The organism is Pedobacter rhizosphaerae (genome assembly GCF_900111155.1).
GTDB classification, from domain to species: Bacteria; Bacteroidota; Bacteroidia; order Sphingobacteriales; family Sphingobacteriaceae; genus Pedobacter; species Pedobacter rhizosphaerae.
Window position 1 is genome coordinate 57,672 of record NZ_FOGG01000007.1, and the last position, 115,343, is coordinate 173,014.

Genomic DNA, 115,343 nt, shown 5'->3' on the forward strand with positions numbered 1-115,343 from the left:
CAGCAGCGTAAAGCCTTGATTCTGGAAGAAGCATGGAAATCGATCGCCTCCCCACTTATGGCCTCCTATCTGCTTTACATGTATAAAACTGTTCGCAAATTCTGGGGAGAGGCAGTCGTGGTGACCCAGGAACTGGGAGATATCATCGGGAATGCGATTGTGAAAGATAGCATCATTTCAAATTCAGACACCATTTGCCTGTTAGATCAGGGGAAGCTGAAAGGAAATTATGCCCAGATCACTTCTTTGCTTTCTTTAACGGAGCAGGAAAAACATAAAATCTTCACCATCAACCAACTCAATAACAAAAAGGGCAGAGGTCGCTTTAAAGAGGTGTATATCAGAAGGGGCTTGTCTGGAGAAGTCTATGGAGTGGAAGTGTCTTTAAGGCAATACCTCACCTTTTCAACAGAAAAGCCTGAAAAACTACTTGTAGAGCATTATGTAGCCAAATATGGTTCTTACCGGGCTGGCCTTGATGCCTTAATAGCTGAGCTGGAGGATTCCGGATGCGCTTTGGAAGAGTTCATCGCCAGAGCTCGTTAGATGGAAAAATCTTAAAATGTTAACCTATGAAAAAGCTTTTTTTTTTGACCCTGCCGGCACTTTTGTTAATCAACTCTGCCAGTAGCCAGATCTATTTCGATCCGGCAACCTCCGCTGCTACTGCGGCACATGCTTCCATTATTGATCGGCAACTTTCTTCCTCCTCAGAAAAGCTGACCCTATTGCAGCGCGCCCAGCTCACCGTTACCGGTCAGCTTGCCGTTGCCAATACCCTTCAATCGCAAATCTATCAGGGACTGAGCGAGGTTTCCTCAATCATGCGCTCGCTGCTTTCAGTGAAGGAAATTTATGACACTTCGGTAGATGTCATCCAGGATTTGGAAAAGGCAGGAAAGCTGGGAGTGAAAAATCCCGCTCTTTTGCTATTTGCTGAATCAGCGGCAAGGGAAATAAGGACCAGGGCGAGCTTACTCAGCTCACAGGTAGGCAGCTTTGTGCTAAAAGGAGGGAAGGATAACCTGATGGATTCCGGCGAGCGGGCAAAACTGCTCAACGCCATTCTCAGCCAGCTCCTGGTGCTCCGCGGACTGAGTTACGGGATGTACCGTTCGATGTATTGGGCGGATCAGCGCGGTTTTCTCCGCTCGATCAACCCCTATGCAGGTTACATCAATATCGATAAGCGGATTGCCGATGACATCATTTTAAAAACCAAAATGTTTAAGCCATGAAAACTCCTGTTCTTTTCAGCCTCCTGTTTTTCCTGCCCGTATGCCTCTGCGCTCAGATCAATGTTGCACTGCTGCATCAGCTCGTCTCAGACTCCAAAAGGGAATATAATGCCCAGAATATCGCCAGAGACCAGCAGGCCCGCTCGAGCGGAACCTCGGTGATGAATGCCTCACAAATGGAAAGGTTGAAGTCGCTTTACCGGACCAATCAATCACAGATCAATATGCTGGGTACTGCGCTAAATGTCGTACAAATCTCTGCTCAGGGGATTCCCTTGATAGAGGAAATCTCCAGCCTCCAAACCCAAATCTTTTCCTTATGTGCTCATCAGCCACTACTTGTACCCCTGGCGCTTTCCAGTCAGCTCAGCATAGCTGACCGGGCAGCGCAACTTCTGCGCTACTGTTATGGAATCACACTCAGCATCGGAGCACTCAACCAAATGCGTCAAAGCGATCGGGCGATGCTTTTTTCTTTTGTGATTGCAGAGCTGAGGTCTATCAGTGGCAGCTTGAAGGGGCTTGAGATGAGTATCCGTGGAGTAATGACCCGATTTGGTTCCAACTCGGTTAATTTTTCTAACTTTTCTTCTCGCGATAAAACCCTTGTCGATGAGATCATATTCAAAATCAAGCAGTTAAAAGGGAGGCAGAGATGAAAGTGCTGCTGACAGGACTACTGCTGCTTGTACTCACCAGGGCTTTTTCCCAGCAGGTTGTTCTCGACAAGGCTCATTTATCAGCCGTAATGGCCAATGGGGCGATGCGCTCAGCATCAGAGTCTCTCCACCATAGCTATCTCCAGGGATCAATGGATCATTTCGATCAAATTAAAATGCGGCTTGCTCCGCTTATTTCAACCCAGGAGCTCATCTTTCGTTCCTTATCACAGGTAGACGGGGTGTTAAGGGATGCGCTGATAGTCAAAGAAATCATCGCCCTTACCCAGCAGAACCTTACAGAGGCCATGGCTCTGCTCAATGATGCCCGCCAAAACCCACAACTTTCCCTGTTTGCCGAAAGCAGTACCAGAATGCTGCTCAATAGGAGTAGCGCACTCTATACCCAGCTTGCTGAGTTTGTGCTCAAGGAATCGCCACAGGCGCTGATTAACCATGAAAGCCGTGATGCATTACTCAAGAAAATATCCCTCGAGCTCAAGGTTATCCGCACCCTGCTTTACAGTGCCCGCAAAAGTATGTTCTGGGCTCAAGTGAATGGTTTTTTTCGCACAGTGAATCCCTACAGGGGATTTATCGCCAGGGACAAACAGCTGGCCGATGACATATTATATCACCTTAAAACGATCAAAAAATGAAACATTTCATGCTATTGTTTTTTTGCTGCCTGAGCATCTCGCTAAGTTATGCCCAACGGGTAATCAAGGATGCTGCAATTGCCCATCAGCAGCAGCGCATGGTTTTTAGTCAATGGGATGCCGATAAGTTTACCCCAAAGCCAGGATTTCTAGGCTTAAACCCACTGTACTGGATTACCTGGGGGTTGCATCCGGATTATCCAAAAACAGACCGGCGTCCCTTGTCCGCCTCTGGTCCTCAATCCCAGCGCATAGCCCTGGCGATGGTGATGCAGCAGGCCGACCAGGCCCATTTTAAGCAGAGCGATACGCTATCGGCTTCGGCAATTTATGCCGCGGCAGCCTACTCTGGTCTATCCTCCGGGGTTGATCCGCTCTGGCAGCTGTATTATGCAGATCAGTTTTCCCCGCTGATTTCCTTTGCCGGTAACCCTCCGCTTTCTGGTAGCCCACAAGAGATCGCCCAGTTGCGATCCTCGGGCCTGTATCAATGGTATGCAGCAGAACATGCCTCTTTAGCCCAGCGCCTGCAGATTTGCCGAACAACATCACTGGAGCGAGGCGCCCGGCTGATTGGCTATCACCGTCTGCTGGGGGAATATCGCAAACTTGAAGCAGACTGGGAGGGGAGAAGGCAGACCATTGGCAGGCACCTGAATCTTCAGCGGGCCTCCAAGCGGATTAAAATTTTTGAAGGCCGTGCTCCTTCAGGCAAAAAGACTGATATCGAAATTGCCGATGAAATCCTTAAAAAATCTAAGCTATGACAACTAAACTCAGCCTGGCCAGCACATTGGCCAGCCAAACCAGCATGCAGGCCCCTGTCCAGGTCAGTGACACTTTTAAAGATACCTTTAACTATCTACAGGGAAACGGCGTTTATGAAGAGGGCATGATGCACTTCCTTCACCAGATGAAAGAGAGTATCTGGACGCATTATGATGCTTTCATTGGTGATGCGCAGGCCCTGGCCGCAATTTTTACTCTTATTTTTTTTGCTAAAACCAGCTATGAGCTAATCGTTGGAGATAAGCGGCTGGAAATCATGCCCCTGCTCAGGCCCTTTGGGCTTTCCATGATTATTCTCTGGTGGCCGGCGTTCACCAAGGCTGTGGCCTTTCCCGGACAGATAATTGAACACCGTACTGCTGCTTTTTTTGATGGTAGCCAAAGCGAAATAAATGCCTTAAGGCTGCAACGGGCGAGATTGATGGTGTCGCTTTCCGATGAGTTACTCAGGGTTCAGGCCGAAAGCGAGATTGCCAAGAAAGAAGCTGATACCTGGTATGAGAATGCCTGGGAATCAGTTAAGAGTTCTGTTAAAGACGGATTCTCACAAGTGTGGAATCCTGTGGTAGAAATGAGGAACCGCCTACAGGTTGGTTTGCAGTTACTCGGTGCCTCTCTGCTGGAGACCCTTGCGGTATGGGTTCTACGCATAGCGGTTTACCTGCTTTTTATGGTGCAGATTATCTTCTCTATTATCCTGATTATTTTAGGTCCCTTTTCGGTAGCTGCGAGTATTCTGCCTATTTTCCGGGATTCTTTTTCGAGCTGGATCGCAAGGTTTGTTTCGGTAAGTCTCTATTCAGGAATCGGTTATCTGGTGATGTATGTGGCCTCACTTTTTCAGCATTATGCGCTCGAGGCAGAGATTTCACGCTATAAGGAACTTTTAAGCCAGAGCGGAGACCATCTGGAAAAGCTTAGCTGGTTTGCCTCCAATGGCGTACTTTCTTTTGGCATGGTGATCATTACCTTTATTATCGGTGCCCTGACCATGTTCACCGTGCCCAGCATTTCCACCTGGATCGTGTCCACCTCTGGAATCAGCTCTGCAGCAAGTGTGATGGGCAGTAACGCGGCTAAAGTAGGTAGCGTGGCCGGAAATATTGTAGGAGGATAGTACATGCTGATTAAAAATATTGAAAGCAAGGTACGCCTCGCCAGCATCGTATCTGTGGGCAGTTTTTTGCTGAGCTTTGCCCTAAGTGTCACCGCCTTTTTTTTTGCCTACAGGCAGGTAGGTGAGGAGAGAAGGCAGATATATATACTCAATGCCCAAGGGCTGCCACAACCTGCATACCGGCGGGCGCTGGAGATGAATCGCAGCGCAGAATACCGTGCTCACATCAGCCGATTTCATGAGCTTTTTTTCTCGCTCATCCCTGATGAGAAATACATCGAGCAGCAGATGAGCCGCGCGATGTACCTCGTTGATGAAAGTGGGGTGAGGCAATACAACAACTTAAAGGAGAAAAGTTTTTTTAACTCGGTGCTCTCTTCTTCTGCAGTGCTGTCCTTGCAAATCGATTCGATCCTGCTTGATGAAAAGCAACACTACTTTCGCCTCTATGCTACCCAGCGAATTGATCGCCGCAGCTCGCTCACCACCAGATCCTTAATTACTGAAGGGCACCTGGTTGATCTGCCTGCCCGTTCAGAGCACAATCCACATGCGGTTCTGATTACCGGCTGGAAGACGCTGGAAAATGCGGACCGTTCTTCGCAGTCCAAGGACCCGTTTTAATCTTGATGATATGAAAAGAAAAACATTTTTCGCTTCGGGATCCCTTGGGCGTGTTTCCAAGCTTGGCTTTGGTTTAGAGAAAGTCTTTTACTCCCCATTGCAGCGCTTTCCCCGCTTCGCCTTTTTGATGATGATTCTGCTGATCGCTTTTTCGGTGATCTTTCGTTTCGCCACTAATCCGCCCGCAGTCCCCCCAAAGGTCAGTTTGACCCAGGGCCCTGCTTCGGCAAATTTAAGCAGATTACCCCAAACCGCGTCTGCTTTAGCTCAGGTGATGGAACTGCAGGCGGTATTGGCAGAAATTTCAACCCAGGATACTTTAAGCGCGGTAGATAGCATCAAGATTGAAAGGCTGCTTAGCCGGATATCCCTGCTGCAAAAACAAATTCAAAAACCATGAGAAAAATAGATTTTAAGCATCCCCGTTACATGCTTCCCCTGATTATTCTTCCCTTTATCTTCATCCTTTTTTATGTTTACCGGAACAGCAATTTTTCAAAAGCTAAGGGCTTAAAAGATTCCATTCAGCTCAGTGCCGATCTGGGTGAAGTTTCTCCGGATGTGAGCAGCTCAAGCATGGAAGACAAGTTTCAGGCATCCCGCGAAAAATTTAAAAAAGGTGATGGACAAACCCCGCTTTCGGCAATCACTGATCCTGACTCTACATCTTCAGAGTGGGCTCAGCAGCAGCGAATAGCGGCTATGAGAGAGGCCGTGTTATATCCCTCATCGCCCAGACCCTTAAATAGATCTGTTAAAGAGGATGAATCCCTGGCCTCTCAAAAGGCGCTTGCTGCAGCTTTAAATGAGCTCCATTCACCTCCGCCAGTAAATCCCAGCTCCGCAAGGCCACCAACGGATCCCATGGCCATTTTTCGTGCCCAGATGGCTATTGTAGACAGCATGGGAAAAGCCAATGACCCTGCCAATCGGAGTGCGAAAAATAAAAAAGGGGTTATGGGTGCTTCCCGAGAGCAGGAAAGCTCTAGGGAGGTCCTCAAAGTATCGCTGGAGAGAGATTCTGAAGCAGATTTTAATAGCGTAAAACCAGTTAAGTCAAACAGCAAATTCATTGCTGCAATGGTAAACGAGCAGCTCCTTGTCAAAGGGGAATCCAGAATTAGCCTGAAATTACTTCAAGACATCTATGCCGGGGGGTACCGGATCGAAAAGGGTACCATTTTATATGCCCTGGTCAGTGGATTTTCCACTCAGCGTATTCAGATCTCCGTCCATTCTATCCTGCACCGGGGAGAATTGCTTGCGGTGAATTTAGAGGTTTACGATATCGATGGAATCAAGGGGCTTTATGTGCCTTCCTCCACTTTTCGCGATCTGAGTAAAGAACTCGGGAGTGCGGGAATCCAGGGAACAGATCTGCCACTGTCCAATGGACAAATCAGCAGTCTGCTTGGCAGGGTATTCCAGTCCGGGAGTACTGCACTGAATAGAATAATTATGCGTAACAAAGCCCGGATTGGCTACGGCTCAATGCTCTATCTGATTGATCCCGATCAGCTGAAAAGAAATTAAACATACAAGCTACAACTATGAAATTAAAACTTATTTATCTGCTCACAGCTCTCACCTTAAGCATCGACCTTTATGCCCAGCTGCCCTCTAGTATTGTGCTGGTGAAAGGCTCCACACTTCATTTCCGCTCTCCCGAGCCTATCCGTTATGTTGACCTTTCTTCCCCTGATTTAAAAGGAGACCTTCCCTTGGATCAGTTACTCAGGGTAAAGCTGAAGCTAGACTCTGGGAAAACAAAGTACGATGAATCACCTTACCTGATTACCATTGCCGGAGAAAGCTTTTTAGCCCAGTACCGCATCATTGCCCTGGATCACCACTCCATGCAGCCTTTAACTACCGAAATAGAGATTCAGCCTAAAGATATGCTGCCCTTATCACCCGCTTCCCCAGAGCTGACTACCCCCCAGATCAAAGCCTGTGCACTGGAATTATTATCCCAACATAAATCCCGTAAATTATTTTCTGCCAGAGGGCAGGATATTTCTCTACACATTAACCGTATAGCCTCAGCAGGGGACTTGATTTTTATCGATATCACTGCAAGCAATGCTTCTCATATGGCCTATGAGATTGACAATTTGGAATTTAGTCTTCAGGATAGGCGAATCGTCAAGGCCACCAACCAGCAATCCATCGAGCTTAAACCACGCTGGCAGCTCTATCCCTCCAAGCGGTTCACTCAGCACTACAGAAATATCTATGTGCTCAACAAATTGAGCCTTTCAGGGGAGAAATGCCTGAAAATTACGCTAACTGAAGTTCAACCCTCTGTCCGTAAGGTCAGTATTTTTTTGAAGAGTAGAGATCTGCTCAATGCCGATACATTTTAATTCAACCTATATAGTGTAGAAAAATGGAAGAAACCCAAACCCAGCAGAGCTTACACCGGTTCATGCAGTTCAGTATCTATCTTGCCGTTTCACTGGATTTGCTGTGTTTTTTGTTGCCGCAAATGCGGCCGCACCTCCCTGTATATATTTGGGGTATCGCCAAAATGCTGACGAATATCTTTAGCAGGCTTACTATTTTTCAGCACCCACTTTACAGCAGGCTTTTTATACTGTCACTACTATTGTTGGTATCAGTGGGTACATTGAGCAAAAAGTCGAGAGAATTTAATGCCAAAAGAGCCATTGCTTTTCCCTTATTCACAGGACTTATCTTTTTCTTTGGCAGTCCACTTGTTCTGAAGGCAATGGCTGAGGAAATGATAACAAATACCTGGGGCATGATTTGCTATTCTTCATTGCTTATACTGGGTACCATACTAATCCATACCGCAACTGATAACATCTCTAAAATCATCAGCTCAGGCTTTGGAAAAGACCGTTGGAACATCGAGGAAGAATCTTTCATGCAGCCCATCAGACCAAAACTAGGTCCCCACCGGGTAAGTATTCCTTCTCTTTTTTATTTTAAAGATAAAGTGAGGAATGGTTTCATCAACATCGAAAACATATTCCGTGGAACCTTGCTGATTGGAACTCCTGGATCGGGCAAGAGTTTTGGGGTCGTCATGCCTTTTATCCGTCAGCTGATAGATAAGGGATTTTGTATATGCCTGTATGATTTCAAATATCCTGACCTTGGTCAGCTGGCCTACTACCATTACCTGCATCAGCGAAAAAAAGGTAAACTTCTAAACTACGGATTTCATGTACTCAATCTCAATCAGGTTGAGCGCAGTAGAAGGGTAAATGTTTTGCGCTCAGATTACATCTCCACCCTGGCTGATGCCTCGGAAACCGCTGAGGCCTTGGTTGAAGCGTTAAAAAAAGGAGATAAGTCATCCGGAAGCGACCAGTTTTTTACTCAGAGTGCCGTCAACTTTCTTTCCGCCAGTATATACTTCCTTGCCAGACATGATGGGGGAAAATATTCTTCACTGCCTCACCTACTATCCTTTTTAAACTGTTCTTATGAGCAGATCTTTTCTGCACTGATGAGTAATGATGAGCTTTCTTCTCTGCTCTCTCCATTCAAGAGTGCCTATCAGGCCCGTGCATTTGATCAGCTGGAAGGTCAGGTAGGCACCCTGAAGATATTTATTTCCAGGCTGGCCACCCTGGAGAGTTTCTGGATATTCTCCGGGGATGACTTTTCCCTGCGGATTAGCGATCCGGCTGCCCCCTCCATGCTGATTTTAGCCAATGATCCAAATACCCAAAATATCAATTCTGCCTGCTATTCCGCAGTCCTTAACCGGCTGACCAGACTGCTCAACAATAAGGGAAACCTGCCCAGTGCACTCTTGCTCGATGAGCTCCCAACTCTTTTCGTTCACAAAATCGAAAATCTTATTGCAACGGCCCGATCCAACCGGGTTGCAGTGCTCATGGGACTGCAGGAATTGCCCCAATTTCAGCAGCAGTATGGTAAAGACACCGCCAACACCATTTGCGCGGTGGTGGGAAATGTACTGGCAGGATCGGTGAGAAACAAGGAAACTTTGGATTGGCTTGAAAAGCTTTTTGGTAAAGTAAAGCAGGTAAATGAGAGCCTTTCCATTGACAGAAATAAAACCTCGGTATCCTTAAGCGAACGCCTGGAATATCTTATCCCCTCGGGAAAAATAGCCTCCTTGCGGGCTGGGGAGCTGGTGGGAATGCTGGCCGGAGATGTGGTGGAATCTTTTGATGGAAGATATGAGTCCTCAGCAATTAACTGCCGGGTGAATCTGGACTTGGAAAGTATTGCCAAGGAAGAGTCCAGTTATCCACAAATGCCCCTTTATTATGATTTTAAAGGAGCAAAACGGCAGGTGCTCGAGGAAAATTTCCGCCGTATCAATAGGGAGATTTCTCAGCTCATCGCATGCTTTCCATCGGCCTAGTGTCATTGAGATACAACCCCAAACAAATAAACCACCTGAAAGCCAAAAATTATGGAAAAATTTATTTCAAAGCCTGTTCTGGTAGATTTGGGACAGTCTTTTTTACCCGCAATTGGGGTAGTCAGCGCCATTGACCTTACAAAAGGTACAGCAACTGTGGTATTTAGCGATCTCTCCGTACAAACTCATGTTTTATCTGCTGTTGCCTTTCTCAAGGATAAGCAAACCCTTTACCAGCAACTGCTGACCCAAAGCGCTAATATTACAAGTGAGGATTTTAAAACCCTGCTGAAGGTGAATATGCTCCAGGAAAATCCAGCGGACTCCTCGATCCTCCAGGCCATGCAACTTTTACGTCACCATCCCGGTGCCTTGGCGCTGGCCAGTAACTCTATTGCTGAAGTGCTCAATATAAGGTTGCAACAAAGGGAAGCAAGTCCAGGCAGATGAGCATGCTGGAAAAGTTAATGGGCCTACTGCTAATAGGGATGCAGGGTGCATTTTGCCATGCTCAGCGGCAGGTTGTTCTTCCTTTGGATTCATTAGTGGTCACCAGTGGCTTTGGCCCAAGGATTCACCCTGTATTGCGCAAGGGCGATTTTCACCGTGGCGTTGACCTCAGGGCCAAGCAATCAGCGGTTAAAACGGTGATGGCTGGGAGGGTGTCATCGTGTGGCTACAATCCGATACTTGGAAACTTTGTGTGCATATCACATGGTAAATTGGAAAGTATCTATGGTCATCTCTCTTTTGCGATGGTATCGCCAGGGGAGTGGCTGGAAGCAGGTAAGGTAATTGGTGTCTCTGGTAATAGCGGACGGACCACAGCAGCACATTTGCATTTCGCGCTTCGCTACCAGGGTATTTTCCTGGATCCTATTCAATTCCTCTTTGCAATAAGAAATAGCGAACGCTAAGGATTTGTCCCGATCGCTATTAGCGCCCACTAAAAAATGATCAGGGCTTACTATGGTAATGGCTAGCTGCTTGTGCTATGTGCACTAAGTACAATAAGGCCTTTGTGATGTTTTAAAAATTCAAGTTATGATTTCAGAAAAATTAGAGAATGCCGAGAAATCTCTTGGCACCTTGCTCATGCTCATGAGAATCGATGAACAGATTTCTCTCAATGCAGAGCAGGCAGTAGCTTATGGGGTAGAATTTGCTGATGAACTCCCCTTAAGTGAGGAAGGAGATGATGATGGATAAAAAGCAGTCCCCAATGCACCTTCAAGTTGCCAAACTACTCATTGAGCAACTCAAAGCAGGGACTGCCCCATGGCAAAAGCCGTGGAGCGCTCCTGATAAGCGCTTGGAAATGATGCCCTATAACTTTCAGAGTGGCAAACGTTACCGGGGAATTAATGCTATTCATCTTTTACTCTCAGATCGCGGAGATCCAAGGTGGATGACTTTCAAGCAGGCAGAAGCCAGTGGCCTGCGCGTAGCTCGTGGCGAAAAGGGAACCCTTATCCAATTTGTTAAGACCCATGAGCGTAAAAAACTTCGTGATGATCAGGGTAAGCAGGTTTACAATGAGCTTGGTGAACCGATAATGGAAATGGTCAGTTTGCCCAGGCCCATCATCTCAAATGCCTGGGTGTTCAACGCTGAGCAAATCCAGAACATGCCTGAAATGTCCCTACCTACCTCGCATCTTTCCTGGGATCCGATAGAAAGAGCTGAAATGCTCATCTCAAACAGTGGTGCAGACATCTCCCATCAGTACATTGATGAAGCTTATTACCATATCCGTTACGATGCGATCGTTGTTCCCAAAGCAGAACAGTTTGAGCATGCTAAAGGGTATTATGCCACAGTCATGCACGAACTGGCCCACTGGACCGGACATCCCTCCAGATTAGACCGGAGTAAATTTTTTCAAAATGGTCTCCATCAATATGCCAGGGAAGAACTTCGTGCTGAAATTGCCTCCATGATCATTGGTGCCGAACTCGGGATTGGCAATGATCACGGCCAGCATGTAGCCTATCTTCAGGGCTGGATTGACATTTTGCAGGATAACCCTTTAGAGATCCTTACAGCCTCGGTGGATGCGGAAAAAATATTTTCTTTTCTCAGCTCACTTGAGCGGAAACAGGAGCTTACAATGAATGTTACCAAGGAGATGGGAGAGGCGCTAAAGTCAAATAAAAGCTATCTTTCTACCGGGGATACCATTCATTACAAGGGGCACACCTATCTCATTCAGGGTCATTTAAAGCAAGGACGCTTGCGCGTCAAGCAATTGCCTTCAGCAATCTGCTTTACCCTTTCTGGCCAGGATAAGCTCTACAACTCATTGCTTGCAGTGAAGCTTAATGCTTTACAGCAGCAAACAAGCCAACCGATCGCCCAATCTTCGGCGCTTGTTTTACCAACCTTCCCTTTAACCCCTAAAAGATAATGACTATGGAAACTCCATTTAATTCAGCCGACCTGCCTATAGATCAGCTCTCCCGTCTTGGAATTTATCAGGGCGATCAGTTACTACTGGATTCCTCCCAGGTCTCCGCACTGCTTTCCGGCAGAAGAACATCTCTTATTTCCCTACGTGATATAAAAGGTGATGGATTTGAGATTGAAAGGCTTGATGCCAAGCTCTCTTTATCCAGAGAAGAAAACGGCAAAGTAGAATTGCTGATTCATCCCATCTATAAGCAACCCCGGGAGCACACTTTGCTCACTGAAATGCAAATGCGAGATTTAATAACAGGAAAACAGGATTATATCTCTAAACTTATCGAGCAGGAAGATGGTCACTCCACGCTGCTTAATGTGGAATACGATGAGCAGACACGTGAATTTATCAGTTATCATGTCTCTGAGATCATCCCACCCGACCGAGTCAATTCGATATTGCTTAGTGAAGAAGAGAAAAGTGCCTTCCAAAGAGGGGAGTCGCTTGAGCTAGAAGATGGAACCAAATTGCAGCATAGGGCAACTGAGCCAAGTGGACTTTTGAGTAACCGTAAGATGCTTATCCTTTCTGTACTGATTGATGGGGGTATTTCTTACCTGTTGATTAAAGGCATTTCTGCCTTCAGACAAAATCCACAGCAATTAGATCACCATACGGCCTCTTTTGAGCGTGCTGTCCAGCAGATGCGCGGAGAAGGACTAGGCAACGCAGACCAGCGCATTTTAGAGCGACAGATGACGCCTCCTCGTCAAATCAATCACCGCTGATTTTCAGTAATAAAGTAATCACTAACAGACTTAAAATTTAAAAATATGGACCAGAACAATTTAGAATATTTGCAGAAAACCCTCGATTACCTGGGTTTTGGTACCCGGTTGAATGAAGTGCTCTCCTCAGCCATCTATCGGGAACTGGAAAGCTTCAGTCTTGGAATTAACCAACGTTACATTCCCGCTGAATTTCGCTCAGATCCTACTAAAATGATAGATCAGGCTCATTTTCAACTTAACTTTAGCCGATCGGGAGAGACGGGCATGTATTTTTTGAACACCTATCAGCTTACCCTCAAGCGATACAATGCAGAGGAGCCTATTCAGCAGACCTTTGACCTGGAAAAACACCATCGTATCAGCGCCCTTCAGGCCTATCGGTTAACCTGTGGTCTTTCTCTGGAAAAGGAAATTCTACAAAAAAGGGAGGCAGGCGATGACGTTATCCCTCAGCGCATTCCGGTTTGGCTAAAGCTTGACCTTTCGGTGAGTGATGACAAGGGCAATCACCCTCTCATGCGTTTTTATCCGGGCTATGGCTATGATTTGAGAACTACGTTGGATAATTTTGCCTTTTTGGGGTTGGAAGATCCAGAAAAAAAAGATGCCGTGATTAAGGCACTTCGATTTGGCAACCTAATTGAACTTTCGCTGGCGAAAGAAAATGGATCTCAGCAGGTCTACGTGGCAGCAAACCCGAAATTAAAAACATTAGACCTCTATTCAATGAACATGCAGCCCATTAAAGACTTGTCTGCAGTACTACCAAAAAATGAAAATCTACCAGATATACAGTCTACAGGAGTAGAGGCCAAAGGAAACAATAATACCATAACCTTTCCAATGGATAGCGTTGAGAATAGGGGACGTGGAAGGTAACTGAAAATCGAGGTTAATTATGATTTGTGAGTGTAAGTTAATGAATGTCGATATCTCATCTCTTGACGATAATATCCTCCATCACCAGCATATCCATCCGGGTTCTTAAGAAGCAATCTAATGCTTCTTCAGGCGTATTGACGATGGGTTCGTTTTCATTAAAAGAGGTATTTAAAAGGATGGGGGTGCCTGTTTTTTGATAAAAGGATTCAATAAGGCCATGATAGCGCGCATCATTTCCTTCGTGAACAGTTTGGAGCCTGCCAGTCCCGTCCAAATGGGTTACTGCAGGTATTTCTGAGTGTTTTTCTGGCTTAATTTTAAAGACCTTTTCCATAAAAGGAACATCGTCAACCTGTTCAAAATAGTCTGCAACATACTCAGAAAGAATAGAAGGAGCGAATGGCCGGAAAGATTCTCTGCGTTTGATTTTGGTGTTCAGGATTTCTTTTGCATGATTGTTTCTAGGGTCAGCCAGAATGGAACGGTGACCCAATGCCCTGGGACCAAATTCTGCTCTTCCCTGAAACCATCCCACCACACCTTCACTGATTAAGCAGTTGGTGATTTGATCATAAAATGCTGACCCGGTCAATTTTTGATAACTGATTTGCCTTTGATTTAGTAATTCTTCGATATAGGCATTATCGAATCTGCTTCCCAAATAACCATGGAGCATGGGCAATGCTCGGGGCTTTTTTTCGATCTGATTATAGCACCACAAGGCTGCGCCAATCGCCGTTCCGGCATCGTGGCCTGCTGGTGGAATATAGATATTTTTGAATGGAGTATTTAATTTGATTTTTCCATTTGCAACCGAATTTTGTGCTACTCCACCGGCGATACAAACTGCTTCTAAACCTGTTTTTTGATAAAGATGGTTTAAAATGTGGAAGATAACCTCTTCACATACTTGTTGAATAGAGGCTGCTAAATCCTGGTGATAAGAGGTGATCGGTTCTGTGGCTTCTCTGGGTTTACCCAGTATGTCAATCAGCTTAGGAGTAAAAAGTGCATCCATATGAGGAGAACCATCTTCCCAGCTCATTTTAACACCTTTTTTAGGATGATTAAAATATTGGAGATTTAGCTTGAATAGCCCATTGGGTAGTAATTTTACCAGTGACCTGATTTTCTCTACATATTTGGGGCTGCCATAAGGCGCTAGTCCCATCACCTTATATTCATCTCCATAATGAGGAAAGCCCAGAAATTGGGTAAGTGCAGTATAATAAACACCTAAGGAGTGTGGATAGGAAACAGTATCCAATACCTCAATCTGATTTCCTTTGCCAATTGCCGTCATGGTGCTGCTGAAATCGCCAAAACCATCAATTGATAATAGGGCTGCCTTTTCAAAAGGGGATGCAAAAAAGGCGCTGGCCAGGTGGGCTCTGTGATGCTCTACATTTATTATTTTTCCATTCAGTACCGCTGGATCTATAGAAAATAGTGCAGCAATTTCTTCCTGAATGCTCCCTGCTTTTTTCAGGTTCTTCATCCTGTCGAAGATGTTGCTTAAGCTTAACCTGTTTTTAAGCGCTGTAAGGATTTTACGCTTAAAGTTGGCTTTGGGATCCCTGGAAATAGCGATATAGTCCACATCCGTAATGCTGATGTTGGCTTCCTTCAGGCAAAATTTGATGGCTAAAGATGGAAATCCTGCCCAATGCTTAATGCGTCTGAAACGCTCTTCTTCGGAGGCAGCTATGATTTCTCCGTCTTTATAAATGCAGGCGGAAGAATCTCCGTGGTAGGCATTAAGGCCTAAAATATACATGGGATGGGAATTGGGTTTTAGGGATTCGTTTTTTAACTAGCGGGTTGAAAAGATAAATGGTTTAACATCCACACTCAAAACTTCAAACTAAGATTTTGGAGCTGCTGGAGTGCTTCTTTTCGTATTGCGCTTGATCCAGAAATACAGCATAATGAAGATCATGATATACACCAGAATATTGAAAATTTCATGGTGATATTCGAAATAATTTCTTTGACTGTGTACCATCCCAAACAATAAACCTAAGCCCGCAATTCTACCGATATTCAACAGATAAATAGCAATCAGACCTATAACGAGCATCTTTAAGGTAGATTTCCATGGTGCAGGAAAGGCCAAAACAAAGGCCGCTAAAAAGCTCATTACACCTAACCCCAAGCAGGAATAATTGATTCTCAGTAAAGGCCCGTTTACGACTAAAACATCCATCTCGTTGTGTATGGCATAAAAGCCAAATAACTTGATAATCCAAACCGCAGGCTTGATTAATGCCGTTTTCAGTCCTTGGATATAATCAAAATGTTCTGCAATGTAGGGACTATAAAACCGCGCCCCTGGGCTCATCACGCTGTTCATAAACAGGTTTCCCTGACTGAATAGGATATACAATGCAAAAAGGACGATAATAAACTTAATAGATTTTCTATTCGCTTGTTTCTTGGCTTCTTCGGGAGTGATTTCGTTCATATCATTTTAAGTTATGTTTCTTTCTTAGTTCATATATTTTAGCATCAATTAGCAGACGGAACCATAGGCCTTGTAAGGTGTGAAAAATTAAACCTTCCTTACCATCTAAAAAACCTAAACGAAGAAAATAGCGGATGAAAAAGTATATGAAGGCGCGCAAGAATAAAGGTGAACGTTCATACATCGATTTAATATATCTTCTCTGCTCTATCGGGTTTCCACTACGCTTTGGTGTGATAACATTTTCTAATTTTAGGTTTTCGAAGTGGTCTACAGCCTCCAGATCAGACCATTTATTGTGCCTCTCTGTGAAAGTTTTAAGTGAACTGGTTAATATATCAATTACATCGCCTTTCAGTTGTATCAGTTTTCCTTCTACAACAAAATGCTGATCATATAGCTTATGTTCACAATATCCAAAATCTTTTCTAAATAAAACACAGTGGTAGGTGGGATAGTGTCCACCATATTTAATCCATCTATCCATAAAAATAGTCCTCCTACTGGTCAAAAAACCTGTGGTTTGAATTGGAATTTCCTGGTTAAATACAATTCTCAATTCTGCAGTAAGTTCTTGTGAAATTCGATGGTCTGCATCAACATTCAAGACCCAATCTGTTCCAATAGGCAGGTGCTTAAGTGCCCAGTTTCTTTGCAGACTATAATTCTCAAAAGCATGGTGGATAATCTTAACCTGATACTGTTTTGCTATGGATAGGGTTTGGTCTGTGGAGCCTGAATCAACAATAAATACCTGTTTTGAAATGGGTAATACACTCTCCAAACAAGCCTTAATATTATCTTCCTCATTAAAAGTTAGAATGATTGTTGTAATTGGGTTGAGCATAAATGGGATGGTAATGATGCTATAAATATAACGCTAATGGTTTGTATTGCTTATTTATATCTGTGATACTTGTTTATAGAGCGTTAAATATTCAGACTTTAATTCAATTGTACTAAATTTTTTTGAGATCAGTTTAGGGCCATTTGTTCTGATCTCTTCTCTGAGCTTCAAATTATGAAAAGATTCTTGCAATATAGGTGCAATTTCTTGGGCATTAAGCGAACAAATCCATCCTAAGTTTTCTCGTTTAACATAATCTGCCAAACCAACCTGATCGGAAATTAATACAGGCGTACCTACACTGAGACTTTCAATAACAACGTTGGCGAAACTCTCGCTCTGAGAGAGCAGCACAGTGAGATCATTTTTTCTGAGAATGTCGAACTTCTGTTGGTTATCAACTTGTCCTAACCAAGTTATTTTTTTATCAATATTGAGCCTTTCTGCAAGGCGTTTCAGGGTTTCCAGGTACTCAAAATCACCAGATCCGGCTATTGTTAAAGTCCAATTGATTTGAAGCAGAGCAAGAGATTCAAATAGCAAATCCAAACCCTTAATCGGGTTAACCCTGGATAAAAATACCAATCTAAAAATCGAATGCGTATCTATTTGAGGGGCGTTTACTGTTTTGGGTAGATGAATTACATTAGGAATAATAATAATATTTTGATGTGCCATTACACTTAGTATATCCTCTTTCTCTTTTTCGCTTGTTGCGTGAAGCGTACAGCCATTTAATAATTTCTTACCCAATAATCTATGGATAATTATTTTCAATGTAAAACTTCCGTGCGTAAGTGTATGGTTGCTCAACATTCCTCTTGGTGAAACGATTACAGGTAAGTTATGCCATTTCGCAACAATACAGCTAAGGAGAGAAACTAAATTCCACCAGGCGTGAACATGAATAACTATTTTTGAATGCCGCCTTTTAGCTTGTAGAATAACTTTTCTTAAATGGAGAAGTAATGCCGGGGAAAAATGGCTATGATCTTTTGTCCATCTCTTAAAATATGTCACCCCAACATTATTTACCAGCCTGTGTTCATTAACTGGGATATCTAATTCATTTTTTCCATTTGCCGTGGTAGTAATTACCTCCAAGTTTAATTTTAGAGGAGAAATTCCATCGGATAGGAGGTCCTTATCAACAAGGATTTCACAAAGCTTACTTACAGATTGTGTTGGCCCCCCATAAACAAATGCTGGTTTATAGGCCGGAGTTACATGTATAATATCCAGTTTACTGTCTGATGTATTGATCAATTCTTTTAGCTAAAAATTTGTTTATCAATAAATAAATGATAAAAAAGGTAATTAAACTGCCTACAATCTTATCTAATGCAAACTCGAAAGTACTAATCTGAAAAAATAAAGGGATTACTAAACAAATGCCCCAAATGTCATTGTAGGAATGATTAATGATATATTTAAACATAAAGCCAATCAACAGTCCGAATAAAAATAGGGGCAGAAGCATCATTGGAAAACCAAAATCAACATAGGTTTCTGCTACGTAGCCCATACTAATGGAAGTACCTTGTTCATTTCCTGCAAAGCCCAAGCCAGTATACATCATGGTTTTTTCTGAGTCATTTATGGCTGTTTTTCCAGGAAAGAAGAGCCTTGGCATAAGTACACGTTTAATGGCATCCAGCCATAATCGTCCATGTGTATGTGGCCTCGAAATGGGCACATAAGAAATTGATGCAGAAAAAATATCGATATAGGATATTCGGTCAATTAATGCGGTAACTGCATCCTGATATTTATCCTGATTAATGGCATTTCCTAACTCAAATGCTTTGGTTAATGCATCGTTTCTGGATACAGATACGATCTGAGCCTGTTCTCCTCCAGATAGATAGGATCTGTAATCGGGTTTTATAAATTGCCACACCACCAGCATATTAAACAATATAACCCCGGCAAAGAGCATAAAAGAGTATTCCTTCTTGGTCAATTTCTCATTAATAAATAAGTAGAGTATGAAGCCAATAATGAAAAACTCTTTAAAAGCACTGAAATAACCTGTAAAACTTAAGACAATCTCGGCTGAAACAATGAGTAAAAATTTTTGCTTCATTTGTGAGGCATCCTTGAAGGTGACTAAAAAGAATAATACAAAAATAGACCATTTAAGATCTAAAAGTTTTATAATTAATTGTTGAAGTCCTCCAAACCTCCCAGCTACACCTAGTAGTAGCGGATAGAGTATAATTGAGCAGAGGTAGGTGAACATTATTTTCTTCTTATCGTATTCATTTGATTTACTTTCTAATAAACCAAAAGAAATAATTTTTGATTTTCGTGTGGCCAGATTTATTCCTAAACTGATAACCAATAATGCAGTTAAACTAAAATAGAACGCTGGTTTGATTTGGTAAGGATTGCTAAATAAATTTTCAAATGGAACAAAAATGACGGAAGCATACAGGATCTTAATACATATCTGTACCCACTGAAGTAAAATGCCCACAAATAAAATCGGAACTTCTCCTTTTTTCCAAAGCAATTTGGCAGCTATTGGAACAAATACAATAGCGCAGAAGGTAGGAAGAGGATTAACGCTAAATAGGCTCAGCACTAAAAGAATAAGGATTAAGCTTAATAATGTTGGCCCAATTTTGATAGAATTTTTAAACAATTTGAAGTATTATTTTAATTGTATATGATTTGCAATAGTTTGAATGCCTGTGTTTTGATGTTGAAATCGCTAATAATTTTCTGGTAATTATTCTCGGTGTAGTAGCTATTTTTTGTTGGGTTATCTGCTATTAATCTTAGTTTATCTTTTAAATCATTTACGTTGCCAGATTGAAATAATAAACCAGTATGCTGATCTTCAATAATTTCAGCAGGCCCACCTGAATTGGTTGCCAGTACTAAAACGTTTCTGATTCCTGCTTCAATTATAACCATTCCAAAGGGTTCTGAAGATATAGTAGGAACAACTATTACATTTAGATCTTGATAGATTTCATCTAAATTAGCTTTAAATCCTATCCATGTAATGTAAGTTTCAATTCCTATATTCTTGGAGATGTTTTGGAGTTTATTTTTGTAAAAGTCATCACCTACTCCAAAAATTTTCAGTTCAAACTTAATACTATTGTCTTTTTTCAGTTCTGCTAAAGCAGAAAATAATAACTCGTGTCCTTTATGAGCAGACACTTGTCCAACTATTCCTATTTTTAATATTTCAAAATTACGAGTGATATTCGTTTGGTCTTTCGGCAGTATACCATTGTATAAGGTTTGTATTTTTTCAGGATTTACTCCGCATTGGATCAAATTTCTGGCAACAGTGTTAGAGACAGCTATAAATTGGATAATTTTATTTTGAATAAACTTAAAAATCAACTTATTATATTTACTTGGCGTAATATAATCATGTGCATGATAAATGTGCTTAGTTCTAACAAAGGCACCAACCATAAAAATGGTTCTGAAAGAGGTATGGTAGCATACATCAGGCCTAAATTGACTAATAATTTTTTTTATATGTCTTAAGGCAGGGGGAAAATGCCACAGTGTATCTAAGGACCATCTGATGTTTTTTGGATAGATAAAACCAAGCTTTATACTGGAGTAGGGTATATTTAAGGATTCTAGGCGCTCATTAAACTCCCCATTTCCCCAGGCATTGGTAATGCAATAAATTTCTACTCCAAGATCTTTTAACGCTTCAAGATAGGCAAGAGTGACAATTTCTACTCCGGCAATGATGTGTCCACCACAGAAAACTAAAATCCTTTTAGGCATGCGGTAAACGTTCAAGTTCATTCATAAATGAGGTTACTTGCGTCTCAAATGACCATTCTTTAATGATTTTACGGGATGCGCCTCCCATGTTAGGGAGCATGTTTTTATTTGAAGTTATTTGCTTTAATTGTAAAGTTAGCTGGGCTTTATCCTTAAAAATGTAACCATTCTCTGTATTTTTAATTAAATCTGCAGCGCAGCCCACCTGATTTGAAACTATAATAGCTTTACCTGCAGCCATGGCTTCGTTAACTGCTAAACCCCAGGTTTCGCTTTGTGAAGGTAAGCAGAATAGATCGCTTGCCTGATAACAAACAGGCATTTCACTTTGATTTTGAAAATCTAAGAAATGGATGCGTTCTCCAATTGTATTATTTTTCAACATCAGATCATTAACCGCTGTTTTCAGTTGATTTTCAAGTGGCCCGTTACCGACCAATAACAAATGCACATCCTTATTGTTGGCCTCTATAAAGGCATCAAGTAACAGTTGGGGATTTTTTCTGGGCTCGAATTTCCCTGCAAATAAAATCAAAATTGCATCCTCCAGAATTCCAAGTTCCTTTCGAAGCGAAGTAGCCTGGTAACTTTTATCTTCAGCAAAACGATTATTGTCTACAGCATGTGGAGCAAATACAAGCTGACTTTCTTTAAGCCCATACTCCAAAAAATATGCTTTGCTTGCTGTACCTACGTAAAATGCCTTATCAATATTTTTATAAATCTGCCGAAGAAATATTTTTCTTAACGTCTTTTTCCATAAAGACATATCATTCAGAAGGGTAGAGTCTCCCCGGAACCATACCGGAATTTTTCCTTTATAATGACGAAGGACTTTTAAATGGCTTTTATACGCCCAACCGTAAACGAGTATGGCATGAGGAGAAAAGGTATTGATTTTATCAATAATATCTGGATTCTGGATACCCAAAAATTGGTGTGATCCGGGATCTTTTGCTACATTATTTAAAAATGTATATGAATAGCCTTCCAAAAGCGGAATATCCCATGCAATCTCTTTTTGGAAATCCTGATCAAATTTTTGTCCTTCCGCAGCGCTACCCCAGGTATAAAAAACATGCAGTTCGCAATGCTGTGCAAGTGTTTTAAAAACAGGAGAAAAATACTGGATAGGGTGGGTAATAATGATGGCTAGCCTTTTCTTCATTTCTTGCTTCTTAAAAATGGCTTTTCCAGATAATGGTAACTGATAAAAGATATAGGAAATAATATTAAAAGCGATGTTGTAAATGTAGAAAATACCTGGACAATGGGATAGGAAGGATAGCTTGCAAAATATTGGGCTATAAAAATGATAGCCAAACCATGCCATAAATAAAAGCTATAAGATAACTTTCCAAGATAAGCCAGCCCCGTAAATTTGAAAAAATTAGATAACCATTTCTGATGCAAGCCCCAATAGAGTATTGCTGCAAATCCCAGGCCCATAATAGAAAACCCCAACCATTTAAAAACACTTCCATAGGTTAGGAACAAATCTAAAATGTTTTTAGAAATGAGAAAGCGACCAGCATATACTATAAATAACAGTGGAAAAATTAATAACATATTTATATTTTTCTGCTTTTGGTCATTCATAAATAATCTTCCAGCCAACATCCCAAATGCAAATTCAAAAAACCTGAATATAATTTGATCTGTGAAAAGTGAGGTACTTGATGGAAGAAAAAAAGTAACTATTAAGGGAATGATTATGAAAATACCTGAAAACAATAGGAAAGCGGTTCTGAAATTTTTTAAGTTCTGAAAGAAAGTAAAAATAGGAAATAGCAAATAGTATTGCCATTCCAGACTTAAAGTCCAAAATAAACCAGCACTATTGTATTTACTTAAAATATTATTGAGATAAAAAATACTGGTAAAAGCACTTTCCACTATCGGAAAATCTTTATTCTTTAAGTATGCCATTAATATGTATAGAACAGAGGCAACATAGAATGCGGGAGATAACCTTACCCATCTTTTTATTAAGAATTTCTTTACAGAAAAAGACTTAGTTCCATAATTGGTATACATGATAAAGCCGCTAATGACAAAGAAGAGGTCTACACCGTTACCACCAATTGCCAGAATTTTTGAAAAATCAATGCCAAACAAATTAATTTGAGGATTTCCAAATGAAGACCAACAATGAATGTACAATACGCCAATTGCTGCTAATGCCCGAAAGCCATCCAAGGCAATAATTCTATCGTTTTTTGCTATACTAGCTTGTTTCAACTGACTGCCTGATTAAATAAAACACATTGTTCTTGAGTAAGCGACTTGGCGGAGTAGGCAGAAAAATTTTCCCAGTTTGTTTGACTACTTATGTTGGATTGCTGGACTATACTGTCCAGAAAATCTGAAACCACAGCTTCAGATTGATTATTATCCGAAATATTTGCAAGACTACCAGCATTACAATCACGGATAATAGTAGCAGCACTACTTTTAAGATTAAAAATGGCCAAAAGAGGTTTCTTAGAGAGAATATAGGGATATATTTTGCTTGCCGTATAACCTGGATCATCTGAGCCTAGTATAATCAGCCCATCTGCATTATTCAGATAAGATAAAGTCTCAAAATAAGGAATTCTATCTGTTTGTTCGTGAACATATTCCGATATTCCAATGGTATCTGCTATAGGTTTAATGGTTGATAGGCCTGTTCCCTTTGGTGCATAGCTGGTGCCAATAAAATAAAACTTAATGGAGCTAAATAAATCAGGTCTTTCAGCTAAACGGGAGCTAAAGGCATTAAATAAAAGCATCGCAGCTTGTTTAAGATCGTGCCCTCCACGGCCCACATATACCAGGTTTATAGAATTATCGGTTAGCAAAGGAGTAGCGAGGGTTTTTTTATTTGCTTCTGCTATTTCTAAATCTTTAACTGCTGCAGGAAAAGTGATCACAGCCACCGGGATTTTCTTTACTTCGGGATATCGGTGCACTAGTACTTTTATATATTCGTCCGATACACTTATTATCCCGCTAACAGCAGCCATAGCGATAGGCTCGAGATATTTATTTAATCTATACGAAAACCAATATTTTGGTGGGCGCTCTGCCTTTGGTTTATTTTGATAATACTCAGTATGCCAGGGATCTTGCATATCAATAATATAGGGTATATTAAATTTTCTTTTCCAATGGCTACCTAAAGCACAGAGAGGAAACTCTGTTGTAGAGAAAAAGATAAGATCGAAGTGTTCCTTTTTTAACAATTGGTCTACATATCTCTTGTAGAAGAAATATGACCTCAAGGCAAGGCTACCCAAACCCACTTTGCTTGTCCATTTTTTAGGAAAAGCTTTTACCAAGTGGATTTTTATATGTTTTGGAATACTTTCGAGCATTAAGGGGTCATCTACCATCTCGTAGTAACGATGATCTACACATACTACGGTAGGTAACCAACCATTTTCTTCGTAATAAGGTAAGCTTAATCTTACCCGATGCATATCCGCCGCATTTTTCGGGGCAAAGTGTGGCGAAATAATCAAGAGCTTTTTCAATCCTTTAAGGTAAGTTTAATGATTGATAAGAATTTCTGCTGTTCTACATTCCAGTTTAACGCTTGTTGGCCAAGTTCAAAGCTGTTTGTTTTATGCTTGTTCAAAAGAATTCTATTGTCATGGTACTTTTCAAAAGCCTTGAGTAGTGATATCACATTTTTTTTCCTGAATAACAAACCTATATTAGGATGTTCATTAAGCAGGTATTCTTGAGCAACAGTGTCACTGGCGATAATTGCTAAACCAGATTGGATATAGGTGAAAATTTTATTGCTTAGCGCAAGTTCATTATTGATAGAAAAACCTGTTTCGGTAGCTAGGCCGATGTCAAAATTACTTGAAAAATGGCTGATATCCGATTGAACAATTGGTTTATGGATATAGATTTGACTATGGCTAAAGATTGCCTTTGTGTAACAGCTGGCCAGGAATCCTGGCTGCTCATTACCTAATAAGTGCAACTCAAATGGAAAATGAAATAAGTTTAATGCTTCAATAATGGTTTCTATGCCCCGGTTTGGGCCTATTGTTTGCGAGAACCAAAATAATTTTAGGGGCCTTTCGGAATTAGTCAGAGCAGATTGATCCGTTTTGGGAAATACATTGAGGATTACCGGGACTTCCTTCCTGAAAATTTGAGTGTACTTTTTTGATATCTCAGGGCTAGAGCTGGTTAAATAATTTACCTGGGGGATGTATTTGTCTTCGATGTAAGTTTTAAGGCGTACGTCAAAGTCGGTTAATAAGTTTGATAATTCATATCTGTGAAAATCTTCTGCATCAAACCCAACCTTTGCCTTATTTCTTTTGGCAGCCTTTACTGCTATAGGTAAGGCTGCAAGGTTGTGGGCAATATAAAGATCAGCCTTGATGGAGATGGCAGACTTTAAAAGTGAAAAATAGCATCTTCCAATAGCTAGTTCTGCTATTCCAGATCTTAGACTTACCTTTTTTGCAAACAGGTAAGCAAACTTATGAATGAGTCTGGTAATATGATAAAGCCTCTTTGTGGTAGTTGGGTTTCCTCCCGATTCTACTGCCCGCCACTCGCTATTTTCTAGTAAAGCTTTGTCTTTATCTGTAGCCCATTTACTCAGGTATTGGTAAATTACAGTCACCTTATAACCTGCTTTAACCAGGCTGTCAGCCTCTTTTACTAACCTTGGATTAGTTGTAGGCTGGCCAGATGTAATTAAAACAATGTGCTTTATACGATCCACTTCGTGCTACTTCTATTCAGGAAGTTTTTAGTCACAAAAATAAAATCTGATTGATACAAGGCACCATCTAATGGCCTTCGAATCATAGAACAAATGTCGTATAGATAAAAACCTTTTTCTTTCATGAAAACCATTACCTCATCCACCAATGGGCTATTGATGTAAATGTTGAGCAAGGAAACTTCCAATAGCACTACGTCAGCTTTTTGAAGTAACTGGACTGCGCCTTTAAGTATTTCTAACTCATAGCCTTGCGTATCGATTTTTAATAAAACAGAACCTTCAATAGGCTTTTGAGCCATTATAGTATCCAGCGTTGTTAATTTCCTGGTTTCAATTTCAGCGTTTGTAATATTATTTTCGCTTAGAACAGAACTCGCAGTTTCATACTTATTAAATATAACTTCCTGTTGCGTAGCCCCCAATAATGCGATTTGGTAAGCAAATTGGGGTACAGATTTACATACGCTTTCCAAGATAGGCTCCTTCTCCGTTTGACCCTCTATCATCAGAATATCTGCTGAAGGAAAGATTTTGTTTATTTCTTTTGACCAATTTCCCTCGTAGGCACCTATATCTAATATAAACCGGGGAGCAAAGCCAAGCTTTTTCATGTTTTTAAAACTACTGAACATATCAGGAACACCAAGTTTTTCCTTTAAATAGTCTTTTATTGCTTTTGGAATTAACTGTGCTAGCATGTTGGTTGATGAAGTTTTTTTAGATACAAATTGATGTACTGATCTACTATTTGTTTGCTATTGAATTGTTGCAATGCAGTTTGGTAAACTTTTGCTCTGGGTAGTGATTTTATTCTATCTACCTGATTAACCATTTCTTCCGCAGTGTTGCAGATAAAACCAGTAATATTTTCTTGTATTACCTCCGGTACTGATCCCCTTTTTAATCCGATTACAGGTGTTCCGCAAGCCATAGCTTCAACCATCACAATTCCGAAAGGTTCATTCCAAAGAATAGGCATTAGCAAAGCCGAGGCATTTCTTAGCAGGTTGTTTTTTTGCTGATCATTTACACTCCCCACATATTGGATTTTTTCTGAGAGTTGGGGTTCAATGTGATCTTTAAAATATTTTAATTCACCATCTGGGATATTACCTGCAATGATGAGCTTCTTATTACTTTTTAATGCCACCTCAATAGCAACGTGGACCCCTTTTATATGTTCTAATCTTCCTAAAAATACCAATGGTGCATCCTCATCGACTTCGAAATTAGGATTGTAGGTTTTGATTGGAAAGCCATTGTAAATGGTTACGACATCAGCTATGGGCTTAATCTGGTTGGAAATATAATTGCTGCATCCGGTAAAACTCAATGTATTTTTTTTACTCAGGCTTACGGCCTTTTTAATCTGAGCTAGAGTAGGCTCTCTTTGGTAAGACATAATTTTGGGTGTGCTCGATCTTAAGAAGGGAAGGAGGTAAGCTAAACGGCCGAAATTATGGATGATATCAGGTTTGAATTTTCTCAGTTTGCTGATGGTTATGGTATTGTATATATGTTTTAGCTTACTGCCTTGATCTGAAAACGGAATAATTGGAACTGGCGCAGTCGAATCATGATGAGCGACGAGAATGACTTCATGGCCTTCTTCCAATAAATGATTAATTAAGAAATCGATGATCCGCTCAATGCCACCATATCCAGTGGGGGGAATGGGGATATAGGGATCTGCAACTATTGCAATGCGTAACTTATCTTGCATTAATTCTATTTTTTAACTTTTTGGTGAGTTTCCAACCTATAATCTTATCTAAGATACCCGTAATTCCGCTATTATTTGGAGTGTACTTTTTCCCGGTAAGGACCTTTACTTGATTAATGCCGTACTGGTAAAAACTCATATTACTACCATAAAAGTGATAGACCCAGCCCCTCCAATAATTAGCTAATGCCAATTTAACCCGTGAACTATTCTCCTGTGTTAATAGCAATGTTGTAGTTGCGCATAATGCCTCAAAAGCAGATTTTAAAGCTTTTGGACCTGCAAAATTTGATAGAGAGCTATTTACATCACGTCTGTAAAAAGTGGTAGTATTTGGATTATAAATAATCAGCTCAGCCTTTAACAGCAATCGGGGGAAAAAATCAAAATCATCAATTAAGGAGAGCTTTTCAGTCCATAATCCAGATTTTTCGATCATTTCTCTAGGAATAAGGAACATGCCACATTGGGTAAGGTTTAAGCCTTTAGCATTATCGGCCATTAACCAATCGATAGGAGGTAAGGTTTGCCTAACTGCAGATGGATTTTCTCTCGTATTATTAATATCGTTGTTATAAAACTCCTTAAGTTCACAAGCAATGATTGATTGAGGATTTATTTTTGCCAGTTCTAGTTGAGTTTCCAAATAGTTATCACTCACTAAATCATCACTGTCAAAAAAAATAACATACAGACCCGAACTGATATTAAATGCACTGTTTCTGGCCGCCGCCGCACCCCTGTTCTTTTCCAGGTCGATTATTTTTATTCGGTTATCTAAGTGTTCATAGTTTTTCAATATTTTTAAGCTATCATCCGATGAATGATCATTCGCAACGATAAGTTCAAAATGTTGATATGTTTGCCTTAAAAAACAATCGAGGGTTTCTGAAATGTATTTTTCTGCATTATAGCAGGGTATACAAATGGAAATTAAAGGATTGCTGGTCATTGTTTAATCTGAAAATCCTTTAATCTTTTTGTTAGTTTCCAGCCTAGAATAAAGGCTATTGTTTGACTGAAACCACTATGATTAGGTTTGAACTTCTTTCCTGTAAGTGTAATTATTTGATTGTTTGCTTCCTCAAAAAGATCCTGAGTTTTAGGATAAAAATGATAGGCCCATAAAGACCAATAATTGCCTAATACTTGCCGAGATCTTTCTGAGTCTTCAATAGCTAGTATTTTAGCTGTGGTAAGTCTAAGTGCCTCGAAGGCTGATTTTAATGCTTTTACACTTAAGATGTTCGATAGAGAATTTAAAGTACCACTTCGATAATATACTTTAGCTTCTTCTGTGAACAGAATTTCATCGGCGGCTAACAAAACTCGCGGGAAAAATTCAAAATCGTTGATCAAGGAAAGGGCCTCATTCCATAAGCCAGTTTTATCTAAAATAGACCTTGGTATTAAAAACATGGCACATTGCATCATTCCTAACCCTTTTCCGTTATCTATAAGTAACCAATCTATAGGGGTTAAATTTGCCCAGTTTGCCAATTTTTCTTCCAGAGAATTTTCGATGTTGTTATTGTAGAATCTTTTAACTTGACCCGCGGCAATACAATTTTTAGTCTTTTCAAGTGCCAATACCTGTAACTCAATATGAGTTTCGTTAATTAAGTCATCAGCATCCAGAAACTTAATATATTCGCCCTTAGCACTTTTGAAGGCAACGTTTGCGGCATAACACTGCCCTTTATTTTCCTGCTTAATTAAATTTATGCTAATATGCGATGTTTCTATCTGTTTTAAGATCAATAAAACACTATTGTCAGTAGAACCATCATCTACAATGATAATTTCTATATTCGGGTAGGTTTGTTTAATGATACTTTCTATCGTTTTATTGATATAAAGTGCAGCATTATAACAAGGTATACAAATAGAAACTAAAGGATTATTGCTCACTGCGAAGTTGTGGTTTTAATAACCTGATGTTAAACTCCCTAAGTTGATGTGCAAACATTGGGAAAAAAGTACAGATCAGGTTAAAAAACTTGTTCCCTGATGCAGGAGCCTTACTTTGCAACTTCCTGGCCCCAATAATATTTTTTCTGGTTAAAGTCCAATCTTTATATTGAGCAGATAGTTGTGCATTTTTCCAAAAGCACTCTGCTATTTCTGTAGGGTAACGATGGCCCAATGCATTTGCTAGCTCAACGCTAACATGGTAATACGCCTGGGCACATTTTAACATATTTGAGGCCGACATACTTTGAGCATATCTGTAATTAATGCAGGTAATAATTGGTTCGTAATCAAATCGTAATTGATGGAGTAAGGCCCGTGTATAAAATGCCCGATCCTCATTATATAAAACTTCTGTATTTTGGTTAAACCCTCCAATGGAAAGGAAGCTTAATTTTTTACAAATGGCAAAGTTGACTATTTTATTAACAATTACGAATTTGGAAGTGTCATCTAACAAGTCATTGCGGTTAAAATTAGCACTTCCAATAGGTTCATTTGAATTGAAATCTATGTAGTTATAATTTAAAAGAATAATATCTGGGGCAGATTCACTATTTATCCATTTATGTGCCACCTGGGTAAAATTAGGTAATAGCTCATCATCTGCATCATGAAAATGTAACCAGTCAGATTGTGCTACAGCAGCCAATTGATTTTTGCCAAAGGCACATCCTTTATTGACTCGACCAGTAATTACCTTTGCACCATATTTTACTGCTACTTCCCGGGTATTATCTGTACTGCAATCGTCATAAACTAATATCTCATTAAAAGGGATTGATTGATTATTTGCCGACTCTAATAGGCGTGGCAAGCACCAGGCAGCATTAAAGGCAGGAATACATAAAGCAATTGAACTCATATTTTCTTCCTGATTCTTTTAATTACGTAGGTAATTAATTTCTTTAAAGGTTGTTTATCCAGAAGCTCATCTAACTGATACTTTATTTCGGAAGGTTCAAATAATGCCATTTGATAATCGTTGGCAATGGTTGGAGTAAATTGGGTGCTCGCTTTTTTATATTCTAATAAATTTACTTTAATCAATGCTAAAGGGCATAATTTGCTATTCAGCGTTTGCCTGGCATTCATCACAATTCTATCGTGTTCGGTTTTACTTAGAGATTGTACTTTTCGAATACAGTCTGCTAAGGCATGGTAGTCATCTTTGCTATATTTGAACCCATTTACACCATCTTCAATGATTTCTGAAACACCTGCTCCATCAGAACAAATTAACGCTGTCCCTGCATTTAGATACTCTAATCCGGTAAAATTGTACATATCCCAGGTAGAAGGGATGACAGCAAATTTTGCATTCTTCTGAATTGTATGCAAATCTTTATACTGAATAGGCTTGTATGGAGCTATTTTCGTTCCCCAAATTGTTGGAAATTCTGCTTTAAGCTGCGTTGATTTGGAGTTCTGATGATCATAATTAGTATCCTTTCCATACCATTTGATCAAAATATTTTCATCGCCCAATACTTTTAGGGCTTTACATAAAATATCTGGTCCTTTCCATTGCTGTATTCGCGCGCAAACCACTCCAAAAGGCTCTTTTTCTTCAAATGAAATGGAATCCGTTTTGGTTGAAAAGACTGGAGAAATTAAGGTGATATCTTGCTGAAGTATATTTTTCCAGAAAAGTTGATTAGCCGTACTATGGGTAATTAACTGATCTGCATGTTGGAGTAAATTTAATTCGGTATGTCTAAACAAATCACCTAATAAGCCCTCTTTAAGATGGGGTTCAGACATTTCAATTTGTCCTGCGCTGCCATGTAATCTGGCGATTACAGGTTTTTGATGGTTAACTATCCATGGAATAAAGCCCAGTCCAAAATCTGTACACTCTATAATGTCGAATCCCTCTCCTCGATTTGTCTGTTCCCACATAGCCCAGGCCGCAGCAATATTTTTTTTATATTCTGGAATTAAATCAAACTTGCTGAATTTTTCCAGTTGATTTTGATATAGTTTGGGTTTTAGGTATTCTATACTTATTCCATTTAAATCATGCTCTTCTTCTGATTGGGTATATCCACTACCTACAATTACTTTTATTTCCTGTACATAAGGTTTTAGCGCTTCGATATAGTGAAGGTAATACGTAGATATGCCACCACCAGAATGAGGATAATATTCGGGAAGGATGAAGAGGATTTTCAAATCAGTTTTTTGATAAATTGACTTATTTTTAGGTAAAATTTCCCCAGAAATGTACCGGTATAGTTTACATTTTTATTTAAGATGTCACTGTATCCTTTTCTCTGAACAGCGGAAGCTTTAGTAAAGCCATAAACTTTAAGTTGAGGATGTAATTCAGCAATTACAGAGTCTACGGATCTTTTATCTTCTTCTATTTTTCTGATCAGCGTAGATAAGCATCGGGAGTTAATTGCAACGGCATGAAGAGCCAATGTGTTTTGCAATCGCAAGATATGGCTTGTAACTGGTTTGGGCTCTAAAAAGTTGAATCCTCCAAAATAAATCATGTCATAGTCATCTCCAACTAGCGAAATGACCTCATTTAAATCTGAAATAAATTGCTTTTTGATGATAACGTCATCTTCGAGAACTAAAATTTTTTTATACCCTTTTTTTATAGCCTCAGAATAAATTGATAAATGGCTCATTCGACAACCGAGCGCTCCTTTCGAAAACTGCCATTCTTTATCGTCCAGATTATTACCATCTACAGCATTAAAGACAGTAATATTATCTGTGCCTAAATATTTATAATTGGATTTAAATTTTTCTCTACGCTCGTTTCTTTTCTCTAAACTAATACAATAAATTTTATCAAAGTGGGTATTCAGCTTGATCATTTAGAAATGATTTAATAATGCTTTAGAGAGTTTTTGGGGATCTCTATTTGTGCTTAAGTAGTTTCTTATAGTATTTATATCGTGCTCGTAATCACTTTGAAGCCAGTTGAAAATTATTTTTGTTGTATCAAAAGTGAGTTCCGAAACTTTTGGAAGCTTAAAAATTCCTGATATTTCCTGAAGGCTTGTAGGAGCTTCTCCAAAAGGTAAGCAGCCTGCATAAGCACATTCCTGAAACTTTAATAATTCTATTTTGCATCTGGAACCACACAATAACATGAATTTATATTTAGCGAGGTATTTTACATATTCATCGCCAATAACGTTATGTTGTCTGCTTTTGTTACCAATTTCGGCATAACCAGGGTGCTTTAGTGTATCATAAAAAAAACGGCTTATCGAACGTCTACTTGCCGACCAGATGGAATTCCTTACAGGATAGATAGTTGAGTTAACAGCACCGCTGATTAATATTTTGTTCTTACGTTTACTAAAGTGGTTAAGGGCTAACTCCTGAGTTTTTAAATAAGCGTAGGGGACATGTATAATCGGTTGAGCTAAATATTTACAAAGGTATGCGGTAAACTCCTTTGGTTCATAAACGGTTAATAGCCTAACATTTTTATTTTGGACAATTTGCTTTAGCCATTGATAGTAGTAATGATTTTTATGTTCGAAGTAGGGGTCTACAATTTTTACGATAAATTGTATGTCTGAATTATTGGAGATAATTTTTGTGAATTGTTCACATTCGGCTAGCGAGATTCTGTTGTCAATAACGTATAGGTGATCGCTTGAAAATAGAGTATGAGTTTTGTCTGTATAAATATCCCAACCCATTGCTTCTGCATAACCTGGACCCGCATCTCTACAAATCAGTTTCTGGTAATCTAATGATGATGAAAGAATATACTTAATCACTCTATTATGGAGTTAATAATCTTTTTAGGATAGATAAATTAGCGCGATGAAAAGGCCTTTTAATAAATAACTTTAGGACATAACGATAGCAAATGCCTGTGTGTTTTTTTAATTTAATCAATGTGTTTGCTAGTTGATTGATGTCATCAATTTCTCTCGCATTTAATAATTCTTCGTGGGTACTATTGCTAATAACTGGCAATTCATTTTGCCATTTTTCAATCACAATAAGTTGATTTTTAAGCCATTCCAGTGTATTTCCCCCCGAACTCAGGTGCTCCAATAGTATGTCATACACAACAACAACCTTTCCTAATTTGCCCATTGCCAAACTGAAATCAATGTCGTAACCATGAAAACCCTTTAAATTCTGTTCGTCAAAAGGCTGTTTCTGCCAATTATTTTTTGTCGTAGCTAGGAACATCCCATCCAGCGTGGCCACTTCACTCTCATCTTCCTGATCTGGGTTATGATAATAATGAAGTTTTGAACCATCTTTAAAACATTGAATTTGGTTTATTCTATTGGTCTCTGTAACGCTTGAATAAACCCCAGATGCGTATTTAGTCTTGACTGTATTACCCAAAATCCCCACTAGAGATACCTTTTTACTCTTTAAATGTAATGCTAAATTTTCATCCCAGCCAGAGGTTAGTAACCTGATATCTTCATGTATAAAACACAGGTTTTGGTATTTACTTTGTTTTGCACCAATATTGTAGGCTTCACATATGCTATATTTGTTATCTCTATTGTCAATGGAGATAATTTCATAAGGAAGAGTGGTTGTCCCAGCTATACTTGTTGAAAATTCTTTTAAATATTCAGGATTAACGGAGCATGTGATAATAGAGGTCATTTATCTATCGGAATATCCTTTTTATGAGCTTATCTGCCCATCTATGGAATCTGTTTTTGTACCCCCATTTATTTTCAAAGACCTTCCTTTGAGCATAGGTCATTTCATTTCTTTTGTCGTCCAATATCTCATGCGATTGATTGCCAATGTGTAAAACCCTTGACGATTTGATTAGCGCATGTTTCACTTCATATTTTTTTAGTGTTAGTTCGTAATCGTTATCAGCATACCAGAATTTAAATTTTTCATCTAGTTCGCCAATAATGTTAAAAATATCTCTTCTTACAAAAATGAACCAACCTGTAAGAATACCAAATGTGTTTGGATATTCTATATTGCTCATTACATTCGGGCCATTTCTGACTTCTTCACGATAATCGAAATTTTCGCAGAATGCATTTGCAGAATATAGTGTTTGATCCTTTTCAAACTCTTCGAGTAAACTTTCTGCCCAGCCATTACTAAATATTAAATCGTTATTGGCTAAACACACATATTGGCCATGCGTATGTTTGATGCCAATATTTAAAAACTTATTGAAACCAAAATCTTCTGTTGGATATAAAGTTGTAGTGTTAGGAAACTGATATGGAGCTATGGCTTTGTTAGACTCTATAACAACTATATTGAAATTAATTTGCGAAGTTTTGTTACTGGATAATAGAGAATTTACCGTGGCTATAGTTAAATCTGTTAAGGTTTTGTTTTTTGCATTACTTAATATTACAACGTCAATTGTTAACAGCATTCTAGTATAATATCTTCTTTAAAGATTTGAAAATATAATAGGGGGTTTTGATATGGAAGTAGTGCCTTTCTAGAACCATCAGTAAAACTTTCTTCCATGTTTTTTTATTTAAAGTATGATTTTTTGAACATATCCAGATAAATTCTTCCAATGTAGTAAACTCAGCTTTAATCTTGATCTGCCGTGGAATAATATGTGCATATACCGGTAATTCCCTTTTCCATTTTTGATGAAATAGCATTGAATGTTTGATATAGTCTAAGTTCATTGAGCCTCCAGAGAAATGGGATATTAATATGTCATTAACAGTAATAACTTTCATACCTGTTCTATAAATTTGTAAAGCAAGGTCGGCATCGTAAAAGTGAAAACCTTTGAAATTGACTTCATCAAATCGTATTTTACTAAACATCTTTTTTCTTACGCAAAACCAACATCCATCAAAAGAAACTATTTCATTAGACTCAGTAATTTGATTAATCTGATTTATATATGATAATTTATCTTTATTCTTATCTCCTTGAAGTAAATAAATATTTAAAATTTTAGAACTAAACCAGGAACCAGGAAAAAATGAATGAAATGGGCTTCCTGCAACTGCAATAGCCCCAACTTTTGGGTTTTTGAAATGTGAAATGACCTTTCTTCCCCAATTTTTGCTATTGTAGGTAATGTCATCATGCATAAAGCAAACAATTTCAAATTTTGCTTTACTCACCCCAATGTTATAAGCCTGAGTTATTGAATACTGATTATTTTCGTTATTAATGACAATAATCTCATGATCCACACCAACAGTATCTTGAATATTACTCTCCAAATTGGAGTCGATTGTGGATATTCTTGAGCAAATGATTACTGAAATCATTACGTAAAGGGCTTACGAATTTTTAATAGGACATTAACTAGCGTATTACCTATTTTATAACTTTTCGAATTGAGTAAATTTGTGTTTAATGTTTGATATTCAAGAAGTTTATTATATAGCCTTTTAATTACAACACTGGTAAAAATATTTGACTGAGATTCTGGTAGTAAATTGCGAATGAGATTTACAGCTTCAATTGTATAATCATTTAGCAATTTCTTGTCTTTTGTCATATTATTGTCATGAATCCTGTAGGTTGCCAGATCTTTGTCAATGAATATGGGTTTGGGATTTTTTAAAAATGTTTGAATCCAAAAGAGCCAATCTTCTTTGGCTTTTAAGGTTTCGTTAAACAATGGAATGATTTCACGTCTGAAAATGGCACAATGTATTGGTATAGTGAATTCTTCATCCCACTTGTATAAGATAGATTCAAAATTAAGTCTAAATTGTCCCAGCAAATTACTGGAGGATACTCTTTGGCCAGAGGAGTGAAGAAATAATCTGAAGTTAGTAACAATTAAGTCATATGATTGATTTTCTAAAACTGTGCTTAATTTATTTTCCGCAATGAGATCGTCGGCATCTAAAAATTGAATCCATTCTCCAGTTGCATTAATAATACCGATATTTCTGGCACTAGATAGTCCACCGTTACTTTTTTTTAGATATTTAAATCTTTTATCTTTGTTTAGCCATTGATGAATAATTTTTTCTGTATTATCAATAGATCCATCATTTACCATAATACATTCCCAATCTTGAAATGATTGCCTGTAAACTGACTCTAAAGTGTAATGCAGATATTTTTCCTGATTATAACAAGGGATTATAATAGAAATTAAAGGTTTTTTTGAAAGAGCCATAGTTGATAAATTTCTATCATATTTTCATGTCCCTCTTGATTTACTGATATTCTTCTAAGTTCCTTTTTCTTAAATCCGTTTTCTTCGAAAAGAGCTTGTAGATCTTTTTCCGTTAACCAATCCTCAATGGGCTGAGAAGGATCAGTATTAGCTGACCAAAGTGCTTGAGCCTCTTTTCTAGGAGTTGTAATAATTACATGACCATTTTTCTTTGTTAATCGTTCAATTTGTGAAATGAATTGAGGTTTCCTTTTATATGCAATATGTTCGATAACCTCTGAGCATACTATAATATCAAATTTGTCCGCTAATCCATCACTGAGAAGAGATGTCGTTGTTCCATGAGATATTTGTAACTCTGGAAAAAGTTTTTGTGCATACCTAACAACTGCCTCAACTGGCTCGACACCCACAGTAGGACCGTATTTTGATAATAAATGCGTGAGCCAACCTCTTCCACAACCTAAATCTAGAATTTGAGGATTACTAATTTTAACTTTGCATATCTGGATAAACTCTTTGATAATTTCCCATCTTTCTTTCTCCTCAGCGTTTGGCTCAGTTTTATTCCAATTTGGATTTTTTGTAAATAAATAGGTATAATAATTCTCTTCATCGGTTACTCCTGCTTTTCTTAAAGGGAGCAATATTTTTTTTATGATGTAAGTTAAATTTTTTCGTATTCCCATGCAATATTATCTAAGAATAGTTTATTAATACTTGGATCTAGTGGATGATTTGTCTTATTTATATATGAATTACTCACAGTAAAGGAAACAGCATTTTCAATTATTTCTAAGTCGATAATTGAGTTTCCTAGAAAAATATCGATATTATAGTTCCCGTCTATTAAGTTGATATTTTTTATTTTTACATTGATAACGCCTTGTTTTAAAGGTGTTTCATGTATCGGTTGGCTCTGGTAGTGACGGTTATTAACACCAATTAATGACGTTCCAAATGAATCTTTGATAACTAAACCAAGAGTGATGTTAGATATGGGGATGTCCATTTGAAAGAAAGTACTAATGATTATGGAACTACCGTAATTGATATCATTATGTTCAGAAGTTATCTTTATTTTCTTTATTATACCAATGCCTGTATATTCTGTTCCTGATGATAAGGAAGCTATACGATTATATTCAATTATTGTTTTTGAAGTATTCGCATATAATTTAACCTGGCCATTTTCTAAAAGCAGAGCATTAGAGCAAAGCTTTGCGATACTCCCCATATTATGGCTCACAAACAACACCGTTCTCCCTTCGCCTTTACTCACTTCGCCCATTTTACCCAAACATTTCTTTTGAAACTCTGCATCACCCACCGCCAGTACTTCGTCTACGATAAGTATTTCAGATTCCAGGTGTGCGGCCACAGCGAAAGCCAGCCGCACATACATGCCAGATGAATACCGTTTAACCGGGGTGTCTAAATAGCGTTCTATCCCTGCGAAATCTACAATTTCTTCTAGTTTGCGCTGAATTTCTTTTTTACGCATACCCAGGATTGCCCCATTTAAAAAGATATTTTCGCGTCCGCTTAATTCGGGGTGGAAGCCTGTTCCTACTTCGAGTAAACTGGCAATACGGCCTTTTCCGGTAATTTTCCCTGTAGTAGGGGCGGTAACTTTACTGAGGATTTTGAGCAAGGTACTTTTGCCCGCACCATTTCGGCCGATGATTCCAACTGCATCTCCCTGCTCTATTTCGAAATTGATATCCTTTAAACTCCAAACGATATCGCTGCTGCCTTTTGAACTGCGATCGTTGGCTTCACCTATCCTTAAAAAAGGGTCTTCCTTTCCACGAATACGGGCATACCAACGTTCCAGATCCCTGCTAATGGTACCAGTTCCGATTTGCCCAAGCTGGTAAGCTTTACTGATGTCTTCTGCCCTGATGGCTACGTTGCTCATTTTTTGATGCCTATTGTTAATTCGCCTGCCTCAAAGAGGATGAAACCATAATTTTTCAAAATCTGATTAATGGTTTCCCGGATATTGAACTCATCATGTATTTCCAGTGCAATTACCCTGGTAACGGTTAAAAAACTAAGATCGCTGGAGGATTCATTGAAAATAAAACGTTCTGCACCTTCAATGTCGATTTTTAACACATCAATGTGGTTTTTGTTATGCTGTTTAAGAATGTTATGAATGGTAATGCCTTCTATTTGTGTTGAGGTAATGTCTTTATTTTCTTCTTTATAGCTTTTAGACCAATCGTCGCCGCCCCTGAAAGCATTATCTTCTATTAAAGGGGCACATTTGTTCCATACAGCTGCATTAATGAGTGTAACTTTAGCAAGTGTTGCTGTATTTAGCGATAGTTGTGCGAAGTTTTTTCGATCTGGCTCCAGACAAATCACTTCTGCATTGGGGAAGAATTTCTTAAAGTACAAGGTCGTTAAGCCTATATTTGCTCCAAGATCTAAAATTACTGTCGGTTCAACCTGGTTTAGCTGAAGCGTTTTTACCAGGGATTTATATTCCTGATATTGAAAAATTTGCTTGAAGACGTTCCAGTCACTGCCCTTACTCCTTAAGGTAAAGTCAAAATCAGCATTTTTTACCTTGAAACCTTGTTGGTCTTTAACAATAGAGAATTTATCCCTTTTAATAAATTCCTGCTCTTTGTAATAATTGAATAAACCCTTCATTATTACTGTGCATTTGTTTTTTAGTGGCTTGAACATTTTTTCAGATGATTTATCGTTAAAACCTAATATTAAACTGTGTCCACAAAATTCCGCTCTACTTTGTTAAAAATTATAATCCCTAAAATAAGAAATAGGAGGGTAATTCCAGTTGCATAACCTAAACTTGCCCAGCTAAAACTCCCTTCGCCCAAAAAGCCAAACCTAAAAGTTTCTATGATGGGAGTCATGGGGTTGTACTTTATAATCCAGGCATATTTGGGGTATTTGTTCATGGCTTCAGATAATGGATAAATTACCGTGGTGGCATACATCAGCAGCTGCACACCGAAACTCACCAGAAAGGCAAGATCTCTATATTTGGTGGTCATGGCCGAAATAATCATTCCTGTGCCTAACCCTAACAGCGCCATTAAAATTACCACCACTGGAAAGAGGCAAATGGCCCAGCTCATGTTAAAATTAGCACCGGTAAAATAGTAATAAGCAATTAAGAGTACAAAAAGCAACATTTGCACGCCAAACCTCACCAGGTTACTCACTACAATACTTAAAGGCATTATTAATCGCGGGAAATAAACCTTACCGAAAATTCCTGCATTATCTCTAAATACAGTGGAGGTTTTAGTGAGACAATCGGCAAAATAGTTCCAGGCGGTAATGCCAGCCATGTAAAAAAGGGGTTTTGGTAAGCCATCGGTAGAGATTCCCGCCAGATTTCCAAAAATAAAGGTGAAAATGATGGTGGTAAACAGGGGTTGAATGAAGAACCATAAAGGCCCCAAAATCGTTTGCTTATAGAAAGAAACAAAATCTCTTCGTACAAGTAAAATCAAAAGATCGCGATAGGCCCACACTTCAGTCAACTTTAAATCAACAAGGGATGACTTAGCTTCTATAGACCATTCGTGGTTATCGGGCTTCATGGGGTATTAGTGTATTTAGTAGCAAGTACTTAGGATTAAGTATAAAGTAGCAAGTATCAAGAATCAAGATGGGTTTTAGTTTTTAACCACCTTAGGCACCTAAGTATATTTAATTTTATGTAGACTCAGGACTAGTGACCTATGACTGATGACTTTAAGCATTAAGTTCCAGAAGTTGTCCAACTTTTTGTTTGTAGGTACTGAAGCAAAAATGTGCCAGGCAATTATCTTGCAATTGACGTTTATCTATTTCGGTATCTGGTTTTGCCAGACAGGTTTCTATAGCCGACTTAATTTCGTTCAAATCAGTAGGATTAACTAAGGTTCCAATGGCTCCTTGCCGTAAAGCATCAACGCTACCATCCTGGTTACCTCCAATTACCTGGGTACCGCAAGCCATGGCTTCTATAAAGCTAATGCCAAAACCTTCGGCCTTGCTCGGCATAACCATTACATCTGCAAGTTGATAATGGGCCATAAGTTCGGCATCGGGTACGTAACCGGTGAAAATAACCCTTTGTTGGAGTTCATTCTGCTGTACTAAGTTTTGAAGTCTATTCTGTTCTTTTTCATCTGCTTTACCTGCCAAAATGTAATGAACATCTTCATCAAGTTCATTTAAAACAGCCAGTACCTGGTCATAACCCTTGTATTGCTCTGTGGATGATAACCTGCTGAGCGTGAGGATAAATTTGCTGTTTGTTGGCAAATTATATTTCTTTAAAAGTGATGCTGGTTTTTCAAACGTTTTTGGGATTTCAAAAAACGGATCAAGACAATTATTTAGCACCTGAATTTTGGATGCTTCAATCTGGTGTAGCGCTTGAATCCTATTGGCCGTGTAAGCGCTTACTGCCCATATTTCGATCTCGTTTTGAATAAATTTTGTATTTGCCGCACTTAAGTTTCGCCATATTTCAATACCATGTGCATATAAAATGATTCGCTTTTTAGGGAATATTTTTTTGATGATACGGGCATAAATCAATAAATGAACATGACTGAGCACGATGATGTCGCTCGATTGGCTAGCCAGGATCGCTTGAATTGAAAACAAGATGCGGCGACCACCGAAACCCTTAAATAAGGCCTTTTCGATATATTTTTCATTGCCTCCCTTATCATACATGCTTAAGAGTTGATAAGTTTTAATTTTACCTTCTCTTAAGAATTCGGTTAATGCTTTTCCAAATGCTTTACAAACATTTTCTATTCCTCCTGTTAAGCCGAAAGTATAGAGGGTTAGGAAAAGTAATTTTTTATCTTTCAAAATGCTGATTAAACCTTGAAGCCATTAAAAACCTGATGAATAACCATGGCTTTAGACCAATGTAGCTTACCTTTTTTAAAATGCTGCAAGTGCTGTTTAACTGCTGGATTTTCAATTTCGTTTACGGCAGTCCAGAAGTATTCATTATGGATGAGCCATTTTTGGAAAGGAAAGGTGAAGCCCATTTTAGGGCGATTCCAGATCTTTTCCGGGAGAATATCTTTAAAACTATCAATAAGTAATCTTTTGGGCTTATCTTTTTGATATTTTATCTGCTGCTGAATCGCGGCGATCTCCTCCAGTAAATTGGCATCCAGAAAGGGGACCCGAACTTCAACACCGTGTTGCATACTCATGTAATCGGTATCCTTAAGGAGTTGATTTTGCATATACAGGTTGCTTTCCAGCCAGCTGGCTTGTAAAGCAGGTGCTTGATTTGTTGGTAAATGACCTATTTCTAGTGATCTCAAAACTTCATCAACTGCCACTAGGCTGAGGTTTAAAATCTTTGCAATTTCTGCGGGACTAAAAACTCCCCTTAAAAACAGGTAATCTCCAACTGTATTTTGATAGCTGAGGTAATAGGCTCTTTTTAATGCTGATTTTTTAAACCGCTCTCCGAATTTGAGTATAAACGAAGGGGTTTTTCTTAATTTTTTTACCCAGGCCATTCGCTTAAAGGAGGGGTACCCACCAAATATTTCATCGGCACCAATGCCTGATAACACTGCTTTTAGTCCTTTTTGCTTAGCAAAGTGGCAGATAAACCAGGAGTTAATCCCATCTGTACTGGGTTGATCCATTGCGGAAAGGGTATCGGATAAATAGGTGTTGAATACCTTTTGTGTAACTAAATATTCGGAATGATTGGTTCCTGCTTGTGCCTGAATTAAATCCTGATAAGGCTTCTCAGACATGCTCGGCACATCAAAATGAATGGATAGTGTATTGAGTTTTTGTTGTTTTGCCTCCTCATCCAGGTGCTGCTGTGCTAAAAGGGTTATTAAACTACTATCTATCCCTCCACTTAAAAAAGCACCAATGGGTGCATCTGAAATGAGGTGTTTCTTTACTGCTTGGGTTAGGGATTGCTTAATGTTTTCCCTGGCCTGAGTTTCATTATTTACCCTTGCTTTAGGCGATGGAACTGCGTAAGGCTTGATTTGATAAGTTGAATCTGAGTGGTTCCACTGTAAAAAATACCCTTTCTTTAGGCTATTTACCTCATCTAAGGTAGTGTAAGGCTCGGGTAAGTGCCCAAAAGCCAGCATGCATACTTTCCAGTTCGGATTTTCTTCGAAAAGATAGGTAGTTTGTTTGAACGCTTTAACTTCTGAAGCAAAAACCAGTTTTTCGTATGCCGCATAATAATACAATGGCTTAATTCCGGAGCAATCTCTCACTAAAAAGGTTTGCTTGCGCATTTGATCGTGCAATGCAAATGCAAACATGCCTTGTAATTTAGCAAAGCTTTGGATACCGAAGGCCTGGTAAGCTGCCAGAATCACTTCTGTGTCTGTTGCCGTTTCAAAGGTCAAGCCCAAACTTAAGAGCTCGGTTTTTAGCTCCTTGTAGTTGAAAATCTCTCCATTATAACTGATTACCAGATTTTGGTTGCCATAAAACATGGGTTGATGACCTGCTGTGCTGAGATCGATAATGGAAAGTCGCCTGTGGCCCAATCCCAGTTCTTCTCCTATATAAAAGCCTTCGTCATCTGGCCCACCATGTTTCATGCTGTTGCACATTGCCGATAGATCCGTCTGGATTTCTAATGCAGTTCTATTTCGATCTATAATTCCGGCTATTCGACACATGGTTGTGGTATGGGTTATGTGTTGCGAGTTGCGGGTTACGGGTTACGGGTTGCGAGTTTGGGTGCCTCACCGTCTAACCGCCTAACCAACTCACCAGTTTAATGTTGTGGGTTATGTGTTGCGGGTTATGGGGCATGATGGCTCACCAACTCAACGTCTCACCAACTCACCAGTTATGTTGTGGGTTTTGCCAGTTAAACAATTCAACAATTCAACAATCGAAACCTTCCCCTCCAGGCACAGCTTCGCCCTCTCAGTCACATATTCTGTTAAAAAATGTGCTGTCTATTTTGTTACGGGTTGCCAGTTAGGGTTACGTATCTTGTCTCCTCGACACCCATCAGCTCAGCGCCTCACCGTCTTACCACCTCACCACTATCAGTGGCAAAAGTACGGGCTTAAGGATAAACCTCAAGCCTTTTATTGTTTTTGTAACATTGACTTAAGTCAAATTAATCCAGTAGCGGTTCTATGAATGCTACTGATGTATTAATGCTGATGGCAAATCCCATCTGTTCTAAGCGCAAAACAATTCTTTGTTTGTTGCGGATAGATATCAATTCGGCCAGCATCCCTTTAAAGGGACCGGCTTTTACAATTACTTTTTCACCAGCTTTTAAATCATATTCAAATACTTCGAGTTCTGATTCGGTAGCGAGTAATAATTTTAGCGCTTCAATCTGTTGTTCGGGCAAACTGGCAATGTGACCGGAGAAATATATAAAACGGGCAATGCCATTAGTCATCATTACTTCTGCTTGTTCCCTTGCCGAAATATAAACAAACAGATAGGATTTAATTAAAGGTTCTTCTACGATTTTTTTTCGGTCTGACCATTGTTTTACCGTTTTTTTAAGAGGTAAGTAGGCCGTTATTCCTTTTCGCAAAAGTTCTTCATAGGCTTTCTTCTCCGCTCTTGAACGGGTGTAGACAGGGTACCATTTGTAATCGTTATTAATCATTCAGCACTATTTCTTTGTTCTTTGTCGTCCTTCGACTACTTGTCCCGGTTTTACATCGGGAGGCTCAGGATGACAGGTTATCGATTTGTTCCTTGCTATTTACTCTTCGTTCATTTTTTCTTCCAGAACATCCACCACTTTCTGTTTTCATCATCATAATATCCTGAACCTGAATATCCTGAGTAATCAGAGTAATAGTAAGTACTGTTGCCTCCACCACGGGAATAATCGGTTGTATAGTAATTTGCATATAAAGCATCATCGCCAAAGGCATTGAGAACAATGGCCATATTGTTTAGGCCGTATTCTCTTGATAAACGCTCGGGAATCGCTGCCGCACGTTGCTGTGACACGCCCGAGCGGATCACAAACAGGTTTACATCTGATGACCGGATGAGGGGGATGGCATCTGATACCAAACCAACTGGGGCGGTATCTACCAATACATAGTCATATTGCTGTTCTAGTTTCTTTAACAAATCTTTCATGGCTGCGGTATGCAATAACTCTGATGGGTTAGGCGGTACCGGACCTGAAGGGATAAAGTCGATATGGTGCATCTGGTCATTAGTGAGCACCTCTTCTAAAGTGGCCTGTCCGGATAGGATAGAACTCAATCCTTTTTTATTATCGTTACCAAAGGCTTTGTGCAATTTAGATTTACGTAAATCTGCTGCAACCAGAATAACCCTTTTCTCTATAAGGGCAAGAGTACTGGCTAAGTTTACGGTAACAAATGATTTTCCTTCGCCAGAAATTTCTGATGTGACACAGATAATCTTACTTTGTTTATGACTAGCCAGAAAACTTAAATTGGTTCTTACCGACCTTACCGATTCTGCGAATACGGATTTCGGTTTAGCCAAGGAAAGTGCCTGACGACTATCCTGATCAATGAAATCGGGAAATTTCCGTATTACTCCAATAATGGGGGTATGGGTTAAACCTTCCACGGTCTCCTTATCATAGATGTAAGGGTTTAAGAAACGAACCAGTAAAATGAGGCCAAATCCTGCTGCCAGGCCCAGCATAATTGCCGTGCTGTAGGCTTTATTGCCATTGGGTGAAATGGCAAAGTAAGAGGGGTATGCCGGGTTAACAATTGAAGCTCCGGGTACAATGGCTGCAGCATTCATTTCTGCTTCGAGCTTTTTCTCTGATAAGAATGAACGTACTTTATTATTGACCTCGAAATTGGTTTGAAGCTTTACAAAGTTTTGTTCCTTAAGCGGGATAGTGCTCATGCTTTGATTAACCCCTGCTATTTGGTTATCGATGTATCGGATGGTTTGCTCATTGTTGCGGCGCATGCCCTGAATGCTGTTCCGGATACTGGATTTTACATTGGCAATTTGTTGTTCAATCTGTTTTACCGGCTGCGAATCGGCATTGAACTGGTTGAGTTTTAATTCTCTATTGGCCAGTAAAGTGTTGAGCTGACCCACTAATGTACCTAAGCCTGTGGAAAGATCTCCTTCCAGATCGACACCAATTTCTACTTTTGAACGGTTGTTATTAATCTGTTCTTCCAGTTGTTTAATGCCTAGCAACTTGATGTTGAGCTCGGTTTTTTGCTTTTCAAAATCTGCCAGTTTGCCTACGGTCATAGAGGTTGCAGAACCCATATCAACCATTTTGTTCTGGGTTTTGTAGTTGGCTAGTGTACTGCCAGATTTGCCTGCCTCGGTGTTGATGAAACCCAGCTGATTGTTGATGAAATCTACGGTTTGTTTAGCAGATCTTCTTCTTTGAATCACATCGTATTTTACGTACTCCTGCATGATGGCATTTAGGATATCTGCTGCAAATACTGCATTGCCATCTGTTTGGCTCAGGCTCATTACGTTGGTAAAACGAGCGGCTTCACCAATATTTAATCCGCCCATAGCGCGGCCAATGAAATCTTCAATGCCATTAAATTTAAACAGGTAGGTGCCGTTGGCGGGTACTTTGGTTTTGACCTTAAATTCCATATTACCCATGCTAATCAGCTGTCCGTATTGATAAGTCTTTTTCTGGTCTTCGTTTTCTGCAGGAGAAAGGCTGAAATGCTGGTCGTCTATCGCTTTGATGTGGTAAAGCGTGCGGTCGAAGTTGACACTATCCTGCTTAAGGATTTCGATCACAAATGGAACCTTTGGATATAATTCGGTGGTTAATGCGTAGCCTTTCAGAAAATAACTGATTTTATAATCCAGTTTTTTTACCGCATTCATAATCACCTCATTGCTTCGGATGGTGAAGCTTTCGGCCTGAATTTTATCGGTATAGTTATAGTTCTGCATGGGCATTTGTGAACCGGTACCCAGGGAGGGATTGCTCTCTTCTAATTTTAAGGAAGCGCCTGTTTGATATACGGGTGGGGTATACCATAAGTATAACCATGCACCGCAACAGGCTATTATTACTGTGGCTGCAATCCAATACCAGCGACTTAAAAATACCTTGAATATTTTATAAAAGTCAATACTCTGGCTAACCGCTTTTTTTTCTTGTACTGGTTCTGTCAATGCTTTATGAATTAAGTTTTTTATTTAAACGATTTTAAAAATGGAATCGTTTATCGTTGTATCAGTTCATCGTTATTGATTACTGCCTGGTTACTGTAAATATTAATACTGCCAAGTTTACTACTACTAAGAGTGGCTGTAATATGTTATTGAAACTTTGAAGCTTATCACTCGTTGCCGCACTTTTGGTTGGCTGCAGAACAATAATGTCGTGATTTTGCAGGATCAGTTTTTTACTGGCCAAACTGTTAATGTCGTTGAGGTTAACGTAAATGATTTCGGGGTGGCTGCGGTCTCCTCTAATGATTTTTAAACTTTTAGGGTCTGCCGTTTTTGTAATACCTCCTGCTTCGCCTAAAATATCGATTAGGGTCGTATTATCTCTTTCTAACAAGAAATTACCTTGTCTGCTGAATTCTCCAAGTAGGGTTACTTTTAAGTTCACTACTGATAGTTCTATAATAGGATCTTTCAGTAGTTTGCTTTTATATAAATCCTGGATTTTGATTGCAGCTTCCCTGCGTGTTAAGCCTACTACCTTTACCTTGCCTATTGCTGGAAGGTTAACCATACTATCTGCCTCTACGGCATAAGAAAGTACGTTTTGAATGCTCCCAGATGGGGTATTTGTGCCGCTGGTTGTGACGTTGGCTGCGCTGATATTTGAAGCAGCACCTGTTGCGCCAAATTCAAAATTCTGAACGTTTCTGATGGCCAGCTGATCGTTTACCTTAATCTTGTAATACGCATCGCTTATTCCCTGATCATTTACTACATATACGTGTTTAATGGTATCTGTTACGATATCGCTGGGCGCATTAAATAAGGTTCGCTCTTTTCTGGCTCCGCAGGATGCGAGAAATAAAAGGGATATAATGGCACACAATAATAGATTGGGACGTATAGGGTTTAGCATGTTTGTATCTCTTGGCAGATAGATAATAGGGATTTTCTACAAAAGTAAGATATAAAGATGTTTAAAAGAATTGGTTTATGCAAAAGGAATGCTAAAGTGCCGACTGATTAATCATACCTGAAAAAATGACTGCATTAATTTTACCTTATTTTTCCATAGAGAATTTTTAATAGGGAGGAGTATGGTTTTGGGAGGCGTGGAGGTATATTATATTCTTCTTGGTTGTGGTTGTTTTGGTAAATATCTGTATTTCAGTATTAAATGTAAAATTATTTCATTGACAATTATCAACCAAATAAAACTATTTGTAGTAGTAGTAATACGTATTTTGGGTAATTTTGTTTTATAAAATAAGATCTAAAAGTCTATCCCTATATGTATAAGTTATTTTTAATAGCCATGCTATTGCTATGGTCTGGCTCTGCTATTGCTCAAAGTGGTTGCTATGTTGCAGGCGATTCAAAAGTATATACCAGCACCAGAACTGATGGAAGTTTCAGATATGCCTCTGGTGGTACAACAGTATCTCATAACAATTGTGTTTACCAAACTAGTAATTCCTGTGAAGTATATGATGTATTTGTATTTTGGGCTGTTAATTATAGAACAGGTTATTATGCTACCTATACCTTCCCATGCCCGTTGGATGATTATGTAGGAATTTTGATAATTCTTGCCGGTTTGATAGGGGTATTTATTTTAAGAAAAAGTCACTTTTATTTGATTAGTATGTGTAATTGATGGTTGAAGTGTAATTTTTGTTGTAAAATACTGTGAATCAGAGTTTACAACTTCAAATAAAGCGCATGATAATTATCAATTTTGGATTGTCTTGTAGTATTTATCTTACTGATATTTTGTAGTATTGGTTAAAAAAAGATTATGAATATGTTCAGAAATATTTGTGTTGTAATTGCATTATGCTTTCAATTCACGCAAACTGCACACGGTCAATCAGGGTGTTTAGGAAATGGTATATTGTATACCTCTGTTATCGCAGCTCCTTTTTATAGTAATTCTGGTGGCATTAGCTCTAGTTGCGGATGGAGAAGAATTAGTTCCTCATCGACCACGTGTTATGTTTACGACGGGAGTGGATCCATTTTTAATCCTTCTAATTATATCACCTATAATGGACAACTGTTAGTGGTTCCGCTACCTGGGCTGTAGTTAATTGTCCATTAGACTCTTACATTTGGCTAATGATTTTCCCTATTTCAATATTGAGCATTTATTTTTTCAGAAAACAGGCTTCAATGCTTGTATCTGATGAAGGTGTTTCGTTATCATTATAGTATTTATATCGTGTATCTGTTTAAATGGAAATCGCTTTTTAGAGCAAACAAGTAGCATATAAAAATAAATTGAGTTCTACCAGAGTGGAACTCAATTAATAATGCTCTGCACCCAAAATATTTAATCCTCACTAGTAAATCCCCATCTAGTTTTTGCCTGCCTGAATGTTGTCAGATTAAATACCACAAACCAGTCTTCTTTTTTAGTGTTATAAATAAGTCATCTGTTTTTAGCGCATGTATATTGATTTTTAATAATCCTGTACTGCTATGAAATACTGCTTCAGTTATTTGCTGTTACTTTTTTTATTTACTTCTTATAATTCTTTTGCTCAAAGCGGCTGCTATGTAGGTGCTACCGCTACAGGTTACCGGCTTTATTTTGTGAAGCACCCTACATTAGGTGGTAATAATTATACCTCGCAACCGGCAAACAATAATTACATTGTATTAGGTACAGGCAGTTATAATTGCACTAATTTTCCTAATTCTACATTTGCAACCAGCATTGGTGCTGCCGGGGTGGCTTGTTCGGTTTATTCTGAGAGCCCGCAAGTATTTATCGGTAATGGAACTGTTAGAACCTATCGGGTTTACATGTGTCCGCTTGATGGAAGTATTACCTGGCTATCTTTATTGATCATTGCCAGTGTTGGCATAATTATTATTCAGAAATGCAGACCGGTGGTTGAGAAATAAATCACTGTGTAAATATTTTGTTAGTACTCATTTATCATTCTCATAAACACTAAATTTGTAGTATTTAATAGATTTTAATACCTATTTAATATTAGGGTGTTATCTTCGACCACATTTTAAGTTTGTCATCACCTATTTTTATGTTCCGTTTCCTAACAGCAGTCTTGTTGTTAACGTCCTCTCTTTGTTTTGCCGATACGGGTTGTCGATCTGACAATCTTACAAATGTTTATACGCAAATTACCAGTACCAGTTCCAATTATAATGGTTCAAGGGTTTATGAGCGTAGCCCCCGCTTAACCTACTCCACTTTATTTTGTCAGGTATCTACCGGTACACGGTGCTATATTCGCACTACCGATCAGTCTGAATGCGTTGGTTGTCCGTATGTTAATCCGTACTATTACCAAAGCGGGATTATTTACAATTATACGGTAGTGAGGTGTCCGATTGATGATTATGTTATTTTCTTGCTGCTGATTGCTGCTGGTTCTGGATTTTATTTTTTGAGGAGGGGGAGTTTAAATTTCTTCCCAAAAGCCTGATTACAGAACGTTAATTACTCTAGCTTGCCATGACCCTTGCTTGTTTTAGCATGTGTGATCTCCTCGCTCATTCATTTTGTTCATGATTTTTGTCAATGAACATCCCATAGTATTTTCCTTTTCTTTAATGATTTCGTTTAGATTAAAATGCTTCAAATCAGCCGGTTGATTGTTGTGTGTTTTTATCTCTATAAATTCTTCCAATTCCTAAGGAACTTTTTTTTGTCAAATCGAAAACCGAGGCTTCCATTTATTCGTACGTTGTTCATTTTGTTTACAATATTTGCGAAATATTGTATTTTTTGTAATACAAAATAAATAATTTTTGTTGTCTCTATATTAGGTTTTTTATGAAGTTTTTAAAGGCATTCCTTGCAGTGTTGTCTCTTTTTATTATTAGTTTGTTTTCTAGCAAAAATGTATTGGCTGATGTTGGCTGTAGAACAGGTAATAATATATATACTCAACAAGTAGGTTCTTATCCTGAGGGCAGTAGTACCATTCCTGTTTTTTCAGATGCAAGTGCTATCAGGATCAGAAATGGAGCAAGTGATCCTAATTGTGGAATTCTCAGATCGGTAAGTAATAACTATACAATTGTGGCAGGTACAACAGCTAATCCAAGTAGTAAATGTTCTTATGCATCCAACCCTGGAGACCAAGGCAGGCTAGTGAATTACAATCCTGCTCATAATTCTTGCGTATTGCCATTGGATGATTATGTTCCAGCTCTCATTTTAGCTTCGTTCTTTTGCATCCCTCTAATGCGTAAGCATTATTTAAACAAAATGTTTGCATTTTAATAGCTTGGGAATTAATGTAAATACAAATGACTTTAAACATTCTATTAAAATCAAGCCCGTTGTAACTTCGATAGTACTTAATGTTTCTTGGAAGATTAAGAAATCAGAGTAGTGTTAAGTTCTGGCGTATTTGTCTCGGTATTGCAGCGGAAAAAGATCTTTTTGCCTATTGAGTCAAAGCGTTAATGAATTGTTGAACAAAATGAACTAATCTATTCTTCCCATTTTCACGTTGTTATTTTAGTCAATGACTTTATTAAGAGGTGCTTATGGTAAAGAATGCTTTAGGTTTATTTTTGTTATTTATGTTGTTTTCCTTTAGGGCAAGTGGTGCAGTTGGTTGCAGGATTGGAAATATCATTTACACTAACCAGTATAGTGGTGCCAGTGCCAATGTTGTTATCCTCTCAATTACTTACGGAAATTTTCAAAATAATCTAACTTTGCCCACAAATCCACCTAACTGCCCCAGAGCTACCAATATTGTTCCTGTTAGCGCCCTGATTAACCTATGTGTACTTAATGGCAATATACTAAATGGGGGCACCATGGTTAATTATGAACGATTAGATCCTCCTATAGGTTGCCCAATTGATGATTATATATGGTTGTTGTTTGGGTTTTCGGCATATATGTTTTATAAATTAAGGTTTAGAAATCTCCTTAATGAACAAAAGGAACGAACTTTATAGGGTAATTGATAGGTAAATTTGAGTGTCGTTTATCGCTACTCAAGCTATGAAGATTATTTTGTTTTTTTTGCTTTTGTTATTCTCGTTCTATCCTTTTCGGGTAAGTAGCCAGGGTACGGCTAGTGGATGCTTGATCCCAGGTACTAAAACAGTTTATACAGTTCAAGAATCTACTTTGATCAATGAAGTTATAAAATTACTTTTGGGAGGTAATCCCAGTTATCGGTCGAATTCCGGAGTTTCATTGAGTCCGAATTATTGTAGCTGGACTCCTTCTCCAAGTGGTGCGTATAATTGTGGAGTTTGCACAGAGTATAGTTATAATGTGCTAGGCCTCCTTACTGGATGTGTATCTGGAAAGTTGTTACAAGGATATGTTGGGAACTACACAATGGTTCTCTGCGATCTCGACGACCACTCCTGGGCCCTTGGCCTCGCCGCTGGCGCTTTAGGCTTATTCGTTATCCGCAGAAAGAAACTGTTGTAGTATTCTTTACTTTTTGATCAGTTTTACTTATCTTTAAGGATACCTCATCTGCACAAAACTTTTTTGCTCCTCATGGCAAAAACATTAGCTCCCTCCGCATCAAGTCCACCTCAAGTCCACGTTTTACCGCTACAAGGTGGAGTTATCCTGCATTTTCTGTATACTTGTATAGGCTAACCCTTAAGTTACACAGGGATATGCCTGCTTTCATCCATAACTGAAGCATAGGTAACCCTGCTTTTATCCCTGTTTAATATCCCAATCATCCCGGTTTTGAATTTTGAATGAGTGAGTTTTTTTAATCACATCAATCATAAACAATAAAAACTATGGCAATTATAAAAGATGGTAATTTATCTGGCGGGCTCGGGGATCTGGTTTTTGGTAAAGATGGACGGGTAAGGACTAAAGGAAAGGTAACGCAAAGCGAGGCGACAAAAAAGGCATCTTCTGTTTTCGGTAAATACATTAGTCCGATGAGCAAGATCATCAGAGATCTGTTTTTACCTACCCATCTCCATTTTACTGACGGTAAGATGGTGAACCGGATGAATTCGGTTATATCTACCATTACTAACCAGCACCTTCATGTTGATGGAACCTTTAGCTTTCATGCCGAAAGCTTCGAGCGTTTGCGCGGTTTTGACTTTAATGCCTCCTCGCGCTTATTCGATAGTTTGTTATTTCATCCGAAATTGAGTCTGGCCAATGATCAACTCCTGATTGGTATTCCCCATCTAACCGTAGCTAAACACCTTCGCTGGCCTAAGGGTACTCATTTTTGCAAGCTGCATATTCAGGTTGTTTTTCTAAATCCTGAGGCTGGAAAATGTGAAAGCCTGATAGACGAAATGGATTGGAGTAGAAGCGGTGATGTTATTGAAGCCAGGGAACTGAAATATGCGATTTCAGAGGGTACGGTTGGCATTGTTTGGGTAAGTTTAACTTTTCATCAGGGAAATGCTACTGAATATGCTTTAAGCTCGAAAGCTTTTCATCCGGCAGGCATTATTGGTGCCGTATATCGGGAAGGAACCGATGTATTATCTGTAGCTCAATGGAAAAATGTTAAAGTGGTATTTCCGATGAAGTGATGGCTTAAGCAATGGATAACCGGGCTAAAATGTTGGCTATAAGATGACTAAATCTCCTCCATGTATCTTTCAGCCTTCCACACTTTTTCTGTAACTTTGCGAGCTGAAATTCAATTATAGAATTATAGAATGATTGAATGAGTGAATTTTGAATGATTGAATGTTCCATTGATTTTATACCATGAAGAAAGTAAAAGTTGGATTGGTGCAGATGAGCTGTACTAAAGATAAACAGGAAAATTTAGATAAAGCGATATTAAAGGTACGTGAGGCTGCTGCTAAGGGCGCGCAAATCGTATGCTTGCAAGAGCTTTTTACTTCCTTGTATTTTTGTGATGTTGAAGATTATGATAACTTCGATTTAGCGGAAGCTATTCCAGGGCCATCTACTGATGCCTTACAAGCAGTGGCTAAAGAGTTAGGGGTTGTAATTATTGCTTCTTTGTTTGAGAAACGTGCTGAAGGTTTATACCACAACACTACTGCTGTATTGGATGCAGATGGCAGCTACCTGGGTAAATACCGTAAAATGCATATTCCTGATGATCCTGCTTATTATGAGAAGTTTTACTTTACTCCGGGAGATTTGGGCTATAAAGTATTTGAAACCAAATTTGCTAAAATCGGGATATTAATCTGTTGGGATCAATGGTATCCGGAAGCTTCGAGAATTACCGCTTTGATGGGCGCTGATATCATGTTTTACCCTACTGCTATTGGGTGGGCAACTGATCAGGATGAAGAAACCAATCAGGATCAGTACAATGCATGGCAAACCATTCAACGTTCGCATGCTGTAGCCAATGGTGTTCCTGTAGTGAGCGTAAACCGTGTAGGTTTTGAGCAGGATGGCGCGATGAAATTCTGGGGTGGAAGCTTCGCAACGAATGCCCAGGGTAGATTACTTTATTTAGCATCACACGATCAGGAAGAAACCACTGTGGTTGAATTAGATTTAGCAGAGTCTGATTTCTTCCGTAAACACTGGCCATTTTTAAGGGATAGAAGGATTGATTCTTACCAGCCGATTACGAAGCGGTATATTGATGGCGATTAAATAAAGTCAGGGGACCGAAGTCGGAGGTAAGAAGTTTAAGTGCCGAAAATGAGATGTCGCCATATTTGGATTGTTGTTTAATAAATTGTAGCTTTTAGTTGCAATTGCTCTTTAATGACTGCAATCCTATATATGAATACATTTTTCGCTCTTTAATTATGGCCTTTAAATTTGAGAAACTTAAAGTTTGGCAAAAAGCCATGGACTTAGCTGATGAAATTGATAAGATGACTAAAGCTTTTCCTAAGGAAGGGATTTTTGTCTTAACATCGCAGGTTAAGCGAGCGGCAGATTCAATTTCGATGAATGTAGCAGAAGGAAGTACTGGACAGAGTAATCCTGAATTTAAGCTTTTTTGAGTTATGCGTTAAGATCTGATATTGAAGTCGTAAATTGTCTACATCTTGCTTTAAGACGAAACTATATTAGTGATGAAATTTTTCAAAAACATTATCAGTCCTGCGAAGAAATTTTGGTTATGATTTCGGCTTTAAGCAAATCGCTAATATGATATAAAAGGAAATCCATTAATATCCCGCTTTAACTTTGTTTTTCTGACCGTTGACTTTTCGGACAAAATTTTAACTTTGCAATCATACGTTTTATCTTCTGACTTTCGGACCTCCGACTTTCGGACTTAAAATAAAAACATGTCTCAAATACCACCAAATAAATATACGCTTAAACCCGATCAGTTTGAGTATTCGCCGAAAAAGCAAGGATATTCTTTTCCTGCTGAGTGGGCAAAGCATGAGGCTACCTGGTTAAGCTGGCCTCACAAGGAGGCTTCCTGGCCAGGTAAAATCGAAACGATTTATCAACCCTATTGCCAGTTTATTAAAGCAGTTGCTGAAGGTGAAAAAGTACGCATCAACGTTAAGGATGAGGAAATGAAAGCTTTTGTAATTGCTGAGCTGGAAAAAGCTGAAGCTGATTTAAGCCAGATTGAGTTTTATTTCAACGAAACCAATGATGCCTGGTGCAGGGATCATGGACCGGCCTTTGTGCTTAACGGAGATAGTAAGGCTGTTGTTGATTGGGGCTATAATGCCTGGGGTGGGAAATACCCTCCATTTGATTTGGATGATGTAGTGCCTACTAAGATTGCCAAGCAATTTGATTTACCGCTATTTCTTCCTGATATTGTAATGGAAGGTGGTTCTGTAGAGTTTAATGGTGCTGGTACGATTTTAACTACTACTGCGTGTTTACTCAATGAAAACCGTAACCCACATTTAACCAAAGAACAGATAGAACAATACTTATTGGAATACTATGGGCAGGAGCAAGTGCTTTGGTTGGGTGATGGAATAGTTGGCGATGATACTGATGGACATATAGACGATATTACCCGTTTTGTGAATGAAGACACCGTGTTAACGGTTGTGGAAAGTGATCCGGCTGATGAGAACTATCACCTGCTTCAGGAGAACCTGGAGGCTTTAAAAGCCATGAAACTCAAAGATGGAAGATCATTGAATATTGTTGAGCTGCCTATGCCTGCTCCGGTTATTTATGACGATACGCGTTTACCGGCTTCTTACGCTAATTTTTACATTGCGAATGCAGCGGTAATTGTTCCTGTTTTTGATGATGTGAATGATGAAAAAGCACTGGAAATTATTCAAGGGTGTTTTCCTGATCGTAAGGTGATCGGAATCAATTCGGTAGATATTATCTGGGGATTGGGTAGTTTTCATTGTTTAAGTCAGCAGGAACCGGCTCTCAGGAGTCATTAGTCTGGACTCGATAGTCTGGAGTCTTGGGCGCAGTTTCGGTTGTGATCCTGAGCTTCCCGATGTAAAACCGGGACAAGCAGTCGAAGGACGATAGAAAGGTTATAGATTTGGTTGTTGAGGGCTTCGACAGGCTCAGCCTGACAGGTGGCTTAAACAGACAGGAAGCTTAGACTGACAGCTAAGATTGGCAAGTAGTTTTAAACTAAGAAGATATAAATAATAAAATATAACAAATGAAATTATTAGAAGGAAAAACAGCATTAGTTACGGGAGCCTCGAAAGGTATCGGTCGTAAGATTGCTGAAAAATTTGCTGAGCAAGGTGCCAATGTAGCTTTTACTTATCTTTCATCAGTAGAGAAAGGGGAGGCTTTAGAGCAGGAGCTGCAAAGCTTCGGAACTAAAGTTAAAGGTTACCGTTCGGATGCTTCTAAATTTGATGAAGCAGAAAAGTTGATTAATGATATCGTAGCTGATTTCGGTACTATTGATATTGTAGTGAATAATGCCGGTATTACCAAAGATGGTTTGTTGATGCGCATGAGCGAAGAGAACTGGGATGATGTAATCAATATCAACTTGAAATCTATCTTTAACGTGACAAAAGCAGCCTCCAAAGTGATGATGAAAGCACGTAAAGGTGTTTTTATTAACATGAGTTCTGTTGTTGGGGTTCAGGGTAACGCTGGTCAGGCGAATTATGCGGCTTCGAAAGCGGGCATAATTGGTTTTACAAAATCGGTGGCTAAAGAATTAGGCTCTAGAAATATTCGTGCGAATGTGGTTGCTCCAGGTTTTATCCGCACTGAAATGACAGAGGTTTTGGATCCTAAAGTAGTTGAAGGATGGGAAAAAGACATCCCTTTGAAACGTGCAGGTGAAACCGAAGATATTGCAAATGTTTGCGTTTTCCTAGCTTCAGATATGAGCGCTTACGTTACCGGACAAACTTTGTCTGTTTGTGGCGGAATGCTTTAAGAGGTATAGGGTTTAAGGTGTAGGTTTTGAGGTGCATATCGCCAAAATCTACACCTTTTTATAAACTAGATACTATATTACTTCGGTGAAAAAACAAAGGGATTTTGACCTTATGGTTCATAACTTACACCCTTTACCTAATCAAGTACTTTCCTTTTACCTCGACGATACCCGAGGAGTTCTTTTCTTTTTCAAATGCCAGATATCCCGCCTGCAATGTTTTCCAGAAACCGGCTTGTTTTGGGAATTGGGCAGCGTATTTTTTTAGATTGCCATCTGTCAACTTAAAAGGATAGATATTAACCGGAATTCTTTCCTGCCCCGCATTTTTAGCTTCTACAGCCAAAATATACACCTCTTTAATTTTTTCGTCTGTTAAGGGTATACAACCTACTGTTACGCAGTTGCCATGGATATATATGTCGCTGCCAGGGCTTCTGCCTTTGCCTGTACGGGCATAATCTACGCTATTAGGAAAGTTGATGCCTAAAGACAGATAGAAGTTACTCATGGGGTTAAATGCGGTGATGTGATAGAAACCTTCTGGTGTTTGTCCGTCGCCTTCATAAAGCTTGGGTCCAATTGTTCCGGAGTGTTCGCAGAAATCATAGGTTCTGAATAGGTTATAGGTTTTATCTTTTCTGTTCTTGAGCCAAACTTCCAGCTTTCCTTCGGTTTTGTAGGCATTGATCAGCATGGAGAACTCATCACCTATTCCTCCAGCTTTTAAAAATTGCTTTAGCACTGTCCATTTTTCGTTATAGGCCGTTTTTACCCGGTTGAACTTGAGCTGTTGTACTTTAAAATTGGTTTGAGCAGTGGCAGACATTAAGGTTAAGGAAAGTAAGAGTGTGAACAGTGTGAGTTTCATAGATTTTGTTTGCTTAAAGATAAGATATATACTTTCCTTCTACAATATGCCTTTTAAAGTATATTTGATCAGCTAACTTTGATTAAGTTCATCTTGACAATATGGTTTAGGCTTTGGACTTTGCACTCTTTTTACCATCTTTATAAAGTATGAACAGTTTCTTTTCCGGTACTTCTATTTTATCTTTTTTAGGTTGTTTGGCTTTGGGTGTTTTATATGCCTGGATACTGTATAGAGGTAATGATAATTTGGATAAAAAGCTGCGTTATGGTTTAACGGCACTGAGAATAATCGTGGTCACTCTTGTTTCCTGGTTGTTTTTTGCGCCATTAATTAAAACGCTTAATTATACTTTGGATAAGCCTGTAATCATTATCGGGCAGGACAACTCACTATCGGTAGGGCAGGTAAAGGCTGCAGGATTTAATCAGCAGCAGTATGAAAAGGATTTGAATGTTTTACGTGATCGTTTGGCCGACCGGTACGAAGTAAAGGTTTATCATTTTGGAGATCGGGTGGCTGAAGGGTATGATTTTAAAAATCAGGCCAAGCTAACTGATGGCTCGGCGCTTTTTCAGCAGGTGCAGGATGAATATGCCAACAGAAATATCGGGGCTATTGTACTCAGTACAGACGGGATTTTTAATAATGGTGGAAATCCTCTTTACCGGATTAATCAGATTAATGCGCCAGTGTATACCGTTGCTTTAGGTGACAGTATTCCTAAAAGAGATGTGCTGATTTCGAATATTAATTACAATAACATAGTTTATCTGGATGATGATTTTACGATTGAGGTTCAGGTGCAGGCTTTCCAGAGCGATGGGGAGCAGACTAATGTTTCCGTAAGTCAGAATGGGGCCAAGGTGAGTCAGCAGAATATTTCCATCAAAGGGAGTGCTTTCAGTCAGCAGATTCCCATCAAGCTCCATGCTGGAAAAATTGGTATTCAGAAGTACACGGTTCAAATTGGGGTTTTGAATAATGAGATTACCATGCGTAATAATTCACAAACCTTTTATGTTGAGGTAATTGATGGAAGGCAAAAGGTGTTGGTTGCTTCGGCCTCTCCACATCCGGATTTGGGGGTTTTAAAAGAAGCCATTTCTTTAAATAAACATTATGAACCGAAGCTTTCGATAGCTGATGATCTTCAACAAATCGACCCTGCGAAATTTGATTTGATTATCCTTTATCAGCTGCCGGATATGCAACATATGTCTACCGCGTTTTTGCAAAAAGTTAAGGCTTTGAAAAAGCCCGTTTGGTACGTGCTGGGGGCTCAAAGTGATGTTGCTGCTTTTAATCGATTTCAGAACCAGGTTAACTTAAGTTCAGCTAATGGCGCTGTGCAGGAAGTATACCCTGAACTGGTTAATGGCTTTACGAGTTTCAACCTCACAGAAGCTGATAAAAGACAATTTCTTGCTTATGATCCGTTGCTGAGTCCTTTTGGCCGTTTAACGGTTAATGCAGGAGTAACGCCGGTATTTAATCAGCGCATAGGGAAGGTAAGTACACAGCAGCCTCTTTTATTTTTTACTACAGAATCGGGACAGAAAGCGGCGTATTTAATGGGGGAAGGATTATGGCGGTGGAGGTTGGCTGAGGCTGAAAATGAATCGCAACAATCTGTACTATTTGATTTGATTTCTAAAACGGTTCAGTATCTATCTGTAAAAGAAGATAAGCGGAGATTTAAAGTGTTTACCTCGAAGGCTGCTTATGATGAAAATGAATCGGTGCAGTTTAATGGTACGCTTTATAATGAATCTTATGAGCCTGTGAATGAATCTGAAGTGCGCTTACAGGTTAAAAATGAGGAAGGAAAGGTTTTTAATTATATCTTTTCTAAAACGGATAAAGGTTATCAGCTGGATGCAGGTGCAATGGCGGCAGGTAATTATACTTATACAGCCAGTACGGATTTAGGGGGTAAGAAGTTTAGTGTCAGCGGTAGTTTTTATGTTAACGCGTTGGTTGCAGAATTTCAGCAAACTACTGCCAATCATCAGTTGTTAAATACCATTGCTAAACAAAGTGGTGGTAAGCTTTTTATGCCACAAGATTTATTGAAAATTGTAGACGAGATTGGTAAAAATGAAAATATTAAAACGATAAGTTACGAGGATCGCAAGTATGACGAGCTAATTAACTTGAAATGGTTGTTTGGTTTAATATTGATTTTGCTGAGTACAGAATGGTTTTTGAGGAAAAGGAATGGGGAGGTATAGATAGTATCGAGTAGATAGAATCAAGTAGCTAGTATCAAGGAGCAAGATGGCTTTCAGCTTGATTCAATATTAAGAATTTATGGGGGGAAGGTTCTGGTCTTGGTTCTTTATTCTTTGCTCTTTTTCGTTTGCTCCTTTCTCTTTGTTCCTCCTAAACCAGACTGAGCACTCAAGACCTCAGACTAAGGACATATCAGTGCCATTCATCACGGTACACAAACTTAGGCATTTGCCATTCGTATTTGATAGAAAGTAGCCTTAGGGCTAATCCAACAATCGCTGCCAGTCCGGTTGCCAGCATTTCACTGCCCTGGAAATGTTCAACACCGATATATACCGCTCCGGTTACGATAGCTGCGCTGGCATAGATTTCTTTTCGGAACAGGAGGGGGATTTCATTGCACAATACATCACGAAGTACACCTCCGGCGCATCCGGTAATCATTCCGCTAAAGAGCACAATTAAATAGGGTAAGTGGATTTGTTGTGCTACCTGACATCCGATAATGGTAAAAACCACTAAGCCCAGTGCATCCAGATATAGAAATAGCTTCTTTAGCTTAGTCATTACCGAGGCAATAAAAGCGGCCAGTAAGGCTGCAGCTGCTGTGATAATGAGATATTCAGGATGTTCTACCCAGCTCATGGGATAATGGCCAAACAGAACATTTCTGACTGTTCCTCCCCCCAAGGCGGTAACCCAGGCAATGATGCAGACTCCAACCCAATCCATATCTCGTCTGCCTGCAGAGAGTGCGGCGGTCATGGCTTCGGCGGTGATGGCAATGATGTAGAGGATGTGGAGCATCGGGAGGTTGATTGGTGAGTTGGGTAATTGCTTAATTGTTCAACTGAGCATTATGCAACTGCAAACTGAGAACTGCCAACTAAGAACTGTCCTAGTCTTTCTTTTCTTCCTTGATGATTACGAAAACATCTTCATTATCTTTTTTCATGAAGTACTTTTCACGGGCAAACTTTTCGGCAGTATTGAGGTTGGTATTCAGCTCGTTGAGGTCTTTCTTAATCTGGAAAGTTTCTTTTTCGAAGTATTCTTTTTCTTCCTGTAATTTATTGGCCTGACTGCGATATTCGTATTGTGAAATCATGTCATTCTTGTCGAAAAATAGCATCCACAAGGCAAAGGCAACCGTTGCCAGGAAATATTTATTCCGGAAAAGATCTATGAGTCGTTTCATCTGGTTGTCTTTAAAAATCGTTGTCATCATCTACAGCAATACTCTTAAGGCCAGGGTTAGTTCTTTTGCAATGGGCTAATGCCTGGAAAGGATGTAAATGTAAACAAAAACATCCGAAGATTTGAAATCTCCGGATGCTGTGCAAATAAGTTTTTCAACTTATTAACAATTGGATAATGGTCGATGGCTTAAACCATTGGCAATGCTATTATTTTTTAGCGTATTTGAAGTTTTTTCCGATGAAACGTGCATTTTCACCTAATTCTTCTTCAATGCGTAATAATTGATTGTATTTTGCAATCCTGTCTGAACGTGAAGCTGAACCGGTTTTGATTTGACCACAGTTTAAAGCAACTGCTAAATCGGCGATGGTCACATCTTCAGTTTCTCCAGAACGGTGACTCATTACTGAGGTATAACCACTGTTTTGAGCTAAAGTTACCGCGTTAATGGTTTCAGTTAAAGAACCGATTTGGTTAACTTTTACCAAGATAGAGTTAGCAGTATCTTCATCAATTCCACGTTGTAAACGCGTTACGTTGGTTACGAATAAATCATCACCTACTAACTGAACGCGGTCACCAACTTTTTCTGTTAATGTTTTCCATCCAGCCCAGTCATTTTCGTCCATACCATCTTCAATTGAGATAATTGGATATTTAGCAGAAAGATCAGCTAAGTATTGTGCTTGCTCTTCGCTTGAACGAATGGCACCTTTATCACCTTCAAATTTAGTATAGTCATATTTACCATCTTTGTAGAACTCAGAAGAAGCACAGTCTAAAGCTAAACAGATTTGTGAACCTGGAGTATAACCAGCAGTTTCAATTGCTTTTAAAACGGTTTCAATTGCATCTTCAGTACCGTCGAAAGTTGGTGCGAAACCACCTTCGTCTCCAACAGCAGTTGATAAACCTCTATCGTGAAGGATTTTCTTCAAGCTATGGAATACTTCAGTTCCCCAACGTAAAGCCTCAGAGAATGATGGTGCGCCAACAGGCATAATCATAAATTCCTGGAATGCGATAGGTGCATCAGAGTGAGAACCACCGTTGATGATGTTCATCATTGGAATTGGTAAAGTGTTGGCATTAACACCACCAATGTAACGGTATAATGGTTGACCAATTTCATCAGCAGCAGCTTTTGCTACAGCTAAAGAAACGCCTAAAATAGCATTGGCACCTAAGTTACCTTTGTTCTCAGAGCCATCAAGGTCTAACATAATTTTATCGATAGCGTTTTGCTCGAAAACATCAACACCTCTTAATGCAGTTGCAATTTTAGTGTTTACATTTTCAACAGCTTTTAAAACACCTTTACCTAAATATGTAGATTTATCCCCGTCACGTAATTCAACAGCTTCATATTGCCCGGTAGAAGCACCACTAGGTACAGCTGCACGGCCAAAAGCACCGTTTTCTGTTACAACTTCTACTTCTACTGTTGGATTTCCTCTTGAATCGAGGATTTGTCTCGCATGGACATTAACGATTATGCTCATTTTTATTTGATTTTTTAATGTTTTTTTAACCTGCTTAGTGTATAAAGTACAATTACTAAGCGCAACATCAAAGTTAGTATATTTTTTAAATAAATAAAGTGTTTTTGAAGAGTAGTTCGTACTAATAGTCAGTACTTAGTATAGAGTATAGAGATTTGCTGATCTTTAGGACATAGTACAGATAATTTAACAATTATTTGTTGATAAATTGATAAAAAGCTGCAAATTCCCGGTGCCAAAACCACTCCTTGTGCCTGCCATCTGCTGGATTCGATACCAGGATATTCGGATTGCTGTGATCTGGATTAATGAGCTGGTACATGCGCAGTACCTCATTAATCATGGTTTCACCTTCTTTACCGCCAACAACGAAATAAATTTGATGTTGCTGAAGATCTGCACGTCTTTCGGCAATGTATTGGAAAATTTCTGGCGCGTACCAAAGTGATGGACTGAATATCCCGGCAGATCCAAAAACCTCAGGATAGCTGGCAATGGTGTAAAGGGATATCAATCCGCCCAGCGATCCTCCTGCAATTGCAGTGTTTTGGCTATCGGTTAGTGTTCGATAATTTTCATCTACAAAGGGTTTAAGTGTTTCAGCTATAAACGCTGCATAAGCAGTTCCTTCAGCCTGGCCATGTTCTCCATTGAAGGGACTATATTCGTTAAACCTTTTTTCTTCATTGTGATAAATGCCCACAACAATCCTTTCTTCACTTCCCGAGCGGATGAGCTCGTCTACCAATTTATCTACGGCCCATTCATTATTTCTGGGTGGCTGTGTGTGGAAAACCTGTTGCCCATCTTGCATATAAATTACCGGGTATCTTTTTTCAGACTTGTTGTAGCCTTTCGGGAGATAAATCTGAATTTTACGATATCTGTTTAGTTGGGGCATGTAAAAAGCATCTGACAGGAGGTGGACATGATCACCGTATTGGTATTTTTCTGGCATATTATCTTTAAAGGTAGAATAGAGTAACTGTCAAAGCTAAGATTATGTTTGTAATCTCCTTTTTTTTAGTCAAGTTGATTTCTTTTGATTGATGCGTCCTGTTTTAACATATTAAAATTAGATTAATAGATGTTTTAGTTTAATTTTGCGTTTCCCCTCTTACTCATTATATATTTTATTGCGAACCTGTATGTTCTTCAAGAATTTTTTAAGAAATAGTGGCTATATTTTTTTAGTTATTGTATTGTCTTTTCTTTTTCAAACCGTTTGTGCTCAAGAGCATCATCCAAAAAAGGCTAAAATAGATACCAATGATCTTGATGAAAGTCAGGTGCCTGTATTGGTTAATAAAATTGAAACTTACAATTTTTCTATTGATCGCAACAGGTTTCTTTTACAACGGGAATATGATGTGAGTGCGATTAAACTGGCATTACCAGGTTTGGAGAAAAAGGTAAAGGGCTTTAAAACCCGGTTTGAAAAGAATAGCTCCAAAATGAATTTAAGGAGTTTGAACAGTTCGGTCATTTTGTTGGCCGAGGTATCTGAAAATTTATCTGATTATAAAACCACTTTATCAGGCTATGCCGAACAGCTTACAAAAAGTAATGCCGCCCTTAAAAAAATACTTAGCGATGCAGGTTTAAAGGTAGAGGTTGAAGATTCGACTTTACGTACGCAGCAACAGGAAATTTTAGTAGAGGGTAAAAGGCTGGCAACAGAACAGTTAAAGGCGCTCAATAATATTAACTTGCTCAATAGCAGGATTTCTGTAGCCTTTTTACAGACTAAAAATCTGGCTTCTGATATGCAATACCTTTCTATTTCGAAAAAGATTAGCATGTGGTCTAGAGAGGTGGCTCCCTTATTTGAAGCAAAACCTGCTGACTATGAAGATCCGTTTTTGCAAATTATAGGCAATGCCTTCCAAAGATCATTCAGGATTATTAAGATCTATCTTGCAGGCAAGATTTCTATTGTTGTATTGAGCCTTTTTATTTTCGGGGTATTAACGGTCTGGATGATATCGAACATGCGCCGAATCAAGAAGCTGGAGGATGCTGAAAGTATTCTTCGTCAGGTTAAATTTTTGAATGGAAAGGTGGTAATCGGGTCACTTTTTGCGTTTTTTACCTATGTGCCTTTTCTTTTTGGCAACCCAACAATGTCTCTGTTGCATTTGCTGGAGCTTCTTAGACTGTTAACGCTGTGTTTAATTTTGCCAACATTTTTAACCCAACAGGGGAGATTGATGTGGTTTAGTCTCTGCGTGCTCTGGGTATTTTACGCCATAGATGATATTTTACTGGATGCTGCATTTGGAGAGCGTTGGGGACTTTTTATGGCCGGCATTTTATTGCTGGCGATCTGTGTTAAAATTTATCGAAGCAAGGAGGGCTTACTTAAGGCTATGGAATCTTCTCCAGCCACGAAGGCATTGAGTGTTTTTACAGTGATTCAAGTGGCTCTTTCTCTGTTTTTTAACCTTACAGGGCGTTTGTCGCTTGCAAAAATATTTGGGGTAAGTGCGGTAGAATGCCTGATGTTGGGGATTACCTTAAAAGTATTTTGCAACATAGTGCTAGAGGCCATTTATATGCAAACTGAGGCCTACCAATCCAGCCGTTTCTCTGATTTTATTAACTATAAATCACTTCAGCATCGCCTTCAAAGGTATTTATGGGTATTGGCTTCGTTGGTTTTCTTTATTTCCTTCGTGAGGAGCATTACCCTTTATGATTTATTAACCACGTCAACTGCTAATTTTTTCTATGAAACTAGAAGCATAGGAAGCTACAAGTTTACCTTTGCAAGTATTGCCATTTTCATCTGCATTATCTGGCTTTCTTCTGTAATCTCTAGCTTTATCAGCTTTTTCTTTGGTCATGAAAAGGCTGTAGCGGGTGGAAAAAGAAGCGGACTTAATTCGATGATGCTGTTGATTCGCCTGGCGATTTGGACTGTAGGTTTTCTCATTGCGGTAGCAGCTGCAGGCATCCCGATTGATAAGCTTTCTATTATGTTAGGTGCTTTGGGTGTAGGTATCGGATTTGGTTTGCAGAATATTGTTAATAACCTGGTTTCGGGAGTCATTATTGCTTTTGAGCGGCCTATTCAGATTGGAGATCAGATTGAAATTGGAACCAAATCTGGTGTGGTGAAGGAGATCGGAGTGAGGTCGAGTAAGATTCACAGTGCTGAAGGATCTGATATTATTGTCCCGAATGGTGATTTGTTATCTCAACACCTGATTAACTGGACAATGCAGGACAGGAGTAAGCGAATGGAATTTACAATTGGCATACCTTACAGTGCCGATGTTGAAGCTGTGCGTAAACTTATTGCGGATAAGCTTGCCCTGAATGAAAAGGTATTGAAACTGCCTAAGCCGGTAATTATTATCCAGGACTTTGGAGAATATTCGATTGGTATTCGTACCCTTATTTGGGTAGCAGATTTATCTGTAGCCGGTGAAGTGCGTACTGAAGCCATGATTGATGTTAAAAGGGCTCTTACTGAAGCAGGTATTGAACTTCAGATCAGGCCATTGAGCTAGGTTTTTTAAGGCAGGTATTTGTTGTCTCAGCAAAGCGGCTCTTTAAAGGTTTCATTTTGTTGGTTCAAGTGTACAAAAAACAGTTAATATTGTTGGTTGTAACCGACAATATTAGCTTTTTGCCATAGAAATGGAAACTGATGTTGCTTTCTGTTGGTGTAAATCAGATAAACAGCAAACAAGCATCATGTAGTTATTTGAGCTCATCAAGTACCCTAAATAGCTTTTTGTTGATTCCGCTGCCGCTATAATTGTTCACGTTAATCACAATAACATATTTATTTCCAGCACCATCAGTATGGTAGCCGGCAAAAGCTGATACATCATTAATGGTACCGCTTTTAATTTTCATGCCATTATATTCAGGCAGTGCTTTATAAAAATCCTGGAACCAGTTTTCCTTCTGAATGAGGTAGAGTACATTGGCCATGGCATTGGTAGTTATGCGGTCGCCGGGAGAAAGGCCACTTCCATCGATAATATTTAAGGCACTTTTATCTATACCCTTCGCTGCCCAGAAGTTGATTTCCGTTTCCGCACCTTTGGCTGTTGTGGCGGCTTTTCCTGATTTTAAGGCCATCGTTTTTAATAAGCTTTCTCCATACAGGTTGATACTTTTCTTTAAAAACCAGTAAGCCATCTCGCTTAAGGTGGGGGAGGTAATGGTACTTATTTTCTGTGTTGCATTTGGGGTATTTTGGTTGTTTAAGGAAAGTAGTCTGGCAGTTGTTGCTGTCTGTGAAGTGGTGATGCCTAATCTCTTCAAGGTATCCTGGAGCCTGTAGGCACAATCAAAAGCAGGGTCGGGCAGCGCTACAGAGATTCCTGATTTTCCAATACCTAAGCCCCAGCTTCCACGTAAATAGGCAACGTTACTATAAGGAGGAAGAAAGGCGTAGGACCGGTCTCCGGTTCCCGATGCTCCGGTTTTGAGTTCGTTTACAATTTGTATATACGGCGTTTCCGGAACGGTTTTAATTACCCGGGCATCATCTGAAGTACTGCTGCCAGGTTTTAAATGAATGTCGAACTGGTTTTCTCTCCAGGCTAATCCTGATGTGCCTGCGCCATAATAATTACCTATATCCTGCCAAACCCAGCCTTCTGGAGTGGTTTGTGTGCCGAAAATGCGGTCGTCGCCGATAATTGCGCCTTCAATTTTTTTAATCCCTGCTGCTCGGATGGCTTCAACCCATTGGTTTAAAACTACATTTTCTTTGTTTTGATAACGCCATGAGCCTAAAGTAGGGTCGCCACTGCCCGCAATGATCAGGTTTCCTTTTAAGGTTCCTTCTGCGGTAATGTTTCCTGAATAGCTCAAGGTAGTTTGGAATTGAAAATCTTTTCCCAGAAGGCTAAAAGCGCTTGCCGCCGTAATGGTTTTTAAGGTTGAGGCTGTAGCTAGTCCAATCTGATCGTTTTTGGCATAAAGTACTTTTCCGGAGTTAGCATCCAGTACACAGAGTGAGGCCATGGCATGCCTGGTTTGCTCGTCGTTAAGAAAGTTATTGAAAGCCCGTTCTATGTTTTGGATTTTATTTTGTGCAGAAGCGGCAATAGCGGAAAATAAAAATATGGATATGATGAATGATCTTAAGGCTCTCATGAGGTATCTAAACAATTTTAGTGGAAGGAAAGATGCCAAAAATAAGGCTTCGTCATCTAGTTCAACGTATTGTAATCACTTTTTTATATGTATACCAGGTTTTTAGTATCAAGATGCTAGTATCAAGTATCAAGATGGTTTTATTGAGTATCAAGATTTGAAGCTTAAACCATATACCCTTTGCCTTACCCCCCTTAAAAGCGGCATAAAAAAACCTGTGAATATTTCTACTCACAGGCGTTTTAAACTGAAGGTTGTTTTAAACCAATTCTTTTTCTAAAAGATATTCTGCAATTTGAACAGCGTTTGTTGCTGCGCCCTTGCGTAAGTTATCGGCAACAATCCAAAGGTTTAAAGCCTTCGGTGCTGACTCATCCCTGCGGATACGTCCAACAAAAACTTCATCTTTTTCGTGTGCGTCTTTAGGCATCGGATATTTTAAGTTGGCTACATCGTCTACAACGATAATACCTGGTGACTTTTCTAAAATACTACGTACTTCAGCTAAATCGAAATCATTTTCAAACTCAATGTTTACTGATTCGGAATGACCTCCCATTACTGGAATTCGAACAGTTGTTGCAGTAACCCTGATAGTCTCATCACTCATGATTTTATTGGTTTCTTTAACCATTTTCATCTCTTCCTTGGTATATCCGTTTTCTGTGAAAACATCAATATGAGGAAGAACATTTAAATCAATTTCGTACGGATAGGCTTTTGGTCCATCAACACCTTTGCGTTCATTCATTAACTGTTCAACAGCTTTTACACCAGTTCCGGTAACCGACTGGTAAGTTGAAACCACTACACGTTTGATTTTATATTTATCGTGTAAAGGTTTTAAAACTACTACCATCTGAATGGTTGAACAGTTCGGGTTGGCGATAATTTTGTTATCGATTGAAAGTTCATGCGCATTTACCTCTGGTACAATTAATTTAATTGCAGGATCCATTCTCCATGCAGAAGAGTTGTCAATAACAGTAGTTCCAGCTTCTTTAAAACGCGGAGCATGCTCCAATGAAGTATTACCACCCGCAGAGAACAACGCGATATCTGGTTTCATGCTGATTGCAGTGTCCATGCTAACGATTGGGAACTTCTTACCCTTAAAAGTAATTTCCTTACCAACGCTCTTTTCTGATGCCACGGGAATCAACTCTGTCAAAGGGAAATTTCTTTCCTCCAATACTTTTAACATTACAGTGCCTACCAATCCGGTTGCACCTACAACTGCTACTTTCATTTTAATTTTAAATTATTACTTTGGTTATTAATTTTATATAATTCCAAATATGCAGAAAATTTTGCTTATATTCTTATTTCGCTAACTCAGCAGGTGTTATTTTCCCATGCTTGAAAAGTTGTGCAGTCCTTTTTGATTTACAATTCATCTCCTTAGCTGTCCTTTTCTTAGCTTTATTTTAAAATGAGAGATCAAAAGTTCGCATTCTTTATCACTTTGATAAAAAGGAAAACCCAGGAAAATTATCCATCCTGATTATTTTAAATGCTGATATAAAGGGTGGTACAGGACTTTAGCACTAAGGATATAGTTTGGAAAGAATAGACGATAAATTCAGATTTGTATGCTTGAATTCATAAGGTCTGTTTATTCATGAATTAATAAGTAATCCCCGATTACGCCTGGTCAAATTTAGAAATCAATTTATTGACAATATTCTGCTGGATATTGCCAATAAATCGAATGAGGTGTAATATGGTCGGCGATGGCTTAAATCAGGCTGGATTTGATATAGGAACAGCTGGTTGTAATTGAGCCAATCGGATCAGGTTTGTAGTTGGTTTCGTGTTCTACGAAAAAGTGTTTCATACCAGATTGCTTTGCCTGGGCAAAGATAGATTTGAAATCAATAGAACCGCTACCAATTTCTGCATTCAGAGCGGGATTGGTTTTGTCCATATCTTTTACGTGCCACATGGGGAAACGGCCAGGATAAGCTTTGAATAGTCTCATAGGATCATTCCCTGAACGAACAACCCAGTATAAATCCATTTCGAAGTTTACCAGGTTTTTATCAGTTTCCTGTAGGTAAACATCGTAACCGGTGGTATCGCCTAATTTTTTAAATTCAAAATCATGGTTGTGGTAGGCGAATTTCAATCCTGAAGCCTTCGCCAGGCTCGCTACCTGATTAAAATCGTTAGCTACCTTTTTGAAGCCGTCAACACCTTTACTCATATCTACATGGGCACCCGCAATGGTAAAATATTCACCACCAAGATTGGCGCAAGCCTCAATATCCGCCTTTAAATTATCAGTTTTTCCAGTTTTGGAAAACTGATCCATACCATAGTGGCCGCTTGGGGCAGTTAAGCCATTGGCTTTTAGCAGGTTTTTAAATTCAGCAACGCTCAATCCAAAAAACTGGCCATTATTATAACCATAGGTTTCTACTTCTTTATATCCTGCTGCAGCAACCTTTTCAATTACTCCCTTCACATCTTTAGGCAGCTCATCCCTTAAGGAGTAAAGTTGTAAGCCAATTTGCTTACTGCCTTTAGTAAATGCAAAAGAAGGTGCTATAATGGTTGCCGCGGCTAAAATTCCTGCTTGCTGGAGGAAAGCTCTTCTTGAATTCATGCTTAAATTAAGTTTTTCTGGATATAAGCGCAACTTGCCGCTACTGATTCCATTGGATTAGGCTTATAATTGGTTTCATGCTCTACAAAGAAATGCTTCATGCCTGAAAGTTTGGCATCGGCAAAAATAGGTTTGAAATCAATGGATCCGGTACCTACTTCGGCATTTAAAGCTGGATCGGTTTTATCCATATCTTTCACATGCCACATGGTAAAGCGGCCAGGGTTTTCTGTGAATAATTTAATTGGATCATTTCCTGAGCGAGCCACCCAGTAGAGGTCCAGCTCAAAATCAACCAGGTTTTTATCGGTGTTTTTTAATAGGATTTCATAACCGGTTGTATCACCTTGTTTGTCAAATTCGAAGTTGTGGTTATGGTAAGCGATTCTGATTCCTGCTTCTTTTGTCAATTTTCCTGCTTCGTTAATTTTCAAGGCAATCTTTTTATAATCATCGGCAGTTTTTCTGATGCTCTCATCTAACCAGGGAATGGTAACATATTCACTTCCGAGTACTTTAGCTGCTGCAATTGCTGCTTTAAGTTCATCGGTATTTCCATCAGTTAAAAAAGTACCTAAACCGTAATGACCGCTAGGGGAGGTTAAACCATTGGCATCAAGAAGTTTTTTAAACGCTTCAGGCGATAGTCCCCAGAATTGATCTTTGATTGAAAAACCATAAGTTTCTACTTCTTTGAAACCTGCTTTAGCTACTTTTTCTATCGTTCCTTTTACATCTTTGGGAAGTTCATCTCTCAAAGAATATAGTTGTAAACCAATGGCTCTCTTGTCGTTTGACATACAAGCGAATGATGGAACTAAAAGTGCAGCTGCTGCAGCCATACTACTGTTTAATATAAAACTTCTTCTTGATAACATAAGGGTATTTTTAAATATCACAAATTGAGATTGCCTTTTTCAGGGAAGCCAATTTGTCTTCGTTTTTGGGTATAAATTCTTGAGCTACGAAACCTTTAAAGCCGGTTTCGACAATGGCTTTCATGATGGCGGGGTAATATAATTCCTGTGTGTCATCAATTTCATTTCTGCCTGGTACGCCAGCAGTATGATAATGTGCAATATACTGGTGGTTATCTTTAATGGTCCTGATCACATCTCCTTCATCAATTTGCATGTGGTAGATATCATAAAGCAGCTTGAAGTTTTCAGATCCCAGACGTTTACATAATTCAACACCCCAGGCGCTGGTATCGCATTGATAGTCTTTATGATTGATTTTACTGTTTAGCAGCTCCATTACCAGGGTTACCTTGTGTTTTTCTGCCAATGGCATCAGCTGTTTTAAGCCTTTAACACAATTGTTCCAACCTGTTTCATTGTCTTTACCTCTGCGGTTTCCACTGAAACAAATTAAGTTTTTATAACCCGCTGCAGCTACCAGTGGAATCATCTCTGAGTAGTTCTTGATTAATTTCTCGTGAAATTTCTCGTCGTTAAAACCATCCACCAGATTAATTTCGGCACCGTTACACATGGTAGATTCCAGGCCGTGTTTCTTGAGGATTGGCCAATCTTTAGGGCCAACCAAATCAATTCCTTTGATCCCGATTTTCTTTGCTTCTACACAAAGTGTTTCTACATCTAAACCGCTGAAACACCAGCGACAAACCGAATGGTTAATATTTCCTTTCAGCTTTAGCGGCTGTTCTGATGAGGGTGAATCCATAGCGAGGGCAGAGAGATTTGCAGAAACCCCAATAGCTGCGGTTCCTGCAAGTATATTTTTTAAAGCATTTCTTCTGTTGAGTGTTGAAGACATGATTATAGGGTGTTAGCTTCTGTAACTGATTTATTTTTATCGCTGAAGAAAAGGATGAACAACAGGGCTACCAGCGCCGCAATTCCTGCTGGAATAATCCAGATGCTTTGCCAGATATGACCTCCTTCTACAACATATTTGTTCACAACCATACCAGAAATGATTGAACCGATTAACATACCTACACCGTAAGTAGCTAAAGTGATAAATCCCTGAGCAGCACTTTTGAATTTTTCTCCCGCCAGTCTATCTGTATAAATTTGTCCGGTAACGAAGAAAAAGTCATAGCATATCCCGTGGAGTACAATTCCACCGATTAACATCCAGTAGTTGGTATCGGCATTTCCGAATGCAAAAAACAGGTAACGCACTACCCAGGCAATCATGCCGATAGCCAGCATCTTTTTCACGCCCAGGCGGGCAAAGAATAAAGGCATTAGGAGCATAAATAAGGTTTCAGAAACTTGTCCTAAAGATTGAACTCCGGCTGCTCCTTTCATCCCTACCTCATTGAGGAATGGGTTAGTGAAATTGTAATAAAATGCCAATGGGATACAGATGGCTACAGATGCCAGAAAGAACAATAAATACGATTTATTTTTAAGTAAGCCAATCGCATCCAAACCGATGATTTCACCAAAGGTTGTTTTCTCTCCTTTTTTAACAGGAGGGGTATCCGGTAAGAAAAAGCTTAATAATCCTAAAATGATAGAAGCGATGGAGGCCATTTTGAAAGTTAATACCAGGTTTCCACTTTGCTCCCAGTTTAACCAGCCAATAACCAGCCCGGCAATAATCCATCCAATGGTTCCGAAAACCCTGATAGAAGGGAATTCTTTTCCCGGATCTTTCATCTGTTTGAAGGAAATGGAGTTTACTAAGGCCAATGTTGGCATATAAGCAATCATGTAGCCCAATATGAATGGGAAGAAACCATCGAAATTTAAAGAAGTTCCGGCAACCCATAAGAGTACGCCACCAACTAAATGCAAAACACCTAAAACTTTTTGTGCAGAGAAGAACTTATCTGCGATTAATCCGATGATAAATGGAGCTATAATAGCCCCCAATGACTGGGTGCTGTAAGCCGATCCAATCTGCACATCGTTTGATAATAGATTTTTTCCCAGGTAGGTTCCCATGGTTACAAACCATGAACCCCAGATAAAAAATTCTAGAAACATCATGGTAGAAAGCTTGAAGCGAGTAGTGCTATTCATTTGGTTAGGAATTGTTTAAAATGTAAAAAGTTTCGGTGAATTTAACCACCTAATCTACTTATAAAAATGTAAAATGGATGAAAGGTGCTGGATTTTAATCCACAAACCTTATAAAACAACAAAGAAAATGTAACAGGGAGGGTAATATTCACATTATACATTATCCCTGCTACATTTTCCATTAATTATAGTTCTTTGATCGAAATGTTTTTATACCAAACCTCGTCTCCGTGATCCTGTAATGCAATTTTTCCCTTTTTGAAAGTTCCCCAGTTTTCCCAGTTTTTGAATTTGCTTCCGGCGATTAAAGTTTTCCAGTTTTCATCCCAAAGGGTTGTTTCTACTACTTTAACACCATTTAGGATTAATGTTAATTTACCTTTTTTGCTGATGATTTCTGCTTTGTTCCATTCGCCAACAGGTTTTACTGGCTCAGATGTGCTTTTTACCAGGTCGTATAAATCACCTGCACGGTGTTTGGTAATTTTTCCATCCGGGTGCCCGTCGTTGTCAATTACCTGCATTTCTAGTCCGGTAGAGTAGGTAGCATGGTATTTAGGTTCCTCGTGTACATAAAAAATTAACCCGCTGTTTGCCTTTGGAGCCACTTTCCAATCGTATTTTAAATGGAAATCGCCATATTCTTTATCCGTTACCAGGTCACCACCACCATCTTTTCCTTTTGTAGCAAGATCTAAGTGTAGTGCACCGTCTTGCACCTGCCAGGCGCTACCTACAGCAGTTTTGTTATAGGTGTGCCAACCAGTAGTTGTTTTACCATCAAAAAGGGGTTTGAAGCCTTTTTGTGCATTTGATATTTGTGTTACTGCAAGTAGGATACAAGCAGAAAGGATTATCTTTTTCATTATTTTAAAGTTAAACCACCTAAACGGGGAAGCTCAGGTGGTTTGTGTGTGTTATAGAGTTAAATTATTCCAGCCTTTGCGATATTCGCGTTTTACGAACTGGTTAGCTTCATCAAAATTGGTAATTTTCATGTTGTCGTTATCCCAAAGCATTTTCATGTAACGGCCAGGATAAGTTACCTTATTATTTACTGTTTTCTGAATATCGAAACTTCTGATGGCTAAATTCGCCATCAAGAGTGCCTCTGTTAAAGGACCTGCAATTTCGAATGGAGAACTTACTTCCTGCTTGCCATAACCTGCAATTGCAGCTTCTACCCATTGTGCATAGTGACCATCTGCTCCGCCCTTAACCCGTGCATATTTTTCAGGAACTTTAATGTCTTTGTTTCTGCTCAGCGGTAAAAGTTTAGGGTTGGCACTATAGGTTTCACTCATCATCTTTCCTTTAGTACCTATGAATAAAGTACCATTACCACCATCGCCAAACGTTTCGTTAGCTTCTAATTCTGCCGGACGTTCTGGTTGAATACCACCGTCCATCCAGTGTAAAGTAACATCACCTTTGGTTTTTTCCGTTTTAGGAAATTTAAGGGTAACATGGCTTGAAGGAGGGCAACTTTCCGGGAAGTACCCACGTTTGAATTCATCTACATAAACAGAGCCCACACTGGCCTCAACCTCTTTGGCATATTTCAGATTTAGTACGCTGAACGGCGCTTCAATTAAGTGACAGCCCATATCGCCTAGTGCACCGGTGCCGTAATCCCACCAGCCACGCCAGTTAAATGGAACCAGTTTATCCACATAATCCTTCTCAGGAGCAGTACCTAGCCATAAGTTCCAGTCTAATTCTTTAGGAATTTCGGCTTTCTGCGATGGCCATGGAATACCTTGTGGCCAAACAGGTCTGTTGGTCCAGGCATAAACCGTGTGTACGTCGCCAATTAATCCAGCTTCATACCACTCTTTCATTTGGCGCGGACCATCGTTTGAAGCCCCCTGATTACCCATTTGGGTTACCACTTTGTATTTTTTTGCTGCTGCGGTCAAAATACGGGCTTCATAGATATCATGAGTAAGTGGTTTTTGAACATACACGTGCTTACCCAACTGCATTGCTGCAAGGGCTTGAATGGCATGGTTATGATCAGGAGTAGAGACAGATACGGCATCGATATTTTTATGCTCTTTATCCAACATTTCTCTCCAATCCTTGTAGTACTTGGCTTTAGGGAAAGCTTTAACGCTGTTTGCAGCTCTGCGGTCGTCTACATCGCATAAGAAAGCGATGTCGGCTTTACCACTTTTAGCAAACATGGCGATATCGCTCTGGCCTTTGCCTCCGGCACCGATCCCGGCAACCAACAAACGGTCGCTTGGTGCTAAATATCCGGGTCCGCCTAAAACATGGCGGGGTACAATCATAAAGGCTGCCGCCGCAATTGCACTGGTTTTGATAAAATCACGGCGGTTAGTCGTGCTTTTTTCTTGCTCTGTTTTCATTCTTAGTAAATAGGTATGATGTTAGGTATTATTTCTTTTTCAGTGATAAGATATATTTTACCATTAGTTTGGCGTCATCTTTTTTCAATGTTGCGTGAGCAGTCATGGGCATATTTCCCCAAACGCCAGTACCTCCTTTGATGATTTTATCGGCCAGATAATTAATGTTTTTCTCTGTTGCAGGATACTTTTTAGCAATATCTACGTACGAAGGGCCGATAATTTTGTTGACTTTGTTGTGGCAACCGATACAATCTGATTTGTTGATCAGTTTTTCTCCTGCACTCATTTGTAAGGCATGATTACTTAATGTTGCCGTTGCAACTACCGCCTTCTCTTTGCTCAAATCTGCTTTTGCAAACGATGCCATTAAAATAACAACAGCGCTTAAAATTAAAAATGTTCTTTTCATGTGTGTGATTGTTTTTGAATGATACTTCAACAATTGTTTTGTTAGTTAATGCTTATCAAAGCTCATTCCATTATTTATTCTGTTATTCTTGTAAGCCCAGGATTCTCTTGTTGAAAGCGCTATCGCTGCCTGAAGCAGCAAAATCATCAAAAGCCTTATCGGTTACATTGATAATATGTTTTTGGATAAATTCAGATCCTTCTCTTGCTCCATCTTCCTGATTTTTGATGCAACATTCCCATTCCATTACGGCCCAGCCTTTAAAATCATACTGTGCCAATTTGCTGAAAATGGTTTTGAAGTCTACTTGTCCATCACCCGGCGAACGGTAACGCCCGGCTCTGTTTGCCCAGCTTTGATAGCCACCAAATGTCCCTTGCTTGCCGGTTGGGTTAAACTCAGCATCTTTTACATGGAAAGCTTTTATGCGTTCGTGATAGAAATCGATGTACTGAATGTAATCCAGTTGCTGAAGTACAAAATGTGATGGATCGTATAATAAACACGCTCTTGGGTGATTATTTACTGCTGCGAGAAACATTTCATAGGTTTCACCATCGAATAAGTCTTCTCCGGGGTGGATTTCATAGCAAACATCTACACCGCAGTTATCAAATTCGTTTAAGATTGGTGTCCAGCGTTTGGCTAATTCTGCGAATCCTTCCTCAACCAATCCTGCAGGGCGCTGAGGCCATGGATGGAAATATTGCCAAAGTAAAGATCCACTGAAGGTAGCATGTGCATTTAAACCTAAATTCTGTGAGGCCTTGGCCGCATATTTCATTTGCTGCACAGCCCACTCTGTTCTGGCTTTTGGGTTTTTATGAACTTCTTTGGGTGCAAAGGCATCAAAGAGATCATCATAGGCAGGATGAACAGCTACTAGCTGTCCTTGTAAATGCGTAGAAAGTTCGGTGATTTCTAATCCGTAAGATGCGATTTTACCTTTAAGTTCATCGGCATAGGTTTTACTCTCTGCTGCTTTTTGAAGATCGATAAAGCGAGTGTCAAGCGTAGGCATCTGAATGCCTTTGAAACCCAAACCTGCGGCCCATTTACAGATATTATCTAAGGAATTAAAGGGTGCTTCATCGCTTATAAACTGCGCCAGGAAAACACCAGGTCCTTTTAAAGTTGTCATGATTGATTGTTAAAGTTTATAATCTAACCATTTTTGGTCTGATTGACTGGAGGCCACTACATTTTCAATAAAAGCCATTCCTCTTACACCATCTTCAGTTGTTGGGAAATCCAGCATTTCTGCTGTTGGCTGTTCGCCATTTAATTTAGCATCTACGGTGAGTGCAAAATTTCTGTAAATGTTGGCGAAAGCTTCTAAATATCCTTCCGGATGCCCACCAGGCGTACGGGTATTGTGCTGTGCAAAACTGCCCATGTAGCCATTTCCTGTTCTGTAGATTTGTGCAGGGGCATTAGACCATCTTACGATCATGGTATTGGGTTCCATCTGGTGCCATTCTAAGCCACCTTTTTCACCATAAACCTTGATTTTTAATGCGTTTTCTTCACCGGCTGCAATCTGCGATGCGATTAAAATACCGTTAGAACCATTGTCGAATTTTAACAATACATTTCCATCGTCATCAATAGCCCTTCCTGGCACTACAATGTTCAGATCGGCACAGATTTTAGTGATTTTTAGTCCTGAAATATATTCTGCAAGATGTGCGGCATGTGTTCCGATATCGCCCATGCTTCCGCTTTTACCGGTTTTAGATGGGTCTGTACGCCAGGCAGCCTGCGCATTCCCTTCTCTTTCAGAAAGGGTGCTTAGCCAGCCTTGCGGATATTCTACAATGATTTTTCTGATGGCACCTAAAGCACCTTCAGCTACCATTTGCTTAGCCTGTTTAACCATTGGATATCCAGAATAGGTATGGGTTAAACAAAGTGTTAGGCCAGTTTCCTCTACTTTAGCCTTTAGCTTTTTAGCCTCTTCTAGAGTTAAGGTCATTGGTTTTTCTATCACTACGTTAAAGCCTTTTTCCAGGGCCATCATTGCGGGTGCAAAGTGGGCAAAGTTAGGGGTAACGATAGTTACAAAGTCAATGCGCTCATCTGCCGGGAGTTCGCTTTCTTTGTTAAGCATTTCTTCATAACTGGTATAAATCCGGTTGTCTGGAAGAAAAAGTAATTTACCCGATTCGTATCCTACTTCCGGGTGTACACTTAATGCTCCTGCAGTTAATTCAATGAGGCCATCCATGTTGGCAGCCAAACGATGTACGGCACCGATAAAGGCGTCTTTTCCACCGCCTATCATGCCCATTCTCAATTTTCTTTTCATAAAATAAAGGGTTTGGGGCGTAAGGTTTAAGGTATAGGGCTTCTTTACCCCAGGCCTTTAACTTATACCCAGCACCTTAAATAGGGTTTTGGGTTTGAGGCTTAAGATTTTGTGCTTGGATTTTTACGTCGCAATTTATCTTAAGTCTCTAGCCTTAGTTTATGTTTTATGATAAAAGGCATAAGGTAGAAGCGCCTGAGTTTACACCCTAAACCTTTTACCTTAGGCCTTTAACCTATTACAGGTTATTTTTCTTTAGTTCTTTAACGGCATAGTCAGCTGCACGTGCAGTTAATGCCATAAATGTTAACGATGGGTTTTGACAAGCGATTGAAGGCATACATGATCCATCAGTTACAAATACGTTGCTTACCTCGTGCATCTGGTTCCATTTATTTAACACAGAAGTTTTAGGATCGTTACCCATTCTGGCTGTACCCATTTCGTGGATAGCCATACCTGGATAACAGCCGTTATCGTATGTTTTGATATTTTTCATGCCTGCTTTTTCCAGCATTTCTGCAGCATCATTCATCATATCAACACGCATTTTCTTCTCGTTCTCTTTGTATTCGCAGTCGATAGCCAATACAGGTTGTCCCCATTTGTCTTTTTTGGTTTTATCGATGTAAACTTTGTTTTCGTAGTAAGGAAGCATTTCACCAAATCCACCAAGGCCCATTGACCATTTGCCTGGTTTGGTCATTTTTTCTTTCAAGCCCGAACCGAATGATAACTCAGCCACATCATTTTGCCAGTTAGATCTGCTGGCACCACCCTGGTAACCGAAACCACGTAAGTAATCACGTTTATCGTTTCCAATGTTCTGGTATCTTGGTACATAAATACCATTGGCACGGCGGCCATAAGTGTATTTATCATCAAAGCCTTCAGCCTCGCCAGATGCGCCACAACGGAAGTGGTGATCCATTAAGTTATGGCCCAATTGACCGCTACCATTTCCATAACCATTTGGATGTGCGTCTGAAGTAGAGTTTAATAAAATGAAGGTAGAACCCAATGTAGAACCATTAACAAAGATAATTTTGGCATAGAATTCCATGGTTTTGTTGGTTTCAGCATCAATAACCATTACACCTTTTGCTTTTTTGGTATCCTTATCGTGAATGATGTGGTTAACAATAGAGTAGGGCCTGAGGGTAAGCTTTCCTGTAGCCATTGCCGCCGGAAGGGTAGAAGATTGGGTGCTGAAATAAGCCCCAAACGGACAACCACGGCTGCATAAGTTACGGTATTGGCAGTTACCACGACCTTTATGCGGAACAGTTAAATTGGCTACACGGCCAATCATCATGATACGCTCTCTTTTATAGTGTTCCTCAATGCGTTTTTTTACCGATTTCTCTACAATGTTAAGATCCATTGGCGGTAAGAACTGTCCGTCAGGACAAGTTGGCCAGTTTTCATTAGAACCACTGATTCCGGCAAAGCGCTCTGCATAATCATACCATGGAGAAAGCTCTTTGTAGCGGAGTGGCCAATCGTTACCGTGACCGTCTTTTGCATTATCCTCAAAGTTATGATCGCTCAAACGGTAGCTTTGACGGCCCCACATCAACGATTTTCCGCCTACGTGGAAACCACGGTACCAATCGAAACGTTTGTCTTCGGTATAAGGACATTCTAAGTCGTTTACCCACCATTTTTCATTGGCTTCCTGGTATGGGTAATCTCTTTTTTGTACCGGGTGGGTACGTTTTTGTTCTTCAGTCAGTTTACCGGCATGTTTAAACTCCCAAGGGTTTTTCATTGCCGTTTCATATCCTGTAATGTGTTCGATGTTCATTCCTCTTTCGAGCATGAGCACGCGTAAACCTTTTTCTGTAAGCTCTTTTGCAGCCCAGCCGCCACTAATCCCCGATCCTATAACAATAGCATCGTATGTGTTCTCTGCTTTTAAATTTGTATTTAAATTCATGATGTTTTGTTCGTTGTTATTATTATGCTAGTTATTAGGTTGCCCAAGATTTTTGACCAGGTTTAAGCTTAGCTGCCCCGTCATATCGGCCAGGAATAGCCACGTATTCGCGGGCTTTGGTGCAACCAATCTCTGAAGAATAATAACCCAATAGTGTTAAATCTCTAGCGGTAATGAAAAAGTAAACCAGGTCTTTGTTTTCCTCTGACTTGGTTTCTTTTTGTGCCAGTGAAATCGCTCTTAAATCTATCATTAACTTTGTGCGTTCGGGAACGGTTAAAGCAAGATATTTTTTCCCAAAATCTTTCATTGATTTATCCTGAAGCGCCTGAAATCCTCGGGCAAATGAGGTTTGCATTTCCTTTGGATAACAGTCCTGAATCATCATCGGGATAAATTTCCCCAATCCGGCAGCTTTTGCTCCAGCCGATGATTTGGTTGTTGGGACAATGATGTCGGCAAATTCAGCGAAAATTTTCTCGTCTCCTGCTGCAAACGAAACAAAGTTCTTTTCATTTTCCGGGAGCGTGAAACTTTCGAATAAAACGCCCATCGTGCTTGCTGAGATAGCTCCTCCCAACAAAAAAGCGACGTTTTTTAGTGCTTCTCTTCTATGCATCGTTTTTATGATTTTATATATTGGTTATCTACGTGTTGAATAGGTAATATTAGAAAAAATATCCTGTAATAATTAAATTTTAACCGTTAATTTATCAGTCTGCAATGTGATTGTTACCATGTAGAATTATTCTAAATAGAGCTAAATAAATGTGTTTTAGACATTAATAAATCGTTTTTCTGATGGAAATTTTCTTCGTGTAAAAAGTACATTAAGGGTGCATCGGGCTAGTTTTATCGCTAAATGGGCGAAAAGCTTGCCCATTCGGGCTTTTTATTTGGTTGCGATGAGCTTATTTTTAATGTACTGATAACTTTCTGTAATGCTTTGGTAGGGGTCTTTTTTTATGATGTCTTGTTCTGCAAAAATATAGTCTACTCCTGCGGTTTCAACTGCCGAGAAGATCGTCTTAAAATCAATCTGACCTGATCCCACTTCTGTAAAAACGCTTTTATCCTGCTTATCCATATCTTTAACATGAAACATTTTATATCGCCCCGGATTTTTCTTAAACATATCAACAGGAGAGAGGCCTGCATTTACCGCCCAGAAGATATCCAGTTCAAATCCTACCAGCTTCGGGTCTGTTTCCTGAAGTAAGATCTGAAAACCGGTTGCGCCATTTCCCTGGTCCTTGAACTCGAAATTGTGATTGTGGTAAGCCAGCTTAAGGTTAGATTTTTGACACCACTCTGCTGCAGTATTAAAACTGGCGGCCATTTTCTTATAATCGTCTAAAGTACCCGCAGTTCTAATGGGTGTTGGCAGGGCGGGGATTACAAAATACTCCTGCCCCAGCTCTGCAGCAGTTTCAATGTGCGATTTTATGACCTTGTCATCTCCGGTAGAAAGAAAATCTGTAGTGTTATAATGCCCGCTTGGCGAACTGAGGTTATGGTCTCGCAGTAAGGATTTGAAATCTCTGGTATCCAGTCCCCAAAATCCTTTTACTTCATACTTTCCTGGATAACCATAATAGGTTTCTACTTGATTATAACCAATATCTGCTAATTTAGTGATGGTTGCTTTTACATCTGCGGTAAGCTGTTCTCTAAGGGTAAAAAGCCCAATACCCACTTTAGAAATTTTGGCATTTAGTGCAAATGCATCCATGATACCACTTGGACCAAGTATTGCAGCTGTAGTTAAAATTCCAGCCTGCTGTAAGAATGTTCTTCTATTTGTCATGATTTGAAAATTTAAAAGCCAGGACTCCTCGCCCTGGCTTTATTGTTAAAACGAATAAGCTAATGATCCCCAGAAGGTACGTTGAAGTAAAGTTCTGCCTATCATCAAGGTACCTGGAGTTACCGTAGAGAAATCTCTGAACTGATCACCCCTCACATCTCCTTCGGTAAGCACTTTCGCATTTAACAAGTTGTCTGCCCAAAATCTTACTGATACTTTTTTAGTGAAATTATATCCCGCTCCTGCCTTGGTAACAATATATCCTGGTAGTTTATAGCTATTACTAGGCGAGGTGAAACGGTTACCCACATAGGTTGCTGAAACATATAGGTTGAAGTTTTTGTAGTCGTAATTTGCACCCAACTCGGTATTAATTACAGGCACTCGCTCTGTTCTTTTGCCGGTAAAACTGTAAATACGGTCGCCAAATTCTGCCATAACAGCTGCATTTCCTTTGGTTGAGGCTTCATAATCTGTGTATTTAGAATCCTGAACGGTACCGGTTAACCTTAAACTGAGCGGCTTGGCTATTTTGTACGATATTTCATACTCGGCACTCCAGGTGCGTGTTGAGCCAAAGGCCACCAATGCTTGTGTTCCAGCTGCGGCAGTAGGCACGTTAATGGTTAATGAAGTATTTTTTATGGCCGAGTAACTTCCAGAGGCAAAAATGGCCAGATTATTTTTGGCATATTTGAAACCTACTTCTCCTAAATATACCGGGCGTTTCTTAATATTTGCCGGATTGTAGGCTGAAGCATTATAATCGCCAATATTTGGTGCGTTGTAAGCTTTGGTTGCCCTGGCGAATACACTAGAGGTATTGCTGATCTTATAATTGGCTCCCAATGATGCCGCCCAATTGGTTAGGGTCTCATCATATGGCGTGTAGCCTAAAATAGTTGGAGTAGAGGGAGCCGTGGTATTCACCGTTCCATTCGCATTTAGCGCATAGTAAGGTCTATCGCCATTTACGTTCTGATTATCTATTCTGGCTCCGATATCCAAACGCCACTGTTCTGAAAGTTTAATTTCATTGGTAGCATATAGCGACAAAGTTCTGGTATCGCCAATAAATGTATTTTTAGTTTGAACTGTTCTTTCGGCTGCTGTAGGCGATTGCAATAAGATACTTGGGTGCTCCTTGAATTCAGAAAACGAGCGGAAGGTGTATCTTACATCATCGCGGTTATATTGGTGTATACCTGCTCCAATACCCAGGCTGTGGTTCTTTACCGTTTTTTTCAAATCCAGGTAGTTCACAATCTGGACATCACTATTGCGCTGGCCGTTTGCAGAAGAGGTAATCACATAATCGCCACTCACAAATGGGGCTACTGCACCACCAGGATAATAGTAGGGTGTTGCTGCTGTTCTGGCTGCTATTCCGGCCGGTACGGTGTACGTAGAGTTGGTATGTGTATTCTGGTAGCGGAAATTGTTGGTAATCTGCCAGCCTCCATCAGTTTGATAATTGAACTGAAAACCACCTGAGCCGAGTTTGGTATGCATACCATCTTTTAAGCTAAAGTTGTAGGCCGACCCTGCCGGATCTGTGTAGCTCCATTCAGTTTGCAATGGAACAATAGATTGAGAAGCCATGTCATAATCGCGGTAGGTAGTAGGCTTGCCTGTACCATCATAGGGATAATAACTGGTTAGCAAAAATTGAACTTTATCATTCAGGTATTTACCGTAAACGCGGATGTAACCTTTGTTATTTTTGAAATTGAAGGTCATATTTCCTTTGAGTTGACCCCCACGGTTGGCCGGACTAAAGCCCTGATCTACCACGCCATTGTCTGTACGGTAGAAACCCCCAATGTTGTACCTTACCTGCTCGCTGATTTTGCCTCCGGTATTTCCGTCGAAACGGTACAAACCCTGAGAGAAACCAGAGGTCAATTTAACCTGACCATAGGCTTTGTCTGCCCCAACATAGCTGATATTATTCACTACAGCTCCAGGAGTATTGGATTGGATGATGGCAGCATTACCCCCTCTAATCGCCTCGATATTCTGTATGGTTAAATCAGTTTTATAGTATTGATCGATTGACGGGTTGGTGTTAAATCCGGTAGGCAACAGAGGTAAACCATCTTCCTGAATACCTAAAAAGATGTATCCGCCTTGCTGAGGAAAACCACGTACCCAAACATTTCCAGGTCCATCGCCACCAGTACTTTCTACCGTTAATCCCGGAATGGCTTTCAACAGATCGGTACTGTTTAGTGGTGCCCTGTTGGTAATGTCCTTATTACTTACGGAAGTTAATGCCACACTGCTCTCTAACTTTTTCTTTGGATTTCCGCCCGTAACCATTACACTTTCTAACTGGAGGTTATCTTCTGAAAGGCTAATGCTGATATTTTCATCTGTATTTCCAGGAGATAAGATCACTTCTTTGGAAATAAAGCCTACATATCTCACAACCAGTACACGGCTATCAACGGTAAGTCCTTTTAAAGCAAAACGGCCGTTTGCATCTGTAGTGGTTCCAATAGTTTTTCCCTTCACTGTAACGGAAACTCCGGGTAGCGCGGTTCCTTTACTATCGGTCACTGTTCCTGTAACACTCCCATCAAAAGATTTAAGGAGTTCAAGGGAATTATTGGCCGGAATAGAATACAGTAAAATCTGATCTTTTACGATCCTGTACCCCACATCATATTTTTTTAAAGAGTTTTCTAAAAAATATCTCAGCTTCTGATTGGTAATGTTGATAGAAATTTTTCGCTCAGAGTTAATGAGCTGTGGACTGTAAACAAACTTGACTGCGGCTAAAGATTCGGCTTTGGCAATAATGGTTTTCATATCAGTTTGTTCGGCCCTGATAGAAATTGGTTTGTTTAGAAAATCCTGTGCATCTACATTTTTTGCAAATGCAGCACAGGTGAATATTATGATTACAAGTATTTGGTAAATCGAATTTCTCATTGCAAATATAGCCAGCGAAATAAGTTGATTTTTTTTCATAAATTTGGTTATTGTTCATTAAATGATTGGATTTATTGGACATAGAAATACCATTAATACATTCAAAATGTATTTAACTTGCCGGCAATGCCCCACATTGTCGGCTTTGTTATTTAAGAATATATTAAGGAAGGTTAGGCCGGGCCTAAGGACTGTTCAGGATTAGTTTTCTCATCATAATTTTTATATATTTTGGTTAGTTTTTGTCGGAAACCACAATGCTGGTTCCCTGGATTGTGTATTTTCTTGAAATAGATCCGCAAATCAGGTCTAATTGCTCATATAAACCTTTGTCTGCTAAATCGCCTGTAAAGGTGTAATCTAAAATCCTGGTATCTATGGTTCTGATTTCAATACCATAAGCACAAGAAAGGGTGGCAAAAATTTTCTTCAGACTTTCTTCCTTGAAATTATAGTTAACATGGCTGGGGCGGTTATAGGCCACAGCAAGTGGTAGCGGTTTTTCTATCAATGTTTTTTTGAGGCTATGATTTGCAAATACCCCTTTTTGATTGGGTGTTAACAAAATGGGTTTCGCCAGTTTTTTGGCCGATAATGAAAATAAGGTACGTTTTTCATTTTCTTTTACCTGCACTTTACCCGTTCTTACAGATACCTGCGCGCCCCGGTTATCTTTTGAGGACCGCACAAAAAAGCTGGTGCCTAGAACTTTTACGACTACTTTTTCATTAAACACCAAAAAAGGTTTCTTAGGGTTTTTGCTCACCGAGAAAAAAGCATTTCCTTTTAAGAACACCGTTCTTTTATCGGCAGCAAAAACCTTCGGATAAATAATGTTGGAGCCAGGCTCCAAAGTGATTCTGGATTGATCACTAAGTGAAATTATAATGGGACGATTAGAATTATTCGTTTCATTAATGAGCGCCAAGTCATCATTATCATTTACAAAACTTCTTTCTGCCTGATTGTAATTACTGGTGTAAAGTAAACCAATTAATACAACAAGGGTAATAGAGGCGGCAATGGCCACATAGCGCCATAGTTTAATGCTTTTTGATGGTTTTTGCCCGGAAAGATATTGCGTATCGATTTTTTGTGTTTTGTTTCCTATCGCTATCCAGCTACGGTCCTCCATCAATTGCAGGTCCGAATCAGATAAGTCGCTTAGGTTTTGATCCCCTAGTTTATGGTACCATTTGTTGATCCAAAGTTTTTCTGCTTCGGTGACATTTCCCTGGTTATATCGGGTAAGTAAATCCAAAAATGATTTTTGGTCCATAAGGTAATATTTGGCTTTATATATACAAGTAACGCTTAGAGATCATATCCCTAAATCAATATTGGAAATAAAATAGTAAAAAATGTAATTGGTTGATTATCAGCTACAAAAAGATGTAAAAATTTTTGATGTACGCTCTAATCCGCTTGATGGATTGGGTGATGTGGTATTCCACGGCTTTTTCTGAAATATTCATAGATGTGGATATAGCTTTGGTTGACTGGTGTTGAAACCTGCTTAAACGAAATACTTCCTGTGTTTTTTCTGGAAGTGAATTCAGGCTTTGTTCGATAAGGCTGGAAAGATCGTGAAGTTCGATTTGATTATGGGTATCCTGATCGTTTTCAGAGTAATTCAGGCTTTGGTATTCCATGTACTTATTTTCCATCACCAAACTTCTGATGTGGTTTATCACTGCAAATTTTAAGGCACCAAACAAATACCCGGGTAAGTTAGCAATATTAAGTTCTGCTTTTCTTTCCCAAAGGGAGATGAAAATGTTCTGAACAATTTCCTCCGCTACCAGCCTGTCGCCGGTTTTTTTATAAGCAGCCAGCAATAATTCTTTACTGAAAGCATGATAGATTTTTTCATACGCCTGATTATCTCCCTGTTTGAGGAGCTCCAATAGATCATTCGATTTTTCAGATTCAGGTGAATTCATTTTAGTTTGGTTAGCTGGCAAGTATAGTAAATGTAACAAATATATTTAGGGTTGCTTCAGCAGTATTGTTAAAATAAGCGATTGTGCCGATAAATGTTAACTGCATTTTGGCCATAAAAAAAGCTAAGTACTTAGTATAAATATATTACAAGCTTTTATCCCATTTTTTTACCTTTGCTGATTCATAGAAAATCCATGCAAGAGAAAATTGTTGTTTTAGGCTCAAATGGGCAAATCGGCACCGAATTGGTTACCATGTTACGCAAGATATATGGAGACGATAATGTTGTTGCCTGCGATATTCGCCGCCCGGATTATGATATCAAAAATTCTGCACCATTTGAATTTGTGAATGTTCTGGATAAAGAGATGGTGAAAGGCATTTTTCAGAAATATAAGCCTACTCAGGTATATTTATTGGCGGCACTTTTATCGGCAACAGGAGAGCAGAACCCTAAGTTAGCCTGGGATCTGAATATGAACGGATTGCTCAATGTACTGGATCTGGCTTTAGAATATAAAACCGCCAAAGTATACTGGCCAAGCTCTATTGCCGTTTTCGGACCGAATTCTCCGAAAGATGCCACGCCACAATACTGTACAATGGATCCCAACACCGTTTACGGAATCAGTAAACTGGCGGGAGAACGTTGGTGTGAATATTATCATCAAAAATATGGTTTAGATGTTCGCAGTATCCGTTATCCTGGATTAATTAGCTGGAAGGCAGCTCCCGGTGGTGGAACTACCGATTACGCCATCCACATTTTTCATGATGCGTTGAAAAAAGGAAGTTATCAGAGTTTTTTAAATGCAGCAACCGAATTGCCAATGATGTATATGGATGATGCGATTAGGGGTACAATTGAACTGATGGATGCGCCTGCAGATCAGATTTCTGTTCGCAGCAGTTACAATTTTGGTGGGGTAAGTTTTACTCCAGAAGTTTTAGCTGCTGAAATCAGGAAACATATTCCTAATTTTACACTTTCTTACGCAGAAAATGATCCACGCCAACAAATTGCGAATAGCTGGCCACGTTCTATCGATGACAGCTACGCCAGTAAAGATTGGGGCTGGAAACCTGAGTTTGATTTATCAAAACTCACAATTGATATGTTGAATAACTTAAAGAAATAGCTGTTTAACTGTTTAATTGTTAAATTGATCCGGTCAGTTATGCAATTAAGCAGTTAGACAATTAAGCGATAAACGAAAAAAAATGGGAAGAGCATTCGAATTTAGAAAAGAAAGAAAATTTAAACGTTGGTCTAAAATGGCCGTACAGTTTACCCGTATAGGTAAGGATATTGTAATGGCAGTAAAGGAATCGGGTCCAAATCCTGAAACGAATTCCCGCCTACGTACGGCAATGCAAAACGCGAAGGCCGTAAATATGCCTAAGGATAGGGTAGAGGCAGCTATTAAGCGTGCTTCAGATAAATCGTTGGCGAACTATGAGGAGATTGTTTACGAAGGTTATGCGCCTCACGGGGTAGCGGTACTCATTGAAACCGCTACCGATAATACCAACCGTACAGTGGCTAACGTGCGTAGCTATTTCAATAAAACCGATGGTTCTTTAGGTAAAACAGGTTCTTTGGATTTTGTTTTTAACCGTAAATCCATTTTTCGTTTTGTACCTGCTGAAGGTTTAGATTTAGAAGAATTGGAGTTTGAATTAATTGACGCTGGCCTGGAAGAACTTTATGTGGAGGCTGATGAAGAAGGAAATGATGTTGCAGTAGCGCAGGGTGCCTTTGAGAACTTTGGTTCTTTGCAGAAAGCTTTGGAAGAAAAAGGTATCGAATTGAAAAGCTCAAAATTAGAGCGTATCGCTTTATCACATCATGAAGTAACAGAAGAGCAAGCTGCCGATGTTTTAAAACTCATAGATAAATTAGAAGAAGATGATGACGTTCAGGCGGTTTACCACAACATGGCTGAATAAGGAATAAAATAATATTGAACTAAAGGCTTGAGGATTTATACTTCAGGCCTTTTTTTATGGTTTTATTTTTTGAAGCGTAAAATTGATATAATATTTACGAAACCTCAACTTTTCGGCGATCATCGCCGAAAAGTTGAGGTTTTGATAAACTAAGTTCGTTGTATTGAAAGTATACAGGCCGGTTATTGTGTGATAAGATTAAGACGATTTTTAATCCATTCCTGCTCAAGTAACCTGGCACTTATCATGAAGTTGATAATATTATTTTTTATGCGAAAATAACCAGGGCATGAGTTCTGGTTCGGCAAAGGCACTATCCCAACTGTTATGATTATCCTTTGGATAAAGGGTAAACTTAACATCAGCTCCAACCGTTTTTAGGCGCTCGGCAATGGCAATAGAGAAAACCGGATCAACAATGTCATCTTTAGCACCATGAAATATCCATAAAGGTGTTTTTTGATATTTTTTGATATTGTTGGTATTGTCGCCACCACAAATGGCAAAAGCAGCGGCAAAAGTTCTGCGCTTATGCCTTAATATTTCATAAGTCCCCATTCCGCCCATAGATAAGCCACCTACATAAACCTGATCTTTGTTTACATATGGTTTTTTAAGGAAATCTTTCACCATACCCATTACGGCATGCATGGCTTTAGTAGGTTTTCCGCCCTCTATAAAACTGAGTGTTCTTTTACCACTTTCAGAGTGACTTACATTGATGTTTGCCCAGTTGTCATTTTTAGGACACTGCGGGAATACAACGATTGCGGGAAAATTCTTCCGGATATCATTTTTTAGAAAAAGTTTGCCCCCGTGGGTTAACTGACTTTTATTATCGTTTCCTTTCTCCCCACTTCCGTGTAGAAAGAAAACAATAGGATATTTTTCAGTAGCCTTAAAGTTTTCAGGAAAAAGAATCCTGTAGTAAATCGAGTCTTTTCCTTTGATAAAGCTACCCTTGTCATATTTGTTAAGGTCTTGTGCCTTAACGGCTACAAAGGAAATAAGGAAGGTTATTTGGAGAAAAATCTTTTTCATTCAACAAAAGTAAGAAACCCCGGCTACTTTACAACAGCACGGGGTATAACACTAACCATAGTATTTTTTAATCTGGCTGTTTTTTAAGGTTTAGAAACAGCCAGCTGTTTAATTTATTTTAAAGTAAAAGAGGCTTCTTTTACATCTCTTGAATTGGTTCCAATGAACAATTTAAAATCTCCTGGTTCTGCTACGAATTTAAGGTCGGAGTTGTAGAATTTAAGGTCGTTTTCAGCAATTGTAAAAGTGACCTCTTTACTTTCGCCAGGTTTTAAACTTACTTTTTGAAAGCCTTTTAATTCTTTAACAGGGCGGGTAATGCTGCCCACTAAGTCGCGGATATATAATTGAACTACTTCTTTTCCTTCGTATTTCCCCGTATTGCTTAAGGTAACCGAAGCCGTAATGGTTTTTCCTTTAGTCAGGGTGTTGCTACTCAGTTTTATATCACTATAATTAAAAGTGGTGTAGCTTAATCCAAAACCAAAAGGATATAGCGGATCGTTACTAACATCCAGATAGTTTGAACGGAATTTTTCAAACCATTTTCCTTCTGCAAGTGGTCTACCTGTATTTTTATGGGCATAATAGATTGGAACCTGACCAACATTTTGCGGGAAAGTGGTGCTTAGTTTTCCTGAAGGGTTAACCGCTCCAAAAAGTACATCAGCAATTGAATTTCCCGCTTCACTTCCCGGAAACCATACGTTTAGGATGGCAGGGATGTTTTTTTCTTCCCAGTTTAGGGCTAAAGGGCGGCCAGTAAATAATACCAGGGCAATGGGCTTACCTGTTTTAGCCAATGCCTTTAACAGGTTTTTTTGTGTTTCAGGAATCTGGATATCGGTAACACTGCTACTTTCTCCGGTAAATTCAGAACCTTCACCCATTACTGCAACAATCACATCCGACTTTTTAGCCACTTCTAAAGCTTCTTTGATCATATCTTCTTCAGGTCTGCGATCTCTGATATAAGTTGGATTGTGCACATTGACATAGCGGTGCTCCATTACTGAATCGGCTAAAAAGTTCGAACCTCTTGCGGTTAAGATCTTGGCATCGTTGCCCAATGCATTTTTTAATCCTTGAAGTACCGTAACCGATTTATCAAAAAGTGCGGCAACGCTCCAGGTACCATACATATTGGCGGTGTTATCTGCCAATGGACCAATCAGGCCAATAGTACCTGATTTTTTAAGTGGAAGTACATTGTTGTTATTTTTTAATAAAACGAAACTTTCTGCGGCAATTTCGCGGGCAATCTGACGGTTTTCAGGACTGAACACTTCTTTTTCTGCCCTTTGTGAATCACAAAATTTATAAGGGTCGGTGAAAAGGCCTAATTTGTATTTCGCTTGAAGGATTAATCTGCAAGCCCTGTCAATTTGTTGAATCCCTACTTTTTTCTCTGCCAATGATTTTTTCAAAGTACCTAAAAAGCCTTCTCCAACCATATCCATATCTACTCCTGCATTTAAAGCCAGGGCAGAAACGGTTTGCAAATCTCCCATTCCATGAGCAATCATCTCAGGTATACCTGTATAATCGGTTACTACAAATCCTTTAAAGCCCCATTGATTGCGTAGCACTTCGGTCATTAACCATTTGCTTCCGGTTGCAGGAATGCCATCAACTTCGTTAAATGAAGCCATGATGCTGGCTGCTCCGGCATCTACTGCTGCTTTGTAAGGTGGAAGGTATTCGTTATACATGCGCACTTTGCTCATGTCGGTTGTATTGTAGTCTCTTCCGGCTTCGGCTGCACCGTAGAAAGCGTAGTGCTTAACACAAGCTAAAATCTCATTGTTGGCCTGAAGTTTCCCCTGGTATCCGCTCACCATCGCTTTAGCAATTTGCGAACCTAAATAAGGATCTTCACCGCTACCTTCGGAAATACGCCCCCATCGTGGATCACGTGAAATGTCTACCATAGGAGAGAAGGTCCAGTTGATTCCGCTGGCACTGGCCTCAATGGCGGCAACTCTTGCTGATTTTTGAACAGCCGCCATATCCCAGGTACAGCTCATCCCCAACGGGATCGGGAAAACTGTATTGTAACCATGGATTACATCCATACCAAATAACAAAGGAATTTTCATTCGGCTATTTTCTACGGCCACTTTTTGCACCGCACGGATTTTATCAACTCCTTTGATGTTGAATAATCCTCCAACCTGACCCGCTTTAATCTTGCTGCCAATATCTGAACTATTTGCCTGTCCGGTGGTAATATCGCCCGAACTTGGCAGGTTTAATTGGCCAATCTTCTCATCGATAGTCATTTTCGACATTAGATTAGTAATAAAACTGTTCATTTTGGCCTCTTCGGCGGAAATCGCTTTTTTAGTCTGCGCTGAGGTATTCAGTGCAAAAGCCGCTAGAAAAATTAATAGGATGTTCGCTCTTTTCATTATATGTGTATTTATCAATTCTATTTATTCAACTTTCATTACCGCTGTTTTCGGTGATACACCATTTTCATTAATGGCCTCTATCGAAAAATAATAAGTCTTTAATTTATCCATCGCTTTAAACCAATATTCGTTAAAATCGTGGATCATAATGCAGTTGTAAAGCTTATCTGGTGCTGTGCCATAGTAAAGGTTATAGGCAAAAGCATTATCAACAGGTTGCCATTTGATGTAGGCACTTCGCTTGTCTTTTTCGGTACGCAATACCAATAGTTTTTGCACTTGTGTTGGCTTGTCACCATTTCCATTTCCAAAAACTCTTAACCCGCTAATGGCAAATTTGCCGGTTGGCATATGGATATTGACCATTTTAATATAACGGGTTTTTATGGGCTTGTCCAGCTCGATATAATCATGCGGTACGTCGGTTTTGTTTTGACTCTTATCCACGAGGATAGTCCATTTTTTTCCGTCTAAAGAGGAAAGAATTTGATATTGGTGGTAGATCCCCATCTGTTTGCCAATAAATTCTGCATCCTGGTCTGCATAATTGATCTGAATGGCATTAACCGTGGCCAGGCTACCTAAGTCAGTCTGAATCCATTCTCCCTTCTTTGCTGTTTTAGCGCTCCAATAGGTTTTAATGTTTTCATCAACGGCATTATTGGCCTGAAATCCTCCTAAAGTAGAAGATACGGTTACGGGTTTTTTATAATTGATCAGCATCCATCCAGGTCCAGCCGGGCCGTTTTCTTTTCTTTCTGAAGGAAGGTAAAGCGGATAATCGCCAAAGGCAGTATTGGTCCACATCACATCATCTTTATCGAAACCTGTTGGCCAGATTCCCATTCGGCGTTCCCAGGTATTTTTAACGCAAATGATACTGGTAGAAATGTGCCAGTAATTTTGGTTATTGTCCTGAAAGGTAGCTCCATGACCGGCACCCCTTGAAAAACCTCCGCCCTTATAACTTAAAGGATCAGATTGAGGGATAGCCTCTATGCCGTCAAACAGGGGTTTGCTGCCAACCACAACACCGTCAGAGTAACCGCTAAATTCGGTTCCGGGTGCGCCATACTGAAAATAGTATTTGCCATTGTGTTTGGTCATCCAGGCCCCTTCGGCAAAAGGATCGAGGAAGGTATTGTCCATATATTCGCCAAAACGCTGCCAGCCATACCTCCAGCTTTGCAATAAGTACATGGGGGTTCTGGTTCCTTTAGGCTGAAAAGTTTTGCGGTCTAATTCTACGCCGTACATGGGATAGTTATTGCTACTGCCATTGTACATGTAAAATTTACCATCATCATCAGTAAAAAAAGAGGGGTCCCATCCACCAATTTCCAGGGAATCTACCAAAGGAAACCATTTATTGTTTAAAGGATCAGTGCTTCCCCACAGGGTGAAATTTTTAGTGTATGTACTACCAAAAACAACCACCGTATCGCCAATGATACCCACGCCTGGAGCACAAAGTTCATCTTTGGTCTTATTCCATGGGCGCAAGAATTTTCTTTCTACAAATTTCCAGTTCAGCATATCAGAACTGTGCCAGTAGCCCCATTGGTTAGTGCTGAAAAGCAAATAATTACCTTTGTAGTTTACAATTACCGGATCAGCAGTGGCCCGGTGTTTTCCCCATTCGGTAAAAGATTCAAAAGGCGTGTAGCCATAATCCACATTGATGGGATTACAATATGTTTTCTGCTTCTGCGCTGATGCAGACAAACAGGTAAGGGTTATGAAAATGCTATATAAAAATCTTTTCATGTTATTTTTTTAACGCAGGGCTTTCAAAACCCAAATTGGTTAAGCCTTTTTGAACATCGGGGTTGCTCATAAAGAGTTTCCAAAGTAGTCCCGATCTATAGTTTTCAATCATAACAACCATTGGCCCCTGGTCAATTCCTAAATATCGCTTTGAATACCAGTTGTCGGTTTCGGAGAAGGCATCATAAAAGCCATATTTTCCCCAAACTTTATCTCCTAAATCTTCATAAAGATGTCTGATCACCTTCATCGATTCTTTTGGTGTATAGGGAATGGAAGAGATGGCTGCGGTAGGGGAGATTACTCCAAAATCTTCTTGCGGATTGTGTGCAGCGTATCCGTTTACCGAATAGCTTGCCGTTAAGCCCCAGCTATCAGGACCATAACCCTTAAACTTTTTCGGATTGGCCACACAGTAATCATGAATGGCCAGGGTATGATTTACGTTATTCTGCCAGTAATCTGCATACTGGTCTTTTAAGCCTTTCGGATTAAGTCCCAAATAAGAATAATGTGCCCAAAACAACGGTCCCACAGCATTTTTCTGCCCTTGATAGTCTAAGGTAAAGGGATGTCCGTAAAATTTGAAATTCGTTTTAATCTCTCCATTTCTTGCCCAGCCTTCGTGGTAAACGGCTGCTGGAACGCCATGGGTTGGAGAGGCTGACGCTAAAACATACATGATTAAGCATTCGTTATACCCTTTTACAGGAAAATTCATCTCCCATTGATATTCTGGCGACCAATGCCAGTAAAGTACATTCTGGCCATTGCGGTACCAACTAAAATCTATCCCTTTCCAAAGGTCATCGGCTTTTTTTGCCAATGCCTTTTCTGCTGCTGTACCATTTTTATAATAACTGTTGATACAGATTAGGGCCTGTGCAACAAAAGAAGTTTCTACTAAATCGCCTCCATTATCTTTTTTTCCAAAAGGACGAACCTTTCCTGTTTCACCGTAAAACCAGTGGGGCCATGCGCCATGAAAACGATCTGCCCTGGCCAGGAAATTTAATATTTTATCGAGCCTCTCCAAGCCATCTTTTTTATTGACATAACCTCTGTCAATACCACTCAGGATAGCCATTAAGCCGAAACCTGTAGCGCCTGTAGCTACTGTACTTTTATCGTTCTCAGGATAGATGTTGTCGGCATGGTAACGTTCCCGGGCAGCACCCGAACTAGGCTCGGCGCCATCCCAAAAATACTGGAAGGTTTGTTTTTGAACAACATCTAATAATTCGTTATCGCTCAGGTTTTTTCTAATCGCTGGTGCAGACTGAATGCTTTCATAATGCTGGGCATTGGATTGACAACTCAGGCTGACCAGTGAAATTAGAAGGATGTTAGTTAATGATTTCATTTGTGTGTGCAGAATCTTTGAATGAAAAATCGGTTGTGGTTAGATGCCAATTATTCATCTTATCATGTGTTATGTTGAATATAGGGGTGGCCAGTAATCAACAAGAATATTTTTATTACAGATAGTTTGAGTAGAATAGAAAAGAGTGATCCCAAACTGGGACCACTCAGTAGTAGGATTAATTATATCCTGGGTTTTGTTTTAGTAAACCACCGCTTAGGTCAATTTCTGTTTGAGGAATTGGCCAAACTTCATTTTTATTTGCTTTCCAACCTTTAGGCCCGAATACCTCCGCTCCACGACCCTGGCGGATCACATCGAAGTATCTATCGTTTTCCATAGCAAGTTCAACTCTTCTTTCCTGATAGATTGCGCTTCTCAGCTCTGCTTTGATCGTTGTGGTTACATTGGGTAGAATTGATGCATTACCGCCTCTCGCACGTGCTCTTACGCGATTAAGTGAGCTCAATGCCTGAGTTGGATTATCCAATTCATTTGCAGCTTCTGCATTCATTAGAAGGATATCTGCAAATCGTAATACTCTGATATTTTGTTGAGCCCCTTCATTAAATCCTGAAACCCGCGTTGAAAAAGGTACATATGATTTTTGATTATAATAGTCGTTGGGTACACTGATAGGAACTAAATCACCCTGAGGTGTAGTTTCTCCTTTGAACAATATCGTCGCATCTCTTCGTGGATCGCCTGTTTCAAATGCTGAAGCCAATACTGCTGAAGGTGTATTGAAACCCCAACCCATTACTCCTGCAACGCCTTGAACCTGACTATATTGAGAGTTTGAGGCATCTGCATTCCCTGGGATAAGCTCAGCTTGAATTTCAAATACTGACTCAATGCTGTTCTCATTTTGAGTTCTGAAACCTTTTTCAAAATCTGGGAAGAGATCATAGCCCATACCCATTACCTGGTTGGTATAGGTTAAAACATCATTCCATTTTTTCTGATATAACGCTACTTTTGCATGTAAGCCAACCGCTGCACCCTTGGTAGCTCGGCCAAGGTCGGCAGCGCCATAAGACGGAGGTAATACTGATGCTGCTTCGGTCAAATCTTTTTCAATTTGGGCATACACAGCAGCTTTATCAGATTGTGGTAGGTTATATTCTGAGTTATCCTTAGGCACATTTAACCTCAAAACCACATTCCCATAAGCACGTACTAGTCTGAAATATGAATAAGCGCGGATAAATTTAGCTTCTGCCAGATACCTGGCTTTCAGACCTGCATCCATACTGATATTGGGAACATTATCTAAAACCTGGTTTGCCAGATTGATATTTTGATATTGTCCGGTCCAAAAGCCTTGCAATGATCCTTGAGTGGAAGTCACTGTAAATTGATCAAATAAATTAAAGAATGTTGCATCTGTTGGCGTACTACCTTTGTCAGCCTCGTCCGATCCCGTGCTTTCTATTGCAATCGCATTGAATGCTACATTGTCCCAACTTCTTAAGTTTGCGTAAATGGCATTTACACCCTTGAGGGCATCTTCTGGAGTTTTCCAGAAAGTTACAGAAGGTTGTTGCGCTTGTGGTGGAACATTTAAAAAGTCTTTTTTACAAGATGCCATAAATAGTACTGCAGTAAATGCAGCCGCGGCACAATAAGACTGAATATTTATATATTTTTTCATGTTGAAATCGATTAGAAGGTTACGTTAACTCCAAAGTTATAGGTTGCAAATAAAGGATAAACGTTTGTATCAATACCTGCATTGGTTGGCGTACCACCCACTTCAGGACTGAATCCTTTGTATCCAAACAAATTAACCGCGTTCTGTGCATTTAAAAATACCCTCAGCTTTTGCATTTTCCATTTGCTGCTTACAGCCTGAGGTAAGGTATAGCCTAATTGAATGTTCCTTAATCTGATATAGTCGCCTTTTTCTACATAGAAAGAATTAGGTGCATTATTTAATCCTCCGGCTAGATTTGCTGAAGCATATGTGTTTGAGGTTCCGGCACCGCGCCAACGATTGTCAAAAAAGTCTTTAGTGTAATTTTCATTCCCAAAACGGTTACTTAGGTTAGCATTGAATACATCAACGTCAGCAACCCCTTGGATATCTAAAGTTAGATCAAAATTTTTGTAAGCAAAGTTGGTGTTTAATCCATAAGTGAACTTAGGATTTGGATTCCCTAAAACAACTCTATCTCTCAAATCAATAACGCCATCGCCATTAATATCAGCAAATTTGAAATCACCCTTCTTGAAACCTGGCCAGGCGGCAGCTTCAGCGTCAGTTTGGAAAACGCCTTCCACCTGATAGCCAAAAAACTCTCCAATTGGACGGTTGTTTACCGTTCTGGTCGAAAGATATCCGCTAGTGAGACCTGCACCGCCTTTATAAATTGGATTAGCTCCTGATGTTACATTTAGCACTTTATTGTTATTGATACCCACGTTTCCGCTAATTGAATAGGTAAGTCCTCCCTCTGTTTTGTCAGACCACGTAGCCAAGAATTCAAATCCTCGGTTTTGAATATCAGCCTGATTGGCGATAATTGAACTGTTCACCGTACCTAAACTTCCTAAAACCGGGATATCAAATATAGCTTGTTCAGTTTTTCTGCTATAATAGTCAACTTCAACGTTCAATCTGTTGTTTAAGAAGCCCATTTCTAAGCCTACATCAGTACCAGCACTTCTTTCCCAGAATAATTGAGGTGGAACTAAAGATCTAATGCTTGCTCCAGTATAAGGAATGCCACCAAATATGGCGATTAAGGCAGCTGATTGATCAACTGTTTGGGTTGAAGGATTGAATGGAACACCTGCATTACCCACTTTACCCCAACTTCCTCTCAGTTTCAAATTGCTGAATATTTTCTGGTCCTTCATGAACTCCTCGTTGGTGATTACCCAACCCGCACCTATTGAAGGAAAATTTCCCCATACATTGTCAGAACCAAAGAACTGTGAAGCGCCATCTCTTCTTATAGAGGCATTTAATAAATATTTGTTCTTGAAGCCATAGTTAACTCGAGCAAAGTAGGAAGTGAAAGTACTGAGCTCCCCTTTATCAATTAAACTTCTGGAAGCAGCATCACCTAAAGCAAGATATAAGTCTCCCTCAGAGGAATATGGGACATTCATCGCCTCTGCATTAATGGTATACATCTTATTGCGTTGTGCAGTTTGTCCGGCTAATACTGTTAAGCTATGATCATTCCATTTTTTATCATAAGTCAATGTATTTTCAATGATCCAGTTTCTATTTTCGATCCTGTCGATATCCAGTTTACTATTAGTGCTTTGTTGTGTGTTACTGGCTTTATATTTGGGTACATACCCTCTTACTTCTTCCTGTCCGAAATCACCACCAATACTTGTTTTGAAGGTAAAGTTCTGAAGGAATTTCAATTCTGCATAGACATTACCCGTAATCTTATATTTCGAAGTGTTTTGATTGAAAAAATCAAGCGTTGCCTGAGGATTCACATTACTTCCATTACCTAAGTTAAAAGCATTTGGATCTCCATAACTTCCATCAGCGTTAAATACGGGTACAACAGGAGAAGCTGAATATAATGCTCTAAAGATAGAAGTAGGAGCATCTTTAGATTTGCTATATGCTCCGGTAACATTATAACCGATTTTTAAAGGCTGAAAAACCTGGAAGTCATTCGATAGTCTGGCTGTGTAGCGTTTATAATTATTGTTTTCAACGATACCATCCTGATTGAGATAACCTAGAGAAAAATTATAGGTTGACTTTTCAGTGCCACCACTAATTGAAAGTTGGTGGTTGGTTACAAATGCATTTCTTAATGCTTGATCATACCAATCAGTTCCCTCTCCTAAGTTAGTATTGGCGAACAGAGGTGCCGCAGGTGGAACGAGTAAACTATATGCCTCATTAACTGCTGTAGCATATTCTGAAGCATTTGCCATCTCTACCAGGTTGGTCACTTTCTGTACACCAACAGTTCCATTGTAATTGATAACAGCGTCGCCTCTCTTACCTTTAACTGTAGTAACTAAAACCACACCATTTGCGGCACGGATACCAAAAATAGATTGGCTTGATGCATCTTTCAGAATGCTAATATTGGCAATGTCTGCAGGATTCAAGAAATTGATATCGTCATACCAAACTCCATCAACAACATATAACGGTCCTGTTTTTCCATAAATTGTACCAGTACCTCTTATTGTTATCTGTGGAGAGCCTCCTGGGGTTCCGACGTTCGTAATAGATACTCCGGCCACTTTCCCTTGCAAAGCACCAATTGGATTTACCGATGCTTGCTTAGAAATGTCTTCCCCCTTCACTGCTCCAACCGCTCCCGTAACATCAATCTTTCTCTGTGTACCATAACCCACCACTACAACCTGCTCTAATTGTTGTGTGGAAGAAGCTAAAACTACATCAATTGTTGTGCGGTTATTTACAGCCTGCTCCTGGCCTGTATAACCTATGAAATTAAATACCAGTGTGGCATTTGCGGGCGCACTAATGGAGTAGTTGCCGTTCGCATCTGTCTGCGTGCCATTTTGAGTGCCTTTAATTAAGATCGTAACGCCCGGAAGAGAGGTTTTATCACCTCCATCGATAACCTTACCTTTTACAGTAATGTTTTGCGCAATTGCTACGTTAATTGTTAGCAAACAAAATGCAGCGAGAACAGAGATTCTTGTAAAGATTCTTTTCATGCTATTAATTATAAATTTAGTTTAATTGTTAAGTTAAATTTGAGGTTGTTTTTGCTCTTGTGCAAGTGTTCTTACCTCAACATTAATACATCAAATGACTAAATTTAGTTTCACATGAGAAGAGACCGTATTCGATTTTGGCCTAAAAACGCAGTTTTTTAAGTTTGACCTGAATAAATAGCGGTACACAAGTGTAAAAAATACACTAAGGGTTTTTGTGGGGTGTAAAAATCGGTTATGAGAGGTAATGATGTAGTGCTACAACTCAATTAAAAACTCGGTGAGGTTCTTATCGTGGGGTACTTCCAGTTTTTTACGCAAACGATACCGGCGTATTTCTACGCCTCTGAGGCTAATATTCAGTAGCGACGACATTTCCTTACTGCTCATATTCATCCGGAGATAAGCGCACAGTTTAAGGTCGTTTGGAACCAGGTCAGGATGCTGTGCTTTTAGCTTTTTAAAGAAGCTTTCGTGTGCTTCGTTGAAGCTGTTTTCGAACAGGTGCCAATCTCGCTCATCGTTCATCCCATCATTGATCACTTTCTGGATTTTTCGCGTTTGATCTTCTGAAAGCTTTTTACCGTTCTCATCTTTGAGTTTAGTAATTTCGCTGCTGAGTTTTTGCAGCAACTCATTTTTATATACTAAGGTCATCGCCGAATTGGCCAGCTCGCGATTTTTGGAAGCCAACTCTGCCTGGAGCTTTTCGGTTTGAAGTTTAATAATTTGCTTTTCGTTGGCTTCAGTTTCCTGTTTTAAAATCTCTTCTTGCTCTGCCTGTAACCTTTCGCTAATTTTTTGACTATCTCTGCGCAGCTTGCGTTCATAAATCTTTTTCCCCAAAATCAGTGCTGTGATAAAAATGATCAGGTACAGCAATAGCGACCAGTTATTGAGGTACCAAGGCCTTAAAATGGTAAACTCGTACGTAGTAACCTCACTGATGGTAGAATCATTAATCTTAGCCCTTATTTTAAACTGATAGTCTCCGCTACTCAGGTTGGTGAAATCTTTTTGGGTTGCCAGACTCCAATCCGACCAGTCTTTGGAATAACCTTCCAGGTAAAACTGATATTTAACCTTGGCTTGTCGGTAATAGGGAAGAGCAAAGGATATTCGGATATTATTTCGGCTGTTGCGAATTTCGATAGGGTTTTCTCCGCTACCAGTCTCACTGATGAGGCTATATTTATCGGTAATGTCTTCCACTTTGCGAATTAATACCGAAGGTAACTTGGATTTGTGCGGTTGATTAAGTGCTGCATTGTAGATTACAAAACCATCATCTACACTGATGAGATAAATTGAATTGCTAATGCGGCTGATGTTTTCATAGTATTGAACCATTCTCCCATCAAGCATGCTAAACTGGTTAGAGTCAATTTCCATTTTACCCGGTTCGGTAAAATTAACCAGGGCGGTTCTACCATGGTTGATAAACCAGTATTTCTTCTCTCCGGCCCCAATAATCTTGTTAGAAGTAGCAAAGGAGCCCAGTTTTTTATTTAATATCTCATACTTACTGAATTTATTGCTGAGCTCGTCGTAAGTATAAAAACCCGCATCCGATGAAAAGACAATCCTGTTTTGCAGGTTGAAAATGTTAATGTTGTAATTGCCAACCAGACCATTGCGTTCGTCAAAATATTTGGTGCTGGTCACTTTTGTGTAATCAGGGCTCAAGGTAAGCTTATACAGACCTTTGTAAGCATGGCTTACCCAAACATCACCTTTGCTATCCTGTTCTATAAATCGGGAGGGAGCGGTAAATCCGCTAATGCTTTTAACAAATGTGAGGCCACCGGCCATTTTAGCATATAGTGATAACCCGGTGTAGGTTCCCTGTATGAGATAATTGGGGTTGGAGTTCAGTTTTTTAATGGTCCAGCCACCACTGGTTGTAGAAATCCATTGAATGTGATCGCCCAGCACTTTAAATGTGCCACTATTGTGCCCGCAAATTAATTCCCCGTCTATTATGCTCAATTCCCAAACCTGCCCCTGAGAATTAGGGATCAGCTTGAAATTAAAGGGAGAGAGCTCTGTATTGGAACTCCAATCGCTATAAAAAAGGCCCTGGTTGGTGCCCAGGTATATCTTATTGTTGTGTATAATACTCGAATACACTGTTCCGAACTGACCCGTTTTATCAAAATAGAAATAAAGCGGTGAGTTGAGCTCAATCCGGTCGATTCCATTATCCAGGCCTGTCCAAAGATTCTGCTCATCATCTGCATATAAACTCAACACGGTATTGTTTTGCAAACCGCTGGATTTATTGATGCGTTGCACAATCTTCCCGTTTTCATCAATAATAATTAATCCGTTTAGGATGGTTCCATAGGCGTAATATTTACCCAGCAAGATCGCCCCGTTATTAAGCTGATAGGTTTTAAGGAAATTATTGGCTGGCGTATTGAGCGGGTTAAAATCCTGTCCATCGTAGGTAAACAGGCCATTCTTACTAGTCCCGATAATAAAGCCATTGTCTTTATAGGGAAGAATGGAAAGGATGCCTTGTTTGCCCAGCTTTTCACTTTGTGGTAAATGGACAAGCTTGCTGCCTATCAATTCAAAAAGTCCTTTTTCTAATACCTCTATGAAATATCGGTTTCTTACCGCATGCAAGAATAAAAAGGAAGAGGGCGACTTAATCACCGATATCTTGCCGCTCTTGTAAATGAATATCCTGGAGAACGACTGAAAAATTACCCGGTCTTTATCCACATAGATTTTCCAGATCTCGTCGGTTACTGTTTCTCCCTTTGGAAGTAAAGGGGTTAATGAGTTGTATTTTTGTTTGCCATCTTTAATGGCCCAATAGCCGAAGTCTCCAAAACAGCCTACATAAACCCGCCCTTTGTTATCGGTAGCCACAGCCCGAACAATTTGGCGATTTGGCATTTTGTATTCCTGCCAGTAACGGCCATCGAAAGCCAACAAGCCCTCAACATTTCCAAAATACATCACCCCATTCTTATCTTTAGCAATGCTCCAGTTTTGGTTACCTGAGGCGTATATAGATTTCGGATAGTTTTCTATGTAGGGTACCCCAATATTTTTGATATCAGCGGCATAGCTGTTAAAGGAAATATAAAGGAGCGCAAAGAAAAGGTATCTTAGGAATTTTGGCATAGAATGCTGAGATGTACAAGCTTTTTATGTACAAAGTAAATAAAAAAAAGGGAATCGGGTGGGAGCAGCAAACAAAATAGCCAGTAGGTAAGTGATTGTTCACCCCTGTACTGGCTATGGTATTATACTTTATAAGTCGTTTTTTATGCTAAACTCACCTTACCAATAGGTTGAGGAACTTTAACATAGTATCCTGTACCATCATATGGGCGCTTGCGTGGATTTGTAGTACAAGCAACCGAACAGCAACCCTGTAATTCCTCGCCACATGCATCGCATTGCGTAATGTGCTCATTACATTCCGGGTTGGCACAATTGATCATTTTAGGGGTAGTAGTTCCACAATTGTAGCAAACTGATACAACACTTGGATTCACTTGGTTTACATCTACGGCAATGCGGTTATCAAATACATAGCATTTACCTTCAAAATCTTTCCCGCCAGCTTCTTTACCATATTTAATGATGCCGCCATGTAACTGATACACGTCGTTAAAGCCGTGGTGAAGTAATAAAGCTGAAGCTTTCTCACACTTGATTCCACCAGTACAATAGGTTAATATTTTTTTATCCTTATACTGTGCAAGCTCATTTATCTTTTCAGGGAAATCTCTGAAATTTTCTAGGTCTAAGGTGATGGCATTTTTGAATTTACCCAAATTATGTTCATAATTAGAGCGGACATCCAGAATAACCACATCTTCATCATCCTTCATTTTCATGAAATCGACAGGCTCTAAGTGTTTACCCGTTTTCTCATTCGGATTGATGATGCTATTGTCTCTTAATCCGGAGTGTACAATCTCTGATTTGTAGCGGCAATGCATTTTAATGAATGAAGGTTCTTCTACGTTATCGATCTTAAATTCTGTTTTGGCAAATCTTTCATCTGCATGAATCGCTTCCATATAAGCTGCGCATGCTTCCTGGCTGCCAGATACCGTACCGTTCAAACCTTCATCGGCAACGATAATACGGCCAACCAGGCCTAATGATTTACAAAATTTAAGGTGATCTGCGGCAAATTGCTCCGCATCGGCTATATGACTATAGCAATAGTAAAGTAGTGTCTGATATTTCATATGCTGCGTTGATACCGTTGCAAACGGCGTTTAAAGCGGTGCAAAGATAATGAAATTTGTTTAAGCGTAAAAACCTAATTAAAAACCGTAAGAGAATTTGAAACCCTGCTGAATTCTTTTACCCGAATCAAAAGCATAGCCATAGTCTATTCTAAAGTTTAACCTTTTAAAACCAAAGTAAAACTCACTGTAACTATTTTTCTCTGGCGAAGTGAGATAGGCTCCCCCAATAATTTCTTCCAGCTTCAGTTTCCGCAACAGCGGAATTTTGTTGATGAAGAAAGAACCAAAATTATGTTGAAAATGGGCTTCAAAATATTGCTTGGTGGTACTGAACAGGTAAAAATCTAAAAAGTGGAAATTCCGTACATCCGAATCGAATATGATCGAGCGGTTTGCCCTGAAGTGTTTCCAGTCTGGGTAATAGAGTTGTTTGGTATTCAAAAACTTTCCGGCACCCAGCAGTAGTGACGATTTACCCATCAAAAGGAAATGAACATCTTTCTGGAAAATCTCTGCAGAGATGAAGTCGTAATTTACATCAGAATTAAATACATTGGGAATTCCTTTTTTGTAATTAATCTCTATCCTTGGGTATTTACTCTCAATGTAAAACCTGCCATCTGGTCGCGTAATGTACTTCTGGGCAATGGTGTAGGCCATCATTCCGCTAATCACAAAACCCGTATGTCTGGGGAACAGATAGCTCTTCTCGTCCAGGGGGTTAAATGGATCGTTGGAGTCAAATTCGTTGGTTTTACGAAAGGAGTCATAGCTGGTGTTGAGCAGCGCAAGTCTTTCTGCATAATCGGCAGTAATTTTAACTTCAAAGCTCGGAGCAAACTCCCTGCTGGCCTGAATGTTCAGGAAACGTCGCTCGTAAAACTTAGATACATTTCTACCAAAGATCAAGGCATTGATGCTATTGCGAAAGAAATTCGTTTGTTTCAGCGGATTTAAATTGGCTACTTCAGTTCCAATCCCAATGGAAATCATGCCGTTGCGAATGGGGTTATAAAAATACTTGCCCGTAATGTTTCCGTTAAAGTGCAGGTTCGAGAATCCATAACGAAGCTCTGGTCTGATGGTGAAATAACGCCCATCGTTAAAGCCCTGCTTCATGGTCACTCCATATTTTAACGCTACGCCTTCAACCGTGTTGTAAAAAACACTGGTCAACAAGGGGTCATAGGTTACACTTTTTTTATTATAGCTGTGATAGAAAACATAAGGAGTAATGAGAATCTGGCCAATATTAAACTTGTTTTTTACATTATCAACCGAATCCAGGTACCGCTTAGAGGATTTGAGCCTACTGATACTGTCTTTCTTGATATAGTTTTCGTTTTCTTCAAAAGTGAGGGGTACAGGGCGCGATTTGGCCCAGTATAAAGAATCCTTTTTATTAGAACTGGAATTAATGCGCAAAATTTCATTGGTGAAAAAGTGCTTATTGAAACGTGGTTTTACATCGTAATTTTTATAAACGCCTACCACATACCCCGCAAACTTAAATCCAAAAACCTTACCCCTTATATCAAATTGAACCGAGGAGGGAACTGATACCCCATCAACCAGAACCAGTTGTTGTTTAATATTCAGCGTGTCTATAAATTCAATGCCCGATCTTTTCGTCAGGAAAAGATCAACCGAATTAATCCTCCAGCTATCATTGATGATATAAATCTCGCCACTAAATGCCGGATCATTCTCCCGTTTTGGAGTTACCTGTATCTTGCTGATCGTTTGTCCGCCAGCCTGATGGCTACCTAAGAGTTTAAAACGGTAATAGGTAAAGGCATTATCGGCAATAGGGGAGACAAAGCCGCGTACATTAAGCTTATCTTCCAGTACTACGTTTTTATAGAAGTTGACCGATAAATCCGATGCCTTATTGAAACTAAAGCCATTATCGTTTCCGGCAATTTTGGAAGAAACCATTACTTCCTTAATTTTATTCTCTTTTTGGAAATCCAGTTTAGATTCTGTTTCCGAGAGATAGATAATCCCTTGTCCCTGGGCGTTTAGCTCTAAGATTTTGGCTACATCCCGTCCAAAGAATTTTTTAGGAGAGGCTAATAGCTTTTGCATCCCCTTGGTATAAACTTCGCAGGTATATGCATCCAGTTCTTCCAGATAGGATTCCCGGTTTTCTATTGTTTTTCTGATGATCTCGTCTGCCGGATCGCTATTTTTACTCCGGCCTACAGTAACCTCATTGAGGGTAAAAACCTTCGGAACCAATGAAATATGCAGGGTGGTATTTTCTTTGATATTGATACTAACCAGTTTGTCTTCGAAACCTATAGCACTGAATAAAAGGTCTGTTTTTCCGGCAGGAAGATTTAATTTGTAATTACCTTCCACATTGGAAGATGTTCCTTTGGTAGTCGTATTTACGTATAGGGATACAAAAGGAATCGCATTGTTATTGCCATCCGTAATTTTGCCCGTTAATGTAAACTGTTGTGCGTAACTGTTGAATCCCCCCAGAAAAGCCAGAAAAAGTAGCTTTAAAAATAACCTCATTCAGCGTGTCAAATCTATGTCATGAAATATAAGTAAAAGATCTGTGAGAATAAAGAGTAAAGATTCTTTTTTGTTTTTTTAACGTTAAATTAGTTTTAATTCTAGAGTCCATAACTGATTCTGAAACCCTGGGAAATCTTTTTACTTCCATCATAGGCAAATCCATAACCCACTTTTAAGATTAAGCGCTGCAAGCCAAAATAAAATTCTTTGTAATTTCTTTTATCAGGCGTAGAAAGGTATCCGCCACCTATAAATTCTTCCAGTTTAGCTTTTCTTAACAAAGGAATTTTGTTGGTGAAGAAACCTGAAAAGTTATGCTCTAAATGTGCCTCAAAATACTTCTTGTTCGTGCTGAACTGATAAAAATCCAGAAACTGGAACTTACGAAGGTTAGGAGGAAAAATGGTCGAAATGTTTCCTGCAAAGTGCTTGTAATCCAAAAAGTACATTTTATCACTGTTGAGGAATTTTCCGGCTCCCACTAAAAATGAGGTGTAGCCCCAAAGCCCTAAGCTAATCCTGTCCTGAAATACTTCTGCCTTAACAAAATCATAATCCACATCACTATTTAATATTTTGTCTAAACCTTTTTTATAAAGTAGGGTAATTCTGGGATATTTAGATTCTGTATAAAATTTTCCGTCTGGTCTGGTAATATACCGCTGTCCAATGGTATAGGTTAAACTGGCCGTTGTACTCAAGGAGTTGTAAATAGGAAATAAAGGCGTTTCTGTGGCCGGACTAAAAGGGTTATTGCTGCTGAATTCCAGTTCTTTATCGTCAAAAAACTTAAAATCGGTGCTATTGGTCAATGATTTATTGCGGGCATAATCAATCCCTATGTAGCCCTGCAAGCCATTAGCCAGTTCTCGGGTGGTGTTGATGCTGATAAAACTTTTTTGATAGAATTTAGAAAAGTTTCGCTCATATAGCAAGGAGTTCAGGGAGTTGCCAAGTAAGGTCATCGAACCCAAATCGTTCAGGTCAAAAATTCCATTCCCGAAAGATAAGCCAATATTGGCTCTCTTCAAGGGATTGTAATAGTAATTTGCAGTAAGGCTACCTGTTAATTTTTGATTTGCAAATCCGTACCGCGCCTCAGGTCTCACACTGAAATATCTGCGGTTCTCAAATTCCTTTCTAAAGGTTACACCATATTTAATAGCGAATCCTTCAACAGTATTGTAAAAAACAGATGTTAAGATAGGGTCAAATGAAACATATTCCTTGTGGTATCGATCATTGATGCTGTAGCCGCGAAGAATTAGCTTCCCGATGCCAAATTTATTATTCTCTCTTTCCAGGGAATCCAGATAAACTTTTGATTCCTTCAGCTTGGCTATACTGTCTTTCTTAATGTAATTTAACCTTTCATCAGGGGTTAGTGGGATAGGACGGTTATTTTTCCAGTACACCGAATCCTTTTTATTCACCATCTCGGTGATTTTCAAGATCTCCCCACTAAAAAAGTTCTTCGGGAACTTCGGATTGAGATCGTAATTGCTGTAAACCCCAATGAAATAGCCCGCTATTTTAAATCCCAGCACATTTCCAGTAAACTGAAAATTAATATTGGTTGGCATATAGCTTTGCTCCACTTTGGTAAACTGCTGATTGATGTTAAGTGTGTCTATGAAATTAATCCCTGCACTTTTAGTCAGATAAACATCGGTATTGTAAATTCTCCAGCTGTTATCCATGATATAAATAATGCCCCTGAATACCGGGTCGTGCTCACGTCTGGGAATAACCTGGATTTTATAAACCTTTTCTCCATTCTCATTGCTCTCCCCTAATAATTTATAGCGGTAGTAAAATAATGCATTATCAGCAATGGGAGAAATAAACCCCCTCGAACTCAATTTGTTCTCAAGCAGGTAATTGTCGTAAAAATCAATAATTAAATCTGAGGCCTTGTTAAAACTAAAAGCATTGTTTCGACCAGCTACTTTTGAAGAAATCATCTCCTCCCGGATATCATTTGGCCTGCGGTAATTAAATTTACTTTGAGATTCTGAAAGATAAATAATGCCCCTTCTGTTGGTATCCAGTTCAAGTAACTTCTGGATATCACGCCCAAAAAACTTCTTTGGAGCCCCTTTTAAGCGTTGCACGCCCTTAATATAAACATCGCAGTTAAAGGCGTTAATCTCCTGCTGGTGTTTTTTACGTTCTTTTATCGCATTGCGGATAATCGAATAAGCAGGATCTTCTGCGTTAGCCCTAATCGTAACATTATCGAGCGTATAGCTTTCGGCTGCTAAAGTGATATTCAGGAGTTTATTTTCATCTAAACTAATGGTTTGTTCCTGCTGTTTATAACCTACCGCCCTAAAACTTATGATGTGTTCACCCGCATTCAGCTTCAGTACATATTTGCCTTCTACATTGGCAGAGGTGCCTGTAGTGGTGTTTTTAAGGTAAACGGAGACAAAAGGTACTGGTTCTCCCTCACTGTCTTTCACCGTTCCTGAGATTGTGAATTGCTGCGAAAAAGCCATGTTTGCTAAGCCACAAAGCAGAAGGAGGGCGTAAATTCTTCTCATAGATGATGATTACTGAACTATAAATATCGAATAAGTTTACACACTATACATATAATGGGGTGTTAAAGTTTGTTAATTTGATAAAAAAATAAAAGGTAGCTCAAAATCAAATGACAATTGGCCCACATTTCAATCAGCTTTGTAAAATGGCAAACGTTTGTTTATTAATAAATGCTAAAAAAGGGCAATTTTGTAACACTAAACAGTTTTTTTATAACTTTGGGATGTTCAAAATCAACCATAAGAAACAATGTATAAAACCCTACAACCTGTTCTTCAGAAAGAACTTGAGGAAATAGAAAGTGCCGGCCTTTACAAACGTGAACGTATTATTGTAACTCCGCAGGGAGCAGACATTAAAGTAAGCAGCGGTGCTGATGTGATTAATTTTTGTGCAAATAACTATTTGGGCCTTTCATCGCATCCAAAAGTGATTGAGGCAGCGAAAAAGGCAATCGATGACCATGGCTATGGAATGTCTTCTGTGCGTTTTATTTGCGGAACACAAGATGTACACAAGGAACTGGAAGCCAAGATTTCTGCTTTTTTAGGTACTGAAGATACTATTTTATATGCTGCGGCATTTGATGCAAATGGTGGGGTTTTTGAGCCCTTATTCAATGCTGAAGACGCTATTATTTCGGATGAGTTAAACCATGCTTCTATTATTGATGGGGTAAGGCTTTGCAAAGCTCAACGTTTTCGCTATAAAAATGCGGATATGGAGGATTTGGAAAAACAACTCATTGCTGCTAAAGATTGCAGACACAGAATTATTGTTACCGATGGTGCTTTTTCTATGGACGGATCTGTTGCTCCATTGGATCAGATCTGCGATCTTGCTGATAAATATGAAGCCCTGGTGATGATTGATGAATCTCACTGTTCTGGTTTTATTGGTAAAACAGGCCGTGGAACGCACGAACATTTCAACGTAATGGATCGTGTAGATATCATTACCGGAACATTAGGAAAAGCATTGGGTGGTGCATCTGGTGGTTTTACTTCCGGGAAAAAAGAAATTGTTGATATGTTGCGTCAGCGTTCACGCCCTTACTTATTCTCCAATACTTTGGCTCCCTCTATCGCAGGTGCATCCATTACCGTTTTGGATATGTTAAGCGAAACAACGGCACTAAGAGATAAATTAGAAAGTAACACGAAATATTTCCGTGAGAAAATGACTGAGGCAGGTTTCGATATTAAGCCTGGTTTTCACCCTATTGTTCCTGTAATGCTTTATGATGCCAAGATTGCTCAAAACTTCGCCGCAAAAATGTTAGAAGAAGGTATTTATGTGGTTGGATTTTTCTATCCGGTAGTGCCGCAAGGAAAAGCAAGAATCAGGGTTCAGCTTTCTGCAGGTCACGAACAACACCATTTAGATAAAGCTATTGCAGCATTTACCAAGGTGGGTAAAGAACTTGGCGTGATTTAAAATCCGATTCAAAATACATAAGCCGCCATCGAGCGGCTTTTTTTATGCACTATGAGTTCATTTTCTTTTATAATGATATTGTAAACAGTTGTTTTGAACCGCCTGGGATTAAAAATCTTAGAAAATTTGCCGTATATTTGGAGCCATGTTGCAAGATAAAATAACCCAGTATACCGAAAAGATAAATGCTTTTGTAACTGAAAAAGCAGATGAACTAGAGCAGTTTCGTATTAAGTACTTAGGCAGTAAAGGTGTTATCAAAGAAATCTTTGATGAATTTAAGTCTGTTTCTATAGAAGAAAAAAAATCTTTAGGTAAGGTTTTAAATGAATTTAAGCAGCTAGCAGAATCAAAATACCTAACATTAAAGGAATCTACCGAAAGTACAAATGCCAAAGCTGATAATTTAAGATTAGACTTAACACTATCTGGAGAAGGCTTTGAGGTGGGGTCCCGTCACCCTTTAGCACTTGTGCGTAGAGAAATCGTTGAGATTTTTGCTAAGCTGGGTTTTACTGTAGCAGAAGGTCCGGAAATCGAAGATGACTGGCACAATTTCTCTGCTCTGAACTTCCCGGAAGAACATCCGGCAAGAGATATGCAGGATACTTTCTTTATCAAAAAAGGTGGTGAAAAAGGTGATATCGCATTGCGCACACACACTTCATCTGTTCAGGTGAGAATGATGGAACAAGGGCAACCGCCTTTCAGGGCAATTATGCCGGGTAGGGTTTATAGAAATGAAGCCATTTCTGCAAGGGCACATTGTTTCTTCCACCAGATTGAAGGTTTATATGTAGATGAAAATGTATCATTCGCCGATCTAAAGCAAACCCTGTTTTACTTTGTTCAAGAGTTGTATGGTGAGGGTACAAAAGTACGTTTCCGCCCTTCTTATTTCCCTTTCACTGAGCCTTCAGCAGAAATGGATATTTCTTGTACAATCTGTAACGGAGCAGGATGCCAGTTGTGTAAGCACAGTGGTTGGGTAGAAATTTTGGGTTGCGGAATGGTTGATCCTAATGTGTTGGAAAACTGTGGTATTGATTCAAAAAAATATAGCGGTTTTGCATTCGGAATGGGAATTGAACGAATCGCCAACCTGAAGTTCGTAATTAAAGACCTTCGCCTGTTCTCTGAGAATGATGTTCGCTTCTTAAAGCAATATAAATCTGCATTAATCTAATGATGAAATATTTAGCTTCCCTCTTTTTCATACTGGTTTTATTTACGGGATGTGGTAAGGAGGAAGATTATATTCCCGATATTCCAGTTAATTACAGTACCTTGTTAACCGACCCAACTTTAACAGGATTAAGTTCTGGTAAAGCCATAGCGATAAAAGGATATGGAATAGCAGGATTGATCTTATATAGGAGTGGTACAGGTCGTTATATGGCCTACGACAGATGTAGCACGGTAAATCCTCAGAATAAATGTGCGGTAGATATTGACGATTCTAATATCACCGTAACAGACCCCTGTTCAGGAGCTAAATTTTTGCTGGAAGATGGAAGTCCGGCGAAAGCCCCGGCAGAAAAATACTTAAAACAATATACAGTAGCCATTTCAGGCAACACGATACGCGTAACGAATTAAAAAATGGAAGCCGAAAAAATTAAAGATACCGTAAAGAAAGCATCCAAAGAACTCTTTAGAAAATATGGTTATCATAAAACCAGCGTAAACGAAATTGCCAAAAAAGCGCGCATAGCAAAAGCTACTATTTATAAATATTTCGAAAGTAAGGAGCAGGTTTTAGATAGCATTCTGATGGATTATCTTGATCAGAACCTAAAAGAAATCCTTCATAACAAAGTGAGCTACTCTTCTGAAGAAGAATACCTTAAGGCCCTGGTAATGAAAACCAGCCGTTTGTCTTTTACCGCGTGTAATGAGTTTATAGGATGGGACTTTGTTAGGGAGAATGCCAACTCACAAGAATTCCTGAAACACCTTTCAGATCAGTTAGAAGCGCTTTTATTGGCAGCCTACCTGGAACTGGATAACTTTAAAAATAATCCCGCAAGGAGGGAAGGACTTGCGTTCTTGTTAAAGGCTAGCAAAAGTATTGTATTTTCTTTCGCATTTACCTCGGTAAGCGATTCTGATGTACGTAAGAACTTTGTAAGTTTCCAAAAGGAGATTCTTCCGTTTTTGGTTAAGGCAGCACTCTAAACCTTTAGTTTTCGTAGTAATCCTTGGTTTTAAACTTTTCGACAGTTTTTTGCATTTTGCCGTTGATCAGTTTTTGAGTAATAACTACAACTTCATCGGCAATACTTGAATCTTCGATTACTGATTCGATAATAAACCATTGTTTTTTACTGTCCTGCTTGTAGCTGATGGTTTTTTGATAGCAGCATCCGCTCTTCTCCATGATAGAGATTCTTTGGTTTTTTTTGTCTACAGCAAACATACCTAAATTATTGCTCGCTAGTTCACTGAGCCTGGTGTCGATATTAAATTTAGTAACGGATAGTGCTGTGTAAATATTATAAGAAGGACTATCATAGGCACCTTTACTTCCATTGCGGATGGCAATATCTTCATGGCCGTCAAAGTTGAAATCACCAAAAATTAACGGACTTTGATACTTTCCTAAAGGCAACCAGCCCAGTTTTGCGTCTTGCTTTTCGGTTAAGGAAAATTGTAAATCAGGCGAGTTGAAAGTCTGGAGTTCTGCTCCCGAAATTTTATCGTAAAGAATAATGATACCCTTCCCCCCGCAGAGACCGTTTTCACAATTCGCCACAAATATTTTTGCTTCGTATTGGTTTGAGCTGGTATTGTCTAAAAACTTATATTGCCCTTGTGCATGCATGGCAATAAAGAGTAAAAGTATCGCTGTGTATTTCATTTTTATTTTGGGGTAAAAGTATCCCAAAATCCAGAAATTAAAAGTTAAAAAAGGTTAACGTTTCCGTTTTCTGTTTTGGATATAATCTTTAACTGCGGTTTTAGTTGTTAGCCAATCTTTGCCTTCCTTATAAGCATCTATTTTGCCCTGTCTGGCTAATAAACTAACATATTCTTGACCATAGGGTACATCTGGCTCCGAAACGATAAAGGAGATAGGCTCATAATCTTCATAACTGTGGCCAGGTAGTGCATTAATATAGATGTTTAATGAACGCTCCGTGGCCTGAATCATTAGGAGGTAAAGCTTGCTGTAATTGCCGTTATTCGCTTGATTTAAAGCCTCGTAATATTTCTTTGTGTCATTTTTGAGTATAATAGCAGGAGGTAAGCCTTTCCGCATCAGGAGTAAGTTCATCGCAAGGCGAACAGTTCTGCCGTTCCCGTCAAAAAATGGATGTATCCAAACTAATTTGTGATGGAAAATGGTAGCAAGTAAAATATCATTTAAGCCTAATGGATTATCATTTACAAACTCAATTAATTCATCTAATAAATGCGAAACTTTTTTTGCATTAGGCGGGGTAAAGTTAGCACCAACAATACGCACTCCTCCATTTCTCAATCTACCTGCATATTCATCTTCTATACTTCTTAATATATAGCCATGTAGCGATAAGATATCAATGCTTCTAAGGATATAGCTTTCTTTAACTAAGGTGTAGAGGTAGTCAATTGCTTTTTCATGGTTATACACTTCAAAGTGTTCTCTTAGAGATTTACCCTTTACAGTAATGCCTTCCTGCAATACCATTTGAGTTTCTTTTAAAGTTAAGGTATTGCCTTCTATACTATTCGAGTTATAAGTCCATTCTAAGCTTAAATCTGTTTTAATTCGATTTAGGGCGCTGGAAGGTAAAGGCCTTGAGCCGTCAAGCTTTGCTTTTTTTTCACTTAACCTTTGTATTTGAGGTTGAAATTCTTCCAGGTTGTTTAACTCAAATTCCCACATCCCCGAAGTTACTAATGTCGTTTTGGCTTAAAAATTAAATTTACCGATATTAAAAAATTAATCGCAAAAAAAATCGGATGATCATTTATCCGATTTTTTCAAAGGAGACTTATTCCCATTTAAAAACCTTAACGGCTACGGCATAAATACCAATACCCCACAAAATAAGAATCAATATCTGCTGTTTAACGTCCCATAAGCCTAAGCCTTCAAAAGCGACTTTACGCATGGCATCATTTAAATAGGTAAGCGGTAAAGCCCTGCTAATGGGTTGCAGCCAGTTCGGAAAAGCTTCAATACTAAAAAATGTACCCGATAATAAGAATTGCGGAAGTGTAACGATATTAGAAATTGGCGGCACCATGCTCTCGCTTTTTGCGATACCTGATATAATAAATCCAAAACCCATAAATACGATTACGCCTAGGGTGGCCAGTATAAGCATATTGACGACCGTAAGCACACCGTGAACGAGTGTAAAACCAAAAAAGAAATGACCCAAAACAATAATAAATAAAGCTCCTATCAAGGCAAAGCCAATTCTGGCAATAGCCTCTCCAATTACAATGCTTGAACGCTTTACAGGAGTGGCAAAGAAACGTTTGATTACCAGGGTTTGGCGCAGACTTAAAAACACAAAGGCAGTACCAAATACACCGGTGCTTAATAAGGAGAAGCCTAGC

At 39.4% G+C, this 115,343-nt stretch carries 101 protein-coding genes (2 of these 101 cut by a window edge); 35 read left to right on the forward strand and 66 right to left on the reverse strand.

Going from position 1 to position 115,343, the window contains the following annotated elements; translation table 11 throughout:
• From BMX11_RS07420 to BMX11_RS07495, 17 genes are all read left to right on the forward strand, one after another.
• Window positions 1-546, forward strand: partial view of a TraG family conjugative transposon ATPase gene (locus tag BMX11_RS07420; RefSeq protein ID WP_090883029.1) — the 3' portion only. The gene continues 1,884 nt to the left of window position 1, outside the view; 546 of the gene's 2,430 nt are visible here — the last part of the coding sequence; its start codon lies off the left edge, out of view; its stop codon occupies window positions 544-546.
• Window positions 547-572: 26 nt separating this feature from the next.
• Entirely contained in the window at window positions 573-1,238 is a 666-nt protein-coding gene (locus BMX11_RS07425; protein WP_090883031.1) for a hypothetical protein, read from the forward strand.
• Complete coding sequence (locus tag BMX11_RS07430) at window positions 1,235-1,897, forward strand: hypothetical protein (protein ID WP_090883033.1); 663 nt, start codon at window positions 1,235-1,237, stop codon at window positions 1,895-1,897. The genes BMX11_RS07425 and BMX11_RS07430 overlap by 4 nt, the downstream gene beginning before the upstream one ends.
• Window positions 1,894-2,556 (forward strand): hypothetical protein, encoded by a 663-nt coding sequence (locus BMX11_RS07435; protein WP_090883035.1) that lies wholly within the window; start codon window positions 1,894-1,896, stop codon window positions 2,554-2,556. Before BMX11_RS07430 ends, BMX11_RS07435 begins: the two co-directional genes overlap by 4 nt.
• The gene (locus BMX11_RS07440; RefSeq protein WP_090883037.1) at window positions 2,553-3,323 is read left to right on the forward strand and encodes a hypothetical protein; all 771 of its coding nucleotides are present in this window, start codon (window positions 2,553-2,555) and stop codon (window positions 3,321-3,323) included. Before BMX11_RS07435 ends, BMX11_RS07440 begins: the two co-directional genes overlap by 4 nt.
• Window positions 3,320-4,462 carry a TraJ family protein gene (locus BMX11_RS07445; RefSeq protein ID WP_090883040.1) on the forward strand — a complete coding sequence of 381 codons (1,143 nt, stop codon included), beginning with the start codon at window positions 3,320-3,322 and terminating at the stop codon, window positions 4,460-4,462. Before BMX11_RS07440 ends, BMX11_RS07445 begins: the two co-directional genes overlap by 4 nt.
• 3 nt (window positions 4,463-4,465) lie before the next feature.
• Window positions 4,466-5,086, forward strand: a complete 621-nt coding sequence (gene traK, locus BMX11_RS07450; RefSeq protein ID WP_090883042.1) for a conjugative transposon protein TraK — start codon at window positions 4,466-4,468, stop codon at window positions 5,084-5,086.
• 10 nt (window positions 5,087-5,096) lie between these two features.
• On the forward strand, window positions 5,097-5,486 hold the full coding sequence (locus BMX11_RS07455) for a hypothetical protein (protein WP_090883044.1): 390 nt from the start codon (window positions 5,097-5,099) through the stop codon (window positions 5,484-5,486).
• The gene (traM, locus tag BMX11_RS07460) at window positions 5,483-6,619 is read left to right on the forward strand and encodes a conjugative transposon protein TraM (RefSeq protein WP_090883045.1); all 1,137 of its coding nucleotides are present in this window, start codon (window positions 5,483-5,485) and stop codon (window positions 6,617-6,619) included. The genes BMX11_RS07455 and traM overlap by 4 nt, the downstream gene beginning before the upstream one ends.
• Window positions 6,620-6,636: 17 nt before the next feature.
• Complete coding sequence (locus tag BMX11_RS07465; protein WP_090883047.1) at window positions 6,637-7,452, forward strand: DUF4138 domain-containing protein; 816 nt, start codon at window positions 6,637-6,639, stop codon at window positions 7,450-7,452.
• 23 nt (window positions 7,453-7,475) lie between these two features.
• Window positions 7,476-9,455: a type IV secretion system DNA-binding domain-containing protein gene (locus BMX11_RS07470; protein ID WP_090883049.1), complete on the forward strand. Its 1,980-nt coding sequence runs from the start codon at window positions 7,476-7,478 to the stop codon at window positions 9,453-9,455.
• A gap of 51 nt (window positions 9,456-9,506) precedes the next feature.
• A complete protein-coding gene (locus BMX11_RS07475) occupies window positions 9,507-9,905 on the forward strand; it encodes a hypothetical protein (RefSeq protein WP_090883051.1) in 399 nt (132 codons plus the stop codon).
• A 17-nt stretch (window positions 9,906-9,922) separates the two neighbouring features.
• Window positions 9,923-10,372 (forward strand): M23 family metallopeptidase, encoded by a 450-nt coding sequence (locus BMX11_RS07480; RefSeq protein WP_175474500.1) that lies wholly within the window; start codon window positions 9,923-9,925, stop codon window positions 10,370-10,372.
• Between the two features lie 127 nt (window positions 10,373-10,499).
• Complete coding sequence (locus BMX11_RS24260) at window positions 10,500-10,664, forward strand: hypothetical protein (RefSeq protein WP_175474501.1); 165 nt, start codon at window positions 10,500-10,502, stop codon at window positions 10,662-10,664.
• Between the two features lie 13 nt (window positions 10,665-10,677).
• A complete protein-coding gene (locus BMX11_RS07485) occupies window positions 10,678-11,862 on the forward strand; it encodes an ArdC family protein (protein WP_245738606.1) in 1,185 nt (394 codons plus the stop codon).
• Window positions 11,863-11,867: 5 nt separating this feature from the next.
• Window positions 11,868-12,644 carry a DUF4099 domain-containing protein gene (locus BMX11_RS07490; RefSeq protein WP_175474502.1) on the forward strand — a complete coding sequence of 259 codons (777 nt, stop codon included), beginning with the start codon at window positions 11,868-11,870 and terminating at the stop codon, window positions 12,642-12,644.
• Window positions 12,645-12,689: 45 nt separating this feature from the next.
• Window positions 12,690-13,526 carry a hypothetical protein gene (locus BMX11_RS07495; protein ID WP_090883057.1) on the forward strand — a complete coding sequence of 279 codons (837 nt, stop codon included), beginning with the start codon at window positions 12,690-12,692 and terminating at the stop codon, window positions 13,524-13,526.
• Window positions 13,527-13,581: 55 nt separating this feature from the next.
• On the opposite strand, the gene BMX11_RS07500 is transcribed toward BMX11_RS07495, so the two are convergent.
• The 31 genes from BMX11_RS07500 to BMX11_RS07650 form a co-directional block, all read right to left on the reverse strand.
• Window positions 13,582-15,306 carry a carbamoyltransferase family protein gene (locus BMX11_RS07500; protein WP_090883059.1) on the reverse strand — a complete coding sequence of 575 codons (1,725 nt, stop codon included), beginning with the start codon at window positions 15,304-15,306 and terminating at the stop codon, window positions 13,582-13,584.
• Window positions 15,307-15,393: 87 nt separating this feature from the next.
• Window positions 15,394-15,993: an exosortase Y gene (xrtY, locus tag BMX11_RS07505; RefSeq protein WP_090883061.1), complete on the reverse strand. Its 600-nt coding sequence runs from the start codon at window positions 15,991-15,993 to the stop codon at window positions 15,394-15,396.
• Between the two features lies 1 nt (window position 15,994).
• Window positions 15,995-16,840 (reverse strand): glycosyltransferase family 2 protein, encoded by an 846-nt coding sequence (locus tag BMX11_RS07510; RefSeq protein ID WP_090883063.1) that lies wholly within the window; start codon window positions 16,838-16,840, stop codon window positions 15,995-15,997.
• A gap of 54 nt (window positions 16,841-16,894) precedes the next feature.
• Entirely contained in the window at window positions 16,895-18,106 is a 1,212-nt protein-coding gene (locus tag BMX11_RS07515; protein ID WP_090883065.1) for an XrtY-associated glycosyltransferase XYAG1, read from the reverse strand.
• A complete protein-coding gene (locus BMX11_RS07520; protein ID WP_090883067.1) occupies window positions 18,084-19,487 on the reverse strand; it encodes a hypothetical protein in 1,404 nt (467 codons plus the stop codon). The genes BMX11_RS07515 and BMX11_RS07520 overlap by 23 nt, the downstream gene beginning before the upstream one ends.
• Before the next feature lie 14 nt (window positions 19,488-19,501).
• Entirely contained in the window at window positions 19,502-20,605 is a 1,104-nt protein-coding gene (locus tag BMX11_RS07525; RefSeq protein WP_175474503.1) for a glycosyltransferase, read from the reverse strand.
• Window positions 20,598-21,773 (reverse strand): glycosyltransferase family 4 protein, encoded by a 1,176-nt coding sequence (locus BMX11_RS07530; RefSeq protein WP_090883071.1) that lies wholly within the window; start codon window positions 21,771-21,773, stop codon window positions 20,598-20,600. Before BMX11_RS07530 ends, BMX11_RS07525 begins: the two co-directional genes overlap by 8 nt.
• Window positions 21,770-22,846 carry an acyltransferase family protein gene (locus BMX11_RS07535; RefSeq protein ID WP_090883074.1) on the reverse strand — a complete coding sequence of 359 codons (1,077 nt, stop codon included), beginning with the start codon at window positions 22,844-22,846 and terminating at the stop codon, window positions 21,770-21,772. The genes BMX11_RS07530 and BMX11_RS07535 overlap by 4 nt, the downstream gene beginning before the upstream one ends.
• Window positions 22,843-24,123: a glycosyltransferase gene (locus BMX11_RS07540; RefSeq protein ID WP_090883075.1), complete on the reverse strand. Its 1,281-nt coding sequence runs from the start codon at window positions 24,121-24,123 to the stop codon at window positions 22,843-22,845. The genes BMX11_RS07535 and BMX11_RS07540 overlap by 4 nt, the downstream gene beginning before the upstream one ends.
• Window positions 24,120-25,343 (reverse strand): glycosyltransferase family protein, encoded by a 1,224-nt coding sequence (locus BMX11_RS07545; protein ID WP_090883077.1) that lies wholly within the window; start codon window positions 25,341-25,343, stop codon window positions 24,120-24,122. Before BMX11_RS07545 ends, BMX11_RS07540 begins: the two co-directional genes overlap by 4 nt.
• On the reverse strand, window positions 25,331-26,044 hold the full coding sequence (locus tag BMX11_RS07550) for an FkbM family methyltransferase (RefSeq protein ID WP_090883079.1): 714 nt from the start codon (window positions 26,042-26,044) through the stop codon (window positions 25,331-25,333). Before BMX11_RS07550 ends, BMX11_RS07545 begins: the two co-directional genes overlap by 13 nt.
• Window positions 26,038-27,069: a glycosyltransferase family 4 protein gene (locus BMX11_RS07555; RefSeq protein ID WP_090883081.1), complete on the reverse strand. Its 1,032-nt coding sequence runs from the start codon at window positions 27,067-27,069 to the stop codon at window positions 26,038-26,040. The genes BMX11_RS07550 and BMX11_RS07555 overlap by 7 nt, the downstream gene beginning before the upstream one ends.
• The gene (locus BMX11_RS07560; protein ID WP_090883083.1) at window positions 27,059-28,021 is read right to left on the reverse strand and encodes a glycosyltransferase family 2 protein; all 963 of its coding nucleotides are present in this window, start codon (window positions 28,019-28,021) and stop codon (window positions 27,059-27,061) included. Before BMX11_RS07560 ends, BMX11_RS07555 begins: the two co-directional genes overlap by 11 nt.
• Window positions 28,018-28,980 (reverse strand): glycosyltransferase family 2 protein, encoded by a 963-nt coding sequence (locus BMX11_RS07565; RefSeq protein WP_090883086.1) that lies wholly within the window; start codon window positions 28,978-28,980, stop codon window positions 28,018-28,020. The genes BMX11_RS07560 and BMX11_RS07565 overlap by 4 nt, the downstream gene beginning before the upstream one ends.
• Entirely contained in the window at window positions 28,970-29,905 is a 936-nt protein-coding gene (locus tag BMX11_RS07570; protein WP_090883088.1) for a glycosyltransferase family 2 protein, read from the reverse strand. The genes BMX11_RS07565 and BMX11_RS07570 overlap by 11 nt, the downstream gene beginning before the upstream one ends.
• Window positions 29,902-31,215, reverse strand: coding sequence for a glycosyltransferase family 4 protein (locus BMX11_RS07575; RefSeq protein WP_090883090.1), 1,314 nt, complete (start codon window positions 31,213-31,215; stop codon window positions 29,902-29,904). The genes BMX11_RS07570 and BMX11_RS07575 overlap by 4 nt, the downstream gene beginning before the upstream one ends.
• The gene (locus BMX11_RS07580; RefSeq protein ID WP_090883092.1) at window positions 31,212-31,874 is read right to left on the reverse strand and encodes a glycosyltransferase family 25 protein; all 663 of its coding nucleotides are present in this window, start codon (window positions 31,872-31,874) and stop codon (window positions 31,212-31,214) included. The genes BMX11_RS07575 and BMX11_RS07580 overlap by 4 nt, the downstream gene beginning before the upstream one ends.
• Window positions 31,875-32,795, reverse strand: coding sequence for a hypothetical protein (locus tag BMX11_RS07585; protein ID WP_139180145.1), 921 nt, complete (start codon window positions 32,793-32,795; stop codon window positions 31,875-31,877). It lies immediately after the preceding gene.
• Window positions 32,796-32,799: 4 nt separating this feature from the next.
• Window positions 32,800-33,654 carry a glycosyltransferase gene (locus BMX11_RS07590; protein ID WP_090883096.1) on the reverse strand — a complete coding sequence of 285 codons (855 nt, stop codon included), beginning with the start codon at window positions 33,652-33,654 and terminating at the stop codon, window positions 32,800-32,802.
• Window positions 33,655-33,658: 4 nt separating this feature from the next.
• A complete protein-coding gene (locus tag BMX11_RS07595) occupies window positions 33,659-34,402 on the reverse strand; it encodes a glycosyltransferase family 2 protein (RefSeq protein WP_090883098.1) in 744 nt (247 codons plus the stop codon).
• A 1-nt stretch (window position 34,403) separates the two neighbouring features.
• Window positions 34,404-35,222, reverse strand: a complete 819-nt coding sequence (locus BMX11_RS07600) for a glycosyltransferase (protein WP_245738607.1) — start codon at window positions 35,220-35,222, stop codon at window positions 34,404-34,406.
• 47 nt (window positions 35,223-35,269) lie between these two features.
• The gene (locus tag BMX11_RS07605) at window positions 35,270-36,136 is read right to left on the reverse strand and encodes a glycosyltransferase family 2 protein (protein WP_090883102.1); all 867 of its coding nucleotides are present in this window, start codon (window positions 36,134-36,136) and stop codon (window positions 35,270-35,272) included.
• Window positions 36,112-36,825 (reverse strand): class I SAM-dependent methyltransferase, encoded by a 714-nt coding sequence (locus BMX11_RS07610; RefSeq protein WP_090883104.1) that lies wholly within the window; start codon window positions 36,823-36,825, stop codon window positions 36,112-36,114. Before BMX11_RS07610 ends, BMX11_RS07605 begins: the two co-directional genes overlap by 25 nt.
• Complete coding sequence (locus BMX11_RS07615) at window positions 36,804-38,057, reverse strand: ABC transporter ATP-binding protein (protein ID WP_245738608.1); 1,254 nt, start codon at window positions 38,055-38,057, stop codon at window positions 36,804-36,806. The genes BMX11_RS07610 and BMX11_RS07615 overlap by 22 nt, the downstream gene beginning before the upstream one ends.
• The gene (locus BMX11_RS07620; protein ID WP_175474504.1) at window positions 38,054-38,800 is read right to left on the reverse strand and encodes an FkbM family methyltransferase; all 747 of its coding nucleotides are present in this window, start codon (window positions 38,798-38,800) and stop codon (window positions 38,054-38,056) included. The genes BMX11_RS07615 and BMX11_RS07620 overlap by 4 nt, the downstream gene beginning before the upstream one ends.
• A 68-nt stretch (window positions 38,801-38,868) precedes the next feature.
• Window positions 38,869-39,723, reverse strand: a complete 855-nt coding sequence (locus BMX11_RS07625) for an ABC transporter permease (protein WP_090883108.1) — start codon at window positions 39,721-39,723, stop codon at window positions 38,869-38,871.
• 154 nt (window positions 39,724-39,877) lie between these two features.
• Window positions 39,878-40,993: a glycosyltransferase family 4 protein gene (locus tag BMX11_RS07630; protein WP_090883110.1), complete on the reverse strand. Its 1,116-nt coding sequence runs from the start codon at window positions 40,991-40,993 to the stop codon at window positions 39,878-39,880.
• Between the two features lie 8 nt (window positions 40,994-41,001).
• Window positions 41,002-42,810 carry an asparagine synthase (glutamine-hydrolyzing) gene (asnB, locus tag BMX11_RS07635; RefSeq protein ID WP_090883112.1) on the reverse strand — a complete coding sequence of 603 codons (1,809 nt, stop codon included), beginning with the start codon at window positions 42,808-42,810 and terminating at the stop codon, window positions 41,002-41,004.
• A 452-nt stretch (window positions 42,811-43,262) separates the two neighbouring features.
• Window positions 43,263-43,772: a UpxY family transcription antiterminator gene (locus BMX11_RS07640; protein WP_090883114.1), complete on the reverse strand. Its 510-nt coding sequence runs from the start codon at window positions 43,770-43,772 to the stop codon at window positions 43,263-43,265.
• A gap of 110 nt (window positions 43,773-43,882) precedes the next feature.
• Window positions 43,883-46,282 carry a GumC family protein gene (locus tag BMX11_RS07645; RefSeq protein ID WP_090883116.1) on the reverse strand — a complete coding sequence of 800 codons (2,400 nt, stop codon included), beginning with the start codon at window positions 46,280-46,282 and terminating at the stop codon, window positions 43,883-43,885.
• Between the two features lie 79 nt (window positions 46,283-46,361).
• Window positions 46,362-47,198, reverse strand: a complete 837-nt coding sequence (locus BMX11_RS07650; protein WP_090883118.1) for a polysaccharide biosynthesis/export family protein — start codon at window positions 47,196-47,198, stop codon at window positions 46,362-46,364.
• A 375-nt stretch (window positions 47,199-47,573) separates the two neighbouring features.
• On the opposite strand from BMX11_RS07650, the gene BMX11_RS07655 reads away from it, so the two are divergent.
• The 10 genes from BMX11_RS07655 (at window position 47,574) to fabG (ending at window position 56,586) form a co-directional block, all read left to right on the forward strand.
• Window positions 47,574-47,939, forward strand: coding sequence for a hypothetical protein (locus tag BMX11_RS07655; RefSeq protein WP_090883120.1), 366 nt, complete (start codon window positions 47,574-47,576; stop codon window positions 47,937-47,939).
• A gap of 824 nt (window positions 47,940-48,763) precedes the next feature.
• Window positions 48,764-49,192 carry a hypothetical protein gene (locus BMX11_RS07660; RefSeq protein WP_090883122.1) on the forward strand — a complete coding sequence of 143 codons (429 nt, stop codon included), beginning with the start codon at window positions 48,764-48,766 and terminating at the stop codon, window positions 49,190-49,192.
• Between the two features lie 895 nt (window positions 49,193-50,087).
• Entirely contained in the window at window positions 50,088-50,540 is a 453-nt protein-coding gene (locus BMX11_RS07665) for a hypothetical protein (RefSeq protein WP_090883124.1), read from the forward strand.
• A gap of 269 nt (window positions 50,541-50,809) precedes the next feature.
• On the forward strand, window positions 50,810-51,232 hold the full coding sequence (locus BMX11_RS07670) for a hypothetical protein (RefSeq protein WP_090883126.1): 423 nt from the start codon (window positions 50,810-50,812) through the stop codon (window positions 51,230-51,232).
• Window positions 51,233-52,048: 816 nt separating this feature from the next.
• Window positions 52,049-52,813: a hypothetical protein gene (locus tag BMX11_RS07680; RefSeq protein WP_090883130.1), complete on the forward strand. Its 765-nt coding sequence runs from the start codon at window positions 52,049-52,051 to the stop codon at window positions 52,811-52,813.
• A 181-nt stretch (window positions 52,814-52,994) separates the two neighbouring features.
• A complete protein-coding gene (locus tag BMX11_RS07685; protein ID WP_090883132.1) occupies window positions 52,995-53,870 on the forward strand; it encodes a carbon-nitrogen hydrolase in 876 nt (291 codons plus the stop codon).
• 158 nt (window positions 53,871-54,028) lie between these two features.
• Window positions 54,029-54,229 (forward strand): four helix bundle protein, encoded by a 201-nt coding sequence (locus BMX11_RS24895; protein ID WP_449421135.1) that lies wholly within the window; start codon window positions 54,029-54,031, stop codon window positions 54,227-54,229.
• The gene (locus tag BMX11_RS24900) at window positions 54,226-54,381 is read left to right on the forward strand and encodes a four helix bundle protein (protein WP_449421136.1); all 156 of its coding nucleotides are present in this window, start codon (window positions 54,226-54,228) and stop codon (window positions 54,379-54,381) included. The genes BMX11_RS24895 and BMX11_RS24900 overlap by 4 nt, the downstream gene beginning before the upstream one ends.
• A 139-nt stretch (window positions 54,382-54,520) precedes the next feature.
• Window positions 54,521-55,609, forward strand: coding sequence for an agmatine deiminase family protein (locus BMX11_RS07695; protein WP_090883134.1), 1,089 nt, complete (start codon window positions 54,521-54,523; stop codon window positions 55,607-55,609).
• Window positions 55,610-55,842: 233 nt separating this feature from the next.
• The gene (fabG, locus tag BMX11_RS07700; RefSeq protein ID WP_090883136.1) at window positions 55,843-56,586 is read left to right on the forward strand and encodes a 3-oxoacyl-[acyl-carrier-protein] reductase; all 744 of its coding nucleotides are present in this window, start codon (window positions 55,843-55,845) and stop codon (window positions 56,584-56,586) included.
• 133 nt (window positions 56,587-56,719) lie between these two features.
• Here the strand turns inward: fabG and BMX11_RS07705 are convergent, their stop codons facing one another.
• The gene (locus BMX11_RS07705; protein WP_090883138.1) at window positions 56,720-57,457 is read right to left on the reverse strand and encodes a L,D-transpeptidase family protein; all 738 of its coding nucleotides are present in this window, start codon (window positions 57,455-57,457) and stop codon (window positions 56,720-56,722) included.
• A gap of 149 nt (window positions 57,458-57,606) precedes the next feature.
• On the opposite strand from BMX11_RS07705, the gene BMX11_RS07710 reads away from it, so the two are divergent.
• Window positions 57,607-59,691, forward strand: coding sequence for a hypothetical protein (locus BMX11_RS07710; RefSeq protein WP_090883140.1), 2,085 nt, complete (start codon window positions 57,607-57,609; stop codon window positions 59,689-59,691).
• 193 nt (window positions 59,692-59,884) lie between these two features.
• Here the strand turns inward: BMX11_RS07710 and BMX11_RS07715 are convergent, their stop codons facing one another.
• From BMX11_RS07715 to BMX11_RS07730, 4 genes are all read right to left on the reverse strand, one after another.
• Window positions 59,885-60,499, reverse strand: coding sequence for a trimeric intracellular cation channel family protein (locus BMX11_RS07715; protein WP_090883142.1), 615 nt, complete (start codon window positions 60,497-60,499; stop codon window positions 59,885-59,887).
• Window positions 60,500-60,590: 91 nt separating this feature from the next.
• Window positions 60,591-60,890, reverse strand: a complete 300-nt coding sequence (locus BMX11_RS07720; RefSeq protein WP_090883339.1) for an FtsB family cell division protein — start codon at window positions 60,888-60,890, stop codon at window positions 60,591-60,593.
• A gap of 208 nt (window positions 60,891-61,098) precedes the next feature.
• Window positions 61,099-62,394, reverse strand: coding sequence for a phosphopyruvate hydratase (eno, locus tag BMX11_RS07725; protein ID WP_090883144.1), 1,296 nt, complete (start codon window positions 62,392-62,394; stop codon window positions 61,099-61,101).
• A gap of 193 nt (window positions 62,395-62,587) precedes the next feature.
• Window positions 62,588-63,352 carry an alpha/beta hydrolase gene (locus BMX11_RS07730; RefSeq protein ID WP_090883146.1) on the reverse strand — a complete coding sequence of 255 codons (765 nt, stop codon included), beginning with the start codon at window positions 63,350-63,352 and terminating at the stop codon, window positions 62,588-62,590.
• Between the two features lie 190 nt (window positions 63,353-63,542).
• Between BMX11_RS07730 and BMX11_RS07735 the strand changes: the two genes are divergently transcribed.
• The gene (locus BMX11_RS07735) at window positions 63,543-65,909 is read left to right on the forward strand and encodes a mechanosensitive ion channel family protein (RefSeq protein ID WP_090883148.1); all 2,367 of its coding nucleotides are present in this window, start codon (window positions 63,543-63,545) and stop codon (window positions 65,907-65,909) included.
• A gap of 193 nt (window positions 65,910-66,102) precedes the next feature.
• On the opposite strand, the gene dacB is transcribed toward BMX11_RS07735, so the two are convergent.
• From dacB to BMX11_RS07820, 17 genes are all read right to left on the reverse strand, one after another.
• Window positions 66,103-67,515: a D-alanyl-D-alanine carboxypeptidase/D-alanyl-D-alanine endopeptidase gene (gene dacB, locus BMX11_RS07740; protein ID WP_090883150.1), complete on the reverse strand. Its 1,413-nt coding sequence runs from the start codon at window positions 67,513-67,515 to the stop codon at window positions 66,103-66,105.
• A gap of 259 nt (window positions 67,516-67,774) precedes the next feature.
• Window positions 67,775-68,764 (reverse strand): aspartate-semialdehyde dehydrogenase, encoded by a 990-nt coding sequence (locus BMX11_RS07745; protein ID WP_090883152.1) that lies wholly within the window; start codon window positions 68,762-68,764, stop codon window positions 67,775-67,777.
• Window positions 68,765-69,253: 489 nt separating this feature from the next.
• Window positions 69,254-70,123, reverse strand: a complete 870-nt coding sequence (locus BMX11_RS07750; RefSeq protein ID WP_090883154.1) for a sugar phosphate isomerase/epimerase family protein — start codon at window positions 70,121-70,123, stop codon at window positions 69,254-69,256.
• 2 nt (window positions 70,124-70,125) lie between these two features.
• The gene (locus BMX11_RS07755) at window positions 70,126-71,001 is read right to left on the reverse strand and encodes a sugar phosphate isomerase/epimerase family protein (protein ID WP_090883156.1); all 876 of its coding nucleotides are present in this window, start codon (window positions 70,999-71,001) and stop codon (window positions 70,126-70,128) included.
• Window positions 71,002-71,011: 10 nt separating this feature from the next.
• Entirely contained in the window at window positions 71,012-71,902 is an 891-nt protein-coding gene (locus tag BMX11_RS07760; protein WP_090883158.1) for a hydroxypyruvate isomerase family protein, read from the reverse strand.
• A 2-nt stretch (window positions 71,903-71,904) separates the two neighbouring features.
• Window positions 71,905-73,122 carry a nucleoside permease gene (locus BMX11_RS07765; protein WP_090883160.1) on the reverse strand — a complete coding sequence of 406 codons (1,218 nt, stop codon included), beginning with the start codon at window positions 73,120-73,122 and terminating at the stop codon, window positions 71,905-71,907.
• A 185-nt stretch (window positions 73,123-73,307) separates the two neighbouring features.
• A complete protein-coding gene (locus BMX11_RS07770; protein WP_090883162.1) occupies window positions 73,308-73,988 on the reverse strand; it encodes a 3-keto-disaccharide hydrolase in 681 nt (226 codons plus the stop codon).
• Window positions 73,989-74,039: 51 nt separating this feature from the next.
• Entirely contained in the window at window positions 74,040-75,494 is a 1,455-nt protein-coding gene (locus tag BMX11_RS07775; RefSeq protein WP_090883164.1) for a Gfo/Idh/MocA family protein, read from the reverse strand.
• Window positions 75,495-75,522: 28 nt separating this feature from the next.
• Entirely contained in the window at window positions 75,523-75,906 is a 384-nt protein-coding gene (locus BMX11_RS07780; RefSeq protein ID WP_090883165.1) for a c-type cytochrome, read from the reverse strand.
• 82 nt (window positions 75,907-75,988) lie between these two features.
• On the reverse strand, window positions 75,989-77,047 hold the full coding sequence (locus BMX11_RS07785; RefSeq protein ID WP_090883167.1) for a sugar phosphate isomerase/epimerase family protein: 1,059 nt from the start codon (window positions 77,045-77,047) through the stop codon (window positions 75,989-75,991).
• Between the two features lie 9 nt (window positions 77,048-77,056).
• Entirely contained in the window at window positions 77,057-78,214 is a 1,158-nt protein-coding gene (locus tag BMX11_RS07790; protein WP_090883169.1) for a Gfo/Idh/MocA family protein, read from the reverse strand.
• Window positions 78,215-78,452: 238 nt separating this feature from the next.
• The gene (locus BMX11_RS07795) at window positions 78,453-80,153 is read right to left on the reverse strand and encodes a GMC oxidoreductase (RefSeq protein ID WP_175474505.1); all 1,701 of its coding nucleotides are present in this window, start codon (window positions 80,151-80,153) and stop codon (window positions 78,453-78,455) included.
• Between the two features lie 34 nt (window positions 80,154-80,187).
• Window positions 80,188-80,772 (reverse strand): gluconate 2-dehydrogenase subunit 3 family protein, encoded by a 585-nt coding sequence (locus BMX11_RS07800; protein WP_090883174.1) that lies wholly within the window; start codon window positions 80,770-80,772, stop codon window positions 80,188-80,190.
• Between the two features lie 273 nt (window positions 80,773-81,045).
• On the reverse strand, window positions 81,046-81,960 hold the full coding sequence (locus BMX11_RS07805) for a sugar phosphate isomerase/epimerase family protein (RefSeq protein WP_090883176.1): 915 nt from the start codon (window positions 81,958-81,960) through the stop codon (window positions 81,046-81,048).
• A 45-nt stretch (window positions 81,961-82,005) separates the two neighbouring features.
• Window positions 82,006-84,936, reverse strand: a complete 2,931-nt coding sequence (locus BMX11_RS07810) for a TonB-dependent receptor (RefSeq protein WP_090883178.1) — start codon at window positions 84,934-84,936, stop codon at window positions 82,006-82,008.
• 196 nt (window positions 84,937-85,132) lie between these two features.
• Window positions 85,133-86,176 carry a FecR family protein gene (locus BMX11_RS07815; RefSeq protein ID WP_090883180.1) on the reverse strand — a complete coding sequence of 348 codons (1,044 nt, stop codon included), beginning with the start codon at window positions 86,174-86,176 and terminating at the stop codon, window positions 85,133-85,135.
• Window positions 86,177-86,279: 103 nt separating this feature from the next.
• On the reverse strand, window positions 86,280-86,840 hold the full coding sequence (locus BMX11_RS07820; RefSeq protein WP_090883182.1) for a sigma-70 family RNA polymerase sigma factor: 561 nt from the start codon (window positions 86,838-86,840) through the stop codon (window positions 86,280-86,282).
• A 195-nt stretch (window positions 86,841-87,035) separates the two neighbouring features.
• On the opposite strand from BMX11_RS07820, the gene BMX11_RS07825 reads away from it, so the two are divergent.
• Window positions 87,036-87,980 (forward strand): NAD-dependent epimerase/dehydratase family protein, encoded by a 945-nt coding sequence (locus BMX11_RS07825; protein ID WP_090883183.1) that lies wholly within the window; start codon window positions 87,036-87,038, stop codon window positions 87,978-87,980.
• A gap of 82 nt (window positions 87,981-88,062) precedes the next feature.
• On the forward strand, window positions 88,063-88,791 hold the full coding sequence (locus BMX11_RS07830) for a YebC/PmpR family DNA-binding transcriptional regulator (protein WP_090883185.1): 729 nt from the start codon (window positions 88,063-88,065) through the stop codon (window positions 88,789-88,791).
• A gap of 261 nt (window positions 88,792-89,052) precedes the next feature.
• On the opposite strand, the gene BMX11_RS07835 is transcribed toward BMX11_RS07830, so the two are convergent.
• From BMX11_RS07835 to BMX11_RS07880, 10 genes are all read right to left on the reverse strand, one after another.
• Window positions 89,053-89,832 (reverse strand): carboxylesterase family protein, encoded by a 780-nt coding sequence (locus tag BMX11_RS07835; protein ID WP_090883187.1) that lies wholly within the window; start codon window positions 89,830-89,832, stop codon window positions 89,053-89,055.
• A 113-nt stretch (window positions 89,833-89,945) separates the two neighbouring features.
• Window positions 89,946-92,243, reverse strand: coding sequence for a beta-glucosidase BglX (gene bglX, locus BMX11_RS07840; RefSeq protein WP_090883189.1), 2,298 nt, complete (start codon window positions 92,241-92,243; stop codon window positions 89,946-89,948).
• Window positions 92,244-92,267: 24 nt separating this feature from the next.
• A complete protein-coding gene (locus BMX11_RS07845) occupies window positions 92,268-94,013 on the reverse strand; it encodes a discoidin domain-containing protein (protein WP_090883191.1) in 1,746 nt (581 codons plus the stop codon).
• A 1-nt stretch (window position 94,014) separates the two neighbouring features.
• Window positions 94,015-95,376: a glucoamylase family protein gene (locus BMX11_RS07850; protein ID WP_090883193.1), complete on the reverse strand. Its 1,362-nt coding sequence runs from the start codon at window positions 95,374-95,376 to the stop codon at window positions 94,015-94,017.
• Window positions 95,377-95,554: 178 nt separating this feature from the next.
• The gene (locus tag BMX11_RS07855; RefSeq protein WP_090883195.1) at window positions 95,555-97,030 is read right to left on the reverse strand and encodes a RagB/SusD family nutrient uptake outer membrane protein; all 1,476 of its coding nucleotides are present in this window, start codon (window positions 97,028-97,030) and stop codon (window positions 95,555-95,557) included.
• Between the two features lie 11 nt (window positions 97,031-97,041).
• Entirely contained in the window at window positions 97,042-100,053 is a 3,012-nt protein-coding gene (locus BMX11_RS07860; RefSeq protein WP_090883197.1) for a SusC/RagA family TonB-linked outer membrane protein, read from the reverse strand.
• A gap of 258 nt (window positions 100,054-100,311) precedes the next feature.
• Window positions 100,312-103,191: a ligand-binding sensor domain-containing protein gene (locus tag BMX11_RS07865; protein WP_090883199.1), complete on the reverse strand. Its 2,880-nt coding sequence runs from the start codon at window positions 103,189-103,191 to the stop codon at window positions 100,312-100,314.
• A 143-nt stretch (window positions 103,192-103,334) separates the two neighbouring features.
• Window positions 103,335-104,273: an oxygen-dependent tRNA uridine(34) hydroxylase TrhO gene (gene trhO / locus BMX11_RS07870; RefSeq protein ID WP_090883201.1), complete on the reverse strand. Its 939-nt coding sequence runs from the start codon at window positions 104,271-104,273 to the stop codon at window positions 103,335-103,337.
• A 78-nt stretch (window positions 104,274-104,351) separates the two neighbouring features.
• Complete coding sequence (locus BMX11_RS07875) at window positions 104,352-106,802, reverse strand: DUF5686 and carboxypeptidase regulatory-like domain-containing protein (protein ID WP_090883203.1); 2,451 nt, start codon at window positions 106,800-106,802, stop codon at window positions 104,352-104,354.
• A 101-nt stretch (window positions 106,803-106,903) separates the two neighbouring features.
• Window positions 106,904-109,351: a DUF5686 and carboxypeptidase regulatory-like domain-containing protein gene (locus tag BMX11_RS07880; protein ID WP_090883205.1), complete on the reverse strand. Its 2,448-nt coding sequence runs from the start codon at window positions 109,349-109,351 to the stop codon at window positions 106,904-106,906.
• 250 nt (window positions 109,352-109,601) lie between these two features.
• Between BMX11_RS07880 and kbl the strand changes: the two genes are divergently transcribed.
• From kbl to BMX11_RS07900, 4 genes are all read left to right on the forward strand, one after another.
• On the forward strand, window positions 109,602-110,789 hold the full coding sequence (gene kbl, locus BMX11_RS07885; RefSeq protein WP_090883207.1) for a glycine C-acetyltransferase: 1,188 nt from the start codon (window positions 109,602-109,604) through the stop codon (window positions 110,787-110,789).
• A gap of 145 nt (window positions 110,790-110,934) precedes the next feature.
• Window positions 110,935-111,975, forward strand: a complete 1,041-nt coding sequence (gene pheS / locus BMX11_RS07890) for a phenylalanine--tRNA ligase subunit alpha (protein WP_090883209.1) — start codon at window positions 110,935-110,937, stop codon at window positions 111,973-111,975.
• On the forward strand, window positions 111,975-112,388 hold the full coding sequence (locus tag BMX11_RS07895) for a Rieske (2Fe-2S) protein (RefSeq protein WP_090883211.1): 414 nt from the start codon (window positions 111,975-111,977) through the stop codon (window positions 112,386-112,388). The genes pheS and BMX11_RS07895 overlap by 1 nt, the downstream gene beginning before the upstream one ends.
• A 3-nt stretch (window positions 112,389-112,391) precedes the next feature.
• Entirely contained in the window at window positions 112,392-112,967 is a 576-nt protein-coding gene (locus tag BMX11_RS07900; protein ID WP_090883213.1) for a TetR/AcrR family transcriptional regulator, read from the forward strand.
• A 4-nt stretch (window positions 112,968-112,971) separates the two neighbouring features.
• Here the strand turns inward: BMX11_RS07900 and BMX11_RS07905 are convergent, their stop codons facing one another.
• From BMX11_RS07905 to BMX11_RS07915, 3 genes are all read right to left on the reverse strand, one after another.
• Window positions 112,972-113,649 carry an XAC2610-related protein gene (locus tag BMX11_RS07905; protein WP_090883215.1) on the reverse strand — a complete coding sequence of 226 codons (678 nt, stop codon included), beginning with the start codon at window positions 113,647-113,649 and terminating at the stop codon, window positions 112,972-112,974.
• Window positions 113,650-113,703: 54 nt separating this feature from the next.
• Window positions 113,704-114,660, reverse strand: coding sequence for a Fic family protein (locus BMX11_RS07910; protein ID WP_090883217.1), 957 nt, complete (start codon window positions 114,658-114,660; stop codon window positions 113,704-113,706).
• A 109-nt stretch (window positions 114,661-114,769) separates the two neighbouring features.
• Window positions 114,770-115,343 carry the 3' portion of an ABC transporter permease gene (locus BMX11_RS07915; RefSeq protein WP_090883219.1) on the reverse strand. It continues 542 nt past the right edge of the window, so the window shows 574 of its 1,116 coding nt (coding positions 543-1,116); its start codon lies off the right edge, out of view — the gene reads right to left on this strand; its stop codon occupies window positions 114,770-114,772.

Coding starts and splice junctions, on each gene's coding strand:
- BMX11_RS07425 (WP_090883031.1), top strand. CDS start 573: ATGAAAAAGCTTTTTTTTTTGACCCTGCCGGCACTTTTGTTAATCAAC.
- BMX11_RS07430 (WP_090883033.1), top strand. CDS start 1,235: ATGAAAACTCCTGTTCTTTTCAGCCTCCTGTTTTTCCTGCCCGTATGC.
- BMX11_RS07435 (WP_090883035.1), top strand. CDS start 1,894: ATGAAAGTGCTGCTGACAGGACTACTGCTGCTTGTACTCACCAGGGCT.
- BMX11_RS07440 (WP_090883037.1), top strand. CDS start 2,553: ATGAAACATTTCATGCTATTGTTTTTTTGCTGCCTGAGCATCTCGCTA.
- BMX11_RS07445 (WP_090883040.1), top strand. CDS start 3,320: ATGACAACTAAACTCAGCCTGGCCAGCACATTGGCCAGCCAAACCAGC.
- traK (WP_090883042.1), top strand. CDS start 4,466: ATGCTGATTAAAAATATTGAAAGCAAGGTACGCCTCGCCAGCATCGTA.
- BMX11_RS07455 (WP_090883044.1), top strand. CDS start 5,097: ATGAAAAGAAAAACATTTTTCGCTTCGGGATCCCTTGGGCGTGTTTCC.
- traM (WP_090883045.1), top strand. CDS start 5,483: ATGAGAAAAATAGATTTTAAGCATCCCCGTTACATGCTTCCCCTGATT.
- BMX11_RS07465 (WP_090883047.1), top strand. CDS start 6,637: ATGAAATTAAAACTTATTTATCTGCTCACAGCTCTCACCTTAAGCATC.
- BMX11_RS07470 (WP_090883049.1), top strand. CDS start 7,476: ATGGAAGAAACCCAAACCCAGCAGAGCTTACACCGGTTCATGCAGTTC.
- BMX11_RS07475 (WP_090883051.1), top strand. CDS start 9,507: ATGGAAAAATTTATTTCAAAGCCTGTTCTGGTAGATTTGGGACAGTCT.
- BMX11_RS07480 (WP_175474500.1), top strand. CDS start 9,923: ATGGGCCTACTGCTAATAGGGATGCAGGGTGCATTTTGCCATGCTCAG.
- BMX11_RS24260 (WP_175474501.1), top strand. CDS start 10,500: ATGATTTCAGAAAAATTAGAGAATGCCGAGAAATCTCTTGGCACCTTG.
- BMX11_RS07485 (WP_245738606.1), top strand. CDS start 10,678: ATGCACCTTCAAGTTGCCAAACTACTCATTGAGCAACTCAAAGCAGGG.
- BMX11_RS07490 (WP_175474502.1), top strand. CDS start 11,868: ATGGAAACTCCATTTAATTCAGCCGACCTGCCTATAGATCAGCTCTCC.
- BMX11_RS07495 (WP_090883057.1), top strand. CDS start 12,690: ATGGACCAGAACAATTTAGAATATTTGCAGAAAACCCTCGATTACCTG.
- BMX11_RS07500 (WP_090883059.1), bottom strand. CDS start 15,306: ATGTATATTTTAGGCCTTAATGCCTACCACGGAGATTCTTCCGCCTGC.
- xrtY (WP_090883061.1), bottom strand. CDS start 15,993: ATGAACGAAATCACTCCCGAAGAAGCCAAGAAACAAGCGAATAGAAAA.
- BMX11_RS07510 (WP_090883063.1), bottom strand. CDS start 16,840: ATGCTCAACCCAATTACAACAATCATTCTAACTTTTAATGAGGAAGAT.
- BMX11_RS07525 (WP_175474503.1), bottom strand. CDS start 20,605: ATGCCTAAAAGGATTTTAGTTTTCTGTGGTGGACACATCATTGCCGGA.
- BMX11_RS07530 (WP_090883071.1), bottom strand. CDS start 21,773: ATGAAGAAAAGGCTAGCCATCATTATTACCCACCCTATCCAGTATTTT.
- BMX11_RS07550 (WP_090883079.1), bottom strand. CDS start 26,044: ATGCTAGCACAGTTAATTCCAAAAGCAATAAAAGACTATTTAAAGGAA.
- BMX11_RS07555 (WP_090883081.1), bottom strand. CDS start 27,069: ATGCAAGATAAGTTACGCATTGCAATAGTTGCAGATCCCTATATCCCC.
- BMX11_RS07560 (WP_090883083.1), bottom strand. CDS start 28,021: ATGACCAGCAATCCTTTAATTTCCATTTGTATACCCTGCTATAATGCA.
- BMX11_RS07570 (WP_090883088.1), bottom strand. CDS start 29,905: ATGAGTTCAATTGCTTTATGTATTCCTGCCTTTAATGCTGCCTGGTGC.
- BMX11_RS07580 (WP_090883092.1), bottom strand. CDS start 31,874: ATGATCAAGCTGAATACCCACTTTGATAAAATTTATTGTATTAGTTTA.
- BMX11_RS07590 (WP_090883096.1), bottom strand. CDS start 33,654: ATGACCTCTATTATCACATGCTCCGTTAATCCTGAATATTTAAAAGAA.
- BMX11_RS07595 (WP_090883098.1), bottom strand. CDS start 34,402: ATGCTGTTAACAATTGACGTTGTAATATTAAGTAATGCAAAAAACAAA.
- BMX11_RS07605 (WP_090883102.1), bottom strand. CDS start 36,136: ATGGCTCTTTCAAAAAAACCTTTAATTTCTATTATAATCCCTTGTTAT.
- BMX11_RS07610 (WP_090883104.1), bottom strand. CDS start 36,825: ATGGGAATACGAAAAAATTTAACTTACATCATAAAAAAAATATTGCTC.
- BMX11_RS07615 (WP_245738608.1), bottom strand. CDS start 38,057: ATGAGCAACGTAGCCATCAGGGCAGAAGACATCAGTAAAGCTTACCAG.
- BMX11_RS07620 (WP_175474504.1), bottom strand. CDS start 38,800: ATGAAGGGTTTATTCAATTATTACAAAGAGCAGGAATTTATTAAAAGG.
- BMX11_RS07625 (WP_090883108.1), bottom strand. CDS start 39,723: ATGAAGCCCGATAACCACGAATGGTCTATAGAAGCTAAGTCATCCCTT.
- asnB (WP_090883112.1), bottom strand. CDS start 42,810: ATGTGTCGAATAGCCGGAATTATAGATCGAAATAGAACTGCATTAGAA.
- BMX11_RS07640 (WP_090883114.1), bottom strand. CDS start 43,772: ATGATTAATAACGATTACAAATGGTACCCTGTCTACACCCGTTCAAGA.
- BMX11_RS07650 (WP_090883118.1), bottom strand. CDS start 47,198: ATGCTAAACCCTATACGTCCCAATCTATTATTGTGTGCCATTATATCC.
- BMX11_RS07655 (WP_090883120.1), top strand. CDS start 47,574: ATGTATAAGTTATTTTTAATAGCCATGCTATTGCTATGGTCTGGCTCT.
- BMX11_RS07660 (WP_090883122.1), top strand. CDS start 48,764: ATGAAATACTGCTTCAGTTATTTGCTGTTACTTTTTTTATTTACTTCT.
- BMX11_RS07665 (WP_090883124.1), top strand. CDS start 50,088: ATGAAGTTTTTAAAGGCATTCCTTGCAGTGTTGTCTCTTTTTATTATT.
- BMX11_RS07670 (WP_090883126.1), top strand. CDS start 50,810: ATGGTAAAGAATGCTTTAGGTTTATTTTTGTTATTTATGTTGTTTTCC.
- BMX11_RS07680 (WP_090883130.1), top strand. CDS start 52,049: ATGGCAATTATAAAAGATGGTAATTTATCTGGCGGGCTCGGGGATCTG.
- BMX11_RS07685 (WP_090883132.1), top strand. CDS start 52,995: ATGAAGAAAGTAAAAGTTGGATTGGTGCAGATGAGCTGTACTAAAGAT.
- BMX11_RS24895 (WP_449421135.1), top strand. CDS start 54,029: ATGGCCTTTAAATTTGAGAAACTTAAAGTTTGGCAAAAAGCCATGGAC.
- BMX11_RS07695 (WP_090883134.1), top strand. CDS start 54,521: ATGTCTCAAATACCACCAAATAAATATACGCTTAAACCCGATCAGTTT.
- fabG (WP_090883136.1), top strand. CDS start 55,843: ATGAAATTATTAGAAGGAAAAACAGCATTAGTTACGGGAGCCTCGAAA.
- BMX11_RS07705 (WP_090883138.1), bottom strand. CDS start 57,457: ATGAAACTCACACTGTTCACACTCTTACTTTCCTTAACCTTAATGTCT.
- BMX11_RS07710 (WP_090883140.1), top strand. CDS start 57,607: ATGAACAGTTTCTTTTCCGGTACTTCTATTTTATCTTTTTTAGGTTGT.
- BMX11_RS07715 (WP_090883142.1), bottom strand. CDS start 60,499: ATGCTCCACATCCTCTACATCATTGCCATCACCGCCGAAGCCATGACC.
- BMX11_RS07720 (WP_090883339.1), bottom strand. CDS start 60,890: ATGAAACGACTCATAGATCTTTTCCGGAATAAATATTTCCTGGCAACG.
- eno (WP_090883144.1), bottom strand. CDS start 62,394: ATGAGCATAATCGTTAATGTCCATGCGAGACAAATCCTCGATTCAAGA.
- BMX11_RS07730 (WP_090883146.1), bottom strand. CDS start 63,352: ATGCCAGAAAAATACCAATACGGTGATCATGTCCACCTCCTGTCAGAT.
- BMX11_RS07735 (WP_090883148.1), top strand. CDS start 63,543: ATGTTCTTCAAGAATTTTTTAAGAAATAGTGGCTATATTTTTTTAGTT.
- dacB (WP_090883150.1), bottom strand. CDS start 67,515: ATGAGAGCCTTAAGATCATTCATCATATCCATATTTTTATTTTCCGCT.
- BMX11_RS07745 (WP_090883152.1), bottom strand. CDS start 68,764: ATGAAAGTAGCAGTTGTAGGTGCAACCGGATTGGTAGGCACTGTAATG.
- BMX11_RS07750 (WP_090883154.1), bottom strand. CDS start 70,123: ATGAATTCAAGAAGAGCTTTCCTCCAGCAAGCAGGAATTTTAGCCGCG.
- BMX11_RS07755 (WP_090883156.1), bottom strand. CDS start 71,001: ATGTTATCAAGAAGAAGTTTTATATTAAACAGTAGTATGGCTGCAGCA.
- BMX11_RS07760 (WP_090883158.1), bottom strand. CDS start 71,902: ATGTCTTCAACACTCAACAGAAGAAATGCTTTAAAAAATATACTTGCA.
- BMX11_RS07765 (WP_090883160.1), bottom strand. CDS start 73,122: ATGAATAGCACTACTCGCTTCAAGCTTTCTACCATGATGTTTCTAGAA.
- BMX11_RS07770 (WP_090883162.1), bottom strand. CDS start 73,988: ATGAAAAAGATAATCCTTTCTGCTTGTATCCTACTTGCAGTAACACAA.
- BMX11_RS07775 (WP_090883164.1), bottom strand. CDS start 75,494: ATGAAAACAGAGCAAGAAAAAAGCACGACTAACCGCCGTGATTTTATC.
- BMX11_RS07780 (WP_090883165.1), bottom strand. CDS start 75,906: ATGAAAAGAACATTTTTAATTTTAAGCGCTGTTGTTATTTTAATGGCA.
- BMX11_RS07785 (WP_090883167.1), bottom strand. CDS start 77,047: ATGACAACTTTAAAAGGACCTGGTGTTTTCCTGGCGCAGTTTATAAGC.
- BMX11_RS07790 (WP_090883169.1), bottom strand. CDS start 78,214: ATGAAAAGAAAATTGAGAATGGGCATGATAGGCGGTGGAAAAGACGCC.
- BMX11_RS07795 (WP_175474505.1), bottom strand. CDS start 80,153: ATGAATTTAAATACAAATTTAAAAGCAGAGAACACATACGATGCTATT.
- BMX11_RS07800 (WP_090883174.1), bottom strand. CDS start 80,772: ATGCATAGAAGAGAAGCACTAAAAAACGTCGCTTTTTTGTTGGGAGGA.
- BMX11_RS07805 (WP_090883176.1), bottom strand. CDS start 81,960: ATGACAAATAGAAGAACATTCTTACAGCAGGCTGGAATTTTAACTACA.
- BMX11_RS07810 (WP_090883178.1), bottom strand. CDS start 84,936: ATGAAAAAAAATCAACTTATTTCGCTGGCTATATTTGCAATGAGAAAT.
- BMX11_RS07815 (WP_090883180.1), bottom strand. CDS start 86,176: ATGGACCAAAAATCATTTTTGGATTTACTTACCCGATATAACCAGGGA.
- BMX11_RS07820 (WP_090883182.1), bottom strand. CDS start 86,840: ATGAATTCACCTGAATCTGAAAAATCGAATGATCTATTGGAGCTCCTC.
- BMX11_RS07825 (WP_090883183.1), top strand. CDS start 87,036: ATGCAAGAGAAAATTGTTGTTTTAGGCTCAAATGGGCAAATCGGCACC.
- BMX11_RS07830 (WP_090883185.1), top strand. CDS start 88,063: ATGGGAAGAGCATTCGAATTTAGAAAAGAAAGAAAATTTAAACGTTGG.
- BMX11_RS07835 (WP_090883187.1), bottom strand. CDS start 89,832: ATGAAAAAGATTTTTCTCCAAATAACCTTCCTTATTTCCTTTGTAGCC.
- bglX (WP_090883189.1), bottom strand. CDS start 92,243: ATGAAAAGAGCGAACATCCTATTAATTTTTCTAGCGGCTTTTGCACTG.
- BMX11_RS07845 (WP_090883191.1), bottom strand. CDS start 94,013: ATGAAAAGATTTTTATATAGCATTTTCATAACCCTTACCTGTTTGTCT.
- BMX11_RS07850 (WP_090883193.1), bottom strand. CDS start 95,376: ATGAAATCATTAACTAACATCCTTCTAATTTCACTGGTCAGCCTGAGT.
- BMX11_RS07855 (WP_090883195.1), bottom strand. CDS start 97,030: ATGAAAAAATATATAAATATTCAGTCTTATTGTGCCGCGGCTGCATTT.
- BMX11_RS07860 (WP_090883197.1), bottom strand. CDS start 100,053: ATGAAAAGAATCTTTACAAGAATCTCTGTTCTCGCTGCATTTTGTTTG.
- BMX11_RS07865 (WP_090883199.1), bottom strand. CDS start 103,191: ATGCCAAAATTCCTAAGATACCTTTTCTTTGCGCTCCTTTATATTTCC.
- trhO (WP_090883201.1), bottom strand. CDS start 104,273: ATGAAATATCAGACACTACTTTACTATTGCTATAGTCATATAGCCGAT.
- BMX11_RS07875 (WP_090883203.1), bottom strand. CDS start 106,802: ATGAGGTTATTTTTAAAGCTACTTTTTCTGGCTTTTCTGGGGGGATTC.
- BMX11_RS07880 (WP_090883205.1), bottom strand. CDS start 109,351: ATGAGAAGAATTTACGCCCTCCTTCTGCTTTGTGGCTTAGCAAACATG.
- kbl (WP_090883207.1), top strand. CDS start 109,602: ATGTATAAAACCCTACAACCTGTTCTTCAGAAAGAACTTGAGGAAATA.
- pheS (WP_090883209.1), top strand. CDS start 110,935: ATGTTGCAAGATAAAATAACCCAGTATACCGAAAAGATAAATGCTTTT.
- BMX11_RS07895 (WP_090883211.1), top strand. CDS start 111,975: ATGATGAAATATTTAGCTTCCCTCTTTTTCATACTGGTTTTATTTACG.
- BMX11_RS07900 (WP_090883213.1), top strand. CDS start 112,392: ATGGAAGCCGAAAAAATTAAAGATACCGTAAAGAAAGCATCCAAAGAA.
- BMX11_RS07905 (WP_090883215.1), bottom strand. CDS start 113,649: ATGAAATACACAGCGATACTTTTACTCTTTATTGCCATGCATGCACAA.
- BMX11_RS07910 (WP_090883217.1), bottom strand. CDS start 114,660: ATGTGGGAATTTGAGTTAAACAACCTGGAAGAATTTCAACCTCAAATA.